Source organism: Leptolyngbya sp. FACHB-261 (assembly GCF_014696065.1).
Taxonomy (GTDB): Bacteria; Cyanobacteriota; Cyanobacteriia; order FACHB-261; family FACHB-261; genus FACHB-261.
Window position 1 is genome coordinate 634,387 of sequence record NZ_JACJPL010000026.1, and the last position, 114,358, is coordinate 748,744.

Annotated in this window: 110 protein-coding genes and 1 pseudogene (2 of these 111 running past the window's edge); 65 read left to right on the forward strand and 46 right to left on the reverse strand. The window is 52.3% G+C overall.

Features of this window, described 5'->3' with window-relative positions; translation table 11 throughout:
- Window positions 1–9: 9 nt before the first annotated feature.
- Window positions 10–1,815, reverse strand: a complete 1,806-nt coding sequence (locus H6F94_RS18865; RefSeq protein WP_190803766.1) for an ABC transporter ATP-binding protein — start codon at window positions 1,813–1,815, stop codon at window positions 10–12.
- A 175-nt stretch (window positions 1,816–1,990) separates the two neighbouring features.
- Complete coding sequence (ligA, locus tag H6F94_RS18870) at window positions 1,991–4,024, reverse strand: NAD-dependent DNA ligase LigA (RefSeq protein ID WP_190803767.1); 2,034 nt, start codon at window positions 4,022–4,024, stop codon at window positions 1,991–1,993.
- An 84-nt stretch (window positions 4,025–4,108) separates the two neighbouring features.
- On the opposite strand from ligA, the gene H6F94_RS18875 reads away from it, so the two are divergent.
- Window positions 4,109–4,228: a photosystem I reaction center subunit VIII gene (locus H6F94_RS18875; RefSeq protein ID WP_190803768.1), complete on the forward strand. Its 120-nt coding sequence runs from the start codon at window positions 4,109–4,111 to the stop codon at window positions 4,226–4,228.
- 77 nt (window positions 4,229–4,305) lie between these two features.
- On the opposite strand, the gene H6F94_RS18880 is transcribed toward H6F94_RS18875, so the two are convergent.
- The 6 genes from H6F94_RS18880 to H6F94_RS18905 all read right to left on the reverse strand — a co-directional run bounded on the left by H6F94_RS18880 (window position 4,306) and on the right by H6F94_RS18905 (window position 6,545).
- Window positions 4,306–4,425 carry a photosystem II reaction center protein J gene (locus tag H6F94_RS18880; protein ID WP_190803769.1) on the reverse strand — a complete coding sequence of 40 codons (120 nt, stop codon included), beginning with the start codon at window positions 4,423–4,425 and terminating at the stop codon, window positions 4,306–4,308.
- Between the two features lie 24 nt (window positions 4,426–4,449).
- Window positions 4,450–4,566 carry a photosystem II reaction center protein PsbL gene (gene psbL, locus H6F94_RS18885; protein ID WP_190803770.1) on the reverse strand — a complete coding sequence of 39 codons (117 nt, stop codon included), beginning with the start codon at window positions 4,564–4,566 and terminating at the stop codon, window positions 4,450–4,452.
- Between the two features lie 4 nt (window positions 4,567–4,570).
- Window positions 4,571–4,708: a cytochrome b559 subunit beta gene (psbF, locus tag H6F94_RS18890; protein WP_190803771.1), complete on the reverse strand. Its 138-nt coding sequence runs from the start codon at window positions 4,706–4,708 to the stop codon at window positions 4,571–4,573.
- A 51-nt stretch (window positions 4,709–4,759) separates the two neighbouring features.
- Complete coding sequence (gene psbE, locus H6F94_RS18895; RefSeq protein ID WP_190803772.1) at window positions 4,760–5,023, reverse strand: cytochrome b559 subunit alpha; 264 nt, start codon at window positions 5,021–5,023, stop codon at window positions 4,760–4,762.
- 117 nt (window positions 5,024–5,140) lie between these two features.
- On the reverse strand, window positions 5,141–6,172 hold the full coding sequence (locus H6F94_RS18900) for a photosynthesis system II assembly factor Ycf48 (protein WP_190803773.1): 1,032 nt from the start codon (window positions 6,170–6,172) through the stop codon (window positions 5,141–5,143).
- Window positions 6,173–6,209: 37 nt separating this feature from the next.
- Entirely contained in the window at window positions 6,210–6,545 is a 336-nt protein-coding gene (locus tag H6F94_RS18905) for a rubredoxin (protein ID WP_190803774.1), read from the reverse strand.
- 345 nt (window positions 6,546–6,890) lie between these two features.
- Between H6F94_RS18905 and H6F94_RS18910 the strand changes: the two genes are divergently transcribed.
- The 13 genes from H6F94_RS18910 to H6F94_RS18970 all read left to right on the forward strand — a co-directional run bounded on the left by H6F94_RS18910 (window position 6,891) and on the right by H6F94_RS18970 (window position 18,652).
- On the forward strand, window positions 6,891–7,247 hold the full coding sequence (locus H6F94_RS18910) for a hypothetical protein (protein ID WP_190803775.1): 357 nt from the start codon (window positions 6,891–6,893) through the stop codon (window positions 7,245–7,247).
- A gap of 214 nt (window positions 7,248–7,461) precedes the next feature.
- Window positions 7,462–7,875 carry a (2Fe-2S) ferredoxin domain-containing protein gene (locus H6F94_RS18915; RefSeq protein WP_190803776.1) on the forward strand — a complete coding sequence of 138 codons (414 nt, stop codon included), beginning with the start codon at window positions 7,462–7,464 and terminating at the stop codon, window positions 7,873–7,875.
- 39 nt (window positions 7,876–7,914) lie between these two features.
- Window positions 7,915–8,871, forward strand: a complete 957-nt coding sequence (locus H6F94_RS18920) for an FHA domain-containing protein (protein WP_190803777.1) — start codon at window positions 7,915–7,917, stop codon at window positions 8,869–8,871.
- Complete coding sequence (locus H6F94_RS18925) at window positions 8,864–9,163, forward strand: DUF7734 family protein (protein WP_190803778.1); 300 nt, start codon at window positions 8,864–8,866, stop codon at window positions 9,161–9,163. Before H6F94_RS18920 ends, H6F94_RS18925 begins: the two co-directional genes overlap by 8 nt.
- 621 nt (window positions 9,164–9,784) lie before the next feature.
- A complete protein-coding gene (locus H6F94_RS18930; protein WP_190803779.1) occupies window positions 9,785–11,227 on the forward strand; it encodes a GntP family permease in 1,443 nt (480 codons plus the stop codon).
- Window position 11,228: 1 nt separating this feature from the next.
- Window positions 11,229–12,749, forward strand: coding sequence for a gluconokinase (locus H6F94_RS18935; protein WP_190803780.1), 1,521 nt, complete (start codon window positions 11,229–11,231; stop codon window positions 12,747–12,749).
- Window positions 12,742–13,737 (forward strand): threo-3-hydroxy-L-aspartate ammonia-lyase, encoded by a 996-nt coding sequence (locus tag H6F94_RS18940; RefSeq protein ID WP_242041260.1) that lies wholly within the window; start codon window positions 12,742–12,744, stop codon window positions 13,735–13,737. Before H6F94_RS18935 ends, H6F94_RS18940 begins: the two co-directional genes overlap by 8 nt.
- A 223-nt stretch (window positions 13,738–13,960) precedes the next feature.
- Window positions 13,961–14,740 carry an LmeA family phospholipid-binding protein gene (locus H6F94_RS18945; RefSeq protein WP_190803781.1) on the forward strand — a complete coding sequence of 260 codons (780 nt, stop codon included), beginning with the start codon at window positions 13,961–13,963 and terminating at the stop codon, window positions 14,738–14,740.
- A 49-nt stretch (window positions 14,741–14,789) separates the two neighbouring features.
- Window positions 14,790–15,317 carry a DUF2231 domain-containing protein gene (locus tag H6F94_RS18950; protein WP_190803782.1) on the forward strand — a complete coding sequence of 176 codons (528 nt, stop codon included), beginning with the start codon at window positions 14,790–14,792 and terminating at the stop codon, window positions 15,315–15,317.
- Between the two features lie 132 nt (window positions 15,318–15,449).
- Window positions 15,450–16,085 (forward strand): hypothetical protein, encoded by a 636-nt coding sequence (locus tag H6F94_RS32495; protein ID WP_242041261.1) that lies wholly within the window; start codon window positions 15,450–15,452, stop codon window positions 16,083–16,085.
- 256 nt (window positions 16,086–16,341) lie between these two features.
- Window positions 16,342–16,569 (forward strand): ChaB family protein, encoded by a 228-nt coding sequence (locus H6F94_RS18960; protein WP_190803783.1) that lies wholly within the window; start codon window positions 16,342–16,344, stop codon window positions 16,567–16,569.
- A gap of 115 nt (window positions 16,570–16,684) precedes the next feature.
- Complete coding sequence (locus H6F94_RS18965; protein WP_190803784.1) at window positions 16,685–17,356, forward strand: HAD family hydrolase; 672 nt, start codon at window positions 16,685–16,687, stop codon at window positions 17,354–17,356.
- Window positions 17,357–17,548: 192 nt separating this feature from the next.
- Complete coding sequence (locus H6F94_RS18970; protein WP_190803785.1) at window positions 17,549–18,652, forward strand: YihY/virulence factor BrkB family protein; 1,104 nt, start codon at window positions 17,549–17,551, stop codon at window positions 18,650–18,652.
- A gap of 78 nt (window positions 18,653–18,730) precedes the next feature.
- Here the strand turns inward: H6F94_RS18970 and H6F94_RS18975 are convergent, their stop codons facing one another.
- The gene (locus tag H6F94_RS18975) at window positions 18,731–19,861 is read right to left on the reverse strand and encodes a DNA topoisomerase IB (protein WP_190803786.1); all 1,131 of its coding nucleotides are present in this window, start codon (window positions 19,859–19,861) and stop codon (window positions 18,731–18,733) included.
- A 234-nt stretch (window positions 19,862–20,095) separates the two neighbouring features.
- Between H6F94_RS18975 and H6F94_RS18980 the strand changes: the two genes are divergently transcribed.
- The 7 genes from H6F94_RS18980 to H6F94_RS19010 all read left to right on the forward strand — a co-directional run bounded on the left by H6F94_RS18980 (window position 20,096) and on the right by H6F94_RS19010 (window position 26,909).
- Window positions 20,096–21,130 (forward strand): hemerythrin domain-containing protein, encoded by a 1,035-nt coding sequence (locus tag H6F94_RS18980; RefSeq protein ID WP_190803787.1) that lies wholly within the window; start codon window positions 20,096–20,098, stop codon window positions 21,128–21,130.
- Between the two features lie 213 nt (window positions 21,131–21,343).
- Window positions 21,344–21,793, forward strand: coding sequence for a hemerythrin domain-containing protein (locus H6F94_RS18985; protein ID WP_190803788.1), 450 nt, complete (start codon window positions 21,344–21,346; stop codon window positions 21,791–21,793).
- Between the two features lie 191 nt (window positions 21,794–21,984).
- Window positions 21,985–22,455, forward strand: a complete 471-nt coding sequence (locus tag H6F94_RS18990) for a hemerythrin domain-containing protein (protein WP_190803789.1) — start codon at window positions 21,985–21,987, stop codon at window positions 22,453–22,455.
- A gap of 292 nt (window positions 22,456–22,747) precedes the next feature.
- The gene (gene groES, locus H6F94_RS18995; RefSeq protein WP_190803790.1) at window positions 22,748–23,059 is read left to right on the forward strand and encodes a co-chaperone GroES; all 312 of its coding nucleotides are present in this window, start codon (window positions 22,748–22,750) and stop codon (window positions 23,057–23,059) included.
- A gap of 161 nt (window positions 23,060–23,220) precedes the next feature.
- The gene (gene groL / locus H6F94_RS19000; protein WP_190803791.1) at window positions 23,221–24,858 is read left to right on the forward strand and encodes a chaperonin GroEL; all 1,638 of its coding nucleotides are present in this window, start codon (window positions 23,221–23,223) and stop codon (window positions 24,856–24,858) included.
- Window positions 24,859–24,965: 107 nt separating this feature from the next.
- Complete coding sequence (trpD, locus tag H6F94_RS19005) at window positions 24,966–26,009, forward strand: anthranilate phosphoribosyltransferase (protein ID WP_190803792.1); 1,044 nt, start codon at window positions 24,966–24,968, stop codon at window positions 26,007–26,009.
- Window positions 26,010–26,156: 147 nt separating this feature from the next.
- A complete protein-coding gene (locus H6F94_RS19010; RefSeq protein WP_190803793.1) occupies window positions 26,157–26,909 on the forward strand; it encodes a response regulator in 753 nt (250 codons plus the stop codon).
- A 137-nt stretch (window positions 26,910–27,046) separates the two neighbouring features.
- Here H6F94_RS19010 and H6F94_RS19015 read toward each other — a convergent pair whose 3' ends face one another.
- From H6F94_RS19015 to H6F94_RS19035, 5 genes are all read right to left on the reverse strand, one after another.
- The gene (locus H6F94_RS19015) at window positions 27,047–28,012 is read right to left on the reverse strand and encodes a retropepsin-like aspartic protease family protein (protein ID WP_190803794.1); all 966 of its coding nucleotides are present in this window, start codon (window positions 28,010–28,012) and stop codon (window positions 27,047–27,049) included.
- A 128-nt stretch (window positions 28,013–28,140) separates the two neighbouring features.
- The gene (locus H6F94_RS19020) at window positions 28,141–28,587 is read right to left on the reverse strand and encodes an RrF2 family transcriptional regulator (RefSeq protein WP_190803795.1); all 447 of its coding nucleotides are present in this window, start codon (window positions 28,585–28,587) and stop codon (window positions 28,141–28,143) included.
- A gap of 306 nt (window positions 28,588–28,893) precedes the next feature.
- Window positions 28,894–30,660 carry an iron uptake porin gene (locus tag H6F94_RS19025; protein ID WP_190803796.1) on the reverse strand — a complete coding sequence of 589 codons (1,767 nt, stop codon included), beginning with the start codon at window positions 30,658–30,660 and terminating at the stop codon, window positions 28,894–28,896.
- 252 nt (window positions 30,661–30,912) lie between these two features.
- Complete coding sequence (locus tag H6F94_RS19030) at window positions 30,913–32,676, reverse strand: iron uptake porin (RefSeq protein ID WP_313949327.1); 1,764 nt, start codon at window positions 32,674–32,676, stop codon at window positions 30,913–30,915.
- A gap of 381 nt (window positions 32,677–33,057) precedes the next feature.
- A complete protein-coding gene (locus tag H6F94_RS19035) occupies window positions 33,058–34,806 on the reverse strand; it encodes an HD family phosphohydrolase (protein ID WP_190803797.1) in 1,749 nt (582 codons plus the stop codon).
- Window positions 34,807–35,299: 493 nt separating this feature from the next.
- On the opposite strand from H6F94_RS19035, the gene xseA reads away from it, so the two are divergent.
- The 4 genes from xseA (at window position 35,300) to H6F94_RS19055 (ending at window position 39,086) form a co-directional block, all read left to right on the forward strand.
- Window positions 35,300–36,481, forward strand: a complete 1,182-nt coding sequence (gene xseA / locus H6F94_RS19040; protein ID WP_190803798.1) for an exodeoxyribonuclease VII large subunit — start codon at window positions 35,300–35,302, stop codon at window positions 36,479–36,481.
- Entirely contained in the window at window positions 36,478–36,783 is a 306-nt protein-coding gene (xseB, locus tag H6F94_RS19045; protein ID WP_190803799.1) for an exodeoxyribonuclease VII small subunit, read from the forward strand. The genes xseA and xseB overlap by 4 nt, the downstream gene beginning before the upstream one ends.
- 67 nt (window positions 36,784–36,850) lie before the next feature.
- Window positions 36,851–38,236: an MFS transporter gene (locus H6F94_RS19050; RefSeq protein ID WP_190803800.1), complete on the forward strand. Its 1,386-nt coding sequence runs from the start codon at window positions 36,851–36,853 to the stop codon at window positions 38,234–38,236.
- Between the two features lie 37 nt (window positions 38,237–38,273).
- Entirely contained in the window at window positions 38,274–39,086 is an 813-nt protein-coding gene (locus H6F94_RS19055; protein ID WP_190803801.1) for an ion transporter, read from the forward strand.
- Between the two features lie 43 nt (window positions 39,087–39,129).
- Here the strand turns inward: H6F94_RS19055 and H6F94_RS19060 are convergent, their stop codons facing one another.
- From H6F94_RS19060 to H6F94_RS19070, 3 genes are all read right to left on the reverse strand, one after another.
- Entirely contained in the window at window positions 39,130–39,849 is a 720-nt protein-coding gene (locus tag H6F94_RS19060) for a pentapeptide repeat-containing protein (protein ID WP_190803802.1), read from the reverse strand.
- 267 nt (window positions 39,850–40,116) lie between these two features.
- On the reverse strand, window positions 40,117–40,575 hold the full coding sequence (locus H6F94_RS19065; RefSeq protein ID WP_190803803.1) for a BON domain-containing protein: 459 nt from the start codon (window positions 40,573–40,575) through the stop codon (window positions 40,117–40,119).
- An 81-nt stretch (window positions 40,576–40,656) separates the two neighbouring features.
- The gene (locus tag H6F94_RS19070) at window positions 40,657–41,268 is read right to left on the reverse strand and encodes a general stress protein (protein WP_190803804.1); all 612 of its coding nucleotides are present in this window, start codon (window positions 41,266–41,268) and stop codon (window positions 40,657–40,659) included.
- Window positions 41,269–41,465: 197 nt separating this feature from the next.
- Between H6F94_RS19070 and H6F94_RS19075 the strand changes: the two genes are divergently transcribed.
- Window positions 41,466–42,854, forward strand: a complete 1,389-nt coding sequence (locus H6F94_RS19075) for an MATE family efflux transporter (protein ID WP_190803805.1) — start codon at window positions 41,466–41,468, stop codon at window positions 42,852–42,854.
- Window positions 42,855–43,233: 379 nt separating this feature from the next.
- Here H6F94_RS19075 and H6F94_RS19080 read toward each other — a convergent pair whose 3' ends face one another.
- The 5 genes from H6F94_RS19080 to H6F94_RS19100 all read right to left on the reverse strand — a co-directional run bounded on the left by H6F94_RS19080 (window position 43,234) and on the right by H6F94_RS19100 (window position 48,071).
- Window positions 43,234–44,979, reverse strand: coding sequence for an ABC transporter substrate-binding protein (locus H6F94_RS19080; RefSeq protein ID WP_190803806.1), 1,746 nt, complete (start codon window positions 44,977–44,979; stop codon window positions 43,234–43,236).
- Between the two features lie 2 nt (window positions 44,980–44,981).
- Window positions 44,982–46,742 (reverse strand): ABC transporter substrate-binding protein, encoded by a 1,761-nt coding sequence (locus H6F94_RS19085; RefSeq protein WP_190803807.1) that lies wholly within the window; start codon window positions 46,740–46,742, stop codon window positions 44,982–44,984.
- A 35-nt stretch (window positions 46,743–46,777) separates the two neighbouring features.
- Entirely contained in the window at window positions 46,778–47,266 is a 489-nt protein-coding gene (locus tag H6F94_RS19090; protein WP_190803808.1) for a hypothetical protein, read from the reverse strand.
- A 24-nt stretch (window positions 47,267–47,290) separates the two neighbouring features.
- Entirely contained in the window at window positions 47,291–47,644 is a 354-nt protein-coding gene (locus H6F94_RS19095; protein ID WP_190803809.1) for a YtxH domain-containing protein, read from the reverse strand.
- A 118-nt stretch (window positions 47,645–47,762) separates the two neighbouring features.
- The gene (locus H6F94_RS19100) at window positions 47,763–48,071 is read right to left on the reverse strand and encodes a hypothetical protein (protein ID WP_190803810.1); all 309 of its coding nucleotides are present in this window, start codon (window positions 48,069–48,071) and stop codon (window positions 47,763–47,765) included.
- Between the two features lie 220 nt (window positions 48,072–48,291).
- Here H6F94_RS19100 and H6F94_RS19105 point away from each other — a divergent pair, with 220 nt between their 5' ends.
- The 5 genes from H6F94_RS19105 (at window position 48,292) to H6F94_RS19125 (ending at window position 52,989) form a co-directional block, all read left to right on the forward strand.
- Window positions 48,292–49,002, forward strand: coding sequence for a TIGR04283 family arsenosugar biosynthesis glycosyltransferase (locus tag H6F94_RS19105; protein WP_190803811.1), 711 nt, complete (start codon window positions 48,292–48,294; stop codon window positions 49,000–49,002).
- A gap of 71 nt (window positions 49,003–49,073) precedes the next feature.
- Entirely contained in the window at window positions 49,074–49,532 is a 459-nt protein-coding gene (locus H6F94_RS19110) for a HEAT repeat domain-containing protein (RefSeq protein ID WP_190803812.1), read from the forward strand.
- Window positions 49,533–49,544: 12 nt separating this feature from the next.
- Complete coding sequence (locus tag H6F94_RS19115; RefSeq protein WP_396426444.1) at window positions 49,545–50,399, forward strand: carbohydrate ABC transporter permease; 855 nt, start codon at window positions 49,545–49,547, stop codon at window positions 50,397–50,399.
- A 301-nt stretch (window positions 50,400–50,700) separates the two neighbouring features.
- On the forward strand, window positions 50,701–52,419 hold the full coding sequence (gene hflX / locus H6F94_RS19120) for a GTPase HflX (protein ID WP_242041262.1): 1,719 nt from the start codon (window positions 50,701–50,703) through the stop codon (window positions 52,417–52,419).
- Window positions 52,420–52,569: 150 nt separating this feature from the next.
- Window positions 52,570–52,989 (forward strand): hypothetical protein, encoded by a 420-nt coding sequence (locus H6F94_RS19125; RefSeq protein ID WP_190803813.1) that lies wholly within the window; start codon window positions 52,570–52,572, stop codon window positions 52,987–52,989.
- A 57-nt stretch (window positions 52,990–53,046) separates the two neighbouring features.
- On the opposite strand, the gene H6F94_RS19130 is transcribed toward H6F94_RS19125, so the two are convergent.
- On the reverse strand, window positions 53,047–54,042 hold the full coding sequence (locus tag H6F94_RS19130) for a toll/interleukin-1 receptor domain-containing protein (RefSeq protein WP_190803814.1): 996 nt from the start codon (window positions 54,040–54,042) through the stop codon (window positions 53,047–53,049).
- Window positions 54,043–54,651: 609 nt separating this feature from the next.
- On the opposite strand from H6F94_RS19130, the gene H6F94_RS19135 reads away from it, so the two are divergent.
- Window positions 54,652–56,325 (forward strand): trypsin-like peptidase domain-containing protein, encoded by a 1,674-nt coding sequence (locus tag H6F94_RS19135; protein ID WP_190803815.1) that lies wholly within the window; start codon window positions 54,652–54,654, stop codon window positions 56,323–56,325.
- Between the two features lie 27 nt (window positions 56,326–56,352).
- On the opposite strand, the gene pyrR is transcribed toward H6F94_RS19135, so the two are convergent.
- Both pyrR and trpB read right to left on the reverse strand, forming a co-directional pair.
- Window positions 56,353–56,904: a bifunctional pyr operon transcriptional regulator/uracil phosphoribosyltransferase PyrR gene (gene pyrR, locus H6F94_RS19140; RefSeq protein ID WP_190803816.1), complete on the reverse strand. Its 552-nt coding sequence runs from the start codon at window positions 56,902–56,904 to the stop codon at window positions 56,353–56,355.
- Window positions 56,905–56,906: 2 nt separating this feature from the next.
- Complete coding sequence (gene trpB / locus H6F94_RS19145) at window positions 56,907–58,166, reverse strand: tryptophan synthase subunit beta (protein ID WP_190803817.1); 1,260 nt, start codon at window positions 58,164–58,166, stop codon at window positions 56,907–56,909.
- A gap of 183 nt (window positions 58,167–58,349) precedes the next feature.
- On the opposite strand from trpB, the gene H6F94_RS19150 reads away from it, so the two are divergent.
- Window positions 58,350–58,718 carry a hypothetical protein gene (locus H6F94_RS19150; RefSeq protein WP_190803818.1) on the forward strand — a complete coding sequence of 123 codons (369 nt, stop codon included), beginning with the start codon at window positions 58,350–58,352 and terminating at the stop codon, window positions 58,716–58,718.
- Window positions 58,719–58,765: 47 nt separating this feature from the next.
- On the opposite strand, the gene H6F94_RS19155 is transcribed toward H6F94_RS19150, so the two are convergent.
- Window positions 58,766–60,067, reverse strand: a complete 1,302-nt coding sequence (locus H6F94_RS19155) for a caspase family protein (protein ID WP_190803819.1) — start codon at window positions 60,065–60,067, stop codon at window positions 58,766–58,768.
- Between the two features lie 228 nt (window positions 60,068–60,295).
- On the opposite strand from H6F94_RS19155, the gene psaK reads away from it, so the two are divergent.
- The gene (psaK, locus tag H6F94_RS19160; RefSeq protein WP_190803820.1) at window positions 60,296–60,565 is read left to right on the forward strand and encodes a photosystem I reaction center subunit PsaK; all 270 of its coding nucleotides are present in this window, start codon (window positions 60,296–60,298) and stop codon (window positions 60,563–60,565) included.
- Between the two features lie 101 nt (window positions 60,566–60,666).
- Here psaK and H6F94_RS19165 read toward each other — a convergent pair whose 3' ends face one another.
- Window positions 60,667–61,821, reverse strand: a complete 1,155-nt coding sequence (locus H6F94_RS19165; RefSeq protein ID WP_190803821.1) for a PPC domain-containing protein — start codon at window positions 61,819–61,821, stop codon at window positions 60,667–60,669.
- 91 nt (window positions 61,822–61,912) lie between these two features.
- The gene (locus tag H6F94_RS19170; protein WP_190803822.1) at window positions 61,913–64,075 is read right to left on the reverse strand and encodes a serine/threonine protein kinase; all 2,163 of its coding nucleotides are present in this window, start codon (window positions 64,073–64,075) and stop codon (window positions 61,913–61,915) included.
- Between the two features lie 393 nt (window positions 64,076–64,468).
- On the opposite strand from H6F94_RS19170, the gene H6F94_RS19175 reads away from it, so the two are divergent.
- The gene (locus H6F94_RS19175; protein ID WP_190803823.1) at window positions 64,469–65,050 is read left to right on the forward strand and encodes an ElyC/SanA/YdcF family protein; all 582 of its coding nucleotides are present in this window, start codon (window positions 64,469–64,471) and stop codon (window positions 65,048–65,050) included.
- Window positions 65,051–65,439: 389 nt separating this feature from the next.
- Here H6F94_RS19175 and H6F94_RS19180 read toward each other — a convergent pair whose 3' ends face one another.
- The gene (locus tag H6F94_RS19180; RefSeq protein WP_313949328.1) at window positions 65,440–66,903 is read right to left on the reverse strand and encodes a RecQ family ATP-dependent DNA helicase; all 1,464 of its coding nucleotides are present in this window, start codon (window positions 66,901–66,903) and stop codon (window positions 65,440–65,442) included.
- A 145-nt stretch (window positions 66,904–67,048) separates the two neighbouring features.
- Here H6F94_RS19180 and cruF point away from each other — a divergent pair, with 145 nt between their 5' ends.
- Together cruF and cruG are read left to right on the forward strand one after the other, a co-directional pair.
- Complete coding sequence (cruF, locus tag H6F94_RS19185; protein WP_190803824.1) at window positions 67,049–67,951, forward strand: gamma-carotene 1'-hydroxylase CruF; 903 nt, start codon at window positions 67,049–67,051, stop codon at window positions 67,949–67,951.
- Between the two features lie 21 nt (window positions 67,952–67,972).
- Entirely contained in the window at window positions 67,973–69,118 is a 1,146-nt protein-coding gene (gene cruG / locus H6F94_RS19190; RefSeq protein ID WP_313949329.1) for a 2'-O-glycosyltransferase CruG, read from the forward strand.
- A 173-nt stretch (window positions 69,119–69,291) separates the two neighbouring features.
- Here cruG and H6F94_RS19195 read toward each other — a convergent pair whose 3' ends face one another.
- The 5 genes from H6F94_RS19195 to H6F94_RS19215 form a co-directional block, all read right to left on the reverse strand.
- Window positions 69,292–70,551, reverse strand: coding sequence for a hypothetical protein (locus H6F94_RS19195; protein WP_190803825.1), 1,260 nt, complete (start codon window positions 70,549–70,551; stop codon window positions 69,292–69,294).
- A gap of 471 nt (window positions 70,552–71,022) precedes the next feature.
- Window positions 71,023–71,361: a hypothetical protein gene (locus H6F94_RS19200; protein ID WP_190803826.1), complete on the reverse strand. Its 339-nt coding sequence runs from the start codon at window positions 71,359–71,361 to the stop codon at window positions 71,023–71,025.
- Window positions 71,358–71,744, reverse strand: a complete 387-nt coding sequence (locus H6F94_RS19205) for a hypothetical protein (protein ID WP_190803827.1) — start codon at window positions 71,742–71,744, stop codon at window positions 71,358–71,360. The genes H6F94_RS19200 and H6F94_RS19205 overlap by 4 nt, the downstream gene beginning before the upstream one ends.
- Window positions 71,745–72,246: 502 nt before the next feature.
- The gene (locus tag H6F94_RS32500) at window positions 72,247–75,345 is read right to left on the reverse strand and encodes a pentapeptide repeat-containing protein (RefSeq protein WP_190803828.1); all 3,099 of its coding nucleotides are present in this window, start codon (window positions 75,343–75,345) and stop codon (window positions 72,247–72,249) included.
- 30 nt (window positions 75,346–75,375) lie between these two features.
- Window positions 75,376–75,525 carry a hypothetical protein gene (locus H6F94_RS19215; protein ID WP_190803829.1) on the reverse strand — a complete coding sequence of 50 codons (150 nt, stop codon included), beginning with the start codon at window positions 75,523–75,525 and terminating at the stop codon, window positions 75,376–75,378.
- Window positions 75,526–75,651: 126 nt separating this feature from the next.
- Here H6F94_RS19215 and H6F94_RS19220 point away from each other — a divergent pair, with 126 nt between their 5' ends.
- Both H6F94_RS19220 and H6F94_RS19225 read left to right on the forward strand, forming a co-directional pair.
- Window positions 75,652–75,855 (forward strand): hypothetical protein, encoded by a 204-nt coding sequence (locus H6F94_RS19220; protein ID WP_190803830.1) that lies wholly within the window; start codon window positions 75,652–75,654, stop codon window positions 75,853–75,855.
- 5 nt (window positions 75,856–75,860) lie between these two features.
- Window positions 75,861–76,688 (forward strand): hypothetical protein, encoded by an 828-nt coding sequence (locus H6F94_RS19225; RefSeq protein WP_190803831.1) that lies wholly within the window; start codon window positions 75,861–75,863, stop codon window positions 76,686–76,688.
- A 192-nt stretch (window positions 76,689–76,880) separates the two neighbouring features.
- Here H6F94_RS19225 and H6F94_RS19230 read toward each other — a convergent pair whose 3' ends face one another.
- Complete coding sequence (locus H6F94_RS19230; RefSeq protein WP_199320508.1) at window positions 76,881–77,768, reverse strand: CNNM domain-containing protein; 888 nt, start codon at window positions 77,766–77,768, stop codon at window positions 76,881–76,883.
- Between the two features lie 34 nt (window positions 77,769–77,802).
- Window positions 77,803–78,312 (reverse strand): 2-amino-4-hydroxy-6-hydroxymethyldihydropteridine diphosphokinase, encoded by a 510-nt coding sequence (gene folK, locus H6F94_RS19235; RefSeq protein WP_199320548.1) that lies wholly within the window; start codon window positions 78,310–78,312, stop codon window positions 77,803–77,805.
- A gap of 97 nt (window positions 78,313–78,409) precedes the next feature.
- Here folK and btpA point away from each other — a divergent pair, with 97 nt between their 5' ends.
- Window positions 78,410–79,261 (forward strand): photosystem I biogenesis protein BtpA, encoded by an 852-nt coding sequence (gene btpA / locus H6F94_RS19240; protein ID WP_190803832.1) that lies wholly within the window; start codon window positions 78,410–78,412, stop codon window positions 79,259–79,261.
- 197 nt (window positions 79,262–79,458) lie between these two features.
- Window positions 79,459–80,382, forward strand: coding sequence for a vitamin K epoxide reductase family protein (locus H6F94_RS19245; RefSeq protein WP_190803833.1), 924 nt, complete (start codon window positions 79,459–79,461; stop codon window positions 80,380–80,382).
- 117 nt (window positions 80,383–80,499) lie between these two features.
- Here H6F94_RS19245 and gatA read toward each other — a convergent pair whose 3' ends face one another.
- Window positions 80,500–81,948, reverse strand: a complete 1,449-nt coding sequence (gene gatA, locus H6F94_RS19250) for an Asp-tRNA(Asn)/Glu-tRNA(Gln) amidotransferase subunit GatA (protein ID WP_190803834.1) — start codon at window positions 81,946–81,948, stop codon at window positions 80,500–80,502.
- A gap of 555 nt (window positions 81,949–82,503) precedes the next feature.
- Here gatA and H6F94_RS19255 point away from each other — a divergent pair.
- The 11 genes from H6F94_RS19255 to H6F94_RS19305 all read left to right on the forward strand — a co-directional run bounded on the left by H6F94_RS19255 (window position 82,504) and on the right by H6F94_RS19305 (window position 94,259).
- Window positions 82,504–84,141 (forward strand): glycosyltransferase family 39 protein, encoded by a 1,638-nt coding sequence (locus H6F94_RS19255; protein WP_190803835.1) that lies wholly within the window; start codon window positions 82,504–82,506, stop codon window positions 84,139–84,141.
- A gap of 65 nt (window positions 84,142–84,206) precedes the next feature.
- A complete protein-coding gene (gene thrC / locus H6F94_RS19260) occupies window positions 84,207–85,502 on the forward strand; it encodes a threonine synthase (protein WP_190803836.1) in 1,296 nt (431 codons plus the stop codon).
- A gap of 124 nt (window positions 85,503–85,626) precedes the next feature.
- Complete coding sequence (locus H6F94_RS19265) at window positions 85,627–85,902, forward strand: MoaD/ThiS family protein (protein WP_190803837.1); 276 nt, start codon at window positions 85,627–85,629, stop codon at window positions 85,900–85,902.
- 1 nt (window position 85,903) lies between these two features.
- Complete coding sequence (locus tag H6F94_RS19270) at window positions 85,904–86,326, forward strand: peptide chain release factor 1 (protein ID WP_190803838.1); 423 nt, start codon at window positions 85,904–85,906, stop codon at window positions 86,324–86,326.
- Between the two features lie 53 nt (window positions 86,327–86,379).
- A complete protein-coding gene (locus H6F94_RS19275) occupies window positions 86,380–86,919 on the forward strand; it encodes a queuosine precursor transporter (protein ID WP_190803839.1) in 540 nt (179 codons plus the stop codon).
- A 688-nt stretch (window positions 86,920–87,607) separates the two neighbouring features.
- A complete protein-coding gene (locus H6F94_RS19280; RefSeq protein WP_313949330.1) occupies window positions 87,608–88,582 on the forward strand; it encodes a sulfonate ABC transporter substrate-binding protein in 975 nt (324 codons plus the stop codon).
- 72 nt (window positions 88,583–88,654) lie between these two features.
- Entirely contained in the window at window positions 88,655–89,821 is a 1,167-nt protein-coding gene (ssuD, locus tag H6F94_RS19285; protein WP_190803840.1) for an FMNH2-dependent alkanesulfonate monooxygenase, read from the forward strand.
- Window positions 89,818–90,618 (forward strand): aliphatic sulfonate ABC transporter permease SsuC, encoded by an 801-nt coding sequence (gene ssuC, locus H6F94_RS19290; RefSeq protein WP_190803841.1) that lies wholly within the window; start codon window positions 89,818–89,820, stop codon window positions 90,616–90,618. The genes ssuD and ssuC overlap by 4 nt, the downstream gene beginning before the upstream one ends.
- A gap of 115 nt (window positions 90,619–90,733) precedes the next feature.
- Window positions 90,734–91,507, forward strand: coding sequence for an ATP-binding cassette domain-containing protein (locus H6F94_RS19295; RefSeq protein ID WP_190803842.1), 774 nt, complete (start codon window positions 90,734–90,736; stop codon window positions 91,505–91,507).
- A 179-nt stretch (window positions 91,508–91,686) separates the two neighbouring features.
- Window positions 91,687–93,132, forward strand: a complete 1,446-nt coding sequence (locus H6F94_RS19300; RefSeq protein ID WP_190803843.1) for an aminotransferase — start codon at window positions 91,687–91,689, stop codon at window positions 93,130–93,132.
- Window positions 93,133–93,176: 44 nt separating this feature from the next.
- Entirely contained in the window at window positions 93,177–94,259 is a 1,083-nt protein-coding gene (locus H6F94_RS19305) for a taurine ABC transporter substrate-binding protein (protein WP_313949331.1), read from the forward strand.
- Between the two features lie 132 nt (window positions 94,260–94,391).
- On the opposite strand, the gene H6F94_RS19310 is transcribed toward H6F94_RS19305, so the two are convergent.
- A complete protein-coding gene (locus H6F94_RS19310; RefSeq protein ID WP_242041264.1) occupies window positions 94,392–95,342 on the reverse strand; it encodes an SDR family oxidoreductase in 951 nt (316 codons plus the stop codon).
- A gap of 58 nt (window positions 95,343–95,400) precedes the next feature.
- Between H6F94_RS19310 and psbP the strand changes: the two genes are divergently transcribed.
- Window positions 95,401–95,940 (forward strand): photosystem II reaction center PsbP, encoded by a 540-nt coding sequence (gene psbP / locus H6F94_RS19315; RefSeq protein ID WP_190803844.1) that lies wholly within the window; start codon window positions 95,401–95,403, stop codon window positions 95,938–95,940.
- 160 nt (window positions 95,941–96,100) lie between these two features.
- On the opposite strand, the gene H6F94_RS19320 is transcribed toward psbP, so the two are convergent.
- From H6F94_RS19320 to H6F94_RS19345, 6 genes are all read right to left on the reverse strand, one after another.
- Window positions 96,101–96,451: a hypothetical protein gene (locus H6F94_RS19320; RefSeq protein ID WP_190803845.1), complete on the reverse strand. Its 351-nt coding sequence runs from the start codon at window positions 96,449–96,451 to the stop codon at window positions 96,101–96,103.
- A gap of 252 nt (window positions 96,452–96,703) precedes the next feature.
- Entirely contained in the window at window positions 96,704–97,240 is a 537-nt protein-coding gene (locus H6F94_RS19325; protein WP_190803846.1) for a GTP-binding protein, read from the reverse strand.
- Complete coding sequence (locus tag H6F94_RS19330; protein WP_190803847.1) at window positions 97,240–98,118, reverse strand: DUF4388 domain-containing protein; 879 nt, start codon at window positions 98,116–98,118, stop codon at window positions 97,240–97,242. Before H6F94_RS19330 ends, H6F94_RS19325 begins: the two co-directional genes overlap by 1 nt.
- A gap of 506 nt (window positions 98,119–98,624) precedes the next feature.
- On the reverse strand, window positions 98,625–99,179 hold the full coding sequence (locus H6F94_RS19335; protein ID WP_190803848.1) for a protoglobin domain-containing protein: 555 nt from the start codon (window positions 99,177–99,179) through the stop codon (window positions 98,625–98,627).
- A gap of 94 nt (window positions 99,180–99,273) precedes the next feature.
- Window positions 99,274–99,642: a roadblock/LC7 domain-containing protein gene (locus H6F94_RS19340; protein WP_190803849.1), complete on the reverse strand. Its 369-nt coding sequence runs from the start codon at window positions 99,640–99,642 to the stop codon at window positions 99,274–99,276.
- Window positions 99,643–100,225: 583 nt separating this feature from the next.
- Complete coding sequence (locus tag H6F94_RS19345) at window positions 100,226–100,453, reverse strand: hypothetical protein (protein ID WP_190803850.1); 228 nt, start codon at window positions 100,451–100,453, stop codon at window positions 100,226–100,228.
- A 55-nt stretch (window positions 100,454–100,508) separates the two neighbouring features.
- Here H6F94_RS19345 and pheS point away from each other — a divergent pair, with 55 nt between their 5' ends.
- Both pheS and mscL read left to right on the forward strand, forming a co-directional pair.
- Window positions 100,509–101,510, forward strand: coding sequence for a phenylalanine--tRNA ligase subunit alpha (gene pheS, locus H6F94_RS19350; RefSeq protein WP_190803851.1), 1,002 nt, complete (start codon window positions 100,509–100,511; stop codon window positions 101,508–101,510).
- A gap of 387 nt (window positions 101,511–101,897) precedes the next feature.
- Window positions 101,898–102,317 (forward strand): large conductance mechanosensitive channel protein MscL, encoded by a 420-nt coding sequence (mscL, locus tag H6F94_RS19355; protein WP_190803852.1) that lies wholly within the window; start codon window positions 101,898–101,900, stop codon window positions 102,315–102,317.
- A gap of 111 nt (window positions 102,318–102,428) precedes the next feature.
- Here the strand turns inward: mscL and leuS are convergent, their stop codons facing one another.
- Window positions 102,429–104,981 carry a leucine--tRNA ligase gene (gene leuS / locus H6F94_RS19360; RefSeq protein ID WP_190803853.1) on the reverse strand — a complete coding sequence of 851 codons (2,553 nt, stop codon included), beginning with the start codon at window positions 104,979–104,981 and terminating at the stop codon, window positions 102,429–102,431.
- A 161-nt stretch (window positions 104,982–105,142) separates the two neighbouring features.
- Between leuS and H6F94_RS19365 the strand changes: the two genes are divergently transcribed.
- The 4 genes from H6F94_RS19365 (at window position 105,143) to H6F94_RS19380 (ending at window position 109,834) form a co-directional block, all read left to right on the forward strand.
- On the forward strand, window positions 105,143–106,105 hold the full coding sequence (locus H6F94_RS19365) for a lysylphosphatidylglycerol synthase transmembrane domain-containing protein (protein ID WP_190803854.1): 963 nt from the start codon (window positions 105,143–105,145) through the stop codon (window positions 106,103–106,105).
- Window positions 106,106–106,203: 98 nt separating this feature from the next.
- Entirely contained in the window at window positions 106,204–107,784 is a 1,581-nt protein-coding gene (locus H6F94_RS19370) for an ABC transporter ATP-binding protein (protein WP_190803855.1), read from the forward strand.
- Entirely contained in the window at window positions 107,781–108,893 is a 1,113-nt protein-coding gene (locus H6F94_RS19375) for an ABC transporter permease (RefSeq protein ID WP_190803856.1), read from the forward strand. The genes H6F94_RS19370 and H6F94_RS19375 overlap by 4 nt, the downstream gene beginning before the upstream one ends.
- Window positions 108,890–109,834: an ABC transporter permease gene (locus H6F94_RS19380; protein WP_190803857.1), complete on the forward strand. Its 945-nt coding sequence runs from the start codon at window positions 108,890–108,892 to the stop codon at window positions 109,832–109,834. Before H6F94_RS19375 ends, H6F94_RS19380 begins: the two co-directional genes overlap by 4 nt.
- Before the next feature lie 76 nt (window positions 109,835–109,910).
- Here the strand turns inward: H6F94_RS19380 and H6F94_RS19385 are convergent, their stop codons facing one another.
- Window positions 109,911–110,483 (reverse strand): DUF981 family protein, encoded by a 573-nt coding sequence (locus H6F94_RS19385; protein ID WP_190803858.1) that lies wholly within the window; start codon window positions 110,481–110,483, stop codon window positions 109,911–109,913.
- A gap of 223 nt (window positions 110,484–110,706) precedes the next feature.
- Here H6F94_RS19385 and H6F94_RS19390 point away from each other — a divergent pair, with 223 nt between their 5' ends.
- A complete protein-coding gene (locus H6F94_RS19390; RefSeq protein WP_190803859.1) occupies window positions 110,707–110,844 on the forward strand; it encodes a hypothetical protein in 138 nt (45 codons plus the stop codon).
- Between the two features lie 188 nt (window positions 110,845–111,032).
- Complete coding sequence (locus H6F94_RS19395) at window positions 111,033–111,230, forward strand: hypothetical protein (RefSeq protein ID WP_190803860.1); 198 nt, start codon at window positions 111,033–111,035, stop codon at window positions 111,228–111,230.
- A 91-nt stretch (window positions 111,231–111,321) separates the two neighbouring features.
- The gene (locus H6F94_RS19400; RefSeq protein WP_190803861.1) at window positions 111,322–111,591 is read left to right on the forward strand and encodes a hypothetical protein; all 270 of its coding nucleotides are present in this window, start codon (window positions 111,322–111,324) and stop codon (window positions 111,589–111,591) included.
- Between the two features lie 103 nt (window positions 111,592–111,694).
- Window positions 111,695–113,140: a DNA repair protein RadA gene (radA, locus tag H6F94_RS19405; protein WP_190803862.1), complete on the forward strand. Its 1,446-nt coding sequence runs from the start codon at window positions 111,695–111,697 to the stop codon at window positions 113,138–113,140.
- A 1,032-nt stretch (window positions 113,141–114,172) separates the two neighbouring features.
- On the forward strand, window positions 114,173–114,358 hold the 5' portion of the coding sequence (locus H6F94_RS33310) for a hypothetical protein (RefSeq protein WP_313949335.1). The gene runs 102 nt beyond the window's last position; 186 of the gene's 288 nt are visible here — the first part of the coding sequence; its start codon is at window positions 114,173–114,175; the stop codon falls past the right edge of the window.
- Window positions 114,348–114,358 (forward strand): annotated as a pseudogene (locus tag H6F94_RS19410) (ammonium transporter); it runs 913 nt beyond the window's last position. Before H6F94_RS33310 ends, H6F94_RS19410 begins: the two are co-directional and overlap by 113 nt.

Here is a 114,358-nt window from a genome sequence, read left to right on the forward strand (position 1 = left end):
ACTCGCTTTCTAAACCTCCCGCAACTCCCCACTCACCTGAAGCTGATGCAACCGCTGGTACAACCCCGAACCAGCACTGACCAATTGCTGATGAGTCCCCTGCTCCACAATTCGGCCCGACTCCAGCACCACAATCACATCCGCCTCGCGCACCGTCGAGAGACGATGGGCAATCACAATTACCGTGCAGGTACCAAACAGATCTTGCAGCGCTTGTTGAATCAAGTGCTCAGATTCCGAATCGAGATTTGAAGTTGCCTCGTCTAAAATCAACACCGCCGGTCGCATCAAAATCGCCCTGGCAATGCCCAAGCGCTGCCGTTGTCCACCCGATAGACGAATACCGCGTTCCCCCACAACCGAATCGTAACCCTCTGGCAAATCTAGAATAAATTCGTGAGCGCGGGCAAGCTTAGCGGCAGCAATGGCTTTTTCGGTTGGCAAATCAGGACGGCCATACAGAATATTGCTCAACACCGTGCCATTAAACACCTCAACCTCCTGCGGCACAATTGCCAACTGCGACCGATATTCGCTCAACTTAAACTCACGAATATCCAAGCCATCCCACAGAATTTGGCCCTGCGTCGGATCAACAAACCGATAGAGCAACTTAGTCAACGTTGATTTCCCTGAACCCGAAGGCCCTACCAATGCAACCGTCGTATAGGGCGAAATTTCTAGATTGAGATTGCACAGAACCGGCGGCAGATTCGCTCGGTAACTAAATTGCACCCCTCGAAATGACAGCTTGGCCGGACCCAAACTTCCAATCGCTTGCTCACCACTCCGGGGCTCTTGCAGTGGCAAATGTAGAAACTCATATAACCAGGCAATCGCACTGGCCGAAGTTGTGAATAACTCAGTTGGTTCCCGAAGGCCACTAACATCAGCGCGGGCAATTTGCGCAATCGTAATCGCAGTAATCATGCCCCCAACATCGATTTTGTTGGTTGCAGCCAGATAGGCACTCAACCCGACAATGGCACTAAACGACAGATTGAGCAGCAGCCACATAGCAGTATCAGCCACAAAAAACCTGCCATAGGTTTTGCGAGCCATAAAGCGCTCGAAACGATTCAGCCAGCGCAACCCGCGTCGATATTCTCGTGCCTCTTGCACAAACGCTTTGACCGTTTTGATGTTCAGCACGATCTCCGATAACCGGCTCATCGTGCGGTCTAAAATACGTTCGCCCAGATCAACATAGGGCTGTAGATGGCTGAACATCGTGCAGATAATCACCACACAAATGCTAATTGTGCTAGCAAAAACCCAACCCAAGGCTGGATCAATCGAAAAGAACAGAAATGTGGCAACCGTCAGCGTTGAAAACACCATGATGCCACCGTGAACCACGCTGACATACAGCAGTTGCAGCTTGCTAATCGCTCGCTCTAAACGCGAAACCAGCAGGCCACTGTTATTAGTTTCAAAGTAGCTTAAAGGCAAGCTCAAAACTCGCTGATAAGCCTGACGATGCAAGCGATTGGCAATGCGTAGGGCAACCAAGCGCTTGGGCAAATGCACAAAAATATCTTCCAGAGGAGCCAGCAAGTTGACGCCAAAGAACACTAGGCAAACAACGGCGATGGCAGCGTTGCGTTCAGGTAACCCCAATGCTCTCAAAGATGGAGCCAGCCCCTGCAAAATTGGGGGTAGTGAGCCGGATTGGGTCAGCAGGTTTGCAAACAAGCCAACCAAGTAAGGCCGCAGCAGATTCACAAACGAAAAAAACAGCCCTGCAATGCTGACCAACAGTGTTGGCCGCCAGTAGGGCAGCACAAACGCCAAAACTTTTCGAGCCGAACTCATACACCCCCCAAGGCTGAATAGCTACTGAATAGCTGTCCTGGCTAGGGTATCAAAAATCTCTCAATTGGGAAGCCCCGCTTGCTGGAACACCTGCTGATCAGTCAGTTTCAATCCGGGTAGCAGCGACTCTAAAATTCCTTTGGTAGCTAATACTGCTCGCGTTTTTTGAGTTGATTCATGACTCGCTAGGATTGGCGGTTAGCAATGCCTGCAATTGCGCCTCGTCTAATACTGGAATCTTGAGTTTTTGCGCTTTGTCGAGTTTGGATCCGGCTTTTTCACCGGCTACCAAATAATCGGTCCTACTGCTCACCGAATCTGTGACTTTGCCACCGTGCTGCTCAATCAGCCCCTTGGCTTCGGTACGGCTCAGCGTCGGTAGAGTTCCAGTAATCACAAACGTCTTGCCACTCAAATGACCCTCGGTGGGTCTGTTGGTTTCCTGAGACCCCAGTTGCAAACCAACGGCTCGCAACTGCTCAATTAGATCCTGGTTGGCAGGAATTGTGAACCACTGATGCACCGCCTGGGCGATCTCAGAACCAATGCCATAGACGCCTGAGATTTGCTCGGGGGTCGCCGCGGCCAATTGCTCGACGCTGGGAAAGTGCTCAGTTAACAACTGCGCATTGACACTGCCTACATGACGAATGCCCAAGCCATAAAGCACCCGAGACCAGGGCCGTTCACGGGAGTGTTCCAGGGCCGCTACCAGGTTCTGGGCCGACTTCTTGCCCATGCGCTCCAGACTGGCCAACTGCTCAGCCGTGAGCCGGTAGAGATCGGCCAGCGTTTTGACAAGTCCCTGCTCGACCAGCTGCCGCACTAGCTTCTCGCCTAGGCCGTCAATGTCCAGCGCATCCCGGCTGGCCCAATGCTGAAGGGCTCCTCGCAGAATTGCAGGGCAGGAGGCATTGATGCAGCGGGTCACAGCCTCGCCCTCAGGCCGCACAACTGGCTGACCGCACTCAGGGCACTCAGTGGGCATGTGGTAGGGCACTGCGTCCGCAGGCCGCAACTCGGTCAAGACACGCAGCACTTCTGGGATGATTTCACCCGCCTTGCGAATCACTACTGTATCGCCCAGGTGTAGGTCGAGCTCAGCGAGTCGGTCCGCATTGTGCAGTGTGGCACGACTGACGGTGGTGCCTGCCACTTCCACCGGTGTCAGATCAGCTACGGGGGTCACTGCTCCTGTCCGGCCTACGTTCACCGAAATTTGCAGAACTCGGGTAGGCACCTCCTCAGCCGGGTACTTGTAGGCAATTGCCCAACGGGGAAACTTCTGTGTAAAGCCAACTTCTTCTTGTAAGTTGAAAGCATTGAGCTTCACTACCACGCCATCAGTCAGGTAGGGCAGATCCAACCGACCGGTTGACCAATGCTCGCAGTAGGCTTGCACCGCGCCCAAAGAGGGGCACAGTTGCCGCTCAGGATTGACCCGAAAGCCCATGCGACTCAACAACTCTAGAGCCTGCCATTGGCTCTGAGGCAATGGCTGGTTCCAGCCTTGGGGCAAGTGCAAGGTGTAAGCGAAAAAGTCTAGACGCCGCGCTGCCACAATGCGGGCATCAAGCTGGCGTAGGGTGCCTGCTGCGGCGTTGCGGGGATTAGCGAACAGGGGTTCTCCGGCTGCTGCCCGTTCCTGGTTCAGTCGCTCAAAACTGGCTAGGGGCAGAAAGGCTTCCCCGCGCACCTCAACCACCGCCGGGGGCTCCTCTAGCTGCAAGCGTAGAGGCACGGTTTGTAAAGTGCGCACATTGGCAGTGATGTCCTCGCCGGATTGACCGTCGCCTCGGGTTGCACCTCGGACCAGAACGCCATTTTCGTAAGTGAGGGCCAGGGCCGAACCGTCGATCTTCAACTCACAGACGTACTCCAGATCACCTAGATCGCCAGCCAGGAGCTTCTGAAAGCGGCCTTGCCAGTTCTGTAGATCCTCCAGGCTAAAAGCGTTCTCTAGGCTGTAGAGGGGAACGTTGTGACGAACCGAGACAAACTGGGATTGCGGTCTCTCGCCCACCCGCTGGGTAGGGCTGTCGGGGGTAATCAGCTCTGGGTGCTGGCTCTCCAGCGTTTGCAGTTCACGATAGAGCTGGTCGTAAACTGAGTCGGCCATTGTTGGGGCATCCAGCACGTAATACTCGTAGCTGGCCCGTTGCAAAAGGCGTCGCAATTCCAGTGCCCGTTGGGCTGTTTCACTCACCATTACAAATCTTGACTCTGGTCCGGCTTGACCGGGAATCACAGTACATTGAGTATTGAATCAAATCGCCCTAATAGGAAGTAAAACATGCCTGAATACGCAGCTAGCTATCTCTCTCCCATTCTGGTCGTTTTCGTTGGCCTGATCTTTCCCGCCATCGCCATGTCCGCTTTGTTCCTGACCATTGAGCGTGAAGAAGAAGCCTGATTTTTAGTCTGGCTCAAATAACTAAAAGCCGCCTGCTTCCCTTAGGAACAGGCGGCTTTAAATTAAGGATTCAGACTCTATACAGAGGAGCCTAAACCTGCATAAGCACCGTAGAAAAACAGGGCGAGTATACCCAGGGCACCCATACCTGCAATAACCCCTACAATCCACAGAGGAATCCTAGCTTGTCCAGACACAGCACTAACCTCCCCGAACGATAATTAGTTGAAAAAGTAGCTAGAAAACAGCAGAACGGTCACGAACACCAACAGCAAGCCCAAATAGAGGGACGTGCGGTTCAGTTCAACCGGCTGCTTATTGGGATTTTCTCGAGCCATGATGTCACCGTTGAATAAATTGCATTGCAGCGATGGCGCCTATGAAGAAGATCGTAGGGACGCCTAATGTATGAACGGCTAGCCAACGAACCGTAAATACTGGATAGGAAACGGGTTGATTTGGATTGCCACTAGTAGCCATAGGTCTTGCAAGGAGAGAAAGGAACGGGAAGAACTAATCGCAGCTGCTTTACTATTTCTCGGCTTGGTTCTCGATCAGAACTTTTTCAATTTGCTCCTTCGCTTCGAGTCGGCTTTGAACGACTGGAGCTTCTAGACGGGTCTGAGTGAAATACTCATCGGGACGGGGCGTACCAAATGCATCGTAAGCCAGACCTGTGCTGACAAACAACCAGCCCGCAATGAACAGCATAGGAATGGTAATGCTGTGAATCACCCAGTAACGAACGCTGGTAACGATATCGGAGAATGGACGCTCACCAGTAGTGCCGGACATTTAGTTCCTCCTGAGAAAAACAATGTGAATGAATGACAAGTTGAGCGAGTAGCACCATACTAGGAAACTTAAGGACACGCCACAAGACCATTAGCCTTGAAATCTCCCAAGCCTCGCTCAGGCTTTAGCCAAAGTTGGCTCGTAGCGGAGCAAAGTACCCTGTTGACCGAGCACGAAGCCTGTGTCCTTACTTGGGAATAGAACTCGATAGAAATTGGACGGCACGTCTTCCACGGCTCTGTCTTTTTGCCAGGTTTTACCGCCGTCAGAACTGTGGAGTAGATTGGCACTCCCCCCGGCTAGCCAGATTTCCTGCTGTCCCTGATAGGACAGATCCAACAAGCCAACGCTGACTGAGAATTCTGGGTACTTAGCATTATCCCAGTTCCCTGGATTTTCTGGATCGCTAAATTGCAGTTGGCCGCCGCGGCTTAGCATCCATAAGTTACCATCTGGGCTAAATCCCATGTTCTGAATGCGCCGGGAATTGTTGCGGTTGTGGTACTCCCAGGTAGTCTGCCCTGGCTTCCAGGTTGAGTAGAAATTGCCTCTAGCTGAAACCGCCACGTATTGACCGTCCAAAGAACGCGACAGGTTCCGGATCACCCCAACTGCTTCGCCGACCAGAGCTTTCCAGGTGCGTCCGCTGTCCTGCGTACGGTAGATCGCGCCTACATCGGTCACCATCTCTGCGCTGCCACGCCCGAGAGCGGTCACCATAGTTGGTGCGCCGGGTAGCTTACTGCTCAGTGGGATTTGTGACCAGGACTGACCACCATCCTCTGTATGCAACAACACCGAGGGCTTACCTGCAATCCAGCCTTCATTGCCTGTGAAACTAACTGAGGTAAAGCGGTAGCCTTCCCCGTTTTCCAGCTCAGGGGTCCGGGGCTCCCAGGTCTTGCCTGCATCTTGAGTTTCTAGCAGCGTGGCGCTAGTGCCGACCAACCAACCATGATTTGGGTTAGTGCCGGTAAACGCCAGATCCAAGAGGGTCGCATCCGTTGACAACCCAACGAGCTGCCAGGGGTTGTAGGGCAACTCTGCTAGATAGCCGCAAGCTGTTGTCGTTAGACCTAGCACCAAGGCCAAAGCCAGACTGGCAACGACGCGGATACCACGCCTTAAGGCTTCAGACACTCCACTCACCCCCCTATCTCCCAGCCCATTTGGGCGAACCTTGTGCTCATTGCAAACCGTAGAGACTGATGAAAAACAGAAAGGCAATAGCCAGAGCACCAAAAATTAGGAGGTTCTTCTGGCCGGGTGTCATCTTGTTCACCCCGAGGCCGTAGCCCAGGTTTTCCTCAAAGCCCGAAGCTTTGCCCACAGGACCAACATCCTGAAACTGAGCGGGTCTAGCATTGCAGACTGGGCAGCGCCAGTCCTCAGGCAAATCCTCAAAGGCAACGCCCGCCGCAATCCGGCCTTTGGCATCGCCTTTCGTCGGTTCATAGGTATAACCGCAGGAGTCACACTCGTAACGGTGCAACTCTGCCGGGTCAATGGCTTGAGTGCTCATCGAGCAATCCTCGGGCGGCTCAGGCCCCAAACATTAAAGTTTCTGTGAAAGATTATGACACAGAGGTTACCAATTCCAGCTGGCAGATTGCCGGAGAAGTTGCTAATTGCCGCCTAGATCTATTGGTCTGTGAGTAGGCTACAAAAGCCTGCTGAGCTGGTTTCCTCAAATGTCTTGCAGCCGATCCCTTAGCTGCTGATGCCTCTTTTCTAAGCCTAGGGCTCTTCTAATCTGTCTTGCTGCCCTGTTGCGTTGCTCAGGAGTATGCAACACTTGTACACAAAACTTGGTGCCCCGGCTCAGGTCTAAACCCATCTTCTGTAAGGTATTGCCCAAGGTGTTGCCATGCTCAGCGAAATTCTGCCCTTCCAGATCTCTGTAAGCCCTAGTACGGTAGCAGGAGTTGGCTTGTGGGCAATGGCTATGTACCTGGCCTTCTTTTCGCTGAGTGAAAAACTTGCGGAACAGCTGAGTCAATGGCTGACCCGAGCCGAGCAGATTGGGGGTGGGACTAATGCAGAGGGCATCGGTTCACTCATTGCTAGTCTGTGCAGCATTGTGCCGTTTTTGGGCTTGGGTCTCCTGCTAAATTGGGGCGTGGAGTGGAGTCTGGGCCATAGCTGGGCAGTCAGTATGGGATTACTTGCCTGTATGAGCTTAGGCGTCTACGAGCTGGGGCGTCGCGATGGCGAGGCCTCTTAATCGCTCACTCTGTCTGGCTAGCGCGAAAAACCCCTTGGCTTAGAGACGGTTGAGGCAGGGCGGCTGGGGCAAGATTTTAGACGAAACTTTAGGCGAGATTATTGAAAGGCTGTTGGCAAAACCATTGCCAATTAGCAAAACCACTTTGCAAAACTACAAAGATTAGCGGCTCTGTAGGCTCTGTAATAGATCTCTGACTTAGATCTCCTAAAACATGACCCTCTCTGATTCTCCTGACGCTGAGGCAGAAGTCTGCCAGAGTCCTGAGCTGAGCCAGTGTGTGCAATCTCTGGGTCTCGATCGCATCCAGCGTCATCTGTTTATTTGCGCTGATCAGACCAAACCGCTGTGTTGCTCGAAAGAGCAAGGTTTGGCGGCTTGGGATTACCTCAAGCGGCGGTTGAAGGAATTAGGATTAGACCGGCCTTCAGATCAGCAGCCGGGCTGTGTGTTCCGGACCAAGGCCAATTGCTTGCGGGTCTGTCAGCAGGGACCGATTCTAGTCGTTTACCCTGATGGCGTCTGGTATCACTCTGCAACACCAGAGGTCATTGAGTATATTATTCAGAAGCACTTAATTGGGGGCCAGGTGGTCCAGGAGTACGTCTTCCTGACCCATGCGCTCTGAGTAGTTTGCAGCCCACAGCTCCCTCCACTGGCTCTGAGTATGTTCAGGTTCCTTACTGGGTTCCTTCCCAAATCTGTCCGGCGCAAGTACGAAGAGCAAGATGCGGCGCGGCGTGTCCGTGAGGACTACAGAAAGCGTCGCTCTGTGGCTCCAGTTTCTGAGGTTGAGCAGTTTGTCCAACTTCAGTCTGAACCTCAACCCGTCATTCAGCCTGAAGTCCTAGGCGCGGCTCAACTTGTTCACATTAATGATCAGGGGCAACGGCAAAGCGTCTATCCGTTAAGCGAGATGATGCAGACCGGACGGATGTTGATCGGTCGCGGTCACTCCCATGTCAGCATTGTTGATGATCCGTCGTTGTCCCCTCGCCACGCGGTGATTGAGATTAAGGACGGTCACTACAGCCTGCGCGACTTAGGCAGCAACATGGGCACCTTCCTGCGCTGCCAGAAGACAATTTTGGAAGATCTGGACCGGATTTTGATCGGCTGGTATCTCTTTGAGTTTCAGATGATCCGGCCTGACCTAGACCCTCGTCTGGAGTCTTTTAATTCCTTGGGCGCTGCGGACGATACTCCCAGTACGCCTAAGGCAGCTGATCCCTATGATCCTACTAGCCCTTCGATGGGTGGCGGTGAAACGATTCAGGTGGGCAGTCTGCCCATGCAACGGCAGGCCCAGTTGATGCGAATTTTGCCTCAAGGACAGCGGGGGGAGGTCTATTCCTTCAATCGCTCCATTGTCATTGGGCGGACAGAAGGCGATGTGGTGCTGTCTGACAATTCTTATGTTTCTCGTCGTCACGCCACAATTCAGCAGTACCAGGGACGCTTCGAACTCTGCGATTTAGGCAGTAAGAACGGTACCTTTGTGCGGCTACGCCGTCCCGTTAAGCTGCAACATGGGGAGTGCTTTATTGCCGGTCGTCAGTTCTTCCGGTTTGAGATGGTCACACCTCCGGCAGCCAATGGCTCAGCTGGAACTGAGTATGGCTAATCCAATTGAGCAACGCTTGGAGCAGTACACCCTGGCTCACCCTCGTGAGGTTCTGCTGGTAACTGTAGAAATTGAGGGTGAGCCAGATCAGATTGCTATCTTTAAGGGCTATTCCAGTTCTCTGATGCGCCCTACTGCCTTTGACCCTGATTTGCCGGTCTTGCCAGAGGCAGCGAAGATTATTGCTGTTGACCGGCTAGAAGGACCTTACGACCCCAGCCATCCTCGCTATCTACAGCAAGCGATCAGCTGGGAGGAATTCCAGGAGGTGTTGGTGGCAGAGGGGCTATAGCTTGAAAGGTCTATGGGAGATTCTATCCCCTTGGCTGTTTACTTCTGGTCTCTAATTGCAGGATTATTGGCAAGTCTTCTTTGCCAAGGCGAAGGAATAGCTTAAGTCGGTTAAGAACGGGTAATCAATTACCAGAGCTGTAAAGACACTTGAGCTGCATCAAGTTTCGGTAAGTGGCGCAGAGACTTGATGATTTGTTTTAGATCTTCACGGACTGTTGTTTTCACTTTAGTCTTCCATCTAAAGCTTTATTTATGGCCCTTGAGTAAACTCCAGCGCAGACCTTAGCATTGTAGCGCTTGGATTTTACATCCGCCGATCGGGCTAGTGGCCTCACACTAGCTATTAAAATTCTTTAGGATTTTAGCTCTCAAGACTGTGTTGGAGTTGTTAGTCTCTTTGTCAATCATCCAATCGGGTGGTTCCATCTAAGCTTCTCAAGTATTTACAGAAAGGAGGCTTTCTAAGGCCGGACGTGGCTTATGCTACCTGAGCTCTATAAAGATACTTACGTAGAATTAGTGCGCTTGATCCTTAACAAGAGATAGACAGGCAAGATAAGCAGCCAGACTCTTGATAGAGTGAGAAAAGTTAGGTTGAAGCAACCTTGAGATTAAAGCTATGTCACCGTTTTCATTGATTTTTATTGCAGTATTAGGCATTCTACTGCTTCTATTTCTAGTGATTCGTGTCCGCTTACAGGCTTTTGTAGCACTGCTGATTGCTAGCTTTTTTGTAGCCATTCTCGCCGGTATACCCCTCACTGAGGTTACTAAAACTATTCAAGAAGGCATGGGCACAACCCTAGGGTTTATTGCGATTGTCGTCGCTTTAGGCTCTATGTTTGGCGAGATGTTGCGGGTTACAGGTGGTGCTGAGCAATTAGCCCGAACCCTGGTTGGCCGCTTTGGTGAAGACCGGGTGCAGTGGGCCTTGGGTTTAACGGGTTTTCTAGTTGCGATTCCAGTCTTCTTTGATGTCGGTCTGATTATCTTGTTGCCGCTTGTTTACAGCTTGGCACAACGCACCGGCAAATCCTTGCTCTATTACGCCTTCCCGCTAGCTGCTGGTCTAGCAGTTGCGCATAGCTTCATTCCACCCACGCCGGGTCCAGTTGCTGTTGCCTCGTTGTTAGGCGCTGATCTAGGCTGGGTGATTCTATTTGGTACGATTGCTGGTCTGCCTGCAATGGTCGCTGGTGGCATTATTTTTGGACAGCATATCGCTAAGAAAATCCATGCCAAAGTCCCGGAATACATGCTAGTCAATGAACCTCAAGCAGCAGCTGTACCGGCTTATGCGGCGACTAGCGCTAGTGCTCTGGGCTCCGAAGAGCTGGCTGCTTATGAACACAATCCAGTCGGCGCACCCGGTCAACCTTTTAGGAAAGACCTGCCCAGTTTCGGCTTGGTGGTTTCTCTAATTGTTATTCCTCTCGCCCTCATTTTGGCTAATACTGTATCTGGTGTGGTACTGCCAGAAGGCAACTTTATTCGCAATCTGTTGGGTTTCTTGGGACACCCCTTCACAGCGCTCTTAATAGCGGCCCTCTGCTCGTTTTACTTCCTAGGAACCCGGCGTGGCTATTCTAACGATCAAGTTCAAGAAATTGCTACCAAATCTTTAGAACCCGTTGGGCTAATTATTCTAGTGACTGGGGCAGGTGGTGTTTTGGGCAAAGTGCTAGTTGCGAGTGGGGTTGGTAATGCCTTAGCGACGTTGCTATCCGGCTCTAATGTGCCAATCATTTTGCTAGCGTTTTTAATGTCAACAGCTGTGCGCATTTCTCAAGGTTCAGCCACAGTGGCAATGGTCACGACCGCAGGCATTGTTGCGCCTATTTTGCAGACTGGGAGTTACTCTGCCCCTGCTTTGGGTCTGATCACTATTGCGATTGCTTCAGGGGCCACCGTAGTTTCTCATGTTAACGATTCAGGCTTCTGGCTCGTCAGTCGTTACTTGGGTTTGTCTGAGAAGGATACGTTGCGCTCTTGGACAATTATGGAAACGATCATCGGTCTGGTTGGTTTTGCTGTTGTCTTCGCGATTAGCTTCTTTGTGTAATATGGCTCAAGCTTTTTTTATTGGCGTTGACATCGGCACCACTAGTACTAAGGCGATTGTTTTTTCGGCCACTGGTGCTGCTCAAGGTACAGGCTTGCGGGAATACCCGATTCTGGTGCCTCAACCGGGCTGGGCTGAGCAGGATCCAGATGTAATCTCGATAGCTGTGTTAGCCGCAGTACGCGAGGCCGTTGAGCAAGCAAGAGTGAGCAAACAGGATATTGCCGCGCTTGGTTTTAGCGGCGCTATGCACAGCCTGATTGCGATTGACGCTCAGGGCAAACCGCTGACCCACAGTATTATCTGGGCCGACAACCGTAGTCTGGAGCAAACGAACTCCTTAAAACGATCGGGCATAGGGCAAGCAATCTATCAACGCACAGGAACGCCCATCCATCCCATGTCGCCGCTGCCTAAATTACTGTGGTTGCAGCAGATGGCCGCAGCGACGTTTCAGCAAGCAGCCCGGTTTGTCTCGATTAAGGAATACGTTTTTTACCAGCTATTTGGGCAGTGGATTGTTGACTATTCGATTGCCTCAGCCACAGGTCTGTTCAATCTAGAACGGCTCACCTGGGATGAAGAAGCCCTCGCCCTCACCCAAGTACGAGCCAGTCAACTCAGTGACCCTGTGCCCACAACTCACGTCATGCGAGGCATGAAATTCCAGTACGCAGAGGCAATGGGCTTAGATCCAGATACGCCTGTCGTGGTGGGGGCTAACGACGGAGTTTTAGCCAATCTGGGTGTAGGGGCCATTGAATTGGGACAGGTTGCGATCACCATCGGCACCAGTGGCGCCGTGCGAACCGTAATCGGCCAGCCCCGCACTAACCCGTCGGGGCGCACCTTCTGCTATGCGCTTACCGAAAACCACTGGGTAATCGGGGGTCCCACCAACAATGGCGGTATTGTGCTGCGCTGGTTGCGAGATGAGTTCTGTGCTCCAGAAGTGGAGCGAGCCAAACAGCTCGGTGCGGATCCCTACACCTTGATGATTGAAGCGGCGCTACAAACCCCAGTTGGCGCAGAAGGTCTGTTCTGTCTGCCTTTCTTATCTGGGGAGCGGGCGCCTTACTGGAACGCTCAGTTACGAGGCGCTTTTGTGGGCATGGGGTTGCATCACCAGCGAGCTCACTTCATTCGGGCCGTCTTGGAGGGCATATTGCTCAACATCCGCACCATCCTCACGCTAGTGCAGGAACTGGGCGGTGACCCCAAGGAAATTCGTGCTTCTGGTGGCTTTGCCCGTTCCTCCGCCTGGCTGCAAATGACGGCGGATGTTCTCGGTTATGACGTGGTGGTGCCGGAGGTGTACGAGGGCAGCAGCTTTGGTGCTGCCGTCTTAGCCATGTATGGCGTGGGTGCGATCAATGACCTAAACCAGGTTCAATCCCTGATTCGAATTAGCTACGAGCACTCGCCCGATCCGCAGCGCAGCCCGATTTATCAAGAACTGGCCACAACCTACGAGCAACTGTGCGCTAGCCTGATTCAAGAGTTGAGTAACCAGGTTGGCTGAGCGCGCTGATTTGTTTGCGGCTTCTTTGGCCGTCAATTATTCAGATATTGAAGCGGCTGCTCTGCGCTTGAAGCAACAGGCGCACCGAACTCCAGTGCTTAGCTCTCGCACGGTTAATCAACGCACTGGTGCTCAGGTCTTTTTTAAGGCCGAGAATTTTCAGCGCACTGGCTCATTCAAATTTCGTGGCGCTTACAACGCTCTGGCTCAACTTCCTACTGAGCAAAAACAGCGAGGCGTCATTACTTACTCTTCGGGCAACCATGCTCAAGCGTTAGCGCTAGCCGGTCAGCTGTTAGCGGTGCCGATCACCGTGGTCATGCCTCAAGATGCTCCAGCCGTGAAACAGGCGGCGACCCGGGGTTATGGTGCGGAAGTTGTGCTGTACGACCGGGCAAAAGTTGTCCGCGAAGAGTTGGGAACTAGCCTTGCTCAAACCTGTGGGCTAACCCTGATTCCTCCCTACGATCACCCTGATGTGGTTGCGGGTCAGGGCACCACAGCAAAAGAACTATTCGAAGCGGTTGGGCCGCTCGATTTGCTGCTGGTTTGCTGTGGGGGCGGTGGCTTGCTGTCGGGTTGCGCGATTGCTGCCAAGTCCTTGGCTCCTGCCTGCCAAGTCATTGGGGTGGAGCCCGAGCTAGCTGACGATGCCACACGCTCCTTTCACAGCAAGCAACTGCAAACCGTCCATAACCCTAATACGATTGCCGATGGTGCGCGGACACCTTGCCTAGGCAAGGTTACGTTTCCGCTGGTGCTGCATTATGTTGATGACCTAGTCACTGTGTCAGAAGGGGGAATCGTACGCAGTTTGCGGCTGCTTTGGGAGCGGTTAAAGATTGTGGTCGAGCCGACAGGAGCGCTGGCGGCTGCGGCTTTACTTGAAGCTGTGGTTCAAGCCCCTAACCAGCGAGTGGGTGTCATTCTCAGCGGTGGCAATGTAGACCTGAGCCAAATGGGGCAGTTATTTGGGGGCGAGATTTAAACAGATAGCTATAGATAGCTATAAATACCTACAATGCCTTGGTTGGTATCGGTTGATTCATACTCTTAGCGCTGTTAAGTTTTAGCGAATTTAAATCTGACCTTAGAAGTAATTTTCTAGCTGAATGCACTGGCTTTTGTGAATAGAATTAGCTACTGTCTGTGTTCGCATCTGTCGGGCTATAGATACAGTTCTGGGTGCTAATGCTCTAGAGTGCCCAGTAATGCTTAGCAATGATTTAGTTTTAAGAGGTTATACGGTGGCGCAGGAAAGCGGAGGACTGGGGGAACAGGCATTGAGCAAGGTGGCAGAAATGGGTTTAGAAAGCCAGCTTGATGAGTCTGACAACCTCGATGTCAATGTCAAAACCGATCCTTTGAAGGTGATTCAGGGGCAGGTTGATTCGGTTTCGATTAAAGGCGAAGGTCTAGTGATGAAAAAAGACCTACGCGTCGAAGAAATGGAAATGAAAACCGGCAGCATTGCGATTAATCCGCTCAGTGCAGCTTTTGGCAAAATTGAACTCACTGAACCGACGCAAGCATCTGCCCGTGTTGTTCTGACTGAAGAAGATTTAAACCGCGCTTCTAATTCTGAATATATCCACGGCAAATTGCAGAATATGACCGTGGAAGTTGAAGGTCGTACGGTTACGATCGACGTACAGCAAGTGAACCTTCATCTTCTTGCTGATGGCAAGATCACTCTGAATGCAGACATTCTTCAGCGCGGAACTGGAGACGTTCAGAAAGTTGCCTTTACAGCTACGCCTCGGGTGAGCCCAGACAAGCAACATGTCTCTCTGGATGACATCCAATATGCAGAAGGTCAAAGTTTGCCGCCTGAGCTCAATACAGCTCTGCTGAATAAAGCCCACGAGTTGCTGAATCTGAGTAAGTTCTCCTTGCAGGGAATGTCATTAAAAATTCAAACTATGGAGATTACAGAAGGATCTTTAACCCTTCAAACTGAGGCTCTTATTACTGAGTTTCCCTCAGCTTAAAGCATTCGCTCTAGCACAACAAAGACCACCAACTTAGTCAGGAAAAAACATGGCGACTCCCCCATATCCCGATATTCCGGCAGTTATTGAGAATGATGAGCGCGAGTATGAAGACAGTGGTGTACCTAGCAGCGTAGCGATTGCTGGCCATCCTCTCCATCCACTGCTGGTCACCTTTCCCATTGGTTTCTTAACTGGAGCCTTGGGAAGCGATGTGGGTTACTGGTTAACGAGCGACCCCTTCTGGGCCCGCGCCTCTTTGTGGCTCATTGGTGCAGGGTTGGTCACGGCCATCGTTGCTGCGGTCACAGGCATGAGTGACTTTATCAAGATTGAGCGTGTCCGTCAGCATACTGCTGGTTGGGCTCACATGATTCTAAATGTCTCGCTTCTAGCTCTGACAATTGTCAATTTTTTACTGCGCCTGAACGATCCAATTAAAGGTTTAATGCCCTGGGGGTTTGTGCTTTCGTTCATCATAGGAACCCTCCTTGGTATCTCTGGTTGGTATGGCGCAGAGCTAATTTATCGGCATAAAATTGCTGTTATTGGCAATAGCACCAACTCTAAGCCGTAAAGATTTATAGAGTCTTGGTAGGCCCGTTTACACGGGCTAAGACCTTAATTACTCCTTGAGAAAGAGGCAACTATGCCTCTATTTTTTTAGGCTTATCTCAGTGCAAAGAATTTGAAGTGTCGTAGAGGATCTATGGATAACGAAAACCCTAAAAAAGTCCCTACGGACAGAACAGAGCTAACAGAACCAGAGAAGTACACCGATAAGAAGACCCACCGCGTTGTTAATCCTGGCGATGTAATTTCTGAAGAGCCTCAAAGTATTGAAGAAAAATCTGAGCAACTGGCTGTAGATGTTGCTGATATTACAGGGGATCAGGTTAAAGTCCCTACCTATTTCGTGATCGACGAACCAGATGGGAGTCAGAAAGCTCTGCACCACGTCAAAGACGCTGATGAAATCTCTGATTTTGTTCGCCACGAATACGGCGATCTTGCTGATGGAGAGCCCTCGGTTGATACGTCTTTAGAGCAGACTGAGTTGACTCAGCCAGAGAAATATACTGACAAGAAAACACACCGCACAGTTAATCCTGGCGATGTAATTTCTGAAGAGCCGCAAAGTGTTGAGGAGAAATCCAAGCAATTGGCGGTGGATTCTCCAGATATCACTGGCGACCACATTAAAGTTCCGACTTACTTTGTGGTTGATGAACCGGATGGGAGTCAGAAAGCGCTGCACCACGTTAAAGACGCCGATGAAATTTCTGATCTGATTCGTGAAACCTATGGAGATGTCGCCAAAGAAAAGGCCAAAGAAAAGGAGTAAAGCATGACGCAAACTCAGAGCCAATTTAAGAGCTAGCACCCTCTCAACATCGGGATCAGCAGCCAAGGCTCGAATCGCGAATGATCCCGCAGCCTAAGGTTGGTGAAGATTACTGTTGCAGCGGCAAATTGCAGAATAAAGTTGCTCTGAATTCTGGTCAATAATGCGGCTGAACAGCATCCCCGAGACAGCGTAGAATGGCGGTCAAGTCGTCAACAGTTAATTGAATCCCTTTCTAAAATCCCAGGAGTTAACAATGCCGTATCAACAATTGAGCGAACTGCCAGCAGACGTCCAAGCCCTGCCTCAATATGCTCAGCAGCTCTTTATGGCTGCCTTTAATAGCGCTGAGTCGGATTCTAATAATCAAGAAAGCGCTGTAGAGATTGCTTGGACCACTGTAAAGCATGAGTACGAAAAGGGCGAAGATGGTAGCTGGCAGCGCAAGCCAGAGGGTAGCAAGGTCGATAACTCAATCCGATAAGAGCAAGCAGGGCCGGTAATTGCTTACCGGCCCTGTCATGTTCAGTCATTTTAAAAGCACGAATTAAAAAACACGAAACCAGCAGCTAGAAAAACTAGCCGGGAGTTATCAGGCAATGCAAATCCGTGGTGTGATTCTCGATGTTGATGGCACCCTCATCGACAGTAATGATGCCCATGCCCATGCTTGGGTTGAAGCACTAGCCCAAGGTAACCATCAAGTTCCCTTTGAACAGGTGCGTCGTTTGATCGGCATGGGCAGTGATAATTTATTGCCTAATACCATTGGAGTCTCCAGAGACACTCCCGAAGGTAAGCAACTCAGTCAAGCCTGGCAAGAAATCTTTGAGTCTCGCTACCTGCCTGATTTGCAACCGTTCCCGCAAACGAGAGAGTTAATCCAACGGATCCACGAGCAAGGATTGAAGATTGTTGTCGCCACTTCGGGTGAGGCATCAATGATGGAAGCTCTGCTGAAGCTTGCCCAAGTTGACGAATTCATCGAGAGCGAAACCTCGTCCAAAGATGCCAAAAACTCCAAGCCCGATCCTGATCTAATTCAGGCTGCCTTAGAAAAAATTGGCTATCATTCCGATCAAGTCGTGATGTTGGGCGATACCCCTTACGATATCGAAGCGGCGGCTAAAGCAGGGGTCAAAACGATTGCGCTGCGCTGCGGTGGGTGGCAAGACTCAGGCCTTGCAGATGCCTTAGCTATCTATGACAATCCAGCTGATTTATTGGCTCACTATGACAGTTCGCCCCTAGGTAGCGCAGTCGCTGTTTAAGCACGGCAAGCTAAGACCGTTCTTCCTTTTGGAACTAACAACCCACCTCAAAAAAAGCAGTCGCGGATTTATACCTGTTAGCAGATGCGAGCATTCCTGTCTTTCCTCTATTGATTGGTTACTTATCTTATGCCTAATGCTGTTGGCCTAAGCATTCAATAAAAGAATTTCAGGAATGTAGGAGAACGATTGGTGAACGCCAAAGCAGCCATAGACCTGATTAAAGAGACTATCACCGAATGGAACGAGGATAAAGCCTCACGTCTGGCCGCAGCCCTGGCGTATTACACGGTTTTTTCTTTGGCACCGCTATTGATTATCGCGATTGCGGTTGCTGGATTTGTGTTTGGAGAGGAGGCAGCCCGGGGTCAACTCGACGATCAAATTCAGCATCTAGTTGGGGCTGAGGGAGCTGATGCTATCCAAGCGATGATTCAGGGCGCGAGCAAACCCTCATCGGGCAGAATCGCTACGATCATTGGTATCGTTACCTTGCTGTTTGGTGCATCTGGGGTATTTGGCCAGCTTCAAGAAGCACTGAATACGATTTGGGAGGTTGCTCCAAAACCAGGACGGGGCATTGTCGGTTTTATTAAAGATCGATTCCTCTCGTTTTCGATGGTGTTGGGCACTGGCTTTCTATTGCTTGTGTCGCTTGTGCTCAGTGCGATTCTTTCAGGGATTAGTGCCTATTTAGGTGGCCTATTACCAGGCTTCGATATACTCTGGCAGGTTGTCAATTTCGCGATCTCCTTTGGGGTTACGTCCCTGCTGTTTGCACTGATTTACAAGGTTTTGCCAGATGCCAATGTTGCCTGGGGCGATGTTACTATCGGGGCCATCGCTACTTCGCTGCTGTTTACCATCGGCAGAACCTTAATCGGGATCTACCTCGGCAGTAGCGGCGTCGGCTCAACTTATGGTGCAGCTGGCTCTTTGGTTATTGTGCTGCTTTGGGTTTATTACTCGGCTCAAATTCTATTTTTGGGTGCTGAATTCACTCAGGTTTACGCCAGAAAATATGGCTCTCGTATTGTGCCCGCCAGTAATGCAATTCCTGTAACTGAAGAAGCTCGGGCACAGCAGGGAATGCCTCGGACTGAAGCTAAAAAGCAGGAAGCGAAGCGACAAGATTCTGAGTCCTATCGCAATGAGATGACCTTAGTTGCACCTCGCTCTGCTCAGCAGCACAACTCTTATGGCCGTTACCTCACAGCGTTCCTAGGTTCTGCCCTGGCTTTGGTGAGTCTATTCCGTCGGAGACCCTCTAGATCTAGATCTAGAAGAAGGCGCTAACGCGCTCAACAACTAACAACTAACCAGTCATAGCTAGCAGGCTCAGGAGGTTTCAAAAGCCTTCTGAGAGCTTGTAGCTTAATTTTTCGATTGTTCTGACTGCTGTTGGATCATTTGCTGCTTGAGCAGGGCGACAATTGCCAACTCCTCACGCCGTAGAGCGTAGGGTAATTCGGCCTCCTGCTCAATCTCTTGCTCTAGAGCCTGCAGTAAATTACCGGCCATGTAAGTATCCAGCACTGCTGGATGGACATAATACTTGCGGCAAGTAGCAGGTCGGTTGCCCAAGTGCTGAGCAACTTTCTTGACTGCCTGTACGACATTCTTTTTGGCCTGAGTTTCCGAGCTGAAGTCTCCCAGTTCTACAAGTTCTAACGCTGCCAAAATGGTGCCTGACCAAGTGCGAAAGTCCTTGGCTGTAAAATCTTGACCCGTAATCTCGCGCAAATAATCATTCACAGCGCCCGAGTCGATAGGTTGGCGCTGACCGTTTTCATCTAAATACTGAAAGAGTTCGTAGCCTGGAATATCGCGACAGCGCTTCACAATTCTAGCCAAGCGTCGATCGCTAATTTCAATGTCGTGATCGACACCACTTTTGCCACGAAAATGAAAGTGCAAGCACGAACCTGAAATATCAACGTGCTGATCGCGCAAAGTGGTCAAACCAAAAGATTGGTTAGTCCGAGCATATTCTTCGTTGCCCACCCGAATGCGTGTGAGTTCCATTAATCGCACCACAGTTGCCAGCACTTTTTCCCGCGGCAAACCTGCTAGGACCAAATCGTGTTCTAGGCGCTCTCGCAGCTGCGGCAGGGCTTCACTAAAAGCAATCATGCGCGTGAACTTGGTTTGATCCCGAACGGTGCGCCAAAGCTCGTGATACCGGTACTGTTTGCGTTTCTTTGGGTCGCGCCCAGTGGCCTGAAGATGACCGTGAGACAAGGGGCAAATCCAAACATCTCGCCACGCCGGTGGGATAGCTAGTGCCTCAATTCGTTTGATCTCTTTAGGATCTCGAACTTTCTCACCATCTGGACCGATATAGCTGAAGCCCTTACCTACACGCTTACGCTGGATACCGGGATCGGTGTCAGTGACATAACATAAGCCCACTGCTTCAGCAGACTGAACGGGATCAACTTTAATCTCAGTAGTAAGCTGAGTTACCTCTTGAAGGGGAGGTTGAGGCAGAACAGATTGGCTCATAACCGATGACAGCAGAGCACCCAGCGGAATGCTTGAGAGTCTCGTTATTTTAACCAGTGCAAAAGGCTATCAGTATCCCCAGAAAGTATCAAAATTTGGAGTAAAGAAAGGCTGATTTTCTGAGGGTTAGCAGGCTCTTTTATGGGCTTTTTGCTAATCCATCAAAAGATGGATGGACCCCACCAAGTCCCGTGACAATCTCAAGTTAGCGACTATTCAGAGGAGAACACACAGATGGTCCTGACTCTTGACGATACCAAGCGCACGGCAATTGCCTCTAAGCTTGCTGATATGAAAGCTCTTCAAAATCTTTTGATTGAAAATGAGCAAAAGCTTATAGCTGCTATTGATGATCCAGAAATTTCTAAGCGCTTGAGAGATTTCCTACAAGATGACCAGAAAAACATGGGTGTACTGGACACCGTAATCGTTCAGTACGGCGTCAAGGGCGAACCCAAAGAATCGATGATGAAGGTCGTCGAGCAAGCCCGTCAGATGATGGACAGCTCAGAGTTCACCATCTTTGAGAAAGTGGGTCAGCACGAACTGCTCAAGCACAAGCAAACCATGGCTGGTTTGTTGGTTCATAAGGCTGGTCAAGTGGTGGGTGCAGATATCGAAGCTGCTATCGCTCCTCTCAACACAGTCAACTTCGAAAACCGGGCTCACCAAGAGCAACTTAAAGGCGTCCTGGAAATCCTGGGCGTACGTGAGCTGACCGGTAAGGATCCCGACCAAGGTCTGTGGGGCCGCGTTCAGGATGCTGTTGCTGCGTTGACCGGTGTTGCTGGTAGTGTGGTTACCCAAAGCACCGACAAGCAGGACATGAACATCCAGGATGTCATCCGCTTGGATCACAATAAGGTCAACACGCTGTTCGCAGAAGTTGAAGCCACTGATGATCCTCAGAAGCTCCAGGAGTACTTCGGTCAGATCTACAAGGACCTCACCGCTCACTCCATTGCCGAAGAGCAAGTGGTCTATCCTGCTGTTCGTCCTTACTACAGCAACACCCAAGAGCTGTACGATGAGCAAGCTGAACTAAAGCAGTTGTTGGAAAGCACCCGCTCCCTGAGCCCCTCTTCTTCTGAATTCAAGAATCAGATTCGTCGCATCCGTGACATGGTGATGGATCACGTCCGTCAAGAAGAGAGCGAGATGTTTGCCAAGATTCGCGACAACTTCAGCACCGAACAGAGCGAGCAAATGGCTACCCGCTTTAAGCAAGCTAAGAGCCAAGTGCAAGATGAGATGAAGGTTAGCAACTAATCGTTGCCTAAGGCTCACCTTAATTCAAACCTTGCAGAAAAGGTGTATAGATAACCTAGTGAACCTGTGAAGGATGTGGGGGGTATTTTTACCCCCCGTTACTTTTCGGCCTCAAGTACCCTAATCAAGCACCTGGAATGAGGCAGCTTAGAAGTGGCTTAATAGGCTTAATAAATTTCTATCATCAAGCAAGTCATTTGGAGTTCAATCAAAATGAACGTTCTGGAGCTACTCAAGAGAGACCACAAGCAAGTTGATGCGCTGTTTACTCGACTCGAGAACGCTAGCGGGACTCAAGAAATAGGCGAGTTGTTTGAGGAAATCTACAACGCCTTGTCAGAGCACAGCTTAGTTGAAAAAGAAATTTTTTACCCAGCCGTCCAAGACTTTCAAGATACGGAAGGGCTGATTGACGAGGCTTACGGTGAGCATGCGTCTGTAGAGGAATTGCTAGAGGAAATCTACGACCTTAGCCCCAGTGCCTCAGACTTCAAGGCAAGAGTAAGCCAGCTCAGGCAAGCAGTGCAGCATCACGTTGCTGAGGAAGAAAATGAGCTTTTTCCCAAAGTGCGTCATCACCTCGACAAAGAAGAGCTAGAGGCTATGGGAAATCAGATTCAACAGATGAAGACTGAAGTGCAGAACGAACTAGCAGCGGGCTAATAAAGCTGGCTAATAGATTTAGAAGGTTGATGCTTATCGTCAATGAGTTGAATCAAGAGTTGATGGCCAGTCCATGAACTAGTCAAAATCATCAGGGACGGGGGTGCTTAGCTCCCCTGTTTTTTAATAGGATTTCTTTAGTTTTCCCCATTAACATAGTTACAACCCTCATAGAGCCCTCAGGAGTTGCTATGGATGTACTAGACAATTTACACGCTGACCATCAACAAGCCGCAACTCTATTTGAGCAGCTCAAGCAAACAGATGATCCTCAAATAGCACAGGCTTACTTTCATCAGCTCTATGAGGGACTAACAGCTCACAGTGCTGCGGAAGAAGGTCTCTTCTATCCTTCCGTTCGCAATTCAGATACTGAAAGTTTGGTCGCTGCTTTTTATCAGGAACATCTGGCAATTCGGCAGTTTTTGCAGGAATTGAAGGCCCTTGGCTCTACCGCACCTAAATTTGTTGCACCTGAATTCAAAGCCAAACTCAGTCAGCTCCAGCAGACGGTAGAGAACCACGTGCAACGAGAGGAAAACGAACTGTTCCCTAAGGTGCGCCAATACATCAGTCAGCAGCAACTGGAGCAGATGGCGGCTCAGGTCGAGTCCGCTGAAGCCCAAGTTCAGGACATGATTACAGATCCCCACTCCCTCTAGACTCTGCCATAAAAAACTCCTCAACTCCTCCAGCCCTCTGAATTTAATTAATCCCGGAGGGCAGCTCTACGCTGCAGACTCAATACCGCCCGAGACGGCTTTCCCGAAATCGGCGTTCGGGAAACCGTACTAGTGGGTCAGTTGCAAGGAGCAGGGTCAGTTCGCTAAATTAGCACTCGAAGTCCGAGAGTGCTAAGGTCAAAGACGGGCTGCTCTGACGACGGTGGCAAAGTGCCCACCGGTTAGAGTTACACCCCCTGATTTCCAGCATTCTGAACCATTGGAGGTAGTTATGGCAGCTGTGTCTCTGAGTGTGTCCACGGTAAAACCGTTGGGCGACCGTGTTTTCGTGAAAGTTAGCAGCAAAGAAGAAAAAACCGCTGGTGGCATCTTCCTGCCTGACGCTGCTCAGGAGAAGCCCCAAGTCGGTGAGATCTCGGCTGTTGGTCCTGGCAAGCGCAACGAAGATGGCACCCGCCAGGAACTAGAAGTCAAAGTTGGCGATAAGGTTCTCTATTCCAAGTATGCTGGCACCGACATCAAGCTCGGCGGCGAAGAGTTTGTGCTGCTGGCAGAGAAGGACATCCTAGCGATTGTGAACTAAGGTTCACTCGTCAACTCACCTTTAGCCAGTCCACTTCAATGGTTGGCTAAAGCGTGCGGAAGCAATTTCTAATCAGTTGGGCTTTCTCTGCAATTCTTGCCCACTGCCCTTCTATTTCTCTACTTGTCCTTTAACTCCCACCTCTGGAATCTGTAACAACTATGGCTAAGCGCATCATTTACAACGAAGACGCTCGTCGTGCCCTCGAAAAAGGCATGGACATTCTGGCAGAGGCCGTCGCCGTAACCCTCGGTCCCAAAGGCCGCAACGTGGTTCTAGAGAAGAAATTTGGTGCTCCCCAAATCATCAATGATGGGGTCACGATCGCTAAAGAAATTGAACTCGAAGACCACGTTGAGAACACTGGCGTCTCGCTGATTCGCCAAGCCGCGTCTAGGACCAACGACGCTGCAGGTGATGGCACCACCACTGCTACGGTTCTGGCCCACGCCATTGTCAAAGAAGGTCTGCGCAACGTTGCTGCTGGTGCAAACCCCATCGCCCTCAAGCGCGGTATTGATAAGGCGACTGCTTTCCTGGTTGATAAGATCGCAGCCCATGCCCGTCCGGTTGAAGATTCCAAGTCCATTGCTCAAGTTGGTGCCATCTCTGCTGGCAACGACGAAGCAGTTGGCGAAATGATCGCTAGCGCGATGGATAAGGTCGGCAAAGAGGGTGTGATCTCCCTCGAAGAAGGTAAGTCGATGACGACTGAGCTGGAAATCACTGAGGGGATGCGCTTTGAAAAAGGCTACATCTCTCCCTACTTCGCCACCGACACCGAGCGCATGGAAGCCGTCCTGGATGAGCCCTTCATCCTAATCACCGACAAGAAGATCGCCCTAGTGCAAGATCTAGTGCCCGTGCTGGAGCAGGTTGCTCGCGCTGGTCGTCCTCTGGTGATCATTGCTGAAGATATTGAGAAAGAAGCTCTCGCCACCCTGGTCGTCAACCGTCTGCGCGGCGTGCTGAACGTGGCTGCTGTCAAGGCTCCTGGCTTTGGCGATCGCCGCAAAGCGATGCTGGAAGACATTGCTGTGCTCACTGGCGGTCAACTGATCACCGAAGACGCAGGTCTGAAGCTCGACACTGCCAAGATCGATATGCTGGGCAAAGCCCGTCGCATCACGATCACCAAGGACAACACTACGATCGTTGCTGAAGGCAACGAAGCCCAAGTCAAGGCTCGCTGCGAGCAGATCCGCCGTCAGATGGACGAGACTGAGTCCAGCTACGACAAAGAGAAGCTGCAAGAGCGTCTAGCTAAGCTGGCTGGTGGTGTAGCTGTCGTCAAGGTCGGTGCAGCAACCGAAACCGAGATGAAGGACCGCAAGCTGCGCTTGGAAGATGCGATCAACGCTACCAAGGCTGCAGTGGAAGAAGGTATCGTCCCCGGCGGTGGTACTACCCTGGCTCACCTGGCTCCCGAACTGGAAACCTGGGCTGCTGCCAACCTGGAAGCTGAGGCCCTAACCGGTGCCAACATTGTGGCTCGGGCTCTGACCTCTCCCCTGAAGCGGATTGCTCAGAATGCCGGTCAAAACGGCGCCGTAGTTGCCGAGCGTGTGAAGGAAAAAGACTTCAACATCGGTTACAACGCGGTGAGCAACCAGTTCGAAGACATGTTTGCTGCAGGCATTGTTGATCCTGCTAAGGTAACCCGTTCGGCGCTGCAAAATGCTGCTTCGATCGCTGGCATGATCCTGACCACCGAGTGCATCGTGGTTGACAAGCCCGAGCCCAAAGAAGGTGCTCCCGCCGGTGCGGGTGGCATGGGCGGCGGCGACTTCGACTACTAATCGAGTTCTCGCTAAGCGTTAACACTTCAAAAATTAGCCGCCCTGTAGGGGCGGCTTTTTTCTGGTATTTTGAAGTGCTGTGCCAGTCACTGGAGATGAAGGTCAATATGTCGTCTACCCTCTTATCGACTGAGGTTTTGGGTCCAGAGCTACTCCAACAATTGCTGGATCGGCAGTCGCTTTCAGCCCAGCAAGCGGAAGCGTTGATGGACTGCTGGCTGACTGACACCCTTCCTCCCTCACTCGCAGGTGCCCTCCTGATTGCCCTTCAAGCCAAAGGGGTCACAGCGGAGGAGTTGGCTGGCATGGCGCGAGTGTTACAGAAAGCCTCCGCAGGCACTCCTCTCGGCCTACCCCTGCTGATCGATACCTGCGGAACCGGCGGGGACGGCTCTGGCACCTTCAACATTTCGACTGCAGTGGCCTTTGTGGTTGCTGCCCAGGGAATCCCAGTTGCTAAACATGGCAATCGTTCTGCCTCCAGTAAGGTCGGCTCTGCAGATGTATTGGAGGCTTTGGGCGTTAACCTGACTGCCGAGCCCAAGCGCATTCGCGAAGCTGTACAGGCTGTAGGGATTACTTTTCTTTTCGCTCCCGGTTGGCACCCAGCTATGAAAGCCGTTGTGCCTATCCGTAAAGCCCTTAAAGTCCGTACTGTTTTCAATCTGCTGGGGCCGTTGGTCAACCCACTGTATCCGACTGCCCAAGTAGTCGGCGTTTACAGTAGAGCCTTGGTAGACACAGTGGCTGAAGCCCTACAGCAATTGGGGTTGCAGCGGGCAGTCGTGTTGCATGGCCGTGAGCGATTGGATGAGGCAGGGTTGGGCGATGCTACTGATTTAACGTTGGTTGAGGCTGGCCAAGTTCAGCCTTCAGTGCTTCAGCCTGGCGAGTTTGGCCTAGCGCCCGCTCCCCTCAGTGCTCTCAAAGGCGGGGATGTTCAGGAGAATGTCGCTATCCTACAGGCTGTGCTTCAGGGACAAGGAACTCAAGCCCAACGAGACGCCGTCGCGCTTAATGCTGCGATTGCCTTGCGAGTGGGAGGAGCTGTTGACAATTGGGCTGCAGGTGTGGTGTTATCTCAGGATATTTTACAGAGCGGAGCAGCTTGGGAAAAATTGCAACGATTAGCAACTTTTTTGAAAGCCTGAGTTGGCTCAAACAGTTTCCCTACCAGGGTATTAGGCGAAACTCTGCCTTTTGGGAGGTTACCTCTGGGGACCGGTGTATAGGATACTCGTTTATAGCTAAGGAAATCTGTTTTCCAAACCTTATCTAAGAGCAATACCTAAACAGCCATGACCCCCATCCGCGTAGTCCTTATTGAGGATCATGATTTGACCCGCGTTGGTATGCGCATGGCGCTACAGCAAAGCGGCATAGAGGTTGCGGGCGAAGCTGCTGCCGGCGTGGAAGGGCTGAAGCTAGTCGAGCAACACCATCCTGATGTCGCCATTGTTGACATTGGCTTACCTGATATCGATGGGGTGGAGGTCACTCGTCGGATCAAAGAGACGCATGCTCTGCACAGCAATGGCAGTGAGAATGGCAACGGCTCCGGTACTAGTGAGCATCCTGAAACTCGGGTCTTGATCCTGACCCTACGGGACAATGAACAGGTGGTCTTGGCAGCCTTTGCGGCTGGGGCTGACTCCTACTGCATGAAGGATGTCTCCTCAGATAACTTGCTAGAAGCAATTCAGCTGACCCATAGCGGTAGCTCTTGGATTGACCCGGCCGTCGCAGGTGTGGTCCTGCAACAGATGCGTCGCAACGAACCGGCTCAAGCAGGTGTCGTGACAGCGACCGTCGAGATCGGCGCAGCGGACTCTGAGTACACCCAGATTATCGAAGCTTATCCCCTCACTGAGCGTGAGTTAGAGGTGCTAGCGCAGATCGTCGAGGGGTGTAGCAATGCTCAAATCGCCGAGAAGCTCTACATCACTGTGGGCACAGTCAAGACCCACGTTCGCAATATTCTCAATAAGCTCTGTGCTGATGACCGTACTCAAGCTGCGGTTCGCGCTTTGCGCTCGGGCTTGGTGAAGTAGGTCTAGGTTTTAGGTTTATGTCAGCCGAAGCAGTGCTCCCTGAAATTGGGTGGGCACTTCTTTGGCAAATCCTAGTTGTAGGTGGCTTGTGCAAGCGATCAGTGCAAGTAACTGGGGCAACTAACAGGGACGAGCAGTTAATCTGCTTCACTGTGAGGGCTCAATACTAAGGCATTGCGAGTCAGAGTGAATTCAAAGTTTTGTAGAAAGTCCTGACCTAACAGAGGGATTGGGGCAACGGCAACGTTTAGATTGCGCACTTCTAGTCCCCCAATGCTCAGGGCATTCAGGCGGAAGCGAGGCACACGGGCCGTTTTACCATCTGCTGTGGTCATGGCAATGGTATCTACGTAGTCGTTCTGTCCAATTCCCAAACTCTCAGCCATTTCAGGCGTAATCGAAGTGCCGCTGGCACCACTGTCTACCATGATTGGAAAGGCTTGGGAGCGGTTAAAGGTTGCTTTAACTATGGCGATGCCTGCTTGCCGTCCTAGTAAAGGAATGCGTACAGGCCCGCTAGCTGCTGCCGCAACCCGCTCACGTCGCGGCGGCCTCGCCGCGACCGGCAAGGGCTGAACAGGACTGGGCACTGGAACTGCGGCTACCACTGGCGTCTGGCCAGGCACAGTAGCTCGAACCGCTGGCCTGCTACCAACGGCAACGGCTCGCTGCAACGCCTGGTTCATGTTGGCCTGATACTGGCGAACCCGGCTCTGTGCAGCACTGTGATGGACACTATTAGACGGAACAGTAGCCATAAGCTGGCTTGCCGTTTGCCATCGGTTAGCGACTAGCCGCCAATCATCTGCTGTACCTGCCGTCTGAGCGATCACTGCTGCTCCCTGAGCCGTGTTAATCGCCTCTTGAAAGGAGTCTTCGGAGTTTTTAGACGCAGCAACAGCACTAGAGGTTGGCGAGGGTGCTGGCACAGCGGCTTTGGTAACAGCTTTGGCTGAAGCTTTAACTGGGGCTGATGGCGCTTGAGTTGCAGGGGGAGGAGGTGAACAGGCAGACAATAGCAAACTGATACCACTGAGCAGAACCAAGCAGCGCTGAACTTGATGCTGAACTTGATAGCGAACCACGAGAGTAGACAGCAGCACAACCGATGACCGCGATAGAGCTACTTTCAAAGTACCTCAGCGCCTCCTGAACCCCCTGCCGAACCCTTAGGATTTACGACAGCTTTAGCTTTAGGCGAGCGTGACTAGACTAACGACGCACCGACAGCCTAGATGTAATACATCAAGTCTGAGCGATGGCGGGCGTTGCGCTGCTCACAGAGGTCGTGCAATGTGTACCCTTTGAGCACGGCATCTGCAGCTAACTGGGCCTCATGCCAAACTTCACGTACGATGGTGCCTTCCAAACTGGTAGATTGGCCAGAAGGTCCACAGGGCTCAGCTTGCTGATTATCGATCCCTTCAATGCATTGAACAATTTCCAACAAATCAATAGCCCAAGGCTCACGAGCTAAGAGATAACCGCCCCGAGCGCCGCGCTGGCTGCGAACTATCCCGCCGCGGCGTAAGGTTGCCAACAGCTGCTCTAAATAGCGATCAGGGATATCTTGTTTTGCGGCGATCTGACGAATTTGGAGCGGTTCACCCTCTTTGTATTTACTAGCAAGTTCAAACAGGGCCAGTAGGGCGTATTCACTCTTACACGAAAGTTCCACAGGCTTGGTTACTGCTAGGACAGGACGATCGGATCCAGAGCGATCCCCTTCAGTATACCTGCCATATTCCGGTTCCCCAGTGGGGATTTGCAGGTTTGTCGGTTCTAGTCTGCTCAGCTCAGGATCTCAGCCAGAGCTCTAGACAATAAAAGGGCTCCGGCAGAGCCCGAGCCTTTGAGCTTGTGAGTCTTGATGTGAGTCTTGAACTGATTAAACCGTGAACCTCTTGAGCTGAGGTTCACGGTCTGACCTAATGAAAGCAGCTAGCGATTGGCTGCACCAAGGCCAGTCAAAGTTAATCCAGAGTTAGAAAGTAAACGTTGTCCGAATTGTGCCAACTAAGATGTTGCCGTTGTCGCTGTTGTTCTCGGGATTGATCAAGTAGAGAACTCCAGGCGTGATTGCAACGTTGTCGCTGATGCGGAGACGGTAGAAGGCTTCTAGCAAATAGGAAGTATCTTCCTCAGCGCCTCTACCTTCTAAACCGGTGCCTACTTCATTGGTCAAACGCAGCGGTTGCCCGAAGCCTAGAACAAGGTTGTCGCCCTCAGCTATTAGGTCAGCAAAGCCTAGATAGGCAGCATAGGTGAGAGCTTGAGCACTACCACCCTCTCTGCCATTGGTGTCTTTCTGGTTGGCATCCACAAAGCCAGCCCAGCCCGTGAGGGTGATACTTGGCGAGATCCGCCAAGCCATCTCAGCCCCATAGGCGTTAACACTGGTTGGCTGACCTTGACCGATACGCTCAGCGAGACGACTTGCCGTCCCCACTCGGAGACGACCATCATCTAGATATGCATTCACGTAAGTTATTGCAACATCCAGGGAGTCAAAGGGTCTGAAGGTGAGCTGAGCCGTGACTGCCGAGGTGCCGCCAAAGAAACCGCCACCGTTGCCTTCTACGTTTTCGTTGGGGTCAGCAATCGTAGAGTTGCGGGTGCCATAGAAAGCAGATAAGTTAAGGCGAGGCGTGATGTTGAAGTCAAAGCCTACGCCAGCGTTAGTGCCACCAATGCGATAGAGGGTGTTGCGCTGACCAAAGCGGGAAATTGAGCCGCCACCCGAGCTGTCGTAAGGGTTAACCGTGTTGATCACATCGTCGGCAGCAGTACCGTTAGGACCGATTGAGATTCTGGCGCGAGGTTGATCGCGTCCTCGGGCATCAACGTAGGTTCCGAAAGCTGGGAAGCGATAGATCAGGGTATCTAGGCCGATCTGGTTCTCGTTGTTGTCATCAAAGCCTAGGCGGGTGACATCGGTGCCCGTCCGGTCGGCGTTGAACGTGGTGAAGTTACGAGCCTGAAGACGGGTGCGCAGGCGATCCTGACCGCTGAAGCTTGTGTCGAGGTTCAGGCGGACCCGGTCGGTAAAGATAATGTTGGAGTCTTCAATCGGTGTATCTCTCTCTTCCCCACGACCATCGCGGGTAGTCTCATCCGCACCGGTGAAGCCGCTGAGCGCGAAGATTGCTTCTGCGTTCAGCTTGGTTGTGGTCGAGAACTGATTGGCTTCCAATTCAGCTGTGCGAGCTTCCAAGCCATCAACTCTGCCTCGTAGCGTGGCTAGCTCAGCTGAGTATTCTTCCTGCAGCCGTTGCAGCGTTGCCAAATCTTCGCGGGAGACTTTATCGGCTAGACCAGCAGCGATCAGCTCATTAACCCGGTCTAGGGCAGCATTCAAACCGGCCGCAAACTCATAGCGAGTCAGTGCTCGGTTGCCCCGGAAAGTGCCATCGGGATAACCGGCAATCACGCCATAGCGCTCGACTAAAGATTGCAGAGCTTGGAAAGCCCAATCGGTTGGCCTGACATCCGAAAGCTGGGAAACCGAGGTGACCTGGGCTTCTGCCTGATCACCGGCTTGAGCATTTAGTTGAGCAACCCCAGCACCGGTTGGTTGTGCCTCACCCTGACCCTCGGCGCTGTACTGCAACACCTGGCCCAAGTCTGCGCCGTGACTGGCATCAGCAATCTGCGTCGTAACTTCACCAGCTCTTGTTGTCGTCGCTGTCAATAAAACTGCCCCTAGAACAAAGGGGCACATGAGCACAACCTTGGAGAGTAACTTGTTCATTCGCTTACGTTCATCCTCACAACCGTCCCTCAATCTCTATCCTTGGTTAGAGGGCAAGCAGAGCTAACCGCTCCAACGCAGAGATCACGGGCATTTCGGCTGAATTATACAGGAAACAGATGCAGCAGTCCCTGTAACCTGCAATACACGCAGAGAAGCTCAACTACGGACTACTGCCTGTAGAAGCGCCTGAAAAAGGGCCCCGGTTTAGCCAGAGCCCGAATCTTGTGAGAAATGAACGCTTAAGAGGGCTTAGAAGGTGAAGGTGGTACGAATGGTACCGATAAGGATGTCATCGTTGTTGCTATTGTGCTCCGGGTTGAACAGGTAGATAACCCCCGGTGTAATCGCAATATTGTCAGTTAAGCGCACGCGGTAGAAGGCTTCTGCGTGATAGGTTGTGTCCCGCTCAGAGCTTCTGCCAGTACCAACCTCGCCACTGAGTTTAAGCGGCTGACCAAAGCCAAAAGCCAAAACACTGCCAGTTGTCAACACATCTCTAAAGCCAATAAAACCTAAGTAACCGAAAGATTGAGCGGATCCCTCTCGGTCATCGTCCAGATTGACATTGGCATCGAGGTAGGTAGCAAAGCCTTGGAACGTGATTGATGGCGATATATCCCAGGTGACACCCAGACCATAACCACTCAGATTAGTGGGTTCACCATTGCCAATATCCTCAGCCAAAATACTACCGGTGCCGGTGCCAAGGCTACCATTTTCTAAGAATGCGTTGACGTAAGTTAAACCAATGGTTAAGGAGCTGAATGGCCTTACAGTAAGCTGAGCCGTGACTGCACTGGTGCCTCCAAAGATGCCACCGCCGTCACCCCCTTCAAAAGGATCCGCTTCTTCAGGTTCTGCAGTTCCGTAATAAGCGCCAATGTTGATGATGGGAGTGATGTTGAAATCAAAGCCTATGCCTGCATCGGGTGCGCCACCAATGCGGTAGAGCGGATTGCGTCGGCCAAAGCGCGAAATTGGGCCAGAGCCAGAGCCACCGAGGGTATCAAAGACAAACAACACGTTGTCCGCCTCAAAATCGTTGGCTCCAATAGCAATACGTGCGCGTGGCTGCTCGCGACCTCTGCGATCGACATAAGTGCCGAAGGCGTTGAATTGGTAGAAGAGATCCGACACCCGAAACTCATTGTCAAAGTCGGTATCAAAAGCGAGTCGGGCCTGATTAGTTCCGGTTAGGTTGTCATCAGAAAAGTTAGTCGTGTTGCCCGTTTCTAGGCGAATTCTCAAACGGTCTTGACCTGAGAAGCTGGCATCAAAGTTCAAGCGGACTCGGTCAGTAAAGATGATGTTGGAGTCTTCGGTTTGATCACCTTCGACGTCATTGCCATTACCATCTACCAAGTTGTCAGAGCCGCCCGTGAAGCCGCTGAAGGCAAAGATCGCCTCCCCTGTCAGCTTGGTTGTAGTCGAGAACTGATTAGCTTCTAACTCAGCGGTACGCGCCTCCAAACCGTCCACCCGACCTCGGATGGTTGCCAATTCAGCAGAGAACTCCTCTTGCAGCCTCTGTAAGGTTGCTAGGTCCTCACGCGATACTTTATCTGCAAGTCCAGCTGCAATTAGTTCATTGACCCGGTCTAGAGCAGCGTTCAAGCCAGCTGCAAATTCATAACGAGTTAGCGCTCGATTGCCTCGATAGGTACCGTCGGGATAACCCGCGATCACGCCGTACCGCTCAACTAGAGATTGCAACGCCTGGAATGCCCAGTCAGTGGGGCGTACATCTGACAGTTGAGAAACAGATGTTACCTGCTCCTGAGAGTCGTTGGAGCTGCTCAATTGAGCTACATCTGCAACGCCGGACTCACTCTGATTGCCACGCCCCTCAGTGCTGTACTGAGCCACTTGCTGAAGAGACTCTGCTGAGCCACTCGTTCTATCTGAAGCCTGAGATAGGGCTTCACTCGCGTTGGCTCCAGAAGTAGCCAACAGTACGGCGCCTAAAATGACAGGACAAACCGTAGCCATTTTCAAAAAGACTTTGCTGCCCACCACTGGTTCCTCCTCACAGTTGCTTCGGACTCACTAGAGATTATTTGAGATTCATCCCTTACAAGCTCTAGCTTTCTGTAAAAGCTATACCGCTAAAAGCTCAAAAATTCATGTTGGCTAGAACACGAACCCTTGAGGTTGGCTAAAGTCTTTTCTCGAAGCAGCTCTAAACAAATCCTCAGCAATTTCTTAGAGTATTAAGCCTAAAGATAGATGCAAGGGTTTAAGTGATAAATCTGCGACATTCTTGGGCTTTGAGAAAACTTGGGCTTTGCAAAAAAAGCCTTTGAGCAGATGTTTCTGGTCGATTTAGCTCTAGCTGAGTAGTAGCCACTTCTCAGGTACAGCACCCTGCGTTATTGGTCTGCCCTGAGCTGATTCCTATTGAAAGCAATGCCCCACGACTTCAAAGACACGACGCTGAACGAACAGCTCAACCAAATCAGCATTGAGCCGACTCTGATTGGCTTCTTCGTGCAGAATGCCTAAGGTCCGCTCAAGTGTTAGGCCCTGTTTATAGGGTCGGTCACCCGCGGCCAGCGCATCATAGATATCAGCCACCGTCATCATTTGGGTCTGCAGAGAAATTTGATTTGCCTGCAGGCCCAGAGGATAGCCACTGCCGTCCAGCTTTTCGTGGTGCCCATAGGCGATCTCTGGCACCTGTTGCAGCGTCCGAGTCCAAGGAATGCGCTTGAGAAACTCGTAGGTGTGGCTGACGTGCGCTTGCACCGCCTCTCGCTCAGCATGAGTGAGGTTGCCCTGGTTGACTAGAAGCTGTTCTAGCTCTAGTTCCGACAGTAAAGCCTGAGACTCGTTGTTGATACCTCGAAAGCAATACTGGGCCAGTTCGTGCAGTTGTCGATGCCTCTGGCTAACCGATTCTGCGGCTAAAACACGGGGCTCATTAGCTTCTACTAAAACCTGCCAATAGTGCTCTAACCGTTCCAGCTCAGCATTCAATTTTTGGTCGAAAGCCCCTAGGTTTTCAGCACAGGCTGGGCAACGCTGGTCCGTAACTAGATGGGCCAAACGAGTGTGGGCACAATCCAACTCCAAAGTGCGTTGTGCCAGGGCAAAACGGTAGCGAATCACTTCAAGTTGATGGGGATACAGCTTCTTCTCTTTGGCTAAAATCGCCTCTGGAACGCCAACTTTGCCGAAATCATGCAGCAACGCTGCATAACGGATTTCCTGAAGCTGGCGCTCATCGAAGTGCTCGATCCTGAGCCGTCCTTGCCCAACTTCGTTCACCTCTTGGGCTAAGCGCACGGTTAGCTCCGCGACTCGCTCAGAATGGCCAGAGGTGCAAGGATCGCGGGCCTCAATAATTTGCACTGAGGCTCGTACAAAGCCCTCGAATAGATTCTCGATGCTTTGCTGCAAATGATTACGTTCGATCGAGATAGCTGCCTGGCTTGCTAAGCAGCGAATGATGCGCTCTTCCCAGCGCGAATAGGGCAGTGTGGACTGATGGGCCGTCTCCGGCGTAATCATCAGGTGAGGTGCGGCTTTGCGATTGATCAGTTGCAGGACACCAATAATCTCGCGTTCCTGGTTCTGCATCGGTAGAACCAGAAGGGAGCGAGTACGATATTGATTGCTGCGATCAAATGCGGGATTAATTTGGTAGGGAAGTTCTGGCGATAGACTGTAAGCGTCTGGGATGTTGAGGCTCTCGCCCGTCATCGCTACATATCCTGCCAAACTCGTCTGAGTCAGTGGAATTGCAACTTCCTCAAAACTTAGGCTCGGCTGAGAGTCGTTTTGCGCGATTTTGAAAATGAGGCGGGGGTCATCCAGATCGGAGCGATCAACTAGATAAACGCTGCCTGCATCGCTGTTGGTAATCTCACGGCTCTTCGTCAGGATTAACCGGAGTAAGGTCTCTAAGTCTGGCGCACTGGATAGTGCCATACCGATAGCTAGCAACCGTTCGATCAGAGCGGCTCGTTCGCTGGACTCCAGCTCCAGATCGGCTAACTCGGATGGGACTGTTTCACGGGGTTGAAGTTCAAGATGGTTAGATGAAATCACATTGCCCTGGGGCACACCGATACTAGTTTGAGAAGCACCAGCATCAAATTGATCAACCAGTGGCTGACCAGAGCATGACAGAGGTTGGGTCATCAGTACAGTCCCCAGTTTTTTAAAGCGGGAACAGTCACATTGAACTTAGTCTACCCAGGAATACTGACTCATCGTCAGGGCCCATGCAGATCCGTCACCGAGACAGCAAAAATCTCTAAAAATGCTTCTAAAACTATCCGCCCCTGAGAAATTAGCACTGGGGCTAACTTTTCAGGGGCGGTGTAGCGGGTCTTCAAAATTGAAACCAGACTGCCGGGAGGAACCCCAGCGCTTGGTCTAGAAGGCTAGACGATCACCTAGAGAACGGCCCCGGCGCACAGCCGGTTGAGTTCAACTTGAGGACCCATCCGTTTACTACTATCTGGCATGGGCATCACCTCCTGCTTCCTAAAAGGACTGTTTGACTTTTGAGGTCAAGCACCAAACACTGAGAACTAATTCTGAGGATTTGGGCTTCGGATGTCTTTCATCCTTCGACTACGATAACACAGATTTTTCGGCAGGTGGGGCTACCATCGCTAAGATATTCGGCATGGACTTTGATGCTGATTTGTTGATCCCTCTGGCTAGTGCTCGCGATGGAATGATCTCGGTGGGCGGCCTGAGCAGCTATATACAGGCTCTCCTAGAAGAGGATGCTCTGTTGAGCCAGCTCTGGATCATTGGGGAAGTCTCCAGCGCTGCTCCCCATCGCAACGGGCATGTATTTTTCACCCTGCAAGATCCAGATACCGGCGCAGCCATCAATGGCGTCGTTTGGGCCAGACAGGTGAGCAAGCTGGCGGTGCTGCCAACGCGTGGACAACGGGTGATCGTGCTGGGGCGGGTCCAAACCTATCCCCAGAAAGGTCAGTACCAGCTCACGGCTTTCCAGGTGCTGCCTGGCGGCGAAGGTCTCCAAGCCCTTCAGGCTAAGCAACTACGTGAGCGGTTGGCGGCAGAAGGGCTGTTCGATGTGGAGCGCAAACGCCCATTGCCTGCACATCCTCAGATCATTGCTGTGGTTAGTTCGCCTCAAGCTGCCGCCTGGGGCGATATTCAGCGCACGCTTAAAGCTCGTTATCCAGGGCTGAAAGTGCTTTTCAGTCCTGCCATAGTCCAAGGTGAGCAGGCTCCAGCCTCGATTGCTCAGGCAATTGCACGGGTGGGACAAGATGGACGGGCCGAAGTTTTGCTGCTGGCGCGCGGTGGTGGCGCGGCAGAAGATCTGTTCTGCTTCAATGACGAGCGCGTGGTACGCGCCATTGCCGAAAGTCCAATTCCTGTATTGACGGGGATTGGGCATCAGCGCGATGAAACCCTAGCGGATTTGGTGGCAGATGCCTATGCCCACACGCCAACGGCAGCAGCCGAGCAGATCGTACCGGCCCTGTCTGATTTGGAAGCGGCACATCGACTGCGGAAGGCTGCACTGCAAACCCTCTTGCAGCGTCGCTTAGAGCAGGAACAAGTGCGGCTGTCTCGCCTGCGTCAGCCGCTGCAGCGAGCCCTGATCTGGCGCTATCAACGGGCAGAGCAACAGCAACAAACCCTCCGAGCCCGCTTGGTTGCCCTGGATCCTCAAGCTGTTTTGCAGCGAGGGTATGCGGTAGTACGCCAAGCTTCTGGCACAATCTGCAAGCAGGCTAACGCCGTACAGCCAGGGGAGCTGTTAACCCTGCAACTAGCGGAGGGAAACCTTCAGGTGAAAGTTATCGACCCAAGTGAATCATGAGCCAATCTTGGAATTACGAAGCGACCATTGCTGAAATCGAGCAGATTGTGACAGAAATCGAATCCGGTGAGCTTGATCTGGCTGACGTCTTTGCTCAGTTTGAAACAGCGGTGGCTTCCCTCGCTCGCTGTGAAACCTTCCTGAAGGAGTTCCGCACTCGGGCTGATCTTCAGATCGAGCAACTTCAAGACACTGCTTCTACGAATTCTGTGGCAGTACCCGCCTCCGCAGATGATTCTGAAGCAACCTCAGCTAATCTGAGTAACCCTGAGAGCTCGAATGATAGCGACATTCCTTTCTGAAAATTTTCGATTGCTTTTTTTAGGATTTTTGCTCTCTTTGTGATTTCTTTCTTAACAGCCGACAGCTATGTCAGACGAACTCATCGATCCAGCCGTTAGTTCCTCAGAGGATAAACTCAGCCTCAGTACGAAGTTGGCTTATGGTGCAGGGGATTTAGGCCCAGCGATCACAGCTAATATCTTAGTTTTTTTCTTGCTGCCGTTCTTTACCAATGTGGCGGGGCTAGGTGCGGGAATTGCCGGTAGCATCTTAGCGGTTAGTAAAATTTGGGATGCAGTCAATGATCCTATCGTTGGAGTTTTGAGTGACCGTACGCGTAGCCGCTGGGGACGGCGCCGTCCCTGGATCTTATTCGGGGCGATTCCATTTGGACTCGCTTTTTTCGCTCAGTGGTTTGTGCCGTTTCCCGGGAATACTTGGGCCTTGGTCGCTTATTACATTCTAATTTCAGTTCTCTTTAACAGTTTTTATACTGCTGTCAATCTGCCCTACACAGCTCTAACGCCTGAGCTAACCCAAGATTACGACGAGCGAACTAGCCTCACTCAGTTTCGCTTCGCGTTTTCGATTGGTGGCAGCCTAGTATCAGGTATTTTACATCCTTTAATTGTTGGACAGTTTGAGAACAATTTGGCATTGGGTTATGTTGTTTCTGGTGCTATCTGGTCCGTGTTGTCGGTGCTGCCGCTCTTCTGGTGTTTCTGGGGCACTCGGGAACGTTATCAGGAGGACATTGAAGACGTTCCGTTTAGAGAACAGTTTCGGATTGCCTTGAGTAATCGTCCTTATCTATTTGTTATTGGTATTTACTTGTTTTCTTGGTTAGCAGTTCAGGTCACGGCATCGATCATTCCCTACTACATTACCTTTTGGATGAGATTGCCGAATTCCTGGATTGCTCTAACCATTTTGGCGGTTCAGGGAACAGCCTTCGCTATGCTCTTCGTCTGGAATGCAATCAGTGCCCGCATTGGTAAAAAAGCAGTTTACTTACTGGGCATGGTTCTGTGGATTTTGGCGCAAGCAGGTTTGTTTATTGTGCAACCAGGACAGCCGATTCTAATGCTGGCGCTAGCTGTCGCTGCTGGCATTGGTGTGGCGACAGCCTACTTAATCCCCTGGTCAATGGTGCCGGATGTGATCGAACTTGATGAGCTAACCACTGGGCAGCGACGGGAAGGAGTCTTTTACGGGCTCATGGTGTTGTTGCAGAAGGTCGGCTTGGCGGCGGGGCTTTTTTTTGTAGGGCAAGCATTGGAATGGTCTGGTTTCCAGGGGACTTCGCCCGACCAACCCGAAGCAGCCTTAACGGCCATCCGCATTATGATCGGCCCCATTCCTACGATTGCCCTAATCTTGGGTATCATCCTGGCCTACTTCTATCCCATTACCAAAGAGCGCCACGCGCAGATTTTGCTACAACTAGCAGAGCGCAAGAAAGCTTCCGGCTAAGAAACCTTTAGCCGAGGTTAGCCAAGGGGACAGTTAGATGCAGAGCTCTCTGCTGCGGCAAAAAATTGGTTTCTATCTGGAGGACATTGAAACTCCTATCGGCAGAACCATCAATCTTGTAATCACGGGTTTGGTTCTGCTGTCCTCAGCAATTTTCGTTGCTGATACATATCCGATTTCGGCGATCACCCGAGATAGATTAGACACTGTTGACACCGCTATTTTGCTGGTGTTCGTTGTGGAGTATCTGCTGCGGTTGTGGTGTGCGGAGAAAAACCTTCGCTACTTCTTCAGCCTCTACGCAATGATCGACTTGATTGCGCTCCTACCTTTTCTGTTGGGCACAGTTGATATTAGATTTATCCGAATTTTTCGCTGGTTCCGGATCCTGCGCTTGCTACGCTTCATAGAAGGCAAAACATTTTTTGGCTACGTCAGCGGTGAAGACAGCAAAAGTCTCAGTCGGATCCTGTTTACCCTATTTGCCATCATCTTTGTTTATTCGGGTTTGATCTATCAGGTTGAGCACGCTACCAATGGTCAAGCTTTTAACACCTTTTTAGATGCAGTCTATTTCTCAGTGGTAACCATGACCACTGTAGGTTTTGGTGATGTTACCCCGACCTCAGAGGCAGGCCGCTTACTGACAGTGTTGATGATTTTGACGGGGATTGCTCTGATTCCCTGGCAGTTAGGGAACCTGATTAAGAGGCTCGTCAAAACAGCTAACCAGGTGGAGACGCGTTGCCCTGGCTGCGGTTTTGCCTTTCATGACACTGATGCACGCTTCTGTAAAATCTGCGGCAGCCAACTGGGCAAGACTACCAGTGAATTGGGCCAGTCAGGCTAGAGAGATTCCAGGTGTTTTTCATCGGGCTTGTTTTTCGCTGGGCTTATTGGTGGAGACTACCGTCAGGCATGGTTGTGCCCATCAAGTTAGCTCCCGTTAACTTCACCATCACGCGGCCTGGAGAGCCAATACAGGCCCCTCGTAAATCAGCCCCACTGAGGTCAGCCCCACTGAGATCCGCTCCGATCAAGTTGGCTTCTTGTAAGTTGGCATTATTTAGCCTGGCCTGTAGCAGGTTAGCTCTGAATAAATTGGCACCATGTAAATTCGCGCCAGTCAGGTTGACGTTGTGCAAAAAGGCGTCGCTCAGATTGGCGTTGCTCAGGTCGGCATTGCTGAGATTGCGGCCTGACAAATCCTTCTCCTTCAAATTGGCCCCTCTCAAATCTGCACCAGAGAGATCTGAGTGCCGTCTTGCCTGCTGTTGGGGCTGCGGCGCTTTTTGCGACGTTTGATGATGGTGTGGGGATTGATAGTGATAGTAGGTTTGGCTTGGACGGGCGCTCGCTTTGGAGTTGGACTTAGGCTGAGCTGTTTGCGCCTGAGCCCTGACGGGTGCTTTTTGATGAGCTCGCAATTGATCCCGGGCCCAATTGATCTCCTTAAGTTTCTCCTGCGCCTTTTCCAATAGACGTGGGTTGTCTTTAGGAACGCGATCGGGGTGCCAGACGAACGCTAAATCCTTATAGGCCTGGTTCACCTCCTCCTGAGATGCACCAGGCTCCAATCCAAGCAGTATGTAGCACCGGTCTAAGTCATTCATTCACAACCGTCCAGCAAGATTTCTGATTGGGAGGGCAGAAAGACTGGGTAGCCCCCTTCCCAGGAGAAGGGAGGGTTTAGAGTAATTGGCTTTCAGTATACTCACCTCTACTCCTGAGCTGTACTCCCGCCATCCTCTGCTCTGAAAAAGATTGCCTAGCAGAGCAGACTAGCTTAACAAAGACGCCGTAGGCTTGAGTGCCCACGGCGTCTAGTGTCTAGGAGTCTTTAGCTTCTAGAAGAGGTTGCTGTTCGTCCAGCTTCTCGACTACTGAGGAGTTGCCTTAGCAACGGTTGCCTTCACATCCACGCTCTTAACCCCCTGAATTTCCTGGGCTAGGGAAGCAACGCGGTCTAACTGGGCTTGAGTTGGCACACTACCAGAGATTGTGACCACACCCTCTTCGGCATCAACCGTTAGCTTGCTGGCGGGTAGGTTAGCTTCCAGCTTGCTGCGGATCTCGCTCTCCAGATCGCCATCAGCTCTGACATTTGGATCGCCAGCAACATCGTTGCGCTGCTCACGAGCCCGAATATCAGCCTCTAGCTGATTCTTCCGAACTTCGCTGCTTGCGTCGTTCTGGTTGGCCTGAGCCGCCTCAGGTTCGGGAACCTCACCTTGGGTAGCAGTCGTGTCAGGTGCGTTTGCACTGGTCTGAGCCGTATCACAGGCTGCCAGACCCAGCAGTAGGAAGCCGCTCAATAGAAATGGGGTTAATTTCTTCATTTTGGTTTGTGCCTCAATTTTTGGATGTGAACTGGAGGCTCCGACGTTGGCAGAGCCTCGCATTGTTTTAAAAGCCGCTAATTAATACCCTTTGGTGCGGGTATTGGGATCGATCTCCCGGCTACGAACACGGTAGCTGCCCTCTGGGGAATCGTAGACACCAAAATCCTGAATACCACCTCGACGCAGAATAGCCTCAGCCTGATTCACGTCGTTCTGGCTACCCTCAACCATCACCAGGTAGCTGCCCTGCTCAACCCGGCTGTGGTAGGCATGTGCCCGTTCTTCGGGAATGCCTAAACCGACCAATGCACCCACTAAACCGCCAGCAGCAGCACCGATACCTGCACCCGCAGCAGTTGTTGCCAACGCTGTGCCCAGCGCTCCTGCAGTCATTACCGGACCGATACCAGGAATTGCCAGGGCACCAATGCCCACTAGCAGACCGGCCAGGCCACCCAGGACTCCCCCTGTAGTTGCACCAGCACCGGCTCCTTCATCAGCCTTGTTACCTAAACCACGCTCATCAGTTACATCAGCGCCTGCCATGCGTTGACCACGCTCAGCATCACGAGCAACCACAGAAACATCATCCATTGAGAAGCCAGCTGTACGCAGCTCTCTGACTGCTTGCTCGGCTTGGGCGTAGCTCGAAAAAACGCCTACTGCCCTTCTGTGTTCGCCAACAGCCATAACTGTCATCCTCCATGTTGCAAGCTCTACTGACATCTTGGAGGGCAAGTTGGTAGCTTCCATCACTCTTTGGACAGGGGCACGCTGAGAACCCCCCTAAAGGCATAAGTCTGTTTTGGTGCGGTTTTAAGCACCCTCAGCAGCAGGTGAAACGCCTATGATAAGTTGCAACCCAAGGACAGGGAGCCTGGCTCTGAGTGCTTAACGAGCATTACGATCAACCGACTTTGCCCTCATCTGGCAAGTTCTTCCAGATTTTTTCGTCTCCCTTTGACCGTGAGATCGTTGCTCTGGCGCTACCTGCTCTGGGCACTTTGGCGATTGACCCCCTGTTGTCGATGGTAGACACTGCCATGGTTGGCAGATTGGGCACGCTGCAACTGGGAGCCCTGGCAGTAGCAACAGTTGTATTCGCGGTAATGTTCGTTGGCTTCAATTTCTTGAGCTATTCAACCACCGCCCAGGTAGCCCGCTACTACGGAGCTGAGGTTCCTGACAAGGTAGGAATTTATACCGTACAGGCTCTGTATTTGGCTTTGGGTTTAGGGATTCTGCTGGCTGGTTTGGGCTGGTGGTTCGCGCCGCAAATTGCTCAGGTTATGGGCGTGCAGCCGAACAATTTCGATTATTTCCTGGCCTACTTCCGCTGGCGGGTTCTAGCAGCGCCTGCCTTTATGCTGCTGATGGTTGGACATGGTTTCTACCGGGGCATTCAGAATCTGCGCGTGCCATTGTGGGTGGTGCTAGCAGTGAATCTGATCAATGGAGGCTTGGATTACCTGCTGATCTATCCGCTTCATCAAGGGATTGCAGGTGCCGCCATTGCTACGTTGATTGCACAAGTTGTGGGAGCGCTAGCTTTTGTTGGCCTGATGTTTGGTGGTGCCACTGGCCATCTGTACCACTTGCGCTCAGCCCTAAACGTGCGTTGGCAGCAGATGCGGGAGTTGGTTCGAGTCTCTGGGGACCTGTTCTTCCGCTCAGCTGCCATCCAGGTTTCTTTTGTGGTTGCTTCTGCCAGTGCCGCCCATATGGGTGCTGTCACTGTGGCTGCGCACCAAGTTGGTATGGAACTGTGGGTTTTCCTAGCAATGGTGGTGGATGCGATTGCCATTGCAGGTCAATCACTGATTGGGCGTTACTTGGGCGCAGGTGAGCCACAACGAGCCTACAAAGTGGGACTACGCATGACTCAGTGGGGGATTGCCTTGGGCTTTGTGCTCATGGGTGTTTTTTGGCTACTTCGGGATCTGCTACCTCACCTATTCACCAGTGATCCGCGCGTCTTACACACCATTGCCAGCATTTTTCTGTTTGTAGTCTGCTTCCAGCCAATTAACAGCTTGGTTTTCGTACTGGACGGCATTTTAATCGGAGCGGGCGATACGCGCTTTCTGCGCCGTGCAGCTACAGCAGGTGCTCTAGCCTATATCCCGCTGGCTCTCGCTGCCTTAACCTGGGGCTGGGGCCTGCCTGGTGTGTGGTTTGGGCTGGCCCTGATGATGCTGATCCGCCTGTTGACTAACTGGCTGCGGTTTCAAGGGCAGAAGTGGGTAGTTACAGGCGAGGCCGTTCCTCAAGGTTAGCCACTAAAAGATTGGCCCGGGAAACACAAGGGGAAGCAAGCGAGATAGAGGGTCTTGTCTGTCTTAAGTCTTATAATTCCTGACTTCTCCTAAATCCCTGGAACAACAAGTAGGGGACGCAGCAAGCTGCATCCCCGCATCCCCAAGTTAGGTTGTCCAATTATCCGAATGTGTGTTAGATGCTACCCCAAGCCCTGATCCACAAGAGGCTTCAATGGTTTACCCTGGAACGGTAGACCACCCTTTCGTAGTCCATCGATTCCATGATTGTAATCAAGCGACGGTAGATGCTTTGGTGTAGATGCTCATTAAAGCCTCTATACAAATAGTAGCTTAGGAGTCCGGAAGAGTCCAGTAGAATCACTTAAATTTCACAATTCTAGGTTTGATGCAGGCGCAGAGCCTCTAGGTTCCAGAGAACACTGCCGGTAACACTGGGCTGAACCCCCTCTACCCGATCGCGCACAGCATTCAGTGACTGAGGTGTGACCAGATAGATCATCGGCAACTGCTCCTGCACAATCTGTTGGAATTCGCCATAGATGGCCCGACGCTTGGCTGTGTCAAATTCCCGAGCCCCAGTGATAAACAACTGGTCAATGCGCTTCTCCCAATCACTGACTACATAGCCTGGAATTGGCGGATCTCCAGGACGAGCCCCTTGGTTGAAATCATGTAGGGTGCCATCGCTACGCCAGATATTGGCCCCGCTATTGGGTTCTAGGCCACCGGTCAAACCCAGTAGGATGCATTCCCAAGTACGAGCGTCGCTCTTGCTGATTAGCAGATTGAAGTCGATGGGAAAAAAGTCCACCTGAATGCCAAGACGAGCCAGGTCACTTTTGACTTGAGTGCCTAATGCCTCACGGTTTTTGTTGCCCGCGTTCGTATTCATGGTGAAGCGTACCGGGTTGCCCTCGGGATCTAGCAATAGTCCCTGGCTATTGAGTTTGTAGCCTGCGTCTTTCAGAATCGACTTGGCTTTATCCAGGTTGTAGTCGTAAGTCTTCAGCCCTTCTTGTGGCGATAAATAGAAGGGGCTCTGCACGGGAATAGGGGAATTCTGCGCCTGCCCTAGGCCCCGGAAGACATTGTCAATCATGGTTGGACGATCGAGGCCATAGGCAATGGCTTGACGAAAAGCTAAGTCATTGAACCACTTGGATCGAACCGGATTGACGTAGGGCTTACCGGACTTAGGATCGCGTCCTCGGTTCAAATTGAACTGAATAAAGCGGTCTCCTAAACTAGGGCCAGCATCATAAATAGTGAAATTATCGCGCTTTTCCTCTCGTTTAAGCAGTTGAAAATCTTCGGGTCGTAGGGTCAGCACATCCAAGTCGCGCGAACGAAATTGAATCAGTGAAGTATCAGTCGAGTCCACAATATTGAGAACGACTCGCTGAATATAAGGCTGACCTGCTTTGCGGTAGTGGGGGTTGCGCTCTAGAGTAATGCGCTCGGCAGGACGGTACTCCACCATCCGATAAGGACCGCAACCAATAATCTGCCTGACATCCGTGTCGATGCCCCAAGTGCTGAGAAAACGAGGGGTGCCATCAGACCCAATTTGGCTAACCGTAGGCCCCAAAATATGTTTGGGCAAAATTGGGACGCCGACCGTATCCAGGAACGGTGAGAATGGCTCAGGCAGTTCAAACTCAATCCGTAGCCGATCCAACTGGCGAACTTTAGGTAAAGCACCAGCATCCCCAATGCGCAGAACGTCCTTGTTGCCAGCAGGGATGCGGTCGTTAAACAGCACATCGCGAAAGGTGAACAGCACATCATCAGCAGTTAGTGCCTCACCATCGGACCATTTCAAGTTGTCACGTAAAGTGAAGACAATACGCTTGCCTCCGTCTAGAATCTGCCAAGTTTCGGCCAAGTTGGGTTCTAGCTGAGAGGTAATGCCATTGCGAGTAATCAGGCCCTCAAATAGAAATGCCCAAAGCTCCTGCGAGGTGGCTTCGTTAGAAATAACACTATTAAAGGTTTTGGGATCAGAGAAAGACAGCAACAGTTGGCTAGCGGGTGTGGCAGGCGTAACCGTGCAGGCAGTCAGGGCAAAGAGCAGGCAAAGAGCTACAACCCTTCGGATCCAGCCCCAAACAAGCGTTCGCATGACTAATCGCTCAATCGCAGGTCTTCTAAGTTCCACAGCAAGCTGCCCAAAGCACCTATTTGAATGCCTTCGACTCGACTACGGGCAGCACTTAAGGACAGCGGATTGACCAGATAGATCAATGGCAATTGCTCTTGCACAATCTGCTGAAACTCGTTGTAGATTACTTTGCGTTTCTCAACGTCAAACTCTTGCGTGCCCGCGAGCAAAAGTTGATCGATTTTCTTTTCCCAATCGGTTACGACACGACCCGGTAAGGGCGGTTCACCTGGCTGGGGCCCCTGATTGAAAGCATGGAGCGAGCCGGTACTACGCCAGATGTTCGACCCGTTGTTAGGTTCGGTGCCACCCCCCCCGAAGCTTAAAATAATCGCTTCCCAATCGCGAGTGCTCTTGAGCTTGGAGACCAGCAACGTGAATTGTAGTGGCACAAAATCAACCTGGATGCCAATTTTAGCCAGGTCGCTTTTGATCTGAGTGCCAGTTGCCTCGCGAACTTTATTGCCAGCATTAGTGCTAAGCGTAAAGCGAACTGCATTACCCTCAGCATCTAGCAATTGACCTTGAGCATTGTAGCGATAGCCTGCTTCTACCAAGATCGCTTTCGCTTTTTCTAGGTCGTAATCATAGGTTTTTAAGCCCTTGTCAGGTGGCAAATAATAGGGGCTTTGAACAATGATTGGGGAGTTTTGCGGTTCGCCCAGCCCACGGAAGACATTGTTGATCATCTCGGAGCGGTTGATCGCATAGGCAACTGCCCGACGAAAGGCGATATCGTTGAACCACTTGGAACGGATGGGGTTAACGAAAGGCTTATTGTTCTTGGAGTTCTTGCCCTGGCTTTGATTGAACGTGATGAAAAAGGTACTAGGAGCTGGACCCCCATTGTAGATGTCGAACTTATCGCGTTTTTCTTCTCGTTTTAATAATTCAAAATCTTCTGGACGCAGGCTTAACATGTCCAGATCGCGCGAGCGAAATTGCAGTAGCGCAGTATCTTGAGAATCGACAATGTTTAAGATGATGCGTTCAATATACGGTTTTCCTGCTAGGCGATAGTGGGGGTTACTCTCGAAAGCAATCCGCTCCGCCGGACGATATTCCGTCATCCTATAAAGACCACTGCCAACAATTTTGGTGACATCGCTATCGACGCCCCAACTGTTGACAAATGGGGGGGGCTGCTCAGCTGTTTTAGGCGTTAGCGTGCTCCGCAAAATGTGCTCAGGAAAGATTGCAGCCCCTACCGCTTCTAGGAAAGGGGAAAAGGGTTCTGGTAGTTTGAACTCGACTCGCAAGTCGTCGAGCTTCCGCACCTCGGGTAAGACCCCTGCATCGCCGATGCGCAAGATATCCCGAATTGGGGCTGGGATCCGCTCATCAAAGTACAGATCATTGAACGTAAAGACAACATCATTCGTGGTCAACGGTTGTCCATCTGACCACTTCAGTCCCCGCCGCAGCTTGAAGACAATGCGCTGACCATCATCCAGCACTTGCCAGCTTTCAGCCAGAGAGCCCTCAAACTCTTGGGTAATGCCATTTTTGCTGATCAACCCCTCGTACAAATAGCCGCAGGCTTCGGTGCTGGCTGAGTCATTGGCGATCACACAGTTGAAAGTTTTGGGGTCGGAAATCGACGACAACAACAGTTGCGGGGGCGGTGCAGCCGGTGAGGCACTACAGGCTCCCAGCAGACCAGTCACGACCAGGACCAGAACTAAAACCAGTAGCCGTTGAACAGCAGGAAAAAGGCGTTGCATTGTTTTAAAGGTCAAGCAGCTACTCGATGGCCATCTCAAGGACGATCTTCAGAGGTCTTCGCCAGGGGATCAGCGAGGTAGGATTCAGGATCAGGCAGCTCAGTAGAGGCTTCTGACACAGTGCCTTCTCGAGCGGAGGGCGGCAGGGCCCGGGTTGAGGGCGAGCTGCGCAAGGTAGCCCAAGCTGCCCGTACTCCTGTCCAGACACTTTTGCTAGTGATCTGCACCTCCTTAGCCTGGGACCGCACCCCGGTCACACTTCCTTCAACCTGCTTGACCACATTGGAAGCGCTCTGCACCCCATCTGAGACATCATCAGTCAGGTCACTAATTTCTAAACCTGTCAGTCGGATCGCCTCTAACGTGGGCGGTAATTCACGACGCAGAGTATCAAATAGTTTTTCGGCGCTACGGGCTGCACGAGCTAATTCTTGTAAGGCTGGTAGCGCTGCCACCAACACGGCAGTTAAACTCACTGCCACTAGCAAGATCGAAAGGCCCAGCCAAAAGATCGGTTCGCTCACAAAGTCGCCTCACCAGAATGCATCTTAGAGAGAATCTGGCGGAGTTTCGGACACGTTAATATCCGTTGTCGGCTCCGGCCGCTGCTTGAGATCACGGCGCTGTTGCACACCCGCCTCAATACCAACATTGACAGCCTCTCGCAACCGGCCCAGAGTCTCATGGAGTTGAAGGCGGGCCGACTCACTCAGCCGATCAGCCTGATATTGAACGCTGCTACCAAAATCCTCAGCAATCTCTGGCAGAGCATCAGCAGATTTTTTCAGTAGGCGGCGAGTATCGCGCCCTGGGCGGGGTGCCACCAGTAGTCCCAGCACGGTGCCAACGGCACTACCTAGAAATAGTCCAGCCCAGAACCCGCCACTACGGTTATCTGACATCGTGCATGTCTCTCTCGATGAGGTGAACCTTGAGGTGAACTCTGAAGTGGGTGAACCTTGAAGTGATACAAGGTGAGCTACTGCCAACCCAGTTGTCAACGGCTCATCAACCATTGGCTCAAGCGCGGACCTTACGAGTGCGGGAACGTAGGACTCTGTTGCCTACCCCTACCACCCGCAGTGCTTGCTGAGCCTGTTGCAGTTGTGGTGCGAGCTGAGCATAACGCTCCCGCAATTGAACCATTCCCATCTGGCCTTTGAGAATGGCATCCGGCGCACCATGGAGCAGGCCGTGGGTGCTGCGCTCAACATTATTCAACGTATCAGCAAGCTTGCCCAAAGTGCGCCGCAGTTTCCAGACCTGCCACGCTGACAATAGACAGATCAAGGTGAGAAGGGCATTGAGCACCAGCACTATCGTCAGCATCGCACGCACGTCTCCAGACGCTCTTCAAAGGGAGCACAAAGGGCACAAAGTCTAGAATCATCGGGCTAGAAACAAGGCAACATTCCTTGCATTCGTTGCTGTTATGCTAACGTGAAACCCCAAATTTCAACTGGTTTAAGCCGTTCGCTGAGCGAATTGCAGAGTAACTCAGAGGTCGTGATTTTCGAGGGTTCTCCCGCCGTTCTAGGCAGTCGGAGATATGGCGCAAACTTCGATCTCCATTGTCATTCCCACTTACGAAGAAGCGCTGAGCCTACCTGTAACCCTTAAGAGCTTAAGCCAGCAAGCACTGCCTTTTGAGGTGTTTGTCGCTGATGGGGGTTCGAGCGATGGCACGCTGGAAGTTGCCCAACAGCTCACCTCGGTTTTGCCTTTTTCTCTACAGGCGGGGATCAGTCCTGAGCGGGGACGGGCTGCTCAGATGAACTGGGGAGCCGCCCAGACCCGTGCAGAAATTTTGCTATTTCTGCACGCTGACACGCATTTGCCGCAAAGGGCTTTAGAACGCTTACGGGGCGCCTTGCGTGATCCCGGTGTCGTGGGGGGGCGCTTTGCTCTGGCTCTCGATGCTCAGGATTGGCCCTATCCACTGATTGCCTGGAGTAGCAACTGGCGCACTCGCCTGACTGGCATTTGCACTGGCGACATGGCGATCTTTGTGCGGCGCTCTGTTTTTGAGCAGTTAGGTGGTTATCCCCAGCAACCCTTGATGGAGGATTTGGAACTTTCGCGTCGCTTGCGCAAACTGGGGCGTTTGACTTGGCTCGACCTACCGGTGGTAACTTCTGCTCGTCGCTGGCAGCAGTATGGTCCTTGGCGCACAATCGCGCTGATGCAAACCTTGCGCTACGCCTACTGGGTGGGAGTTGAACCGGAGCAGCTGGCCCGATGGTACCGGCAGGTGCGGTGAGCACTTGCGCAACCTTGGGTTAGGCTGCTGATATCTTGGCTAAGCGCAGGCAGCTCTCTGGAATGTGTGACATGTCTGAGTCTCCTTTAGAGCTAGCCCGGGCTGCGCTCGCGTCTCAAGCTTGGGCTGAGGCTCTGGATCATCTGCGTCCACTCCTGACTGAGCCAGACCCGACTCTGGCTCACCAAGCCACACGGCTAATCGCTCAAGTGCCCCATCCCCTCTCGGTATCGGCCTTAGTCGGTGCGCTCGACCATTCAGAGGCCCCGATCCGGCTAACAGCCGCTGAAGGACTGGCCCAACTGGGAGACCGCTCTGCCCTCGATCCCCTACTACAAGCCCTTGACGATCCAGAGCCTGCAGTTCGGCAGCAAGTTGTGACCACCTTGAAGGCGCTGGATGCCGAAGCTGCCCGTGCTCAAATCACCGAACTACTAAGCTGGGAGCGATTGCCAGACCAGTTGCGGTTAGGGCTAACGGAGGCTTTGGCGGGGTGGGAAGAATCCGGTACAGTTGAAGTCCAGTCGTGAGTGCAAAGTTCTGTGGCACCAGCCCAATCTCTCCGTCCTTCTCAGCGCCTTTGGGCCACCTTGGGCTTGTACTTGCTGCTAGGGATTATTGCTCTGGCCATGCTGCTGCCCCTGATTTGGCTGGTGAGCACCTCATTTAAGTCTTCGGCTGAGAACATTTTCCAGTTCCCACCACGTCTTTTGCCAGAGCAAGCCACTCTCAGTAATTACATTCGAGTTTGGCAAAGCAACCCGTTCGGTCGTTACCTATGGAACAGTACGGTAGTGGCGGTGCTGACTGTAGGGCTGAATTTACTGTTATGTTCCTTGGCTGCTTATCCTCTAGCCCGTTTGGATTTTCGAGGGCGCAATTTCTTATTCGCGCTGGTCATTGGCACGATTATGATCCCGTTTCAGATCACGATGATTCCGCTATATATCCTGGCGGTCAAGTTGGGGCTGACCAATAGTTATCTAGGCCTGATTTTGCCTTATATCACTTCAGCATTTGGCATTTTTCTGCTGCGTCAAGCTTTTCTAGGAGTTCCTAAAGAACTGGAAGAAGCTGCCCGTATGGATGGCTGCTCCGAGTTGGGGATTTGGTGGCATGTGATGATGCCCAGTGTTCGCCCAGCCCTAGTTACGCTGGCGATTTTTGTCTTTGTTGGTTCTTGGGGTGAGTTTCTATGGCCGCTGATTTTACTCAACCAATCTGAAGAGCTTTATACCCTGCCTTTGGGCGTGGCCAAATTATCGGGTGCCTTCTCAGAGGACTGGCGTTTGATTGCCGCTGGCTCTGTGATTTCTATTGTGCCAACCCTACTAGTTTTCTTAGGAATGCAGCGCTATATTATCCCCTCTGAAGCAGGCAGTGGGTTAAAGGGCTGAACACTGGTTGAAGTGCTAATTGCATTGGTTAATTCAAGTCAATTTGAGCCAATTCGAGGCACTCTTTTTGTCTTTAAATGCCTGCAAATATGCATTTTGTTACCTTAGTCTGATTTAGAAATAGCTAGAGCCTAGATATAGTTAAAACTTAAAACAGTTAGAACAGGCGGGAGCATAAGCCACCCGAGTCTGCTTCTTTACAAACCTTTTGTAGAAATTTAAGTTTGATTGCCGAGACCATCTCTCAAATCATACTGACTACCCTACAGCTCAGTTCTCGCTAAGATTGAGAGAGTTTAGTTTGGGAGCCAGCACGGAGCTGGCAGCGCTTATCGACACGATTTATGGGAACCTGGATGGCCTAAAGCCTAGCCAGATCAAAGCGCTCAAACGCCTCTACAGCCAGCGTCTACCAGGTAGTAGCCTGGTGACTTCCGAGTTCGCTCAACGCTTGGGGGCGATCAGCAGTGAGATTCAGCAGCCTCTCTGCACTTATATCAACCGCCGAGGACAGGTGATTCGGGTGGGTGTGGGCACGCCACGACAAACCCAAATTCCACCCCTGGAATTGCCTCGCTACGGGGCTGAACGCTTGAGCGGTATTCGCTGTCTGGCGACCCAACTTAAAAACGAATCTCCCAGCGAAGCAGCCTTAACCGCGATGACGCTACAGCGGTTGGATGCCTTGGTGCTTTTGAGCGTCACTGGTGAAGGTTTCGAGCGACGAGGCGGTGGAGCCACCGGCTACATTAATGCCACCTATCTGGCCCATTTGATCCCCGATGGCGGCCAGACTCACATTTACTGGACCGTGTCGCCAGCGCAAAGCTTAGACGTGCTGTCCCAGCAGGATCTCTTAGCCTTGGTTGAGGGACTGGAAGCAGAATTTCGACGGGAGTATCGAGCGCAGCAGGTTGACCAAGACACCGACCGGGTGGTTCTGGTCGGGCTGTTGACCGATCGCCGCTACGAGCAGCAGTTTCAAGATTCGATTGAGGAGCTGGAGCGCTTAGTTGATAGTGCAGGGGGCGAGGTGTTGGAGGTGCTCCAGCAGAAACGGGAACATGTCCATCCACAAACTGTAGTCGGCGAAGGCAAGATTCAGGAAATTGCTCTGAGCGCTCAAACCCTAGGGGCCAATCTTGTCGTCTTCGATCAGGATCTGTCGCCGGCGCAGGTGCGCAATCTGGAAACCAAAATTGGTGTGCGCGTTGTTGATCGCACCGAGGTCATCCTCGATATCTTTGCGCAACGTGCCCGGTCTCAGGCCGGTAAGCTTCAGGTGGAACTAGCTCAGCTCGAATACATGCTGCCGCGTCTGACTGGACGTGGTACAGCTTTGTCTCGTTTGGGCGGTGGCATCGGTACGCGAGGACCGGGCGAAACCAAGCTTGAAACGGAACGTCGTGCCATCAAGCGTCGGATCAGCCGTTTGGAACAGGAGGTGAATCAGCTCCAGGCCCACCGTTCCCGGCTACGTCAACGGCGCCAGCACCAAGCTGTACCTACGGTGGCGGTAGTGGGCTACACCAACGCAGGCAAGTCAACTCTGCTCAATGTCTTGACCAAAGCCGAAGTTTACACAGCGGACCAGCTCTTTGCCACGCTGGATCCAACCACGCGACGGCTGCTTTTACCCAATGGCCACACAATTTTGCTCACGGATACGGTGGGGTTCATTCACGAACTGCCACCACCTCTAGTCAATGCCTTTAGGGCCACTCTGGAGGAAGTCACCGAAGCTGATGGGCTTCTGCATGTAGTGGATTTATCGCACCCGGCCTGGCTAACTCACATTGAGTCGGTAAAAGACCTGCTGAGTGATATGGAAGTTACACCGGGCCCTAGTCTCCTGGCTTTCAACAAGCTTGACGAAGCAGCCCCTGAGCAGATTGAACAGGCGCAGGCCCGTTTTCCCAACGCTCTGTTCATCTCGGCAGTGGAGCGTCAGGGTCTTGAGCAGTTGTGCGAGAGTTTGGCGCAGTTAGTGCGTTATGCCACTGGTAGCTCTGGAGTTTAGGTTAGTTACCTCTAACATTTGGGTTAGGCAATCCTTCATAGCGCAGCTGAGATCTTGTGTTCGAGCAGTGATCTCAGTCAGTACCCGAACGATTTAGTGTGCCAGAGTGCAGCAGAAACCTCCAGACAGCTCTCTCAGGGCTAGCGCATCATGGGATTCTACGCACTCCGGTCAGTCTCGCTTCGCAAGATTTTACTGGGCTTAGGAGCGGCTGTCTGCCTTATCATCCTGCTTCTGAGTAGCCAGTTGCTGGGCATAACTCTGATTCCCACTGCCCTACTGCAAGACCTCGCCCTTGTCATTGCTGCCGCCACAGCCCTAGTGATTCTGTTGCTGGAGTGGTTGCTGATCACTACTTACATTCCTGCGCGCAATCCACCTAACGTTCGTTCTCTGTTTCGGGGGCTTGGCGTCGTTGCGCTGGCTATCGCTGTGACGGTTGAGCTAGTTGCAGTTTTGTCGCTTATCCTTCTAAACTTGATCCCACTGTCACTGGGCTTGTTTGCGATCGCCGTTCTACTCATGCTGGTCGCTACAGCTGTTGCAGGCTATTACTGGGTACGAGTCTAAGTTTATGGCGAACTGCACTAAGAGCTTAGAAACTAAAAGTTTAAGAACTAAGGGTAACTAAGAGCGATTCTGCCGTAGCAACCAGAACATAGTCGCGCCGACCATGGAACCGGCTACAAACAGCAAAACCCCTCCATCTTGCCCACTGATGGTGCCATTGCTAATCGCCCTGCCAATAACACCGCCTCCTACAACAGCACCGCCTACGGTCCAAGCCAGAATCCAGGTCCAACTAGGCAGTAGAGCTTGCCGCAAGTGAGACGGCGTTGCCCACTTCAAGAAATACTCCACGATGAAACCGTTGATGATGCCACCAACGGCTCCTGCCAGCGCCATACTGCCGCTGTAGCTCCAGTCGGTTTGACTTGAGAGGGCCATCTGACCGATCAGCATCGCTAGTAACCAACCCCCTCCGATCCAGCTCAACGGCGCAATTAGAGGCACTGCTTGAGACTTCGCTCTGGGTTTAGAAGGTGGGCTTGGGACTCTAGAAGGCGTGGAGGGCGTAGCGACGCGCTTGGATATCGGGGTGGCAGAGGGGCGTTCAGTCGGAGCGGCAGGCTTGCGACCAGACAGGTTGGGATCAGAGCGTCGCTTGCTTGCTAATTCTTTTACTGCTAATTCAATGCCCTGAGCAACATTCAAAAAGGCTGCATCCTGGTTCTGCCAGGTAGTGACCGGTTGAGCATCCTTGGGCAGGGGTCTGAGTTTGCTAAAGGGTGCGCCGCGCCAGTCTACTGGACGCAATACAACTGGGATCACACGAGCTTCTCCTGTTCGGTGACGTTCCATTGCCCGCTTCACTTCAACGTCGTGGCAGTAGTCTGAATCAATGAAATCGGGGCTAACCAGTAGCAAAATTACCTGGGCTGTATTCAGGTGCTCGTCAATTTCGTTGGCATATTCAGCGCCTGGGCTAATCTGCCGGTCATACCAGGCTGAGATAATGCCCTGACGCTGCAAGCTTCGCAGGTGTTTAGCTAATTCATCGCGCAGTTTTTCATCCGGATGGGCATAAGAGAAAAAGACTTTGATCGCTCCTGCTGCCAACATGGATTCTCTGCACCTCTGAATCTCAACCTGCCTAGCCTCAACTTGCTCGGTTCTTCACGGGGCATTGGGGTTCAGCACAACACCTTTACTCTCAGTTACAACAGGTCAGAGCGCAACATCAAGTTCTGCCAGTGATCTTAGTGATCTTCAAGGGGTCTTCAACCCACTCTCTGCCAGACTGCTCATACTTTACGCGATAGCTCGGTCACTTCACAAAGGCCTGTCAGCAGCTTCTCAAACGGAGTCACTACAGCCCTCTAGAACTCCTCAAGTTTTCGTGTACAATCATTTCACCGAACTCGGGCTCTGCATAAAATGTCTTCACTGGCCCTAAGTTGAAGTTAGCTCAAGAACAACCTTCCAGTTTTGGAAAGACATTTTATAGTTCCGAATTAACCTGGCTTTTAATAATCTTGAAGCGAGGTCATGAACCAGAGTCATGAACCAGAGCCATGTAGCCTTGAATACCTTCACTCTAAAACAGCACAACAAGTGTCAGTAGTGATTAGGCTAAACAACCTGACCCTTCTCGGCATTTATTGTCGGTAGCGATTGCCCAAAGCCGCGTCATTCTCACCCTAAAATAGTCGCGATGACAGGAAGCCCCGCATGTATCTAAACCTGCTAACGTCGCTTGTTGCCCCTGCCCTACTTGTAGCTCAGCTTCCCTTCAGCCAACAGCCACAGCCCAGTGCCGATAAGCGTCTGGCTATGTATGCCAAGCCAGCAGTTGTCCGTATTGTCGCTGGTTGTTATGGCACTTACAGTGATGGATCTAAATCTTATCCCTTATCTAACGCAGGCTTAGGCTCTGGCTACTTTATCAATCCCAATGGCTACATTGTCACCAATGCACATGTCGTAGAGGCTACAAGAGAGGGCGAACAAGGCTGCAAAAAGCGTTTGTTTCAAAAGCTGGTCGTGAAGCTAACTGGCATTAAAAATATAAACGATGTTCCTCAGACAAGACAAGCCGCTATTGAGGAACGCTTTAAGTTAGACTCTGCTAGCTTCGATTATGTTCAGAGAGTGGTTTTGCCCAATACTGATGGCAATTTCCCAAGGTATGAAATTAAATCCTTTGGGACAGCTGGCTCTGGCGGCAGCGGCAAAGATATTGCGGTGATCAAGATTGAGGTTAAAAACGCGCCCGCTTTGCCTTTAGGAGACTCAGACAAAGTTGAGCTTCAAGACAATGTAATGGTCTTGGGTTATCCCGGTGCTGCTGATAGCTTCCGTGACTTCAGTAAGAAGTCGGTTTATGAAGCAACGGTGGTGAAGGGAGCTGTTTCTAGCTCTAACAAAACCCTGGCAGATGATGCTCCGGTATTACAACTGGATGCACTGGTTACCTATGGCAGTTCTGGCGGACCAGTGCTTAATGAGCGGGGTGAAGTCGTTGGCATGATCACCTTCGGTGGGCGTGACGAAGACGGCGCGGTGAAGATCCCCTTTGCAGTGACTACTAGTACAATTCAAGAGTTCATTGGGCAGTCGGGTACTGCTAATGAAAAAGGCGTCATTGATGACCTTTATCGCAAGGGGTTAGAGCTTTACTGGCAGGGAGATTACCGTCAGGCTAAAGCAAAGTTTGAGGCTGTCAAAGGTTTATTCCCACAGCATTCAGACATCAATCGCTTACTGGGGGAATGCGACCAAAAGCTAGCCGATGGTTGGAAGAATGGTGATCCCTTTTTCTGGCTCTTGCTAACCGCGGTTCTGGTTGCTGTGCCTAGCCTGGGCTACTTCCTACTCAATCGCAATGCAATGCCGCGTTTCAGTGCTGTCGGCGGACATAGTAACGTCGAGTTAGATGAGTCTAATGAGCAATCTTTCAGCCCACCCATTGGCGTACCTAATAGCAGTCATCGCTACCCGTTACAACAGCCTACGATCACCTCAGTTGCCCCTCAGCTGAAACTGAACCGCCAGGGTAAAACGCTGCAATTCGCGTTGGACCAGGAGGTTTACCACTTGGGTCGTGAGCGTGGCTGGTCAGATTTCGAAATCCCGGATGCAGGCTGGGAGGTGATCTCTAGACGTCACGCTGTCCTGCGCCGAGAGGGTGACAACTATCGGATCTACGATGGCGATGGTCAGACACCCAGCCGCAATGGCATCTTCGTTGATCAGGTTCAGATTGATGGGACGAAGGGCTACCTCTTGAACCACGGCTGTCAGATCAAACTTGGGCAGAATCCTGCAACGCTTGTGACCCTAACCTACTCCAACCCTGCTAGCCAGCAGACTGCTGCCGCTCCTACCAACGTCGACATGAGTTAATTCGAGCAGGTCCAGCCGGTCTCAAGGTCAAGGGCGCGGTCGGGCAATCAGCACCACACTATCGCGCCCGTCTGGGTCTTGAAGGTATACCTTAACCTGCTCTTCCTGAGCGGTGCGCAGTTGTCGGCCCACAAAATCCGGGTGGATGGGCAAAGCCCTGTGACCGCGATCTACTAATACTGCCAGCCGAATTAGACGAGGCCTGCCATACTCGGTTACTGCGTTGAGCGCAGCTCGGATGGTGCGACCCCGGTAAATCACGTCGTCCACCAGCACCACGATGCGATCAGTGAGATCTACCGGAATCTCAGTCCGGGCAGGGGTGCGTAGGCTGATCTGATCGAGGTCGTCGCGGTAGAAGGTAATGTCAACCGCACCCGTCGGCACGTCAACGCCCTCCAGATTGCGGATCTGCTGGGCCAGTGTTTGCGCGAGCGGGACACCCCGGGTGTAGATGCCCAGCAGCACCAGATTCTCCAGGTTGCCGGAGCGCTCCACAATTTCCGAGGCTAGCCGGTTCACAGTTCGGCGCACCTCTTCGGGAGATAGAATCTCAATCACCTCGGGCGAGAGGGCCATGCCTAAGAGTCCAAATGCTTCGCCACAGTGTGCACGTCTTTGTCGCCACGACCTGAGCAGTTGATCACGATCCGCGTGCCGGGAGTGACCTGAGGACAAAGCGTGTCTAAGTAGGCAATCGCGTGAGCCGTTTCTAAGGCTGGGATAATGCCCTCTAACTGCGATAGCCGTTGCAGAGCCGTCAGCGCTTCAGCATCAGTAACGCTGTAGTACTCCGCACGCCCCAGATCCTTTAAGAAGCTATGCTCTGGTCCCACACCGGGATAGTCTAAGCCGGCGCTGATCGAATAGGGCTCGATCACCTGACCTTCCTCATCCTGCAGCAGATAGCTCATAGCGCCATGTAAAACGCCCACCCGACCCCGTGTGAGGGTTGCCGCATGTTGGTCTGAGCTGATGCCCTTGCCACCCGCCTCAATGCCGATCAAGCGCACAGTGGGTTCATCAACAAACTCATGGAACAGGCCCATGGCATTAGAACCGCCCCCTACACAAGCCAGCAGAATATCTGGCAAACCGCCCCATTTTTCGAGTGCCTGCGCCCGCGTTTCGCGACCAATGATTGCCTGAAAGTCACGTACCAGCATGGGATAGGGATGAGGCCCTGCCACCGAACCCAGAATGTAGTGGGTGTGCTCCACATTGGTGACCCAATCGCGGATGGCTTCAGAGGTTGCATCTTTGAGGGTGCCTGTCCCTGCCTCAACTGGCTGCACTTCTGCTCCCATCAGGCGCATGCGGAACACGTTGAGTGCTTGCCGCTCCATGTCATGCACGCCCATGTAGATCACGCACTTCAAGCCAAAACGCGCGCACACGGTTGCTGTCGCGACCCCATGCTGACCTGCCCCAGTCTCGGCAATAATGCGCTGCTTACCCATGCGCTTTGCCAATAGCACCTGTCCTAGGGCGTTGTTGATCTTGTGAGCGCCTGTGTGGTTGAGGTCTTCGCGCTTGAGGTAAATTTCAGGACCGCCCTGAGAACCGGCATAGTGGGCAGTCAAGCGTTCAGCAAAATATAACGGCGAAGGTCTGCCTACATAGTCGCGTAGCAAGCCTGTGAATTCTGCTTCAAACTCCGCATCCTGAGTGTAATGACTGGCTGCCGCCTCCAGTTCGCTGAGTGCACTCATCAGAGTTTCGGGGACATATTTACCCCCAAACTGGCCGAACCGACCCAAAGCATCAGGTCTTTGGGGGCTGGCAGAAGCAGCATTGCTATCGGCGTTGGCAGTGTGAGATGAGAGAGGAGTAAGGGTCACGGCAGCTTAATGGGTAACGGCTTGAGTGGCGACGTAGAGCTAATTATACGTCTGGGTCTTTCCCAAGGATGAGGCTAAGAATCTATCTGAGGAGGCTCAGACAGGCTGGGATCGCTCCGGTACAGTCAAAACGCAAGGAAACGTTCACTCTGAACCTCTAACTAAATTAAGCAGGAGCGCCTGATGTCTGAAGTACCCAAGGATTTGCAGACTCCCCGGCCCGATGATGCTCAGCAATTGGCTGAGGAGATCGCCTCAGGCGAGCAAAAAGCACCAGAGGTCAACTTAGACGATGCGCTAGCGGATGCCAAAGCTTATAGCGTCAGCGAAGTCGATCGTACAGGTGAAGGTGCTGAGGCTGCCGTAGCGGCTACTGCCCCCAAGCTCGAAGTGCCTAAGGCAGAGCCGACTACGCTAGAAACTGAGCCCACCGGCAACCCAGACCAGTACCGAGAAATGGCTAAGGATCTCCATCCCACGCCTGCCGACACGACCAGTGTTAGCGACGATCTGCTACAGAAGGCTCTGGAAAAGGGACAACCCGGCTCCTGAAGCAAGTCCAGCTTCTAGACTGAGATCTATCTAAGCCATCGAGACCATTAGTTATGGGGCAGCGTGGAAACTCTGGCAGCAGGACCAGCCCAAGACTGCCCCTCACAGCGAGTCAGCTGTTCTAGAGTTGCTTTTTGGGTTTGAGTGCCAGTCCTACGGATTTTCTGGGCCAAGCCGACATTCAGAAGTTCCATTTGTAGCCGGGTTAGGCGAGCTCGCTGTACTTCGGTGCTGATTTTTTGTCGGTTGAGTTTCTGCAAGTTGTCAGTGAAGGACTGGCGCGAATCAAGACCAAAGCCACTGCTAAGCGAGCGCAGCACGTAAGCCTGCTCTGGGCGAGCAGCTTGTACCAGGCTAGCGATCGGCTGATTGAGAATCGCTTGGCGTTCGCGCTCGGTTCCTTGGCGTTGAAGCCAGACCTCCGAGGTCGAAACTGGCAAATCAGTGGTTTGCTCATCCACTTTGGCAAAAGCGTGGGCCTCAGCATAGGACACGCGGCGATCGTCGTTGTAATCTGCTGAGGTCACGGGCTCACCAGTGCGGCTGCGGCCACTCAGCCCCGCAAAGAAGCTAGAACTGTAGTCCCGGTAATCGGCCTCGTTGACTTCCGGTGTGCAGCCCACTGAGGGTTGAGTCTTGATTGTGGCGAAAAAGCCGCAACGCGTCTGCAAAGCAACTGAGCTCGACGGGTTGCCCCCTTGATAGATTAAGTTGGCGAACGAGCCAGAGAAGCACTGAGCCATCACAGCAATGACCGGTGTCTGCTGAGGCAACCGATCTAGGAGCCCAGCAAGTTCGCGTACGCTCAACTCCTGATCGCCCCAGAGATAAAGCGAGTTGTTCTCGGGATTCTGGCGATTTAGGCCACCATGCCCTGTGAAGTAGAGAAATAAGCTTCCGGGTTGCTGCACTGCTTGCTGCAAACCCCGCTGCAAGTTGGCCCGAGTAGAAGCGCCATCTAACTCCGGAATCTGGGGAGCACGGAATCGTTCGCGCCCCTGCTGGTCCACATAACGGACGCTAGCCTGCCCGTCACTGCCATTGGCAAAGAAGATGTCGGCATCACTCGGGTTGAAGCCCAAGTGGCGCAAGGTGCGCTGAAAGTACAGGACATTTTTCTCTAGCGCTACCTCGTTATACGAGGGAGCTCCCCCACCCGCCAAAACCAAGAAATTTGGCCCTAAGCTTGCCCTGGAGTTTAAAGCTGAGGGCTGGGGCCTCTGGCAATCTCCCAAGGATTGGTCTTGAGACAAGGGGGAGGTCGGATGCTCGACTGCCTTCAAGCACTGTTGCTGAAAGCTTAGCCCCAACCCGAGTAACCCCAGAACAACTAGCCAACGCCAGTTCATTGAGAAAACTTGCATCAAATTTAGCGTTCGTGAGCGCAATTGCTGCTTTGGCTATGGTGGCATAAGCCGCACTCAAGTCCCTGCAACATTTCGGAATAAATTGAGACGTTTTGCAGCAAAAAAGCACCACTTCTATGAGTTTTTGTTTCGAGAGAAAAGTGTTTTTTGAGAAATCCCTATAATTCCTGAAGCCTTAGATCATTCACAACAGAGCTTGAGGAAACCCTTATGTCTGCCGTCCTGCTTGCTGTTAGCAATGTGCCCCCGACTCCAGCTTGGTCGCCAACTGTGGCGATTGTGATGCTTGTATGTAACGTGATTGCCTTTGCGCTTTTCGCGCTCACTGCCAATCAGCGCCCTGCCCCTGCAGCGGGTTCGCCTTCACTACCAGGCCCACTAGCCAGTCTCGGTCTACCGGCGCTGCTAGCTGTTACTAGCTTTGGTCACCTACTGGGTGCTGGTGCGATTTTGGGTCTGACCAACTTAGGAGTTATCTAATAGCTTTCACTGCTTGAGTCCTTCTCTGGTGTTTTGGCTGCACTGACGCTTGTACAGTGCAGCCATTTCTTATCTAGGTCTTAGCTTTTAGCAAGCAGAGCTTAGTTGACGGTTAACCGATAACGACCCCGACCTGCTTGGTTAGAGGCATTCACCACCGCACTGTAGGTACCCGAGCGAGGCAGAGTGACCTCAACTAGCGAATTCAAATCGCCGCCCCCATCATCATCCTGAGCCAGGGGCTTACCATCAGGTCCTAGCAGAATTAGATAAGGATCGAAGTCTTCGCTGCTAGCGCGAATTGTCACCCGTTGATTGGCTTCGCCCTGGAACTGAAAGACATTGAAGGGGCTTCTGTCAGCATTTAGCCGAGCGCTTCGCTCATTCAGTTCCCCCACCTCATCAGCGATAAAGCGGGTGTTATCGCTTAACAAGCCTAGACTGTAGCGGCCCTGGTCGCCAGGCTGAGCTGTCGCCAGAATCGTATAGGTGCCATTAGCCGGAACCCGGACTAATAACAGCGCATCGCCAATGCGTTGATTAATGCCACTGTCGTCGTCCTGACCAATGATCTGGCCGTCGGGTCCTAGCAGGACTAGATAGGGGTCTAGACGCAGATTGCTAGAACGACGAAAATCAGCGCTGCCGACCAAGTTAATCAGTAGAGGTCTGCCTTGTTCGCCCTGAAACTGGTAAACATCAACGTATCGGCCATCGGCCAAACGCAGATCCTCCCGTCCTAAGACCCCTGGAATCACATCGCCATATTTCATATTGGTGGCTCTAGTGCCTGCGGGAATGGCAACCTGGCCTAGGCGGCTTTCCGTGCGAATCGCCTTAATGTCTAAATTCTGAGTTGTAGCGACTGGTGTCGATGTTGATGGTCTGGATGCAGGGCTAGAGCCGGAAGCAGCCGGTCTAGAGGCTGTTGTGGGTCTGGTCGCGGGTCTAGAAGCTGCTGTCGGCCTCGATGAGCTGGCTGCTGGTCTCGATGAGTTAGCCGGTCTTGAGGGCGTGGAGGTGGACGTCGAGCTTGCGGCTGGACGTCTGGGCTGACGAGTGCTCAACCGCTCTTGCTGTTCTGGGGATGGGGGTGCAGGCTGGCTGGCACGAATCAAATCACTGGCACTTCTTTGAATGTCTGTCTGTTGAGCATTGGTTGGCAACACTTGGCTGACAACCAATGCGCTTCCTAATAGGCCCGACAAGAGACAGGTCAGGTTGATAGAAGGACGGCTGTGATTATGTTTGGGCATAGAACTTTGGATCTGGATAGAGGGCTAAGCCTTATAAGGGCCAGACAAGAGAAAGTTGTTCAAGCAACTGGGGGAGACGAAACGAGATATATCAGCGGTTGCTTACCTGAAAAAGCTGCTCCTCGGAGATCTTACCGTTTCTAAATTCAGTCCACTGCGTGGCCCAAATAGCAACTTGTTGTTTACCAGTTTGAGGATAGACTACCAGTTGGTTGAAGTCAGTGTACTTACTGCGCAAGGCATCCATAAAGGCAAGGGCAAGGGTTTTGATACCATCGGTTGCCTGAAGTTGCGTATTAACAGAGGCGTCATAGGTCACTGTAATCAGATCAGCCTCTACACGGATTTTCGGCTTAATCAGTCCAAAGTCCGGATTGATAGTAACTAGATGCTCCTGTAGAAGCGTTGCCTGCCAATTGAAGCTTTGCTGTTGCGCCTCAGCATAAACCGGAGAATTAGGCTGAATAGTCTTAGCTGTTTGGATGGCCACTGCTAAATCGGTTGCCGCGCTGCCCTTTGCCCGAGCCAGCGTTTCCTGGTCCTGAGCCAGTTGCTCTTGTTGGGCCTGCTGAATTTGTTCTTGCGCTGCCTGTTCTTGCGCCGCCTGCTCCCGCGCTGCCTGTTCCTGCTCCTGTTGAGCCTGCTCCTCTGTTGCCTGCTGCTCAATCTGAGCCTGCTGAGCCTGTGACTGGCGGCTCATGAACCAGCCGGTCCCCAGCAATAGGACAACGCTGAGAGCGCCGGAGGCAAGCAGCAACTGGGTGCGGGATTTAGCAGGAGCTTCAACCCTGGTTGTACTACCGAGTTGGCGCGCGCCTGGATGTGGCTCTAAGCCTGAAACAGACAGAACCTGGTCAGAACCAGGATCAGCGACAGTTTTAGCAGACCCATTGACCTGGGGTTCAACGATCGTCCCAGCAACAGTGGCTCGAGATGGTTGAGCGCTCTTTCCTGTGGATTCTCTCAGTGGAACCGGCTCGACTAAAGTACGGGCAACCCCATCCACTTGGTCAGATTGGACGGAGGGTGACAGTACATCTGTTAAGGTCACACTGGAACTTACAGGAGCTTCTACCAACTTCTCTACAGGCAACTTCTCGACCGGCGAGGCAGAAATTGGCGAGGAAGAAGGTTGCGGGGTAGAGGTCTTTAGAGCAGAAGGCTGTGGGACGGGGACCGAGACTGGCGTCTCTGGGATGGGAGCTTCGGAACGGGGGGACGGGGTGCTGGGGATCTGAGAAATTGCGGGTTTCGGCTTTTCAAGTAAGGTTTCCGAAGCCGTGGGTTGGGGCAAGGGAGGGGGTAAGGGTACTGTTGCGGCAGTGGGTGATACCAAGAACTGCACCGTCGCCTCGGCCGCCTTATCGGTTGTATTAGATGTAGATGTATTAGATGAGCTGCAACTAGGAGCTAACTCGCCATCTAACTCGCGCAGCCATTGATCTACTGTTTGTGGTCGCTGCTCAGGTTGGTAAGCTAGCGCTCTCAAAATGGCCTGATGGACAGTTGGACTGGCTCGCTCAGTTAAACATTGCAGCGAATCTGCATAGTCCGGCTCGTGCAGAAAATTAGCATTGGGTGGTGTTTCTTCTGTAAATAGAAAATAGAGCGTTGCAGCGAGCGAATAAACATCGGAAGCAGTAGTGCATCGACCACTGTGATGCTCTGGCGAAGCAAAACCAGGGGAATAAGCAATCGTGTAGGTTTGCGGTGAAAATTCGCGGGCAATGCCAAAGTCGATCAAGATCGCCTGATCGCTTCTTTCATGCACCATGATGTTCTGCGGCTTGACATCCCGGTGCAGCAAACCAATGCTGTGAACCTGAAGCAGGGCCGAGCCAATTTGTCGAATATAGGCTAGGGCTTTGTCCTCCGCTAATGCCCCTTCTTCCTTAACCATCTCCAGCAAATTTTGACCGGGGATGTAGTCCATCACCATGAAGGACATTTTGCCGTCCGGCGTCTCGGTTGGCTCCTCCGATATATCAATCACCCGCACAATATTCGGATGTTCACAGCGCGCTAAAAGCTTTGCTTCGCGGCTAAATCTCTCTTCACAAGTTTGCAGGACTCTAGGAAAGCGGCTACGGCCCACTTGCTCTCGAATGCCATTGCAATTCAGAGCCTTGATCACGACCTGCTTATTGAGCCTCTGATGCAGCGCCAGATAGGTAATACCAACCCCACCGCGCCCAAGTTCTCGCTCGATGCAGTATTTACCGTTTTGAAGGGTTTGTCCTGCGGTCCAACTCATCGATCGTCCCTGTTGCAAGTAACTGCTCAACGCGCTTGACGAGAATCGGAATGGAAGCCGATCAAAAGCCAGGGCAGAGAAGGTTTGCTGAGCTGCTCAACCACTACTGACTGGTCTTCAACTTGCCCCTCACCTGCCTCTGCCTAGACATGCTTCCCCTGGATGCTGTCACCCTTGCATGTGGCAAATTGTACTAGGGCTAAAGGGAGTTCGGGCTCCTACAATCGGATGGTCTATATCGGTAGAGCGAAAAAATTTATCTTGCAGATTCAGACTGCTCAACCCAGGCAGTCTATGGCCTGAATCAGCTTGTTCGCCGCGAACGGCAACTCGAATGCAAATCAGATCCTGTCTTAAGGTATACATCCATTACTGAGCGGGAGCGAAAAAGCGATGGGAAAGCGATGGCAACTGCGCCGCCTGCTCCTGGCCATAGCCACTGCCCTGCTAGCGAGTTGGTTGATCCGGTTCTGGCCCTACCAACCCCTTCCAGGTAAGACGGTGATTTTGGGTTTAGGTTCCTACTCCTACATTGAAGAGTTGTCAGCTCAAATCGCTCAGACCAATTCCGACCTGAACATCATTATCTCCAGCGGACTCCCAGCTGACGAGTCCCGTCCAATCTTCAAGCGTTTCGGCATTTCCAAGAGCCGAGTGACACTAGACAATCAAGCTCAAGACACCCTGACCAATTTCACAACTATCCTGCCATTTCTGGAGCGGCACAAAGTTGCCAACGCCATTTTGGTCTGTGAAGACTGGCGAGTTGACCGATCCAAAGCTCTGGCTGAAATCGTTCTGGGTGCACGGGGCATCACCTACAGTTTCGCGCCCTACGCCACCTCGAACAAGAAATATAGTTACAACCGCGAGATCGACCGCAAGAAGATCCTGCGGGACCAAGTGCGCGGCTATCTATGGCTGTTCACAGGTTGGGATCCTGCGGGCCAGTTGTCTGGGGAAGGCTACCGCTGAGTTCTGTTGAGTGCTCTGTACCGGACTGCTACCTGGATGCTGACTCTACAGGTATCTCATACTGAGCAAAAACTGAGCACTGATTGGTCTGCTATTGGCCTGGGGGGTTTGAGATACCTGAGACAAACTAGGATTCAAGTACAGCAAACTCTATATAGAAATAGAAGTGCGCTTTACCTCAAGCTCGGGGTTCTACCCGGTGGCGCTCACGCCACAGAGTAATTGTGTAGGTCCAATCTGGGTGCACGGCTGAGATCAAACAGTGACATATCTCAAGGGCAGTAGTGTTTGTCTTGGTCCTGACTAACACACTGCCCTTTTTTTCGTGCGCTCGAGCTGATCTTTTAAGACCAATACCAACACCAATACTGGCAAGCTAGGTGGGCGGTCTAGCAACGGTCACAATGGCCGCAGCGAAACGCCTCTGCCTCGCGCTCAAAGCCAAAGCTGCTCAGCAAAAACCGCCAGCGACAATCCTGGCTGCTGATATAGGTTTGCATCTGCTGCACTGGCTGAATCTCCACCGGCGGCAAGGGCCCTACACTCTCAAGCAATTCGTAGCAAAACGGGTCGCGCCAAACTAAGCGTCCAGCAGCCTGTAATTGAGCCAGCGCCAGTGCCGCACCAGGCAAACGTTGGCACAAAGTGCTGAGTTCACCCCGCTTTGGTAGCTGTGGCAGTAATCGTTGTACTTTCTGGCGCTGACTTTGCTGCTGCGCTAGAAAATAATTGCGTTGCTGCCGGTCACCGGGGTCCAACCAGCCGGTCGGTTCGCTGACCAGCATTAATGCCTGGGCTGGCTCCCCATCTCGCCCGGCTCGCCCCACTTCCTGAACGTATTCTGCCAGGGTCAGGGGCGGCTGAAAATGCACGACCCAACGAATTCGGGGATGGTTGAGCCCCATGCCTAGAGCGCAAGTTGCCACGACAAACGCTAGCTCACCACTAAGCCAGGACTGCTCCAATTGCCGTCGCTCTTGGGCAATCAGACCCGCATGGTAAGACGCAGTGCGATGCCCCTGTTGTCCGAGCCAGGTTGCTAGCTCCTCCGCGTCGTGACGGCTACGCACGTAAACCAGCCCCGCCTGCCCTGGACGCGCTTGGATAAACCGACCGACCTGCTGCCTGCGGTTCCAAGCACTCCAGACAACTTGAATCTTCAAGTTCAAGTTGGCCCGGTATGGGCTGACGCCAATGCGGGCCGGTTGCCGCAATCCGAGGGCTGAGCAGAGTGCCGCTTGCGTTGTTGGTTCGGCGGTTGCCGTGAAGGCAGCTAGCCCGATCCGTCCGTGGCTCTTGGGTTTATGACGCAGAAGCGCCGCTCGAACCGCACCTAAACGGCGGTAGTCAGGGCGAAAGTCAGATCCCCAAACGGTCAGACAGTGTGCCTCATCGACAATGATGTTGGCCACGGTTAGTTCTGGCTGGGTTAACTGCTCCCAAACCGCAGGGCTCATCAAGGTTTCTGGGGAGAGATACAGCAGGCGTAACCGGTTTTGCCCCAAGGCCCGTAAAACCCGTCGGCGCAGATCGGCTGGGAGTTCGCTGTGCAAGCTCGCAGCCGCTGATCCTCGTTGCTGTAGATCCTGGACTTGGTCTTCCATCAACGCTACCAGTGGCGACACCACCAGCGTGACTCCTGTTTGCAGCAGAGCTGGTAGCTGAAAGCAGATGGATTTGCCGTAGCCGGTGGGCAAGACGACCAGGGCATCTCGCCGCGCCAGCAAACAGCGCACCACTTGTTCTTGGGGCTCTCGCAAGGCTGCATAGCCCCAGACTCGCTGAAAAGTTTGCTGAATTTGATCGGTGCTAACAGATGTGGGAGACTGCACGAGCTTACGATAAAGCGTCACCCCTTAGGATTCCCCTGGGTGACATTGCTGCTCGGTATATTCTTTTAGCTCAGATAGCTTAGATCGATCCAATCGTTTCTAAACATTCGTAAACTGTTTTTATTGTGTCTGGTGGGATAGCCCCCCTGCGTGGAGTGTCTGCTGTATGAAGCACCTGGCTACCGTCGAGCGCTTTTGCCTTATAGCGCATCTGGTGTCTATGGCCTTTGGTCTAGCCGGTCTGCTGCTGGTATTGCCCCATCCGGAGTTCGTCGCTGCGCTGCCGCCGATCGGTCAGCAAGCCTTCTCCTGGAGCATGGCTGGGGGCGGCGTTGTCTATATTCTGTTTGGAGCTGCAGCCGTTGGACTGCATGGCTATCGCATTCTCGGCTTGGGTCGATTGCTAGCGTTTTTGATTCCCTCCGTGGCGTTGTCTCTGAGCAGTGAACTACTGGGCACCAGCACAGGGTTTCCGTTCGGCGACTATGGCTATTTGAGCGGTTTGGGCTACAAGATTGCTGATCTAGTTCCCTTCACGATTCCGCTGTCCTGGTTCTATATGGGGTTGGCGTCCTACCTATTGGCCTGTGCCTCTCTGAAGTCAGGGACTCACTTGTTTGCTCGGATTGAGGCCATTGTGATCGGTGCGCTCTTGCTCACCTCCTGGGACTTTGTCCTGGATCCGGCCATGAGCCAAATGACTGTTGCCTTTTGGCAGTGGAACCAGCCGGGCGAGTTCTTTGGCATGCCGCTCCAAAACTTTGCGGGTTGGATGGGCACTGGCGTCGTCTTCATGACCGTCGCTGCTCTACTTTGGGGCAAGCGGTTGGCTGTGCTGGATCGAGCAGAGCTGGCTATGCCGCTGTGGATCTATGTCGGTAACTTTGCCTTTGCAATGATCATGAGCTTGGCCGCAGGAATCACTTTCCCTGTGTTGCTAGGTATGCTGCTGGGCTTGGGACCTGCGGTAGGTCTGTGGTGGGTTGCACGTCCGGCTCAAGCGGAAGTCCCTTTTCCAGAAACCTTACCTCCTGCGCCCCAGTTCCCTCTAGAAGTAGCCAGCCGTTAATGCTCCATCTTCCCTAGCAACGTGGCTCTACTGCTACTTCTGATTCAAGGTCCGGCGGCAGCAATTCTGCTGTCGCGCCTGCTACAGGGACCGGGACGCCGACCGCCACTGCAACCTAAATCGCCCACGCTAGACCTGCTGGGTAAGGTGAGTGTGGTGGTGCCAACGCTGAACGAGGCGGAGCGCATCGGTCCCTGTCTGGATGGGCTGACCCATCAAAGTTATGAAGTGCGTGAGATCCTCGTGGTTGATAGCCGCTCTGAGGATGGCACGCCGGAACTAGTCAAGACGGCTCAGCAGAGCGATCCTCGCTTTCGCCTGTTGACTGATGACCCTTTGCCTGCAGGTTGGGTCGGTCGCCCTTGGGCTTTGCACACTGGCTTCTTGCACACTTCTCCTGCTAGCGAGTGGGTCTTGGGTATTGATGCCGACACGCAGCCGCAACCCGGTTTAGTTGCCAGTCTGGTTCAAGCCGCAGATCAAGAAGGCCTGGATCTGGTGTCGCTGTCGCCCCGCTTCATCCTCAAATCGGTGGGTGAACAGTTGCTCCAACCGGCGCTCTTGCTGACTCTGGTCTACCGCTTTGGTCCGGCGGGAGAGCGTAGCAATGGGGCTGAGCGAGTAATGGCTAATGGTCAGTGCTTTTTGGCGCGTCGTGCCTTGCTCGAACAGTTGGATGGCTACAGCTGTGCTCGTGCTTCGTTCTGTGATGATGTCACTCTGGCTCGGGCAGCGGCGGCATCAGGCGCGAAGGTGGGATTTCTGGATGGCTGTCAGGTGCTCAAGGTGCGCATGTACGCCTCAGCCTTGGAAACTTGGCACGAGTGGGGCCGCTCCTTGGACCTCAAGGATGCCACTTCTCCGGCGCAGAAGTGGGGCGACTTGGGATTTTTGTTAGCGGTGCAGGCGTTGCCGTGGCTAGCGTTGCCATTACTGCTGCTGGCTGAGCCGTCTTTGCCGGTTCAGGTTGCTATTGGCTTGAATGCTAGTCTGCTGCTGACTCGCTTTGCTCTGTTGCTGGCGATTCGTGGCTCTTATGAGCAGGTGGGCTGGGCGTTCTGGCTGTCGCCCTTGGCTGATCCCTTGGCGGTGCTGCGCATTGCCATATCGACTTTGAGTACACCGAAGCGTTGGCGGGGGCGGGATTATTCGAGTTTCGGTGCTTAAGCCTCTGGGTTAAGTCGGTGTGTTGGCAATGCTGGTGATGCCTTTCTCGGTGATGGCGATTGTCGTGGCGATTTTGTAGTCGCTCGTATTAGTCAATCGCTCATCACCTTCGAGGCAACTCTGAAGCGCTCGATGATTCTGCTGGATGTGACCAAGCCGAAGTCAGGGCGGTGTTATAGGGATGCCATCTTCGCGGCTGTCTTGAGCAGTTTGCTATTAAGCAGGTTTTTGACTGGTTGTTTGACTAGGTCAATTGTTTTTTTGATCACGTAGAAGTGAAAGATTGAGGCCTGAATCGCGGCGAAGTTCTTGCCTCGGCAAAAAATCGCTGCCTTGCTATTCTCGATCTTGCTGGCAAGAGCTTTGACCAGTTTTTTGTCTGCATTAAACTCTTGCGCTAGCTTCAGGATGGCTTCGGCGTGGGCTAGGTCATGCCGATCGTTAATTTGCAAGATCCTTTGCCAGTTACCGGGCAGTTGGTTGGGAAAAGAGATTGCCCGCTCTAAGTTGCCAGATATCAACAAAGGCAGCATGGTTCTCACGCATTTAGAGCAGGTGCCGCAATTGGTTTCGCCACCTAGATTATTGGTGCAAACCCTCAGGTATTTCATGGCGATGGGGTTCTGGGTTAAGAAGTGAGCGATTTTCTCAACTCTTTGGGTTTCTGAACCGTCATGAACGACATCGGTTGCTTCGGTGGACCAGAGGTGATCGATCAGTGGGCTGGTTCCCCAGGGGAAGATGTCTTTATAAGAATCGGTTGAAGGAATTAAGACTGATCTCAAGCCTGCGGCCAGCGACAGCGCAACCGAGGCTAAGCCAGCGCCGTGATAATAAGAGCCCCAGGCTAAGGAGAAATGATCGCGGATGTTGGTTTCGCCCACGATGCAGTCTACGCCTGTCTCTTGGGCAACTTCTAGGATTCTTGAGATGACTTCTTTTTCCTGACCATGTTTATAGACATGCAGAGGTCGCTCGATCCCTTTCATGTAGATTAGATGGGAAAGCGGTAGATGCTGGTTTTGGCGATCTGCGTGTTTTAGCAAGGTGTGAAAAGAATCTACGCCCAGCGAGAAGAAGGCTCCAACTTGGTTGCTTGGGGTTGCTTGGGCTTGGGTGAGTGAGTTGGCTAGAACTCTAATCTTCTGAAGTTTGCTGGGATACCACTGCTGAAAGATATCTTGGATGACGTTTAAGTTGCGGAAAAGCTTTTCCGAGATTGGCGGTTCGATGCTTAGGTCTTCGCCTTTATTCATTGCCGGTAGGAGTAGGGCGGGAACGAAGGCATCAGCACTCTCGCTGACAAAGCTGGCAAAGCGCTCGGGATATTCGAAATAGAGCTCGATTGGTTGGCTCTGGTTGTTAATCTCTACAGAACCAACTAGTCTCACTTTTTCATCAGTAGTTACTTGCCTAACGCTGAGTAACTTCATATAGGTCTTCTCCATGGATCGAGGGGCATCTTGAGGCTGATGCTAGAGACGATCCGGAGCCGTCCAATAAAGATCAGATAAAAAAACCTGCGTTTTTCGTAAAGAGACAATAGAGTAACAATAAATTTATTTAGAGTTATTACGTATATTAGTCGCACTAGTTTGTAAGCCCTAATTTGCGTGGCTCATAAACTAGAGAAAACTAATCTTGTAATATCTCTAAAGATTTATTTGCTTACTCAGCAGTGTTCGTTAGCAGCAGATCGATGTGTTGCTTCTAACAGGTTATTGTCTCACGCTTTACTTGTCTATGTCTAGTTTCTGACACTAGCGCAACAGCGGTTACTGCTTAGTGTTCCCAGCCTTAACCTTAGCGATAACAGACGATAACAACAGTAATCTGGGATTCACTTCAGCCGTGGGGCATAGAGTTTGAGTTGCCCCACGCAGGTTTTATGACCGCTATGCAGATTAGGGGTCGGGTTGCTGTTGTAGGGCCAGACGCAGCAGTTGGGCGGAGAGGTTGTAGAGGGTGATGGATCGCTGCTCGGCCTCGGCGGGCACGAGGATCTTTTCGACCCAACCGCTGGTTTCGAGGACAGCCATTTGCCGGTTTACGTCGGAGTGGTGCAGGCCGCTTTTGAGCACGATGAGCGAGAGGGGGATACGGGCGGTGCGGCTGCGGGGATTGGTGAAGTTGGCGATGATCAGCAGGATCAGTTTGGATACGGATTGCAGGTTGAGATCGCGGGTGATGGTGTCCCAGAGAGCAAGGCGGATCTGGGCAGGCGTCAGGTTGGTGGTTTTCATTGGGGGTTGGGGGTGTAGAAGCTGCGTAGGTTGAGGTCGAGATCGAGGCGGGCTTTTTGCTGCTGCCAGAGTTGGCGCAGGTAGGCGATGATGTCGGCGGGATAGGCGAAGCGTTGGAATTCAGCTTTGAAGATTTGACCGAGTTCTTGCAGGTTTTGGTGGGTTTTGCAGTGGTGGATGGCTTGGATGCAGGCTTGCAGCCATTGCCTGAGTTGGCGATAGCTGATGAATTGGCCGCCGCGATCTTGGCGATGAACAAACAGGACGTTGGCCCATTGTTCGAAGCGCAAAATGAGGTTGGCTGGAATGCCTAAGTAGCTGGCGATATCGCTGAGCTGAAGCTGGAATTGGTGCGGATTAATGGTGTGCAAAAGTTGGCGCATGGGGATGCGAGTTGTAGTGAAGTTGTGGTGTTTCGCTGGGCTAATGTTTCACGGCTAATGTTTCACTGGGCAGGGAAACCCTGCCCCTACGGAATTCGTGGTTGAAATCAAGGGGTTCAAAATTCTGCGGTCGTGGGTAGGGGCGAGGTTGCCTCGCCCTTACCGGGTGTTACCGCCAAATAAGGTTTAGCCACCCTGATGATTTGCATTGCAAGTCGGGGTGGCTATGGGGGTGTTAAAATCACCCGTTAGCCGCCTGACTGGCGTAATTCCAGTTGGGGGGTTAGCTATCCAGAGGTTGCTCAGTATCCTTTGGGTAGCGCTAAGTTTTTATGTTTGCTGTCTGATCGTCGTAAGGCAGAAGCTCCGCATCTGGAGAATGGCATTTACCTTATCAGAGCCTTGAGTTTTAGGCAACGGGGTGAGGGAGATTTCTATAGGTAATTGATTCCTGGGAGCTTTAGCACTGCTCAATACTTCTAGGTAGCAGAATTCTTCTGGTTTAGTTTTTCGAAAGAAGGTGAGCGATGGGTTCCACTTTCTTCGAGACAGCTAATGCAATGCCAATGTTAGCTTTCTCGGCTGTCAGGTTCATTAGAGATGTCCATGCTCGGTGCTTCTCTACAGCTTGTAGGTTCTCAGGCAGGACATGCCCGTTCTTATCAAGCTTGACTCCTTTAAGGATCATCCCCCCAAGATACGCCCCTTCAAGATTCGCCCCTGCAAGATTTGCATCTTCAAGATCTGCCCCTTCAAGATACGCCCCTTCAAGATTCGCCCCTGCAAGATCTGCCCCTTCAAGATCTGCCCCTTCAAGATTCGCCCCTTCAAGATTCGCATCTTCAAGATTCGCCCCTTCAAGATTCGCATCTTCAAGATACGCCCCTTCAAGATACGCCCCTTCAAGATTCGCCCCTTCAAGATTCGCCCCTGTAAGATTCGCCTCTATAAGAATCGCCCCTGCAAGAATCGCCCCTTCAAGATCCGCCCCTTCAAGATTCGCCCCTGCAAGATTCGCCCCTTCAAGATCTGCCCCTTCAAGATTTGCATCTTCAAGATCTGCCCCTTCAAGAATCGCCCCTTCAAGATTCGCCTTTTTAAGAATCGCCCCTTCAAGATTCGCCTTTTTAAGATTCGCCCTTGCAAGATTCGCCCTTGCAAGATTCGCCCTTGCAAGATTCGCCCCTTCAAGATTCGCCGCTCCAAGATTCGCCTCTCTAAGATTCGCCTTTCTAAGATTCACCTCAACAAAATCTCTCAAAAATAGAATGCATCCTGATAAATTCAGAAAGCTGAGGCAGTTTAAGGCTAGTACATCAGCAAGAACTCTCTGCCCATGTAGCCTTGAAAGCCATTCACCAAAAGCGACAGGGGAAGGCCAATCAATCTCTGAAACAATCTGTGTTTGGATAGCACAGGCATTGAGCATAACCAGTAATGCCTCCTCTGCGTTACGAGCTTGGCGATTTGCTTCGTAAAAAGTGGGGATTGTGGAAATCAAAGTTTCCATTGGCATCCCATTTTGAAGCATGTACCTGATTAGACAGCATAAAACCTGTTGCCAGTGCCTCACTTCCTCGGGCTGCTGGGTATAAGCTAGGTGGACTTCGTCTCGAACAAACCTTAACAGGTCAAAATCGATAGCTGTAGGACCGCATAGACGTACCCATATCTGAAGCAATTCTTGCTCACTCCGACCTTGACGCGGATTTCGTCGATAGCGTTTTAGTTCCTCACAAATATTTTCAACTTCACCAACAATCTTCCTTGTTGTTAGATATTCGCCGAAACTCTTGTGTGTGAATTCAAAAGTATTCTCCCCCTGCTCAGAGGAACCACTGCGCCTGAAGTAAAAGGCTATCAAGAGATTAGTGACTCCTGACTCCGCACTTTGGCTAAATGCTTCCAGAGAATCAGCTAGTTTACACTCTTTTAAACGTTTTTGAATCTCTTGTAGAGTTGCTGTTCTCCCATTACCATGCCAAACAGTCAAACCGATCTCCTCAAGCACCTGTGTAAATTCTTCCTCAGATATCTTGTCAAGAGTAGGATGTTGCTCGTCAGTCCAGACTCGCTTATAGATTGACTGGAGCAAGCCCCCGTAGATTCCGTTCAGGTTAATCTCTCCAGTCAGATTTAATTCGCCACGATTGAAAGCCAGGGCGACTAGATAGTTAAGTAGAGGTTGAGACGTAATCTCTGTGAGATCGTCTCGATTAAGCTCTGATGGCAGTGCTGCATAGTCCTTGCCATTAGCTTTGCCGTAAAGCTCCCACCAAGATTGACGCTGATCTTGCCCTAAAAGGCTATTCAAATCAATAAATCTTTCTCTCTCATTCTTGGGAAGAAAATAAGGTAGAACATGGAGGATCTGTCCCAGCCTTTTCAGCTTCCTCTCATGGTCTTGAATGACCAGATCGCGGCTACTAATCAAAACTTGTAGCCGAGTTTTGTCTCTATTAAGGCTCAGCAACTGATTGCAGACTTCATCGATAAACTGTTGAGCTGCTTCCGTCACTGCCTTGCCCTGCATTGCTAACTCATCTAAGCCGTCAAAGATGATTAACAGTCGAGATTCACCATGCTCATGATCTAAAGGATTGCGGCTAAGGAAATGCTCAGAGCGCACAAACTTGCCAACTGCCTCAACTAAATCATCAGAGATCTTAAAACGGTGTAAGGGAATCAGTAAGACTGGAATTTGGGCTTTCTCTGCCTGTTTTGCAGCAAAAGCTTTAGTGAATGAAGACTTTCCAGATCCCGGCCCACCGCTAATGACCCGAATCCAATCCTTGGGAGCAGCCTTCCCTAACCAAGCTTCTAACTCACGCTCCAAATCAACAACGACTTTCTCAAATTTTGCCTTTTCAAGGCTGGAACGCGGTTCTTGCTCCCCCTGACCTTTTTCTCTTTCGTAATAAGCTCTTGGCGCTATATAGACCTGACTCAAGCTAAAAGCTTCAGTAAGGAGCGGCTTGTCGATCTCTTTTTGCAGCCAAGCTGAGTAAGATCTCCAACCCTGCTCCTGCTTAGCTGAGTCAGTAAATGGTGTCTGCGATGGTTTTAAACAGGCATAAACCTCAGGATGCTCAGCCCACTCCTCGTCTAAAGCACAGGTAAAATAGCTGGGGAACCGCGCTGCGATTGTATTAGCCTCAGACTGAGACAAACCAAACGCCCGCAGCCATTGAACAAAAGGCTTCTGTATCGTCTTTGTTAGCGCTGACGCCTTGGGATTATCAAAAAACTGTGGATCAATTACTATTCCACGCATCTCTAAAGTCGAAGCCAATTCCTCGCAGACCCCTTCAAAATCCTTGGTCTGATGAGTCTGTGACGTTGGTCTTTCCTGCATTAAGTCACGCATTGCTCGAAACAGAGAACGTGCAACTAGAGCCCAAGCAACTTCTTCGGGCTTTTTATCAAGACCCAGTGCTGCCGCTGCATCAATTAAGTTATCTGGAACACTCTCTAGCTTGTTGGTAGTAACATTAACTGCCGTCTTTGTTAATGCTTTGAAGAGTTCTTTAAAGTCTAATTTGACAGGTTTGTATAGGAACGAGACTGGCTGCTTGATGGGAGTGCTGTCACTGCTGCTCATGGTCCGTTCCTACTGACAATTCACCCTTTTCTAACAAAGCATTTGGCAAACCACCAGGATGTCTTTAAAGACCGGCCCAACCGCACTCGCAGCACCCCAATTGACCAACCAGCGCAGCACGTTTTGAAACTCAAGGCTGAATAGCCAACCATCATAGGCAGCCCCAATCTCAGCCACCACTCACACGGCATTAGCTCCTGCGCTGAACCTCTCCTGCGCAAGGACTGCATCAGGGCATGGAGACCATGCCCCTACCGGGTGGTTTGTGTTTGTGGGGGTGGGGTTTCTGTGCCCGGAGGCCCTGGGATGCTCCGCAAAATCCCCGAACTTCATCTCAGCTTGAAACTTCAGCCGCCAAGCTGGGGCACTTTGGCAATCAGCGTTATCCAGTCATCGGAGTCTGCTGCTCAACCGGAGCTGCTTGCCTCCCCAGTTGAGCGCCTTGCTCCCCGACCGGAGATAACGCTGCCCCAAATTGAGCCCCTATCTCCCCTCTATTTCCCCCAGTGAAATCAGTGGAGATAGACCACCCCCAAGTTGAGCGCTTTGCTCCCCAACTGGAGATTGTTTCTTCCCAGGTTGAGCGCCTAACTCCCCAGCCCGCGATACCCCGTAAACCCATAATCAACAGGGATAGCTCAATGAAAACTACCGGCCTCAACCGCTCCGAAGAAGCACTCCTAGAAGAAGCCAAAACCAAGCTAGACATCGCCCGCGAACGCATCAGCGACCTTGCCTACATGGGCATCACCGAGCAGTGGCTCGACCAATTCCAGGCCAGCATCACCGCCTACGAAGCCCAGCCCAACCCCGCAACCATGCTCAGGCACCAGAAAGCCTTCACAGCGCTCAAAGACACCCTTCTTCAACAAGCCGCTGACTGGGGCGACACCCTGCGCGACCGCTGCCATCTCGCCTTCAGCAGCAGCCCCCACGATCCCTTTCCTCACAGCGGCTTCCGCGCCGCTCGGCACAACGAGTCCAAAATGCTGATGGTCCTGCCCGCGCTGATTGACCTGGCCAGCGACCATGCCAGCACCCTGATCCGCTTCGGCCAACCCAGCGATTACGCCGCCAAAGGTCAGGCCCTACGCGACCGCCTCGATAGCCTCAACCGCGAACAAGAAAAAGCCAAACTCAAGCGCAAGAACACAACCGCCAATCGCCGCCAAGCGATCCAAGACGTCCACGCCAACCTGCGCTACCTCAACCGCGCTGGCCTCGCCACCTACCGCAAACAGCCAAACGAGCGCGCCCTCTTCCGTAGCCTCGCCTCCCGCACCAGCCCCAACGCCGTCAGCCCAGCCAGCACCGACAACAACAGCCAAGCCGCCTCGGCCTGAACGCGCTCAAGCTCAAGGGCGGGGGAAACCCGCCCCTACCGGGTGGGCGAAGGATTAAGGGCGGGGAGAACCCGCCCCTACCGGGTGGGCGAAGGGAGAGAACTTTTCTGCCTCAGACCCTTCACATGTCTCCCCCTTCTCTCGCAGGCCTCCCTCTTCCCTATGTAGGCAAAAGGGCCAGAGGGTTAGGTCCTAGCCCACCAGCTCAACTTCTGGCATCGCCAAGGGCCGAGTCACCTGACGCAGCAACACTGCATCCAGGCGATTATCCGCCACCCGCGCGGCCTCCAACTCCAATTCCCCCCACACCAGCCGCTCGCCCTGCTGTGGCACACGACCCAACTCGTGAATCATGAAGCCTGCTAGCGTGCGGTAGGCCGGGTTCGAGGGCAGCGTCAGCCCCAAAGTTTCATTCAACATCGTCAGCTCTAGCACCCCCGAAACCATGACCGAATGCGGATCGGCCTGAAGCACGGGAGCCTGAGCGGGCGTCAATTCTGGCAGCGCATTCTGCCGCCGCTTCAGCCAGCCGGTGAGCAGACTCACGGTGCCATCCAGGACGACCAGCAACGGCCAGAACAGATAGGCGCAAATCTGGAGCGGACGGATCAGCAGCAGGGCTGTGCGCTCAGGCGCATTGGCTGCCAACACCTTCGGCACCAACTCCCCCAGCGAAATCTCAACATAAGTTACCAGCAAAAAAGCCAGCGCTACGGCAATCGTATGCGTGCTCACCATTGACCCCACCGGACCTAACGGCAGATGCGAGGTCCAGGGCTCAATCCAATGCACGGTTGCATCCTCCCCCAGCCAGCCCAACAACAAACTGCCCGCGGTCGTGCCCGTCTGCGTGACTGACAGATAGCGCTCCAAATGATTCTGAGCGTATTGAACCCGTTGTGCTGCCTCATTGGCCTGACCCTGGTTCTCAGCCAGACGAGCAATTTGCTGCCGCGATGCCGAAACCAGTGCCAGCTCCGCTGCCACAAAAAAAGCAATCACCAGCGTCAGCAGAAACAGCCCTGCCAGCCGCAGCAGTGTCTCTGCGACTTCAATCTCTAGTGCTTGCAGACTACTCAACCTTACTTTCCCCGTGCCCAGTGCTACTTCAATCTCAACACACCGGCGCTCTGCGGCTAACCCCTAAACGGTCAATCTGGGTTGCTAATTGCGCCACAGTCTGCTTCAAGACCGGGTGAACCCAATCCGGCGCGATATCGGCCAGAGGCACCAGCACAAAACCCCGCTGATGCATACGCGGATGGGGCACGGTTAGCTCCGGCGTCTCCAGCACCAGCGAGCCATACAGCAACAAGTCCAAATCCAAAGTGCGGGGTCCGTTGCGCTCCAGCCGTACCCGTCCGGCCTGCTGCTCTATAGCCAGCAGCGTTTGCAACAGGGGCAGCGGCTCTAGAGTCGTATCTAGCAACGCACAGCAATTGAGATAGTCAGGTTGGGGCGGCCCAACCGGTACGGTTTCATAAACATCAGAAACCCGCAGCAGCGATAACCCCGGAGTCAATTCCAGAGCGCGCAATGCCTGCTTGAGGATTGCAGCAGAATCGCCCAAGTTACCGCCCAGAGCGAGGGCAAACGGCGTGTTCAGGGTAAGGTCGTAGGCCAGTGAGAGCTATACTGTAGCCTAGGTTCACGACCTAGAACATTCTGGATGTCTCTCCTGTTTCAGGGGGAGCAGCCAGACGCAATGCCCAGTAAAGCGAGTGGATTTAGCGCAAATTTTCAGAACACCTAACCCGGTGATTGGGGTCGTCCATTTGTCCCCTCTGCCCACATCACCTCGTTGGGGCGGTAGCCTACAGGCGGTCATTAATCGAGCCGAACAAGAAGCCACTGCCCTAGCAGCAGGCGGCGTCAACGGCATCATTGTTGAAAACTTCTTTGACGCCCCCTTTCCCAAGGACCAGGTTGATCCGGCAGTGGTCAGCGCCATGAGCCTAGTTATCCAGCGGCTCAAGCATCTGATCACGCTGCCGCTAGGCGTGAATGTCTTGCGCAACGATGCCCACAGTGCCTTGGCAATTGCTGCCTGTGTGGGCGCAGAGTTCATTCGGGTCAATGTGCTCACCGGCGTCATGGCCACCGACCAGGGCTTGATCGAAGGGCAGGCGCACCAGTTGCATCGCTACCGCCGCGAGCTGGGAGCCGATGTCAAGATTTTTGCCGATGTCTTAGTGAAGCACGCCCGTCCCCTAGGCACTCCCAACCTCACCACCGCAGTTCAAGAAACGATCGAGCGCGGTCTGGCTGATGCCGTAATTTTGTCGGGCTGGGCCACCGGTAGCCCGCCAAGCCTTGAAGACCTGGAACTGGCCAGTGCCGCCGCTGGCTCAACGCCAGTATTCATCGGTTCTGGAGCCGACTGGGAGAACATCGGTAGTCTAATTCGGGCCGCTGATGGCGTAATTGTCTCCAGCGCTCTCAAGCGCCACGGTCAAATTCAGCAAACCATTGACCCAACGCGGGTTAGCCGCTTTGTCGAGGCGATGCGCCGAGGGCTGCAAGCCCGGACTCAAACTCAGGGCACAAGCCAGTCAATGAAGGTGCGCTACTGATCGCTCAAAATCAAGTTAAAAACCTTGAAACCCTTGTCTCGATTGGGATTGTGCTTCTGAATTTCGAGTAAATCCGAGGTGTAATGGGCTTGGCCTCAGTTACAGTTGGGGTGATGCAGCGCGACCTCTGTAGGGCACGCTGATTGCACTGGATCGAAGTTATCTAGGAAACTCTCACCACAGACTTTCATCGCACAATGGGTCGTCGAAGCCGTCAAACCCCCTGGATTCACCGCTGGTCCCGTCCGATCATTGCGGTTATTGCTGCCTGTGGCGCACTGCTCACTGCCTACTTAACGATCACGCACTTCACCGGAACGCAAGTTGCCCTCTGCACCGAGAAGGGAAGCGGCTGCGACGTAGTGCTCAGCAGCCCCTACGCTCGCTTGTTTGGTATCCCCCTGACAATCTTTGGCTGCCTGGGATACCTGGGCTTGGGTGCGCTGGCAGTTGCGCCCCTACTCGTGAAGCCCGAGCAGAACAAAGACCTACACCAAAAGCTCGAAGACATCACCTGGCCGCTCCTGCTGGCCGGGGCCACAGCCACTGTGATCTTCAGTGCCTACTTGATGACCTTGCTGGTCTTTGTCTTCAAGACCCCCTGCCTCTACTGCATCAGCTCCGCCCTCTTCATGACCAGCATCTTCTTGCTGACTATCTTTGGGCGCTACTGGCAAGACGTCGGCCAGGTCTTATTCACCAGTTCCTTGGTCGGTGTGGTGGCGCTGATGGGCGTGTTTGGCTTTCATGCTGCCGCTAGCCAGGGCAGTATGGTTGCCAGTGGCAGCACATACCCGGCGCAGTTAGCGCAACATCTCACGCAGACGGGTGCCAAGATGTACGGTGCTTACTGGTGTCCCCACTGTCTGGAGCAGAAAGCTCTGTTTGGCGAAGCCGCTAAGCAGCTGGACTACGTAGAGTGTGACCCGAACGGTGAAAACCCTCGGCCCCAGCTTTGTCAGGCCAAGAACATCCAGGGCTATCCCACATGGGAAATCAAAGGTCAGATGATCGAAGGTTCTCAACCTCTAGATAAACTCGCCGACCTCTCCAACTACTCTGGTCCCCGCACTGGATCTCAGACCGCGACACCAGCCGCAGTGCCAGTGCCAACCCCTTAGTCTTGAGCGCTATTTCAACGATCAATCCCAAATCATCAACCCCCCTGAGCGCGTGGCTTAGGGGGGTTGATGATTTGGACTAGTTTTTAGAAAACCAGTTCTAGACCAGCAATATACCTACAGCTTCGGCGAGCGGGTGTGCCACTCAGTTGCTTGCTCATAAGCGTAGGCCGTCTGGAGCAACACGTCTTCGCGCAACACGCCAGAAATCAGTTGCAAGCCAATCGGCAACCCTCTGGAATCAAAACCGCAAGGCAAGCTCAAACCCGGTAGACCCGCTAAGTTCACCGGAATCGTCATCAGGTCCGACAGATACATGCTCAGCGGATCAGCAGTCTTTTCGCCTGCTTGGAAGGCAGTGGTCGGACAAGTTGGGGAAACCAGCACCTCTACTTGCTCGAAGGCGGCTTCGAAGTCCTGTTTGATCAGCGTGCGTACCTTCTGCGCCTTGAGGTAATAGGCATCGTAGTAGCCTGCCGATAGGGCATAGGTGCCGATCATGATGCGGCGCTTCACCTCCGCACCAAAACCCTGATCGCGAGTCCGGGCATACATGTTGAGCAGATTATCGGCCTCTTCATTACGGAAGCCATACCTGACGCCGTCGTAGCGAGCCAAGTTCGCAGAAGCCTCTGAGGGCGCAATGATGTAGTAGGTCGGCAGGCCGTAGCGGAAGCTGGGACAAGAGATTTCTTGGACCTCGGCCCCCAGTTCTTCAAAGGTTTTGATCGCAGCTCGCACTGCTGCTTCTACTTCCGCCTCCAAACCTTCCCCAAAGGTTTCACGAATCACCCCAATCTTGCGACCTTTGAGGTCAGGGGTGAGGCCAGCAGTGTAATTGGGAATCGGCACGTTCAGGCTAGTGGAGTCTTGCGGATCATGACCGGCAATCGCCTGCAAGAGAATCGCTGCATCCTCAACCGTGCGGGCAAAGGGGCCGATCTGATCTAGAGAAGAGGCAAAGGCAACCAGACCAAATCGAGAAACCAGACCATAGGTCGGCTTCATGCCCACCACGCCGCAAAAGGCCGCAGGCTGACGAATCGAACCGCCAGTATCTGAGCCCAAAGACACCACGCATTCTTCTGCAGCGACTGCCGCCGCAGACCCACCAGACGAACCTCCCGGCACACGGGAGAGATCCCAGGGATTCGCTGTGAGCTGGAAGGCTGAGTTCTCGGTGGAGCTGCCCATCGCAAACTCATCCAGGTTGGTTTTGCCAACCATCACGGCACCAGCCTCGTCCAACTTGCGCGTCACTGTGGACTCATAGGGCGCAACGAAAGACTTGAGGATCTGGGAGCCACAAGTGGTTGGCGTCCCTACCATGCACAGGTTGTCTTTGATGCCAATTGGAATGCCAGCCAGTGGGCTAATCTCTTCACCCCGTGCGATCTGCTCATCGACTCGTTTGGCTTGGGCTAAAGCCCGGTCGGCCATGATATGCAGAAAGCTCTTGAGTCGGGGTTCTAGCTGCTCAATCCGCTGCAACGCTTCCTGCGCCAGTTCGATCGCCGAGCGTTCCTTGTGGATGAGCTGGGTGTGCAGATCTCGGATGGAGGGCATGGATACCGCGTTGAAATGATGACAGACTAGGCATCCAGCATACACTCTAGGCCCCTGCTCTATTACTCAAGCAGGCCGCTGTTACCAATCCAAAACATAAGCAAATTAAGTTTGAGGCTTAGCCTGAGCTAGAAAACAGCCACACTCACTTACTCGCTCAACTTGCCGCACTCAACATAAGGTCAAAGCAAAAAGCTCAAAGCAAGAAGCTCAAAGCAAGTTCAGCCTGAGCATTGCTTTGTCATCGATTCTGAAGACTCAGGATCTAAGACCAGACATTTGATTGGCAGGACTCCTGTAGTGTGTTTCTTGAGCAACGCGCCTGCCTTTAGATGTCTATAGATACCGCAGATATCGCGCAGATATCGCTATAGATACCGCAGCTACGGCATAAATCCAATTGGTTAGAGCTAACAAGCTTGAAGCTAGCAACCTTGGGCGACGTAGAGCCTATTCGTGTAATCAGTAGGCAAAGAGCACTGCAAGGCTACAGCGGAACCGCGGCTGCATCAGGTTAGGTGTATTGCAACTGCCACGCGAGAGGAGAACAGGGCTGTGACGACTTCGTCGAGATCATTTCAGAAATTCAGCCTAATACCGGATCGCCTTCTCGTTGGGCTCCTGGTAATCACGCTTGCGCTGGGCGTGGGCTTTCGCCTCTTCGAACTAGACCGGAAAGTTTACTGGCACGATGAGGTCTACACCACCATGCGGGCCGCTGGTTGGACACGAGGTGAAATCGATCAGGAGCTATTTCAGAACCGTCAATTCACGGTTGGCCAGTTGCAGAAGTTTCAGCAGCCAAAACCAGGCAGCACGGTTGCAGATACAGTTCAGTCGCTGGCAGTTGAGGATCCGCAGCATCCACCCTTCTACTTTTTAATGTCCCGTGTCTGGATGCAGCTGTTTGGCAGTTCCCTCACCGCCTCTCGTAGTTTACCTGCCCTGCTGAGTTTGCTGAGCTTGCCCCTGATTGCAGTTCTGGCCTGGGAACTGTTTAATTCACACTTGGCAGCCTTACTGGCAGCGGCCTTGCTGGCTCTATCCCCCTTCGATGTGTTGTTCGCACAAACAGCACGGCAATATGGTTTGCTCACGACAACGGTGATTGCTAGCAGTTGGTTGCTGTTGCGGGCGCTGCGGTTGCAAACCTGGAGCAGTTGGGGGCTGTACACGCTGGCCTGCACCCTGGGCTTCTATACCCATCCTTTTTTTGGACTCACCTTGGCGGGGCAAGTGGCCTACGTCCTGCTGATGCTCTGGGGCAATCTCAAGCGGTGGCAACAGGTCACTCTCAGGCCCCTTCTGGCTGTAGGCGCAGCCTTGTTGCTCTACGCTCCCTGGTTGGTCGTGCTGATCGGCAACCGTCAGCGCATGATGGCAACCACTGACTGGGCCAGAATCACGGTTGATGTTTTGTACCTGGTGAAGCTGTGGATCCTGAGCTTTACGGCTCTATTTCTCGATCTAGATTTTGGCTTCACCAACGTTTGGACTTACTATCTGCGTCTACCCATCGTTGCCGTTATTGCAGTGGCGCTGTATGCGGTTTGTCGTCAGACCAAACGGAGCACCTGGCTGTTCATTCTGACCTCGATTGTGGTGCCCTTCGCCCTGTTGGTCCTGCCGGATTTACTGATGGGTGGCAAGCGCTCGGCGGTGAGTCGCTATCTGCTCTCCTGCTTTCCAGGGGTGCAGTTGGCAGTTGCTTATCTGTTGTCTACCAAACTCCTCTCAGCCAAGCTCTTTTCAACCAAACCTGGGGGCGAGCAGTGGCTCTGGCGCGGCGTCCTGGCGCTACTGCTGAGTGCTAGCGTTGCCTCCTGCACGGTCAGTGCCTTAGCTGATACCTGGTGGAGCAAGGATCTCAGTTACTCCAATGCCGAAGTTGCTCGCATCCTTAACGCCAGACCCAATCCCCTGATCGTTAGTGACATTGGCGATGACTTCACGACGACCGGTGACTTGATTTCCCTTAGCTACCGGTTGCGGCCTGAGTTGCGGCTCCTACTGCTCAGCCGGTCTCCCGACTTCAGCCTAGTTAAGGGCGAAACCGATGTGATTGTCTTTCGGCCTTCTGACGTTGTTCGGAAGGCTGTACAGCAACAGGGCTGGACGCTGAAGCTGATTTACAGTCCAGGCCGTTTGTGGCAACTGGAGCTAAATCCGACAAAAAATGTCGGGTTTGTTTGACGGGTTTTGAAGCTCATGTTATCGTTCCAAAAGTTTAGAAGCGCCCGTTTTAGGAACTCAACGTCATGGCCCACACGCTTTCAACCTCTACCACTGCCACATTCAGCGCCTTGAAATGTAAGGAGTGCGGTGCGGAGTACGAACTGAAGGCAATGCATGTGTGCGAGTTCTGCTTCGGGCCTTTGGAAGTGGCTTATGACTATGAAGCGCTGCGGCGCCAGGTGACGCGTGAGAGCATCCAGGCCGGTCCGCATTCGATCTGGCGCTATCGGGCTTTCCTGCCTGTAGAGTCAGACAACCTAATTGATGTCGGCACAGGCATGACCCCCCTGGTGAAGTCCAACCGTCTAGCCCGCCGCTTAGGTCTGTCGAACCTCTATATCAAAAACGACGCCGTCAACATGCCCACCCTCAGCTTCAAAGATCGGGTGGTGTCGGTGGCGCTGACCCGAGCACGGGAATTGGGCTTCACGACAGTTTCTTGTGCCAGCACTGGCAACCTGGCGAACTCGACCGCAGCGCTTGCCGCTCATGCTGGTCTTGACTGTTGCGTTTTCATTCCTTCTGACTTGGAAGCCGGTAAGGTGCTGGGCACCCTGATTTACAGCCCGACCGTAATGGCTGTTCATGGCAACTACGACCAGGTGAACCGGCTGTGCTCGGAAGTGGCAAACACCCACAAATGGGGCTTCGTCAACATTAATCTGCGCCCCTACTACTCTGAGGGTTCCAAAACGTTGGGCTTCGAGGTTGCTGAACAACTGGGCTGGGAACTACCCGACCACATTGTGGCTCCTCTGGCTTCTGGCTCTCTGTTCACCAAGATCTACAAAGGCTTCCAAGAATTCATTAAGGTTGGCCTGGTTCCAGAAAAGGCGGTGCGTTTCAGCGGCGCTCAGGCTGAAGGTTGCTCGCCAATTGCTCAGGCCTACCGCGAAAACCGCGATTTCATCACCCCGGTTAAGCCCAACACGGTCGCTAAATCGATTGCGATTGGCAACCCGGCAGATGGTGTCTACGCCATGGACATCGCTCGCAAGACCAACGGCAATATTGAATCGGTAACTGACGCTGAGATCATCGCGGGTATCCAGCTGCTAGCCGAAACCGAAGGTATCTTCACTGAAACCGCAGGCGGCACCACGGTTGCTGTGCTCAAGAAATTGGTGGAAGCGGGCAAAATTAACCCTGACGAAAAAACCGTGGTTTACATCACTGGCAACGGCCTCAAGACCCAAGAAGCAGTTCAGGGCTATGTCGGTGAGCCTCTAACAATTGAGCCCAAGCTTGATAGCTTTGAGCGGGCACTAGAGCGCTCCCGCACCCTAGAGCGTTTGGAGTGGCAACAGGTTCTGGTTTAGTCCAGCGCTTAACCCCTATCCTCTAACCCCTCCATCTAGCCTCTGAGTCCAGGAAGCTGATCCAGGAAATAGACCTAACAAGTAGACCTCGACCGATACTCGACCAATAGATTAAGAGACAGAAATGGCCGTTACCGTTCTAATTCCCACCCCCCTGCAAAAACTCACCCGTGATCAAGCCACCGTGCAGTGCAATGGCAGCACGGTTGCCGAACTCCTAGAATCCTTAGAGCAGAATTGTCCTGGCATCAAAGCACGCCTTTGCGATGAGCAGGGACAACTGCGTCGCTTCGTCAACTTCTACGTCAACAGCGAGGACATCCGCTTCCTAGAGGGCCCAGCGACCAGCCTGAAGGACGGCGATGAAGTTAGCATTATCCCAGCCATAGCAGGAGGCTAACGTGGGCTCTTGGCAACGCCTTCGGTATCTGCCTTGGAAGGAGTTAGGGCTCTGCTCTGCTCTAACCCTGCTGTGTGTGCTGGTACTCGAAGGCGCTTTGCGTCTCGCGTTTCAAACGTTTCCACTGGTGCGCTGGCTGCTCATTCAAGCGTTTTCTGCACCAATCGTGGCTATGTGTCTGGGCTTCGCTGCCTATCTAGGTTTAGGCGCGCTGGCCGTATATCTGCTTGAACGAGTCTGGCCTCAACTGGTGCTGAGCACAGGTAGCTTGTGGGCCCTAATCCTGTGTTTATTGGTGGCCCTGTTGCTCAGAGCTTTCATTCCCGTGCCTGCTTTTCTAATCGGTGGTGTAGACCAAATTAGTATGGCTGCAGTCGTGGTTGGTGTGTTTTGGAAAGGGCGGCCTTACTGGCAGCGCTACTAAAAATCTGCGATTCTAGGGGCTATTGGTTTGTACTATTGCACTAGGATGCAGGCATGCCTCCGATGTTTCTTCATCAACGGCGTTACCTTAACGCTACCATTTACATAGTTGCAGTTCTAGCTGCCAATTACACGGCAACCTGGTTCATACCTCTGCCAATTTTCGGGCAGGTTGCTGTTGGGACTTTTATCTTTGGCGTTACCTTTACCCAACGTGATCGAATGCACATGTCTGGTAGACGATTCGTCTATCAGGTGATTGCATTGACAGCGTTGCTTTGCTTACTGGAATCGCTGCTGCTCAAGGTGCCGTCCCGAATTATTTTTGCCTCCCTAACTGGGATTGTGCTGAGCGAAATCGCCGATACTGAAGTGTACCAACGGTTGCTCAAACGCTCCTGGGTGCTGAGGGTGGCAGGCTCTAATGCTGTGTCAATTCCTATCGACACTTTGCTGTTTAATGTCCTCGCCTTTGCGGGTGTTTTTCCGCTCGCCCAGTTAATCGGCATCATGTGGGGCGAATTACTAGTCAAAGCCATCTCTAGCACAGTTGCTACTGCGTGGAGAGTTCGAGAGTTCTCTCAAGTCCAGTAGTTTTTTCTGATCTGAATTCGCTTTAAGTTTCTGCTTAAACTCTCCGCCGGAGCCTCTGCTGCACCCCTGTGTGTAAGCAATGGCACGGAGTTTTTTTGTATTTTCTACTACTTACGGTCTTCCTCTATGGCTGGCTCACCCCCCGAAGAATCTGACACGGATGGGCTTGTTTTTCTAATCTATCCGTGACATACTCCTGCTTATCTCTAAAAATAGCGGTATCTCGCCCAATTTACCGTAGATTTCAAGAAGTGTTGAGTTAGCACCAAGGAGTAATGGGCAAGATGACTGCTCACTGCGGCTAGTGAGGTTAACAATGCCATGGAGCGCGAGTTCAGGTTCGAGTCATGAGTGAAGAGTGCTATGTGACCCTGCCTGAATCTTGGTTTCCCACGCTTAAAGCCTCCTGAGATCAAGCGTTAATAGCTTGGTGCAGAGTGCAGCTGCTCTTAGCGACTCCGAGTTGGTTCGCTGGTCATAACCGAGCTTGCCTTTGGAGCTAGCTCGTGTAATACTCCTGTCTGATTTGATAAACACCGGTAAGTCGAGCAAAATTAAGCTGATTGCCGAAGGCTCAGCAGGTTTGTGAAATTTGAAGGAGACGATTTTGTTAGTCCAGTCAAAACAAGGTAGCCCAGAACCCTTTCTGAAGCGACTGTTCAGAGCTTTCCAACAGCGCTCTATTAAAGTGTTTTCTCTGCTTTTCGCAGTGGGCTTGGGTTTGAGCCTGGCAATCTCTGCCTGTACACCGAGTAACTCTGCCAGCAGCAGTTCTGCCCCTGCAGCTACGCCGGCGAAGAGTGTGGTTCGGGTTGGCTATCAGAAATATGGCACGGTCAATATTCTCAAAGCCCAAGGGGGTTTGGAAAAGCGATTAGAGTCCTTGGGAGTTTCTGTTGAGTGGACAGAGTTTCCAGGTGGACCGCAATTGCTAGAAGCTCTGAATGTGGGCAGCATTGACTTTGGCCATACAGGCGAAGCACCGCCCATTTTCGCGCAAGCTGCAGGGGCCCCCTTGGTCTATGTTGCGAATGAGCCGGCTAGTCCCGCTAGTGAAGCAATTTTGGTCGCCAAAGATTCTCCTATCAAGAGCGTAGCTGATCTCAAGGGCAAAAAAGTAGCTCTTAATAAGGGCTCCAACGTGCATTACTTGTTAGTTCAAGCTCTTGCTGCCGCAGGTTTAAAGTACAACGAAATTCAACCTGTTTATTTACCTCCATCGGATGGTCGGGTAGCTTTTCAGCAAGGCAAAGTTGATGCTTGGGTGATTTGGGATCCCTTCTTTGGCGCAGCGCAGAAAGCAACAGAAGCGCGTATTTTGGCTGATGGTAAAGATTTAGTTGCCAATCGAGAGTTTTACCTGGCTGAACGCAAATTTGCTGACCAGCATGCCGACTTGATTCAGGCATTAATTGAAGAAATTCAGAAAATTGATGCCTGGGCTGCTGACAAGCCAACCGAAGTGGCTAAGTTGCTTTCACCCCAGTTGGGAATCGAAGTGCCAGTCCTGGAGCAAGTTGCCCGCCGCCGCAACTATGGAGCCCAACTGATTCAACCGGATGTGGTGGCCTATCAACAAAAGGTAGCTGATACCTTCTTTGAGCTAGGGCTGATTCCCAAAAAGCTGACGGTGCAAGAGGCGGTCTGGACGCCAAAAGCGTAACGAAAGCATAATTCGCTTCACATATCTCAGGTCAAACATTCCAGGACGAAGTCGGCAAGGAGAGCAGGGAACATGCAAGTCTTTTGGTTCATTCCAACCCACGGCGACGGTCGCTACCTAGGGACTGCCATTGGTGGACGAGCCACGACCTTTGACTACTTACGCCAAATAGCCCAAGCTGTGGATCACTTGGGCTATAGCGGTGCCTTGCTACCCACGGGTCGCTCTTGCGAGGATGCCTGGATTGTGGCAACTTCCCTGATGTCGTCCACTCAGCGCATGCGCTTTCTGGTCGCCATTCGCCCAGGCTTGGTTTCGCCTCTGGTTGCTGCTCGGATGGCAGCAAGCTTCGACCGCCTATCCAACGGTCGTCTGCTGATCAACGTGGTCACGGGTGGTGATCCAGTCGAACTCGCCGGTGACGGTTTACATCTAAGCCATCACGATCGCTACGAATTGACTGACGAATTCTTGAGTGTCTGGCGTCAGGCTGTCAGCGGCGAAGACGTTGATTTCGAGGGCAAATATTTGCAAATTAAGGGCGGGAAGTTAATGTTTCCGCCCGTGCAAACCCCCTACCCGCCACTGTGGTTTGGCGGTTCATCAACCATTGCCCAACAGATTGCCGCTAAGCACATTGACGTTTATCTCACCTGGGGTGAACCGCCGCAGCAAGTGGCCGAGAAAATCGCGCAGGTCCGCAAGCTTGCAGATGAACAAGGCCGCACTGTCCGCTTTGGCATTCGGTTGCATGTGATTGTGCGTGAAACCGAGCAGGAAGCCTGGGATGCAGCCGATCGGTTGCTGCGCTACGTGAGCGATGACACAATCGCTGCTGCCCAAAAAGTGTACGCCCGCCTAGACTCCGAGGGCCAGCGTCGCATGACTCAGTTGCACGGTGGCAACCGCGAGTCGCTAGAAATTAGCCCGAATCTCTGGGCAGGAATTGGCTTAGTGCGCGGCGGTGCTGGAACTGCCTTGGTGGGCGATCCTGAAACCGTGGCAGCCCGCATGCTCGAATATACAGAACTGGGAATTGAAACCTTTATCCTCTCTGGCTATCCCCACTTAGAAGAAGCCTATCGAGTGGCGGAATTGCTTTTTCCCCTTCTGCCACTCGAAAATCTGCCGACTACAACGGCTACTCCCATGCTGAGCCCCTTCGGCGAAATTGTAGCCAATCAAAGTTTCCCACAGCAGGACAAGCTAGAGCAATTGGCCGCTCGAGGAGCGTCATGAGGCACAAGCAAAGGCTAGTCAGCCCCTCAGTAAAGCGCCAACTGGATCAGCTCATTCCCTGGGCAGTGCCAATTTTGTTGTTGCTCCTTTGGCAAGTCTTAGTGCAAGTGGGCTGGCTCTCCACTAGAGTTTTACCGGCCCCAACAGCAGTGGTGCGTGCTGGGATTAGCTTAACCCTTTCTGGCGAATTGCTACGGCATATCGAAATCAGTGCTTGGCGAGCCATTGTAGGCTTTTTAATTGGCGGCGGGATTGGCTTTGTCTTGGGGTTACTCAATGGCACCTTACGGATTGCAGAAGAGTTTCTAGACACGTCAGTTCAGATGTTGAGAAACATCCCGCACTTAGCCTTGATCCCTCTGGTGATTCTGTGGTTTGGGATCGGTGAGGAGGCCAAGATATTTCTAGTGGCGCTGGGGGTTTTATTCCCTATCTATCTCAATACCTTCCACGGTATCCGCACGGTTGATTCCGGTCTGATTGAGATGGGTAAAATCTATGGCCTGAGCAGTTGGTCTTTGTTCTGGCAGATTATTTTGCCAGGTGCAATGCCATCGATCTTAGTGGGTGTGCGCTATGCGTTGGGGGTTATGTGGCTGACGCTGATTGTGGCTGAAACTATAGCGGGTGGCTCAGGTATCGGTTATATGGCAATGAACGCACGCGAATTCATGCAAACTGATGTCGTCGTTCTCAGCATTTTGCTCTATGCCGTTCTGGGCAAACTTGCCGACACCGGCGCCAAACTTTTAGAGGCCCGTTGGTTACAGTGGCACCCTAACTATCAGCAGGCTTAGTGCCAGTCCATCGCCAGCCCATTGCCAGTTCATTAAGCACTAGCGAACCTAGATTTAGTGACCGGCTTAGAGGAAAAGTAAAGATACTTAAATAAATTTTGGGGAGACATTCCGCGTGGATTCAACTGCTTTTGGTACCCACCTCAGCCTCCGAAATCTCAGCAAAACATATAGCAGCCTACCTGTTTTAAAAGCCATTGATTTGGAGGTTAAACCCGGCGAGTTTGTCGCCATTGTTGGACGGAGCGGCTGCGGCAAAAGCACATTGCTTCGTCTGATTGCTGGGCTAGAAACAGCGAGTGACGGCGAGGTATTTCTCGATGGCGAGATCCTAAAAGGACTGAACACAACTACAGCTGTGCGCGTCATGTTCCAGGATGCGCGTTTGCTGCCTTGGAAGCAAGTAATTGAGAACGTGCAGCTAGGACTACCGGGTGGACGCAGAAAGAGTGCTGAATATGCACTGCAACAAGTCGGTCTTTTAGATAGGGCTGGCGAGTGGCCTGCTATTCTCTCGGGTGGTCAACGCCAGCGGGTTGCTCTAGCCCGTGCCCTGGCCAGTCAACCGCGCTTGCTGCTATTAGATGAACCTTTAGGAGCCCTAGACGCACTGACCCGGATCGAAATGCAACGGTTAATTGAATCGCTGTGGCAAGAACAGCAGTTTACGACGTTACTGATTACCCATGACGTGGAAGAGGCCGTTGCCCTGGCAGATCGAGTGATTCTGATTGAAGCCGGTCGAATCGCTATGGATCTGCCCGTTTCCTTGCCACGCCCTCGACGGCGAGGCAATGCGACGTTTGCCGCCCTGGTTGAGCAAGTTCTTGATCGGGTTGTAGGCCGCCGAGAGGGAGTAGCTGACTTAGTACATGCTGCTGAGAAATAGGGGGGCTTATCTTACAAGAGTCAGCCTTGGCGCTGCTGGGTTAAGCCAAAGTTCAACCAAAACTTTAATTGAGGCTTCAATCAAGACTTCGACTTAAGGAGGCGTTGTCGTAACTTCAGATACCTTCTAGTTGAATCGAAGGCAGATACGATGACGCGAAAGAATAAGGAGCTGAGTTTATGGAGGAAGTGACCTCCGAGCTTGATCTAATCAAAAGTGGTTTGGTCCCGAGTAATTTAGCTCAGGATTACTCGGACCAGGTAGATTTAGCCCAGATGGATCTAGAGAGTCTGTGGCATCCACTGGTACAGCATCAAGCCCTCGCCGGTAAACCCCCCAAATGTATGACCAAGGGGGTTGGCTGCTATGTTACCGATGAACAAGGGAAGGAATATTTAGACGGTATCTCTAGTTTATGGTGCGTCAATATTGGCTACGGGCGTCAGGAACTGGCGGAGGTTGCCTACCAGCAAACCCTGGAATTAGCCTACTTTCCCTTGACCATGAGCCATCCGCCTGCCATTCGCCTGGCTCACAAACTACTGGAACTTTTAGGCTTTGAGGGAAAGGTTTTTTTCTCCAATAGTGGCTCTGAAGCTAACGAAGTCGCCTTTAAAATCGCCCGTCAATATCACGCTCAGGCCAGCCCTACAAGCACAGGTCCTCGCTACAAAATCATCTCCCGCTACCGTGGCTACCACGGCAATACGATGGGAGCACTGAGTGCCACAGCAGTGGCTGAGCGCAAACTAAGTTATGAACCTTTAGCACCTGGCTTTATTCATATTCAGCCGCCCTATTGCTACCGTTGTCCTTTTGGTAAAACCTACGGCGCTTGCAATATCGAGTGTGCCACTACGTTGGAGAGCACCATTCAATATGAAGGCGCGCAGAGCGTCGCTGCTGTGATTGTGGAGCCAATTGTTGCAGGGGGTGGCCTTATTGTGCCACCAGATGAATATTTACCCCTAGTTCGGGCCATTTGCGACCGCTACGGCGTTCTGTTGATCTTCGATGAGGTTGTCAACGGGTTTGGCCGCACTGGCAAAATGTTTGGGCATGAGCACTGGGGGGTGCAGCCGGATCTGATCACACTGGCCAAAGGCATTACTAGTGGCTATATGCCTTTATCAGCGACGGCTGTAAAACAACCCATCTTCGAAGCCTTCCTTGATCAACCAGGCAGCACCTCTCATTTTCGCCATGTGAATACCTATGGTGGTCATCCGGTTGCTACTGCGGTTGCTGAGCGCAACATCGAAATTTTGGTTGCAGAACAGTTAACTGCTCAAGCTGCGAAAACGGGCAATTACCTGCTCAATGAGCTTAAAACTTGTCTGGACCATCCCTGGATTGGAGATATTCGCGGTAAGGGACTGTTTATTGGTCTTGAACTAGTGTCAGACCGTCAGACCAAAGCTCCTTTGGCCGAAGGTCAAGTTGCGGCAGTGATTAGCCACTGTCTGACTAATGGTGTCATCGTAGGTCGCAATACGAATACGGTACCTGGCTTTTCTAACGTGTTGATTTTGGCACCACCCTTAATTCTGACGTTTGACCAGGCAGACCAACTGGTATCTGTTCTTAAGGGTGCTTTAGAGGCCACTTATAAGTCGAGCTCTTAAAGGATCCAGCTGACTTGGATCGATTACAGATTGAGGAGATCAAAGTGATATTGAAACCAGAAATTAGCTTCAATAAAGCCGTTGGTTTGTTAGCCTTGTGCCTGACCTTAACGGTTTCGGCCTGTGCAGGGAGTTCTTCAAGCCCCACCAACCAGGCTGCGACTCCACAGGCAGCAGAGCAGCCCTCAGCAGCAGATCCCAAAGCCATTCGGGTTGGCTTTCAAGTCATTCCTAATGCTGAACTTCTAGCCAAGGCAATGGGCGCTGTTGAGAAGGAATTTCCTAACAGTAAAGTTACCTGGATCCAGTTTGATTCAGGCCGAGATGTCAATACGGCGATGGCTTCTGGTGGCATTGATTTCGGTCTGATTGGTTCAACCGGAACTTCAACCGGAATTGCCCGTGGTTTGCCCTATCAGGTTTACTTCATCCATGACGTTATTGGAGATAATGAGGCCCTAGTCGTCCGTAAAGATGCAGGCATCCAATCTTTAAAAGATGTCAAAGGTAAAAAGATTGCTGTTCCCTTCGGCTCAACCACTCATTTCAGCTTGCTATCCGCTTTGAAAGCTGAAGGTTTAGATGCCTCAGCTTTGACTATTCTCGACATGCAGCCGCCAGACATGCTAGCAGCTTGGCAACGCAAAGATATTGATGGTGGCTTTGTTTGGCAACCGAGTCTAACCAAGATGACCAGCGATGGCGGCACCGTTTTACTGACCGCGAAAAAGCTGTCAGAGCAGGGTATTGTAACTGCGGATGTTGGTATTGTTCGCAAGGAGTTTGCCGACCAGTATCCAGAGGCAGTCAGACGCTATGTGACGGTTTTAGATGAGGCCGTGCAGTTCTATCGAGATAAACCCGAAGATGCCGCGGCAACGCTGGCGCCACAACTAGGCCTATCTAAGCAAGAGAGCTTAGCTGTCATGAATGAATTGGTCTGGCTCAATGCTTCTGAACAGGCAGATGGCAAATTTCTGGGTACACCCAACAGCGCTGGTGCCTTTGCACAGGTGCTCAAGGAGTCAGCCGATTTTATGGTTGCCCAAAAAGCGATTCCCTCTGCACCCGATCTAGCAACCTATCAGCAGGCTATTCGCAACGAGTTTCTACAACCCGAAAAATAGAGGTTGAGTTAACTTCTATTCGGCTATTCGGCTATTCGGCTATTCGGCTATTGGTAGCACCTAATCCCTATTGCATTAATGCTTAGATTACTGGAATGCGAGAGCCCAAAGCTCTCGCATTCAGCCTGCTGTCTAAATTCCTAAGCACCGCCGTAGAAAATGCTCTAGGCTCTCCGGCTGGAAGCCAAAGGTTGTTTCTAGCAGAGCTACTTCAGCAGGTGTAACCAGATACTCATTAGCGAGCAGGGCTCGCAGTGTGCCTAACGATTCACTTACGCTAGGGCTCACCAACCCCACAGCACCCCGCAAACCATCGAACAGTAGCAGTGGTGGGTTGATGATGATTGGTTCTCGGTTAAAAATGCGGCCAAAAATTTTGGGAATTTGGTCACGGCTGAGGGCCTCCGGTCCACCGATATTGAAAACTCGGTTGCGGGCAGCATCCAGCGAGGCCGAAGCAACTGCTATGCGAGCCAGGTCATCAGTTGAGACAATTGAAGTGCGATTCTGCGGCTCCCCGATCAACAGATAGATGCCTGTCTGTCGAAAGCGTTCGGCCAAGGGCAAAAGATTGGAGGCAAAGCCGGAGGGACGCAAGATCGTGTAGCCCAAACCATCGGCCTGCTGTTGCAGGTACTTCTCTACTTCCCGCTTTGCCTTAAAGACCGGAGCATCTTCATAGCCCCGATCAGCGCCCAGCACCGATGTAAATACAAAATGCTCAGCGCCTTGGGCCTTGGCCTGATCGATGAGTTCAATGTTGGCGCGGTAGTCAATCGATTGTGCGTCCCCTTCGCCAGTCGCGTTGGCACCGTGGGCACTAATCACAACCCGGACCCCACGACAGGCCTTCTCAATATCGCGATCGTTCAATAAATTGCCCACAAAAATCTCAGCGCCCCGTTGCTCTAACTCGCTATATCGGGCGTTGAGGCGTACGAAAGCGCGAACTGGCAGATTTTGTTCGCGTAGTTGCCGCACAATTCGGCGACCTAGACCACCGGTTGCTCCTGTCACCAAAAACATGCACTGAATCTCCGCACTGAACATTGCCGCTTCTTCAAACTCTAGCAACGCAGGCAAGGTGAGAAGATAAAAGCTGTATATTACACAACACCCTAGGGGGCCAAGGGAGCCTGTCATGTTCAAACGTTTGTTAGTCCTATTGACCCTGGCTTTGACCCTGAGCAGCTGTGTGACTCAGGCCACTGCTGGCCTGAACTCCTTTGTGGATGGCCAGGACGGCTATGAGTTTCTATACCCCCTAGGTTGGGTGCAAACCCAACTTGCTAATGGCCCTGATGTTCTGTTTCGAGACTTCATTGAGCAGACTGAGAACGTCAGTGTCGTCATCGGCGATTTGAGCGACCCACAGGCCAGCCTAAGTGACTTGGGCAGTCCTACAGATGTTGGCCAACGCATGTCTCAGAAAGTCATCGCGCCTCCTGGTTCAGATCGCCAGGCAGAGCTGATCAGTGCCCGTCAGCACACCAACGGCAACCATGACTACTATGTGTTGGAATATGCAGTCAACGCTCGTGGCCAACAACGCCACGAACTGGTAAGTGTTGTCACTAGCCGAGGCAAGCTGTTTACGTTCAGCGCCTCCACCTTAGAGCGTCGCTGGCCCAAGATTCAGGAGTTATTAGGTCGTGTAGTCGAGTCCTTCACGGTTTATTAAGCCTTCAGGGTTGACCAAGTAAGTTTATTGAGCTGACAAAGCTGCGCAGCCTTGCTGCTGGGGACAGAGCCATAGGGACTCTAAAGCAGGAACCCTTCTCAACCCCGTGGCTCAGCAGCTTTGTTGTTGGTTTAGCTGTTGGTTCGGCTGTTATGCCGGTTTAGCCAAACCAGCTTGAAGGAACCGCTTCAGCTTTAAACTTGTGGGGAATGTGGTTACTGACCCACTCACAGTTGCGCTCCAAGATACATTGAATGCCATCGTGTACTGCCTCGCGCAGCCGCTGCTGCACAGGATGGGGGACCAACACCCGATTCTCCTCTAGGGGAGAACTCTGCTCCACCAAGCCGTAACAGACTGGCACTCGGTTAAGCACATAACTCGCCAACTGAACTCGTAAGTCGGGATTAGCGAAGGCTTCGTGATAAGGGTGGGATGGGTAAGTATCTAACGCTTTTTCAATCTCTTGGTTAACCAAAGGTAAAACGAGATTCTCAATGCTCTTTGTCATAGCTGCCTCCAATGGAAAATCCTAATGGGCAGAACCTCTAATGCTGTTTCTGATTGTGAAATTCAGCAAACAAGATGAGAGGTGGAAAGGGGGATCGCCCACCTGGAGCCTGTTCCCGCCTTCTAATTTTCCACCTTCAGGATACAGCGCTCTGATTGTTCGTGATGAACTTATAACCGTTCTTTACAAGCAGTGTGAGGGAGCAAATGCCATGTTCTATACAGCACAAGGATTTAATGCCTCAGAACAAACTTATGCCCGAACTTGAACACTCATCATATGTTGCAGTAAAGTAACCAGAGCTTCGCTCACTGAACTACTGTTATTAGCATCGACAGGGATAATTGGTGGATAGTCGCTGCCGTAGCCTAGGGCTAGAGTCAGGTCTTCTGCAGACCAAGCTCCCTCACAATCCATGTGGGTCATGCCAATCACGAGAGGAATACTGGCTCGTTGGCTCATGAAGTTCAGGATACTGCGAGCAGCCCGAAATTCAGCTGGACGGTGCGCAGCGACCAACAGGACATAAGCGTGGGCACGGCGGATCAATATATCCCACATGAAATCAAAGCGAGTTTGTCCAGGTGTTCCATAGACATGCAGAGCCATCTCTGGACCGAAGCTCAACCGGCCGAAGTCAAAGGCCACTGTGGTTTTGCGCTTTAGTTGAGCAGTTTCATCAGTTGCCCGTTCGTCGGTGTCAACGACCTCAATCTCACTGATGGAGCGGATGAAGGTAGATTTGCCTGCCCCGACCGGCCCAGTCACGACAATCCGCAGAATTTCCATTAGCCGCGTCCTCCTTTGAGAAAGCCAACCAAGCTAGAGAGAAAGGCATTGCTGGGTGCTGGGGAACCAGAGTTAGGTTCAGCGGTTCGGGCAGCAGGAGTAACGGCAGGCAAGGGCTCGATGGTGTTGAGCACAGGTTCAGCCATCGCGGTTGGAATTTCATCCACCAGTCCGACTGCCATCAAACGGAAAGCTGCCTGTTGGAGCTTGGCTAAAGACGTATTGAGTTGCGCTGCAATTGCCTCTATCGTGTGGCTGCTGTCAGCAAACTCCCACACCTGCCATTCCAATGCCTCCAGTTTGAGGTTGGGCTTACCGACACTGCGCAAAGTAGAGGTGGGGGCAGGCAGCTTAGCCTCCAGCATGGCCCAGTCTTGCACCCAACGTAGGCCATTGAGAGCAGCTTCACCTGCACGAATGCTTAAACCTGTCATTAGGCTATAGTTGAGTGCAGTTGAAGTCTCTAAACAGAAGCGTCCATCTGGTACCTGAAAAAGCTTATAGACTCCCTGGCGCAGCTGAAGCTTAAACAGAGCGGTTAGCTGATCCGCTTGTAGAGCACCTTGAGATTTGAGGCATAAGCCCAAAGGTGAATTGACTGCACAACGGGCACCCAACTTCTCAATACTACGGTCACTAATCCAACCACGTTGAGCCAGTAAATCAGTCAACGGTGGCACTTCACTGGCAACTTCTACTGCAACGATACGGCCTTGGTATAGCCAAATTTTATGGACTTGCAACTGAGTTGAGGCTCGAAAATCTAACAGGCTATCCAGCATGGGCTGAATAGTTAGCAAACCTGTCTTATGACCTTGGTCGACTAATTGTAATAACTCTGGCAGTGAAAAATCAGCGAGCGAACCACTTAGCGCCATCTCAAATCTCCCGTACAACCAGCCCTTAGGTAATCCATCAACATAGATAAAAACAAGTATTCCGCTTACTTTTGATCTTTTTCCTGCACTTGTATGTCCTCATGCTCTCAGACTGATTCAGCCTTGCTTCTCTTGAATGCAGCCTTTGTTCGGTGACAAGTTTGTCCCAGGTCTTCAAAAGCTCTTTCAATACTCCATTGAAATTCTAGAAGACCCATAGGAGCCTCTGCCCCGATGCTTTTACGGAGTTTTAGGGTTTTGAACAAGCCGAGTTGTTTCAAATTATTGCTGGCCTGCGTACTGCAAAATAAACTACAGACTTGTTGTTTATGTCTGAAATCGAAGTGGCACGCTGACAGTTTGATGACTCATATTTTGATAGCCCATGCGTTCCTAAAAATTCCTAGGAATGCATGGGCTATCAAGGCTACCTCTGGTTTTAGTAGCGATTACGGTAGATAAAAACTAAGAGGCTTCCCAACCCATGAAGAGTGTCAGGTTAGGTTCTATAGGGTAGACGCACCAGTAGAGACCAAACGCTTGAACAGACCTTCTGTCCAACCTGTTTCTTTCTGAACTGCGTTATAAGCCACTTCCATGTAGGCCTGTTCGATGAACGCTAGGTCGATCATGGCAATGGTTCCTAAGGCTTCGCGAAGTGCTTCTGGCTTCTCAGCTTGCAGCAAACGCTTGCCGAACTCTTGGACAACGATAGCCATAGCAGGCACAACATGCTGAGGGCCAATGCCAATCTGCACATGGACTAAGCCTACACGCCAACGACGCTCAGCATAGGCCTCTCCCCAGTTGTCCATGCCAGTGAACATTTCATGGAACCACTGAACAAAGGTGCTGTGCAGACGATGCATCGAGCCTTCTTTCTTGTTTAGAACTGAATTCATCTCGGGATCCCGACCCAGATATTCATAAAAATGGTTGGCCATATCGGGAGCGAGGGCCAGAGCCCAATCGGTGTTCTCCTTCAGAAGAGCCTGATGGTCGGCAGAGAAACCAGTGCGGGTCTTCAGTGCAATCAATAGAGTTTGAGCATCAATGGACATAGTAAATCCTTGGTGGCGCCTTAGCCGACTAGTAGATCAAGAAACTTCAGTGACGTCAGTTGAAATGGGATGGAATAGAGAAATGTCGCTTTATCTAGCCGAGCAGAGCCGTAATTTCTCCAACAACCCGCTTGATTTCTAAAAAGACCAATCCCTGCTTAGCAGCTGCACTAGCCAGCACTAGCAGTACTGCATCCGCATTGCACCCGACCAGAATGCCGTAGCCCTTCTCCCCTTGCACAAACACTCGGTCAATTTCTCCACGAGCCAGTTCTGCACAGATGCGCTCACCCAAGGAGAGCATGGCAGCAGACATAGCGGAGGTTCGCTCCTCATCCATACCGCCAGGCAGAGCAGCAGCTAGAGAGAGGCCATCGGGTGAAACTAGAATTGAGCCTTGAATATCAGGTGTACTGCTGACGAAGTTTTGCAGCACCGTTGTCAGTGCATTAATGTTAACCATGCTCGTAGATCCTTAGGTCCTCAGATTTATTGAGCCTTGCTTCTGTTGATAAAGCGTTTACCTGGCTAAGTCAGGTTTCAAAGCGTTTAGTGCAATCAGCTAAGCTACGTTTGAATCGTAGTAAGTTAATGAGAAGAATCACACCGATGCTTCTACGGAGTTTCCAAAATTCTTTCCCTACAAAGTATTTCGAACTGTGTTCTTTCTTGTCAGAAGAATGCGGGCGTAAACTTTCGCAAAACCAACTTGCGATCTGTCTGTAATGTCTCTCCCTATGTTGGGAATAATGGCCAGCTTCGTAACCCACGGTCCAGCAAACACCTAATTTTTTGCAGAAAAATTGTATAAATACCCAGCTCAATTGTTTATGCTTAGAATCTTGATTAAGTATTAAGCCATTGCTGGGATGGTAGAAGTGCCTTCTGGATCAGCGCAAAGCCACAGTCTTCAGCAGTTTCTGCGCACTCTGTTTTAGCTTTTTGACCAACTTCTGTATCAATTGCCTGTGAGTCATTGAGACAACTGAGCGTATTTACTGAACCAGCTAGGTTTATATCTATCGTTACACCTGTTTCAGCGCGTTTTAGTAACAAACCTCAATAGTGGTAATTTCTAGTTTGTGATACTCATGAGCCTCCGGTTGTTTGGTTTGGGGAGATAGCTCAGGCATGGCCAGGGCCCGAGCATCGATAGGGTCAGTTATGTTGGTCTGCTGCGAAGAAGACATCGCCTGAACTGTCAGGCTATTCGCCTCAATAGCGGCGAATAGCTCAGGGAAGGACTGAGTTGCAGGTCTTCCCTGCCAGAACATCCAGGATTCGCGTCATACTAGCTAGAGAAGACTTGCTACTCGTCCGTGTCCTCCCATGACCTCTGCCCCTCTTAGCCTCGACGCTCAGTTACAGGCACTCCGTGCCGGTGCCCTGGATGCCGTGGAGCAAGCTAGTTCTCTTGATCAATTGGAGCAACTGCGAGTTAGCTACCTGGGTAAAAAGGGTCAGCTTTCCGCTGTGCTTGGTGGCATGGGCAAACTTTCCGCTGAGGAACGTCCTCGCATTGGTGCCCTCGCCAATGATGTTAAGGAGGCCGTTCAGGCAGCTCTAGAACAACGCCGCACTAGCTTAGAGCAGGCGCAAGTTCAGGCTCAGCTGGAAGCTGAAACTCTAGATGTCACTATGCCGGGTCCTTACCGACCCCAAGGTCAGCTTCATCCCCTCAATAGCACCCTGGATCGCATCCTTGATATCTTCGTGGGCTTGGGCTACACGGTGGCGGCGGGTCCAGAAATTGAGACGGATTACTACAACTTCGAGGCACTGAATACCCCTGCCGACCACCCAGCACGGGATATGCAGGACACGTTCTACTTATCCGACGGCCACCTGCTGCGGACACAGACCTCGGCCATGCAGATTCACTACATGGAGGAGAATGAGCCGCCGCTTCGGGTGGTTCTGCCTGGTCGTACCTACCGCCGAGATACTGTTGATGCCACCCACTCAGCGATTTTCCATCAGGTTGAAATCCTTGCTGTTGATGAAGGGCTAACTTTCACAGACCTGAAGGGCACGGTTAAAACCTTTCTCGAAGAGATTTTTGGCGAGCGCCCGATCCGCTTCCGTGCCAGCTACTTTCCTTTCACCGAACCCTCGGCTGAGGTGGACGTGGAGTGGAAGGGCCGCTGGTTAGAGGTGATGGGCTGTGGCATGGTTGACCCCAATGTTCTGAAGGTGGTGGGCTATGACCCGGAGCAGGTTACTGGCTTTGCCGCTGGCTTGGGTCTAGAGCGACTGGCTATGGTCCTACACGAAATAGATGACATCCGTCGCCTCTACACCAGTGACTTGCGCTTCCTGCGGCAGTTCTAGCTCTTCTTATTTCGAGTTCTTTTGATCTGCAGAATCCTCAACCGGGTCACTGGTTGAGGATTCTGAAATATCCATACCCCAATTGCCTCGAATGCCCCGAATGCCTCAAGTTAAGCGAGCAGTTGCACTGCCTGTGTTCTCAAGATTCCTTTGAAGGAATCTTTGTTGGGCATTAGGTGTGGATGCAATTATGGATGCAACTAATGGGCTTAATGACCCAGAGTGAGCAAAAAACACTTGCTTGTTAAGGCATAGCCACACTTTGAGAAGTTAGGAGAACTTAACAGACAGATTCGCTTGTCTTGAAGGGGGAGTGGTAGGCTCCTATTAAACAAGCTAGGTAGTAAAATGCCTACCATCCTTTGACCAAACAATTAAACAGACACTATGACGACTTTTAGAAGGGGCAGAACTGCAACTGTTGGTTTCTTAAGAGAGTTTCAGGATTTTGCACTCAAAGGCAATGTCGTTGATTTGGCTATTGCGGTTATTATTGGCGGTGCTTTCGGCAAAATTGTCAGCTCCTTTGTTGCTGATGTCGTCATGCCGAGCATCAACCCACTTATTCCCGGTGGAGACTGGCGAGAATTTACTATTCCACCTGAAATTAAAATTGGTGCTTTCTTAGGTTCTGTTGTTGACTTTATAATTATTGCGCTGGTTCTGTTCTTCGTTATTCGTACTCTGGCAAAGTTCAAACGAGGCGAGACGGCAGCTCCTCCTTCAGCCAAAGATTGCCCCTATTGCCTAGAAAGCATTCCCATCGCAGCAACTCGATGCCGCGCCTGCACATCTGAGCAGCCCTAGCGTTAGTGTTAAAAACCTGAATTAAGGTCAGACCAAAAACCGTGGGATAGAGCTATGGCTTGCCTATCCCACAGATATTCTCCTTAATGACTAGTGCGCTCAGGTCGGGGTTTACCCGACCACAAAATTCACCAGCTTATTGGGCACAACGACCACTTTCTTGATCTCCTTGCCCTCAAGGTGTTTCTGAGCAGCTTCAGAGGCACGAGCCTGTTGCTCCTGCGCTGCCTTATCTAGGCCGGATGGAATCTGGATCGTGCCCCGGTTTTTGCTGTTGATTTGAATGACCAATGTGACCTCATCAACTGCCAGAGCCGAAACATCAACTCCAGGCCAAGATTGGTGATGAATTGAGTTCGTGTTGCCCAGCAAATGCCAGAGTTCCTCAGCAATGTGGGGGGCAAAAGGGGCCAACAATTTGACTAGAGTGGTGACGCCTTCCGCGTAAACCGAAGCAGTTTTGTCAGCAAAGTCGTTTAGGGCATTGCTGAGTTTCATGAACTCTGAAATCGCCGTATTAAACTGATAGCCCTGCTGCATATCCTCAGTGGCTTCTTTGATTGCCGTGTGAATGGCGCGGCGCAGATCTTTTTCCGCTTTGCTGAAGCTTTCGGGTGCTGAAGCGACTTCTGTGCCCACAAACTCTGTCACCAGTCGCCACACTCGATTGAGGAAGCGAAACTGGCCTTCTACATCGGCATCGTCCCATTCCAGATCTTTTTCTGGTGGTGCTTTGAACAGAATAAACATCCGCGCCGTGTCAGCCCCGTACTTGGCAAGTACTTGCTCCGGATCCACACCGTTGTACTTCGACTTGGACATCTTCTCATAGAAGACCTCCAGTTTCTCTCCCGTTTCTGGATCGCGGGGATCATTGAGATCCGCAATTTGGAAAGTAGGGACGTACTTGCCAGTGTTGGTGTTCTTGTAGGTCATGCCCTGCACCATGCCCTGAGTCAGCAAGCGAGAGAAGGGCTCATCAAATTTGAGCAAGCCCTGATCGCGCAAGAACTTGGTAAAGAAGCGCGAGTAGAGCAGGTGTAAGATCGCGTGCTCAATGCCGCCAACGTACTGGTCTACGGGCATCCAGTCATTTGTCTTGGCTGGATCAAACGCTTGTTGGTCGTTGCGAGCGTCTGGATAGCGCAAGAAATACCAGGACGAATCGATGAACGTGTCCATCGTGTCTGTTTCTCGTCGCGCAGCTGCCCCACACGTTGGACAAGGTACTTCCACCCAATATTCGAGCTTAGCCAGGGGAGAGGGACCTCGTCCGCTGAACTCTACACTGTCCGGCAACTTCACCGGCAACTGGTCTTCTGGCACCGGCACGACCCCGCACTGTTGGCAGTGGATCACAGGAATCGGCGCCCCCCAATAGCGCTGACGCGAAATCAACCAGTCCCGCAGACGGTACTGGATCTGAGCCTTGCCCCAGCCCTTGGTTTGGGCGTGTTCAATAATGCGGGTTTTGGCAGTGGCTGAATCGAGGCCGTCAAAGGGACCAGAGTTTATCAACTTGCCCGGCTCGGTGTAGGCCGCTTCTAATTCCTGAATGGGTTCTCCATCCGGCGTAATGACCACCTTGATCGGCAAGCCCTTCTTGGTAGCGAACTCGAAGTCCCGCACGTCGTGCGCTGGCACCCCCATCACTGCCCCTGTGCCGTACTCGTAAAGCACATAATCAGCAATCAGGATGGGAATCTTCTCGCCTGTGAAGGGATTGATCGCCTCACCACCCGTGGGAATGCCTCGCTTGGGTTTATCTTCGGCGGTACGCTCGATCTCGCTCTCGGCACTGACCTCAGCAATGAACTGCTCGACTGCAGCTTTTTGCTCAGGCGTCGTGACTTGCAAGGTCAAGGGGTGCTCAGGGGCTAGGACTACATAAGTCACGCCATAGACCGTATCTGGCCGAGTGGTGAACACGGCGATCTTTTGGTCTGAACCCATAATGGGAAACTCTAAGTGAGCCCCAACCGACCGACCGATCCAGTGCTCTTGCATCAGCTTGACCCGCTCAGGCCAGCCCGACAGCTTGTCTAAATCGTTGAGTAGCTGCTCAGCGTAGTCAGTAATCTTGAGGAACCACTGCCGCAACAAGCGCTTCTCAACCAAAGCACCTGAGCGCCAGGATTTGCCCTCGCTATCGACCTGCTCGTTAGCGAGTACCGTTTGGTCAATTGGATCCCAATTGACTGTGGCTTCTCTTTGGTAGGCTAAGCCCGCTTTTAGAAATTGCAAGAACAACCACTGCGTCCAGCGATAGTACTCGGGTGAGCAAGTGGCAACCTCGCGCTTCCAGTCGTAGGACAGCCCTAAGCGCTGGAGCTGGGCCCGCATATTGTCAATATTTTCGTAGGTCCACTTTGAGGGGGGGACACCCCGGTCGATGGCTGCGTTCTCAGCAGGCAGGCCAAAAGCATCCCAACCCATCGGATGCAGTACCCGGTAGCCTCGCATCCGGTGGACTCGAGCAATTACATCGGTAATGGTGTAGTTACGCACATGCCCCATGTGCAGGTTCCCCGAGGGATAGGGGAACATTGAGAGCGCATAAAACTTGGGCAGGTCGCGCACATTCGAAGTCTCGTCTAGCTTTTGCTCAGTCCAGACTTGCTGCCACTTCGGTTCAATTGCGGCGGGGTTGTAGCGCGACTCCACGCTGATTTCTCCAGAGTACCTGTCTTAACGAGTCTAGCTGGAGAACTGACCGCCTGTGTCGCCTTCTAGATTCTTCAGTTCCGTGGACTTTGTCGGATCTGACTTTAGGTTGGCGGAAGCTGTATGGGTAAGCTCGGATGGAGCCAGACTTCGGGAGTGGTATGCAGAAACTGATCAAAGCTGGGCAATCGTTGACTAAAGCTCCCGCCTTTAAGCCACTGCTGAAGCTGGCGGTGATGGTCATAACCTTGGCCTTCTTAGCCTGGACCCTATTAAGTCGCTGGTCCGAACTTGACGAAATTGACCTCACCAAAATCAATATTGGTTGGCTGCTCGTCTCAACCGGCCTGACTCTGCTGGGTCACGCTTGCAACGGCTTAGCTTGGGGAGCAGCCCTACGGGCACTGGGTGCTAGAGTCTCCGGAGCCTGGTCGGTTCGGGTCTATCTACAAACCAACATCGCCAAATACACCCCCGGCAAGGTCTGGCACTTCTATGGGCGTATTCTGGCCGGAGAGAAGGTGGGCATTGGGCGAGGCACAATTCTGGTTAGCGTACTGATCGAGTCGGTGCAATTAGCGATTATTGCCTCAGTGCTAGGGTTTGGCTTATTCCTGGGTGGCGCGCAAACCAATCTGGGACCACTCCAGGGCTTGGCCTTGGTGGGGGTTGCTGTTCTAGGTGGCCTGAGCCTAAATCCAGCTGTTCTGAATCGTGGCCTAGGGCTGCTGAGCAAGCTGCGTAAAAGCGATGAGCCGTCTACTCGCGAACCTGTAGCCCTCCGGTCTTCACTGTTGCCTGCCTATCTCGGCACCCTGGCGTTTGTGGTTATTCGCGGGCTGGGCATGTACGCTGGCTTTTTAGCCTTTACACCAGCGCCGTTAGCAACCTTCCCTGGCATTTTGGGTGCCTTTAGTCTGGCCTGGGTGATTGGGTTTGTGGTGCCCGGTCCTCCCGCTGGTATCGGCGTATTCGAGAGCGCCATGGTGTTACTTGTAGGTGATCGTTTTGGCAGCGCCATCGTATTGACCGTAGTTGCGGTGTACCGCCTGACCAGTACAGCTGCCGAGGCAATAGGCGCTCTCTTGGTTAGCCTGCCGGTGCGGCGTCTCAAGCTCCGGTAACTTAGGTTACAAATCCTGAGTTCAAGGCAGGACTAATCTACAGCTTTAGCGGTTGGCCCGCTATCTGTTGAGAGTCCCGGAGCCAAAAGACGAGCACCATGACCCTAGCCAGCAACGACTCCCCTCTGGTGCAATTGCGAGGTATTTGTAAGCACTTCGGCAATTTCTGGGCCAACCGCAATGTGGATTTGGATCTGTATGCTGGCGAGATCCATGCCTTAGTCGGGGAAAACGGGGCAGGCAAAAGCACCCTCATGAAGATTCTCTACGGATTTTACCGAGCGGATGGCGGTGAAACCCGCCTGGCAGGTAAGCCCGTTCACTTCCACTCGCCACGCGATGCTCAAGCTGCAGGCGTTGGCATGGTGTTCCAGCACTTTTCGCTGTGTCCCTCCCTCACGGTGGCTGAAAACACGATTGTGGGGCAGGGCTCTTGGCTGGATCAATTGAACTTAAAGCGCGTTGAGGCTCAACTTCGCACTCTCATCGAGCGTTACCATCTACAACTGGATCCCAAAGCCCGGATCAAAGACCTCTCAATGGGCGAGCGGCAGCGGGTCGAGATCCTCAAGTTGCTCTACCGGGGTGCAGAAGTCTTGATCCTGGATGAGCCAACTTCTGTGCTCTCGCCGCCTGAGGTAGATGTGCTGCTGCAAACCTTGCGGCAACTGGCCGAGCAAGGTAAAGCGCTATTATTTGTGTCTCACAAGCTCAACGAGGTGCTGCGCTGCTCGGATCGGGTGAGTGTTCTCCGGCGTGGCGAGATCGTGGCCCACTGCAATACTTCAGAGATTAAACAGACCGAACTCTCCCGCTTGATGGTCGGCTCTGAAGTTGCGGACCAACTGGCTACCAACACCGTTGCCCCCGCTCCCCAACGCTCTGCTCAGCCCATTCTGCGGGTGCAGAACCTGTACGTGAAGGGCACACTGGCCCACGGTACACAAATGGCCGTCCGCGACGTCTCGTTTGAACTGCACGGTGGCGAGGTGCTGGGAATTGCTGGGGTTGCTGGCAACGGGCAGCGCGAGTTGGCTGAAGCTTTAGCTGGGATTATTGCACCAGCAGCCGGTCAGGTTTGGCTCCGAGACGCTAATCTCACCCATGCAACGCCTAACCGTCGGGTTCGTCTGGGTATGGCCTACGTTCCCGAAGACCCATTGCACAATGGCATGGCTCCCAACCAAGGCATTGCTGCAAACCTGATTTTGCGCCGTCATCAGCGTAAGCCGTACGCGATGGCAGGCTGCTTGAACTGGCGAGCGATTCGGCGGAGCACGCGGGAGCCCGTTTCTTTGTTTGACGTGCGCTCTCCATCCCCTGACTCTCTAGCTCGTCATCTTTCTGGGGGCAACTTGCAAAAATTGGTCATGGCGCGTGAGTTGTGGCAGGAGCCGGATCTGCTCATTGCTGCTCATCCGACTGTTGGTCTGGATATTGCCGCTACAGCTGCCATTCATACGGAGCTTCTAGCGCAACGGGACCGTGGGGGAGCGGTTTTGCTGGTTTCGGAAGACCTCGATGAGTTGCTCAAGCTCTGCGACTGGATCGCGGTCCTCTACGATGGCAAGCTAATGGGTATTGTGCCGCCAAGGGCTGGCAAGTCCGTGATTGGGCCGTTGATGGCCGGACAAGCAACCGCCGAGGTCCAGCCCAAAATCGAGAGTGCTGTTCCATGAACAGCTTGCTACAGCGCTTTCCTGCCCTTAAGCCGGTCGTCTTACTCGTTCTGACGCTGGCCTCGATTGTGGCGGCTCTGGTACTGGTGGCCCTATTCTTGCTGATGCTGGGCAAGGATCCTTTGGCGGCCTACGGCGAGATGTACAAGGCAGCTTTCGGGGACTGGTTTGGCTTCTCGGAAACCCTGGTCGTGGCCATTCCGGTGTTGCTATGTGCCTGCGCTGTAGCTCTGCCAGCCCGCTTAGGTTTGTTCAACGTTGGCGCAGAGGGCCAGCTGTATTTAGGTGCGATTTGTGCAACGGCAGCTGACCGCTACTTTCAGCACCTGCCTGGAACTCTACCGCTGGTTTCAGTCGTGGTTTGCAGCTTTCTAGGAGGTGCTTTGTGGGGCTTTATTCCAGGGGCTTTGCGGGTTTGGTTTCGAGTCAATGAAACCATTTCCACGCTGATGCTGAATTTTGTGGCAATCAACCTGTCCAACTACTTTGTATTTGGACCTTGGCGTGACCAGAGTAGCGGCAATTTTGTGCTCACAGCGGCCTTTGCGACTGTCTCTCGCTTCCCAATGATTCCGGGCACCCGCATTCACCTTGGCCTGGTGCTGGGCTTGCTGGCAGGCTTGACGCTGTTTCTGGTGCTGCGCTTCACCGTCTGGGGCTATCGCATTCGCATGATTGGAGACAACCCTAAGGTGGGTCGCTATGCCGGTTTCAACGTCAACTGGACCGTGTTGCTAGTCATGGCTGTAGCTGGCGGCATTGCTGGTTGGGCTGGTGGCGGTGAGGTTGCCGCGATTCAGGGTCGCCTGCGCCCTGGCATATCACCCGGGTTTGGCTATACAGGTTTCCTGGTGGCTTGGCTGGCCCGACACAACGAGCTAGCCATTCCGGCCTACGCCGTGTTGGTCGGCGGTCTGTTGCTGGGTGGGGACGTGCTTCAAATTTCCCTGGGCTTACCGCAGGCAACCGTGAACATTGTGCAGGGCGTGGTGTTTTTCTTCATCCTGGGTAGCGAATGGTGGTTGCAACGGCGGGTGCTCGATCACATTCCTGCCCAACCTGAGCCTTTGTCGTCCACAGCCCCTCAGTCCCCTGGAGCCGCAGCATGAGCGCAGATGCACAAGGTCTTTTATCGTCAACCTTCTGGATCTCGGTGCTCTCAGGCGCAGTCCGCTCTGGTACACCAGTCCTGCTCGCGGGTCTAGGGGAAGTGCTGGCAGAGCGCTCCGGCATCCTTAATCTGGGGGTGGAAGGGGCAATGGTGATGGGTGCGGCGGTAGGGTTCATCGCCACTGCACAAACGGGAACGGTGCTAGTAGGGCTGGTTGCTGCTGCTTTAGCAGGCCTTGCGATTTCTGCGATTCATGCTCTACTGTGCGTGCCCTTACGGGCAAATCAAGTCGGCAGTGGGATTGCAGTGACCATCTTTGGTTTGGGTGTGAGTGCCTTTATTGGTCGCCCTTTCAACGGTAGGCAGGTTGAAACACTGCACCCCATTGCCTTGCCAGTGCTGTCAAAAATCCCAGTTCTAGGAACGGTTCTGTTTGAGCACAACGGGTTGGTCTACTTCACCTATTTATTGGTGCCCGTCATTTGGTTTCTGCTTTACAAAACTCACTTCGGCTTGAGTCTACGCATGGTGGGTGAGAGCCCGGAGGCCGCTGATGCCATGGGCCTACCCGTAGACCGCTTGCGTTTTGTGGCTGTCCTACTGGGTGGGGCTCTGGCCGGTGTGGGTGGAGCCTATCTCTCGCTAGTGTTGGCTGGCAACTGGGTCGATGGCATGTCGGCTGGCAATGGCTGGATTGCCGTAGCACTGGTCATTTTCGCTGCCTGGGATCCCCTGCGAGCCGTGTTAGGGTCCTATCTGTTTGGTGGTGTTCTGGCTTTTACCCAACGGGTGCAGGCTGTAGGCATTGGCATCTCTCCCTTTCTACTGGGAATGGCACCCTATGTGTTCACACTGCTCGTGCTCGTTATCTCTATGCGTCGGGCGGAGAAGATGACGGGAGTTCCTGCAGCCTTGGGTGCGCTTTATAGCCGGGAGTAAGGCCTATGGGATAGACCTATTCTTGCTTCTTCGCTCTAGCTCTAATGCAGCACTGGAAAAGGCTCTATACAGTTTTTTACCGCATTGGTACAGGTTTCCATTCCGAGTAATTTGCTAAGTGTCCCCAGTAGGCTAAGGCTCCAGTAAAGGCCCAAATTAAAGCAGCGATTACTAATACAGCCACACCTGTTAGCCTTAAAGCTCTGTTGTTCTTTAGATAAAGCGCTGGCGCCGAGCAGACCCCAGCCAAACCTGTCAAAATGAAACCAATGCCTGCCACTAAAGGTCTTTGCGTTAAGCCTAGATTAATAATGCGTAGACCAACTAGGATTGAAACTAGACCAGCAAAAAAGGCATAAACCGCTACTGTAAACAGGTCCCACCCGTTAGCTAAGGCAATGGACGCTCCGATAAATAGCATGCCGAACATAACAGAGGTTTCGCCATAAGCGATGTTGTAACTACCTGTGACTGGCCAAGTCCAGATCATGTGCAAACCTGTGACCAGTGCAATGGCTCCACTTATACCGAAACCTGGAACCCAACGCTTTTGGTCAGGACTATCGAGACCCTGATACACGTAGAGAGCTAGAAGAGATAGCCCAGCTACCAGGTTGACGAGCATGAGCGTGATGTAATTGACAAACAAGATCCACCTCAGATTAGCCTCAAGTTACGGCACCATTATTGCCCACATTGCCAATTTGGGCTGCTTCTGGCCCAACCAGAGTGCATCAAGCCACGTATCCTTTCAAACCTGCAAGGATGCAGATCTATCTATACGGACTGAGGCAAAAGCAGAATCTTAAAACTATATTCGAGAATAGAATCAGCGACCGCAACTCAATGCCTCAATGCCTGGTTTAGCCCTCATGAATCTGAATCATTGGATCTCTCTAGTGATTGGCTGCTTTGTGCTAGTCGATCTATTGGTTGGCAAGCCTAATTGGGTCACTTATGCCTTTGCAATTATTTCAGCTTATAACTTCACGCTTGCTTTTAATCTCTAACTTCTAAACTCCTCACTGAGACAGCTGCACTAGTCTCTCAAAAGGTCGGTCACTCACAAGTCCAAGACGAACCCAAGCTTTGCTAAGACTTAGTGAGTCGCCTACGATACATTCAACCGTAGGGTAGATGACCTTCGCAACCCGTTTCAGAGAACTTGAGGAGTATAAAATCTTCTCACTTCAATCGGATGATTAATATTCACTACATCGTCTCAAAAGCGCTGTCAACTCAGCAGCTTTCCGACTGGGCAGAGTGGCGCATTAACGATCTCCTCAGTCACCAGAAATATACACCGGTTGATTTGCATAGTCTTGACCGCCTGATCAAAGCTCTGGAGCAAGGAGACGTAGTTCGTCGCCAGACAGCGTCTCAGCCGTTGCTCTAGCTGAGAGGCGATAACCTCTGTCGTGTGGCGGTTGAAGTGGCCTGCAAGCCTCGGTATCAGTGTGAATACCGATACAAGTAGGAGAAACGAAATGATCGTTGCCAAAGCAGAGGGACTGTTCAAAGACGGGGAGCCAGTTGAGCGGCTGAACTTGCGGTCAAAGTATGGCGAATCAAACGCCTATCTCAGTTACGAGCAAGCCTCGAAGGCAGTTCAGGCTGATGGGCTAGCGATGACTCAAGACCTCTACAACGCTCTGCATTTAGCCCGAGAAGCGACTGAAAGAGCCTTGTCCAGCAACTCTGAGGAGCGCATCGACGAAATTCTAGAGCAAGGCGGTTGGGTGGTTCTGCAATCCTAGATTGCTCCTAAGCTAAGAGGGACAGGAGACTGCTATGGGGCTTGGCACAATAGAGAAGAGGCCTTGATGCCCCCTAGCAGCCCCCTTCGCCCTTTTGATCTCTGTGCCCAAATCCCGCGTTCAGTTCGTTTGCAGCCAGTGTGCTGCTGAGTTTCCCCAGTGGATAGGCCGTTGTTCAGATTGTGGAGCCTGGAATACCCTAACTGAGCAGGTTAACTCCGCTAGTACCAGCGCCGGTGGTTCGGCTCCAGGTCTTCACCAACAAGCCCGCCGCGCTCGTCCTAAAGGGCCAGCTCAACCTCGCGCCGCTCTAACATTACCCCAAGTGGCCGACCACGACCAAACCCGTTTTCCCTCGGGGTATGGAGAGCTGGATCGGGTGCTTGGGGGGGGTATTGTGCCTGGCTCGTTAGTGCTCATTGGTGGTGAACCGGGCATTGGCAAGTCAACGCTGCTGCTTCAGACGGCTCAGCAGTTGTCCCATCACTCCCGGACACTCTACGTCTGTGCCGAGGAATCAGCCCAGCAAGTCAAGTTACGGGCGCAGCGGTTAGAGGCTCCTCCCTCAGACCAGTTATATCTGCTACCCGAGACTGATCTTGAAGCGATCCTTCAGGAATTGGAGCAACTGCGACCGCAGGTGGCAATCATCGATAGTATCCAGGCTGTCTTCTTTCCCAATCTCACCTCAGCACCAGGCTCTGTCTCTCAAGTGCGTGAGTGTACTAGCGCCTTGATGCGACTTGCCAAACGCGAAGGCATTACCCTATTCATCGTCGGCCATGTCACGAAAGAGGGGGCCATCGCTGGTCCCAAGGTTCTTGAACACCTGGTTGATACTGTGCTTTATTTCGAGGGTGACCGTTTTCAGACTCACCGGCTACTGCGTTCGGTCAAGAATCGCTTTGGTGCGACCCACGAAATCGGCATTTTTGAAATGGCAGACCGTGGCTTGCTAGAGGTCCTGAATCCCTCAGAGCTGTTCTTGGGTAACCGAGATGAGCCATCCCCTGGCACAGCCACCATCGTTGCCTGTGAGGGAACACGTCCAATTGTGGTTGAGTTTCAGGCTCTCGTGAGCCCTACTAGCTACAGCTCTCCTCGTCGCACGCCAACAGGCATTGAGAACAATCGTTTCTTGCAAATCCTGGCAGTGTTAGAGAAACGGGTCGGCATTCCGCTTTCGAAATTGGATGCCTACGTTGCTTCTGCTGGAGGTCTTGTCGTCAACGAACCTGCTGCAGATTTAGGGGTTGCCGTTGCGGTGGCCGCTAGTTTTCGCGACCGCATTGTTGATCCTCGAACCATACTAATCGGCGAGGTAGGACTGGGTGGTCAGGTACGCTCTGTTTCTCAGATGGAGTTGCGCTTGAAAGAGGCCGCTAAACTTGGCTTCAAACGGGCCATCGTGCCCAAAGGTCCTGTGCTGCAAGATTTTGGCCTCAAGCTTATTCCAGTTAGCAAAGTACTCGACGCTTTGATTGCGGCTCTCCCTGGTGCAGCCGATGCAGTTTTAGAGGAAGCTGCACTTGCTCAAGACGAAATGTGATGACCTCTTGTAAGTAGCTCGTAAGAAGCCACCTTTTAGCGTGCTAATTTAGTGCCCAAAAACCAAAACTCTTCAAGATTTGGAATCGCATCTTGAAGAGTATGGCAGGTAGTAAAAGGTGCGGGAACACCACTTCTGACTTGCTCAACCAGGTAAGACGAGTACCTCGTTAACAAACGCACATGGTCGCTGTAAAACAGCCCTAAGGTAATCGCTGGAAGCCAGCTTCTGAAGGTGAGCGCCGGAGCTTTCGCTCTGGTAGCAGCTTTAGGTAGTCACCGGAGACCCGGCCCTAGAGTTAATCTCAGGTCCAGTTCGTCTAGAACTTTTCCTGAAGCGATGACATCAGTCTAAGGGTAGAGGTTAGCTAGAGAGATCAGCTAAATGGCTGAATGGGCTAAACGAAGCCGTCAGTTTGCTGATGTTGACGGCTGAAGAGCTTGCTGCCTAAGAAACTCAGCCTGTTTACAGTTCTGACCAATTTTTTTGCACAACTTTTAAAGCTCCGTGTTCGCTGTCATCACTGCTGCTAGTCGTTGGCGAGTTGCGAACTGCTATGGGAGATGGAGCGCTCAATCCCAGTATTAATAGCTTGGGCATGATCTTCCCCAGCTAGCCAAGCAATACAACTTAGTAAAAGCTCGAATAATAGTGGCGTAAAGCTCTACTGAGATTTGGGTGCTGAGTTATGGGTTGGCTGGGGAGCCAGTCAAAAGCTGCCAAACTTGCTCATCTTGCTAACAGCCTCCCAATAGTCCAGCCAGACCCAACTAAAGCCGCTGCCTTCCGCTGCCTTCATAGAGCCTCACATTTTCTTAAGTGTGAAGACTTAAAACTGTAGCCTAGAAAACAAGACGGAAATCACAATTTTGATCTGAATCAGCATCTGCTCTCATTGTCAGACCACAATGAGAAGCCACAGCCACCTTTGGGATGGGATCTATCCAGGGGTAACGGCTCCGGTGCGTCAGTTGAAACACCCATTGTTGTTATGAAGTTGAGGGTTTAGTCTTCAAAAGACTTTCGTGGATCGTGGCAGCAGCCTTAGGCGCAATTCTGCTGCTCCCTGCCAATACTGCTTGGGCTCAAAGTTCCCCAGTTGATCCTGTGCAAACGGCAGTACATGCAGCGGCAGCAGCTCAGGTTAGTGCAGACACAGCTTTCATGCTGAATCTGTGCAGCCCTAGTGCTGTTGATGACGCCGGGATTGGCGTTCTT

Excerpts from the sequence above, each read along its gene's own strand:
- mscL (WP_190803852.1), top strand. The coding sequence starts at position 101,898 with ATGACGACTTTTAGAAGGGGCAGAACTGCAACTGTTGGTTTCTTAAGA.
- H6F94_RS18865 (WP_190803766.1), bottom strand. The coding sequence starts at position 1,815 with ATGAGTTCGGCTCGAAAAGTTTTGGCGTTTGTGCTGCCCTACTGGCGG.
- psbP (WP_190803844.1), top strand. The coding sequence starts at position 95,401 with ATGTTCAAACGTTTGTTAGTCCTATTGACCCTGGCTTTGACCCTGAGC.
- H6F94_RS18945 (WP_190803781.1), top strand. The coding sequence starts at position 13,961 with ATGCTTAGCAATGATTTAGTTTTAAGAGGTTATACGGTGGCGCAGGAA.
- H6F94_RS18965 (WP_190803784.1), top strand. The coding sequence starts at position 16,685 with ATGCAAATCCGTGGTGTGATTCTCGATGTTGATGGCACCCTCATCGAC.
- H6F94_RS19345 (WP_190803850.1), bottom strand. The coding sequence starts at position 100,453 with ATGTTCTGGCAGGGAAGACCTGCAACTCAGTCCTTCCCTGAGCTATTC.
- H6F94_RS19365 (WP_190803854.1), top strand. The coding sequence starts at position 105,143 with ATGCAGAAACTGATCAAAGCTGGGCAATCGTTGACTAAAGCTCCCGCC.
- H6F94_RS19320 (WP_190803845.1), bottom strand. The coding sequence starts at position 96,451 with ATGACAAAGAGCATTGAGAATCTCGTTTTACCTTTGGTTAACCAAGAG.
- psbF (WP_190803771.1), bottom strand. The coding sequence starts at position 4,708 with ATGGCTACTAGTGGCAATCCAAATCAACCCGTTTCCTATCCAGTATTT.
- H6F94_RS19330 (WP_190803847.1), bottom strand. The coding sequence starts at position 98,118 with ATGGCGCTAAGTGGTTCGCTCGCTGATTTTTCACTGCCAGAGTTATTA.
- pheS (WP_190803851.1), top strand. The coding sequence starts at position 100,509 with ATGACCTCTGCCCCTCTTAGCCTCGACGCTCAGTTACAGGCACTCCGT.
- H6F94_RS19065 (WP_190803803.1), bottom strand. The coding sequence starts at position 40,575 with ATGAAGAAATTAACCCCATTTCTATTGAGCGGCTTCCTACTGCTGGGT.
- H6F94_RS18905 (WP_190803774.1), bottom strand. The coding sequence starts at position 6,545 with ATGAGCACTCAAGCCATTGACCCGGCAGAGTTGCACCGTTACGAGTGT.
- H6F94_RS19220 (WP_190803830.1), top strand. The coding sequence starts at position 75,652 with ATGCTCCGCAAAATCCCCGAACTTCATCTCAGCTTGAAACTTCAGCCG.
- xseB (WP_190803799.1), top strand. The coding sequence starts at position 36,478 with ATGAGCCAATCTTGGAATTACGAAGCGACCATTGCTGAAATCGAGCAG.
- groES (WP_190803790.1), top strand. The coding sequence starts at position 22,748 with ATGGCAGCTGTGTCTCTGAGTGTGTCCACGGTAAAACCGTTGGGCGAC.
- H6F94_RS19130 (WP_190803814.1), bottom strand. The coding sequence starts at position 54,042 with ATGTTGGCAGCAGGAGCGATCAAAGTCTTTTTCTCTTATGCCCATCCG.
- H6F94_RS19195 (WP_190803825.1), bottom strand. The coding sequence starts at position 70,551 with ATGAAGTTACTCAGCGTTAGGCAAGTAACTACTGATGAAAAAGTGAGA.
- H6F94_RS19400 (WP_190803861.1), top strand. The coding sequence starts at position 111,322 with ATGATCGTTGCCAAAGCAGAGGGACTGTTCAAAGACGGGGAGCCAGTT.
- H6F94_RS19050 (WP_190803800.1), top strand. The coding sequence starts at position 36,851 with ATGTCAGACGAACTCATCGATCCAGCCGTTAGTTCCTCAGAGGATAAA.
- trpD (WP_190803792.1), top strand. The coding sequence starts at position 24,966 with ATGTCGTCTACCCTCTTATCGACTGAGGTTTTGGGTCCAGAGCTACTC.
- H6F94_RS18980 (WP_190803787.1), top strand. The coding sequence starts at position 20,096 with ATGGTCCTGACTCTTGACGATACCAAGCGCACGGCAATTGCCTCTAAG.
- psaK (WP_190803820.1), top strand. The coding sequence starts at position 60,296 with ATGTCTGCCGTCCTGCTTGCTGTTAGCAATGTGCCCCCGACTCCAGCT.
- H6F94_RS19205 (WP_190803827.1), bottom strand. The coding sequence starts at position 71,744 with ATGCGCCAACTTTTGCACACCATTAATCCGCACCAATTCCAGCTTCAG.
- H6F94_RS19335 (WP_190803848.1), bottom strand. The coding sequence starts at position 99,179 with ATGTCCATTGATGCTCAAACTCTATTGATTGCACTGAAGACCCGCACT.
- H6F94_RS18935 (WP_190803780.1), top strand. The coding sequence starts at position 11,229 with ATGGCTCAAGCTTTTTTTATTGGCGTTGACATCGGCACCACTAGTACT.
- psbE (WP_190803772.1), bottom strand. The coding sequence starts at position 5,023 with ATGTCCGGCACTACTGGTGAGCGTCCATTCTCCGATATCGTTACCAGC.
- H6F94_RS19060 (WP_190803802.1), bottom strand. The coding sequence starts at position 39,849 with ATGAATGACTTAGACCGGTGCTACATACTGCTTGGATTGGAGCCTGGT.
- cruF (WP_190803824.1), top strand. The coding sequence starts at position 67,049 with ATGAAGCACCTGGCTACCGTCGAGCGCTTTTGCCTTATAGCGCATCTG.
- groL (WP_190803791.1), top strand. The coding sequence starts at position 23,221 with ATGGCTAAGCGCATCATTTACAACGAAGACGCTCGTCGTGCCCTCGAA.
- H6F94_RS18875 (WP_190803768.1), top strand. The coding sequence starts at position 4,109 with ATGCCTGAATACGCAGCTAGCTATCTCTCTCCCATTCTGGTCGTTTTC.
- H6F94_RS19025 (WP_190803796.1), bottom strand. The coding sequence starts at position 30,660 with ATGAACAAGTTACTCTCCAAGGTTGTGCTCATGTGCCCCTTTGTTCTA.
- H6F94_RS18930 (WP_190803779.1), top strand. The coding sequence starts at position 9,785 with ATGTCACCGTTTTCATTGATTTTTATTGCAGTATTAGGCATTCTACTG.
- xseA (WP_190803798.1), top strand. The coding sequence starts at position 35,300 with ATGGACTTTGATGCTGATTTGTTGATCCCTCTGGCTAGTGCTCGCGAT.
- H6F94_RS19110 (WP_190803812.1), top strand. The coding sequence starts at position 49,074 with ATGTCTGAGTCTCCTTTAGAGCTAGCCCGGGCTGCGCTCGCGTCTCAA.
- H6F94_RS19080 (WP_190803806.1), bottom strand. The coding sequence starts at position 44,979 with ATGCGAACGCTTGTTTGGGGCTGGATCCGAAGGGTTGTAGCTCTTTGC.
- H6F94_RS19105 (WP_190803811.1), top strand. The coding sequence starts at position 48,292 with ATGGCGCAAACTTCGATCTCCATTGTCATTCCCACTTACGAAGAAGCG.
- H6F94_RS19055 (WP_190803801.1), top strand. The coding sequence starts at position 38,274 with ATGCAGAGCTCTCTGCTGCGGCAAAAAATTGGTTTCTATCTGGAGGAC.
- H6F94_RS19035 (WP_190803797.1), bottom strand. The coding sequence starts at position 34,806 with ATGACCCAACCTCTGTCATGCTCTGGTCAGCCACTGGTTGATCAATTT.
- H6F94_RS19170 (WP_190803822.1), bottom strand. The coding sequence starts at position 64,075 with ATGAGTTGGACCGCAGGACAAACCCTTCAAAACGGTAAATACTGCATC.
- H6F94_RS18960 (WP_190803783.1), top strand. The coding sequence starts at position 16,342 with ATGCCGTATCAACAATTGAGCGAACTGCCAGCAGACGTCCAAGCCCTG.
- thrC (WP_190803836.1), top strand. The coding sequence starts at position 84,207 with ATGGCCCACACGCTTTCAACCTCTACCACTGCCACATTCAGCGCCTTG.
- H6F94_RS19380 (WP_190803857.1), top strand. The coding sequence starts at position 108,890 with ATGAGCGCAGATGCACAAGGTCTTTTATCGTCAACCTTCTGGATCTCG.
- H6F94_RS19395 (WP_190803860.1), top strand. The coding sequence starts at position 111,033 with ATGATTAATATTCACTACATCGTCTCAAAAGCGCTGTCAACTCAGCAG.
- H6F94_RS18985 (WP_190803788.1), top strand. The coding sequence starts at position 21,344 with ATGAACGTTCTGGAGCTACTCAAGAGAGACCACAAGCAAGTTGATGCG.
- H6F94_RS19125 (WP_190803813.1), top strand. The coding sequence starts at position 52,570 with ATGGGATTCTACGCACTCCGGTCAGTCTCGCTTCGCAAGATTTTACTG.
- H6F94_RS18990 (WP_190803789.1), top strand. The coding sequence starts at position 21,985 with ATGGATGTACTAGACAATTTACACGCTGACCATCAACAAGCCGCAACT.
- H6F94_RS18915 (WP_190803776.1), top strand. The coding sequence starts at position 7,462 with ATGACCCTCTCTGATTCTCCTGACGCTGAGGCAGAAGTCTGCCAGAGT.
- ligA (WP_190803767.1), bottom strand. The coding sequence starts at position 4,024 with ATGGTGAGTGAAACAGCCCAACGGGCACTGGAATTGCGACGCCTTTTG.
- H6F94_RS32500 (WP_190803828.1), bottom strand. The coding sequence starts at position 75,345 with ATGAGCAGCAGTGACAGCACTCCCATCAAGCAGCCAGTCTCGTTCCTA.
- H6F94_RS19265 (WP_190803837.1), top strand. The coding sequence starts at position 85,627 with ATGGCCGTTACCGTTCTAATTCCCACCCCCCTGCAAAAACTCACCCGT.
- H6F94_RS19370 (WP_190803855.1), top strand. The coding sequence starts at position 106,204 with ATGACCCTAGCCAGCAACGACTCCCCTCTGGTGCAATTGCGAGGTATT.
- H6F94_RS19150 (WP_190803818.1), top strand. The coding sequence starts at position 58,350 with ATGTCTGAAGTACCCAAGGATTTGCAGACTCCCCGGCCCGATGATGCT.
- psbL (WP_190803770.1), bottom strand. The coding sequence starts at position 4,566 with ATGGCTCGAGAAAATCCCAATAAGCAGCCGGTTGAACTGAACCGCACG.
- H6F94_RS32495 (WP_242041261.1), top strand. The coding sequence starts at position 15,450 with ATGGATAACGAAAACCCTAAAAAAGTCCCTACGGACAGAACAGAGCTA.
- H6F94_RS19325 (WP_190803846.1), bottom strand. The coding sequence starts at position 97,240 with ATGGAAATTCTGCGGATTGTCGTGACTGGGCCGGTCGGGGCAGGCAAA.
- H6F94_RS19300 (WP_190803843.1), top strand. The coding sequence starts at position 91,687 with ATGGAGGAAGTGACCTCCGAGCTTGATCTAATCAAAAGTGGTTTGGTC.
- H6F94_RS19340 (WP_190803849.1), bottom strand. The coding sequence starts at position 99,642 with ATGGTTAACATTAATGCACTGACAACGGTGCTGCAAAACTTCGTCAGC.
- H6F94_RS19245 (WP_190803833.1), top strand. The coding sequence starts at position 79,459 with ATGGGTCGTCGAAGCCGTCAAACCCCCTGGATTCACCGCTGGTCCCGT.
- H6F94_RS19155 (WP_190803819.1), bottom strand. The coding sequence starts at position 60,067 with ATGAACTGGCGTTGGCTAGTTGTTCTGGGGTTACTCGGGTTGGGGCTA.
- H6F94_RS18950 (WP_190803782.1), top strand. The coding sequence starts at position 14,790 with ATGGCGACTCCCCCATATCCCGATATTCCGGCAGTTATTGAGAATGAT.
- H6F94_RS19085 (WP_190803807.1), bottom strand. The coding sequence starts at position 46,742 with ATGCAACGCCTTTTTCCTGCTGTTCAACGGCTACTGGTTTTAGTTCTG.
- ssuD (WP_190803840.1), top strand. The coding sequence starts at position 88,655 with ATGCAAGTCTTTTGGTTCATTCCAACCCACGGCGACGGTCGCTACCTA.
- gatA (WP_190803834.1), bottom strand. The coding sequence starts at position 81,948 with ATGCCCTCCATCCGAGATCTGCACACCCAGCTCATCCACAAGGAACGC.
- H6F94_RS19375 (WP_190803856.1), top strand. The coding sequence starts at position 107,781 with ATGAACAGCTTGCTACAGCGCTTTCCTGCCCTTAAGCCGGTCGTCTTA.
- H6F94_RS19165 (WP_190803821.1), bottom strand. The coding sequence starts at position 61,821 with ATGCCCAAACATAATCACAGCCGTCCTTCTATCAACCTGACCTGTCTC.
- pyrR (WP_190803816.1), bottom strand. The coding sequence starts at position 56,904 with ATGGCCCTCTCGCCCGAGGTGATTGAGATTCTATCTCCCGAAGAGGTG.
- ssuC (WP_190803841.1), top strand. The coding sequence starts at position 89,818 with ATGAGGCACAAGCAAAGGCTAGTCAGCCCCTCAGTAAAGCGCCAACTG.
- H6F94_RS18975 (WP_190803786.1), bottom strand. The coding sequence starts at position 19,861 with ATGAGCCAATCTGTTCTGCCTCAACCTCCCCTTCAAGAGGTAACTCAG.
- H6F94_RS18920 (WP_190803777.1), top strand. The coding sequence starts at position 7,915 with ATGTTCAGGTTCCTTACTGGGTTCCTTCCCAAATCTGTCCGGCGCAAG.
- H6F94_RS19070 (WP_190803804.1), bottom strand. The coding sequence starts at position 41,268 with ATGGCTGTTGGCGAACACAGAAGGGCAGTAGGCGTTTTTTCGAGCTAC.
- H6F94_RS18925 (WP_190803778.1), top strand. The coding sequence starts at position 8,864 with ATGGCTAATCCAATTGAGCAACGCTTGGAGCAGTACACCCTGGCTCAC.
- H6F94_RS19275 (WP_190803839.1), top strand. The coding sequence starts at position 86,380 with ATGCCTCCGATGTTTCTTCATCAACGGCGTTACCTTAACGCTACCATT.
- H6F94_RS19390 (WP_190803859.1), top strand. The coding sequence starts at position 110,707 with ATGAATCTGAATCATTGGATCTCTCTAGTGATTGGCTGCTTTGTGCTA.
- H6F94_RS19095 (WP_190803809.1), bottom strand. The coding sequence starts at position 47,644 with ATGTCAGATAACCGTAGTGGCGGGTTCTGGGCTGGACTATTTCTAGGT.
- H6F94_RS19010 (WP_190803793.1), top strand. The coding sequence starts at position 26,157 with ATGACCCCCATCCGCGTAGTCCTTATTGAGGATCATGATTTGACCCGC.
- H6F94_RS19175 (WP_190803823.1), top strand. The coding sequence starts at position 64,469 with ATGGGAAAGCGATGGCAACTGCGCCGCCTGCTCCTGGCCATAGCCACT.
- H6F94_RS19100 (WP_190803810.1), bottom strand. The coding sequence starts at position 48,071 with ATGCTGACGATAGTGCTGGTGCTCAATGCCCTTCTCACCTTGATCTGT.
- H6F94_RS19135 (WP_190803815.1), top strand. The coding sequence starts at position 54,652 with ATGTATCTAAACCTGCTAACGTCGCTTGTTGCCCCTGCCCTACTTGTA.
- H6F94_RS18910 (WP_190803775.1), top strand. The coding sequence starts at position 6,891 with ATGCTCAGCGAAATTCTGCCCTTCCAGATCTCTGTAAGCCCTAGTACG.
- H6F94_RS19200 (WP_190803826.1), bottom strand. The coding sequence starts at position 71,361 with ATGAAAACCACCAACCTGACGCCTGCCCAGATCCGCCTTGCTCTCTGG.